The following is a 114,280-nucleotide window of genomic DNA, read 5'->3' on the forward strand; positions in this document are numbered from 1 at the left end:
GTGCCGGGCGGCAGCGGGCCCTCGGTGAGCGGGGCGCCCAGCGAGGTGTGCTCGGCCGCGCCGAAGTCCACCAGCACCGGCTCGCCGTCGCGCGCGCGCACCAGGATGTTGGAGCCCTTCAAGTCCCGGTGGTGGATGCCCTCGGCGTGCAGCGCATCCAGCGCGAGCGCCAGCGTGTCGAAGGCGCGGACCACCTGGCGCAGGGTGGGGCGCGCCTGCTTCACCCACTCCAGCAGGGTGGGGCCCTCCACATAGTCCATGACGACGTAGTGGTAGCCGGCGCGCGGGTCCGGCCAGCGGCCGTGCCCCCAGACGCGCACCACGTTGGGGTGGGTGATGAGCAGCAGGCAGGCCAGCTCGCGCCGGGCGCGCGCATCCGTGCGGTTGAGGTCCTCGCTGTCCGGACCGTGGACGGCGAACTTGAGGGCGAACACCTGGCCGCCGCTCTCCACGCGGAACACCGCGCCGAAGCCCCCGGCCCCCAGCCGTGCCTGGATACGGAAGGGACCCACCAGCATGTCCGGCATCAGGTGGAAGGGGTGCTGCATCACGCGTGCTCCGAAGCGTGGAGCCGACCCGTCGCGTCTCCACGGACCCACGCCTGGGGTGTGGGCCATGTGACCCATGAGGAGGGGTTGACCCAGTATGACCTACAGAGCAGGTTGGTTCAAGCGAGAAGGACCCCATGGGTTGAGCCCTGGGGGAGGGCGCGTCGCCACGGTGTGTGCGAGGGGGGAACCCGGGCCGAAAGGGCTCGCGCCAGGGGCTGCCCGCGCTAGGGTCCACCCCATGGTCGACGCGCTGGTGAAGGCCCTGGGGCTCCAGCCCCATCCCGAGGGTGGCTATTACAAGGAGACGTACCGGGCGGTGGCACGGGTGGACACGCCCCGAGGCCCGCGAGCGGCGGGCACGGCCATCTACTACCTGCTGCCGCGAGGCGAGTTCGCGGCCTGGCACCAGGTGGCCTCGGACGAGGTGTGGCACTTCTACGACGGCTCCCCGCTGGCGCTGCACCTGCTCACGGACGCGGGGCTGGAGACGGTGGTGCTCGGCCGGGACGTCACTCGCGGCGAGCGGCCCCAGGCCCTCATCCCCGCCGGAGTGCTGCAGGCGGCGGTGCCGCGCGGGGACTACACGCTGGTGGGCTGCACGGTGGCGCCCGGCTTCGACTTCGCGGACTGGGAGATGCCCTCTCGAGACGCGCTCCTGGCGCGCTACCCGGCCCACGGGGAGCTCATCCGCCAGCTCACCCGCCCTGGCTGAGCCGCCGCCCGCGAGCGCCTCGCCTGGATGGATGTAGGTCAAGCAAGTGATGGCCCTGGCGGGTTCACAGTCACTGAAATATTGAAATTATGACATGCTGCGTCCGAGTGGTATTCCAAGGCATATGATCCAGTCGGTCCGCTTCGAAAACTTCCGGTGTCTCAGGGACGTGGAGCTGTCGCTGGAGCCGTTGACGGTCCTCGTGGGGCCGCCGGCTTCGGGGAAGTCGACGCTGCTGGAAGGGTTCGACCTGCTGCTGGGCTGCGACGCATCGGACTACTGGCGCCAGGACGAGGCGCACCCGGCGGTGGTGGAGTGGCGCTATGACAGCAACCTGAAGACGCGGGTGGAGTACCCGGTGGGCCGGCTGGACTCGACGCCGATGCTGACGCACACGGTGCAGGCGCTGGCGTTGGACCTGGTGGCGCTGCGGGAGGAGAGCACCACGGGGCGCTCGCCGGCGCTGAACCGGACGGGAGACAACCTGGCGGGCGTGTTCGCCTCGCTGCAGACGGGACAGCGGCAGAAGGTGATCCAGGAGCTGTGCCGGCTGGTGCCCTCGCTGGGGGATGTGGCGCTGCACCAGACGGGCCTTCGGACCCAGCGGCTGAAGTTCCGGGACTGGTGGAAGACGGACCTGTGGTTCACGGCGGACCGGGTATCGGACACCGTGCTGCTGCTGCTGGCCTACCTGGTGCTGCCGTACCAGGTGCCGCCGCCGGACCTCATCACCCTGGACATGCCCGAGCGGGGAATGCCGCCGCCGCTGATGGGCGAGTTCATGAAGCTGATGCGGGACATGTCCACCGGGAGCGTGGGCGGCACGCCCATTCAGGTCCTCATCGCCACCTCCTCGGCGGGGCTGCTCAAGCACGTGGACCCCAAGGAGATCCGCGTGCTCACGCGCTCGACGGATGATGGCGCGACGCGGGTGAGCTCGGCGCCGGAAGTGGTGGCCGACTGGCGGCAGCGGCTGGAGATGGCCTGACGCTCGGGCTACGGGCCGCCGAGGCGCGCGTGGTGGGTGTAGACGTTGAAGCGTCCGCCGCGCACGAACGTGGCGAGCGTCACGCCTGAGCGCTCGGCGAGATCGATCGCGAGCGAGCTGGCCGCCGACACACTGGCCACCACGGGGATGCGCGCCACGGCGGCCTTCTGGACGATTTCAAAGCTCGCGCGGCCGCTGACCACGAGCAGGGCGGGTGGGCGCTCCGGGCGCGGGGCGGTGCTGCTCGGCGAGGCGCGTGTGGAGCGCACCGCGCCACCGAGGACCAGCGCGCCAATGGCCTTGTCCACGGCGTTGTGACGGCCCACGTCCTCGGCGGAGGAGAGGAGCGCACCGCTCGAGTCGAGCACCGCCGCCGCATGCACTCCGCCCGTGCGGGCGAAGTTGCGCTGCACGTCGCGCAGCCGCTCCGTGGCGCGCGCCACCACCTCCGGCGCGAGCTCCAGGCCCGGAGGCACGGGCGAGCACACCGCCATCAAGTCATCCACGCTGCGCCGGCCGCACACGCCGCAGGCGGCCGTGGTGAGCGTGCCTCGCCGGGCCGAGGCCACCCGCTCCACCTCCAGCACCAGCCCGGGAGCGGGCGTCACCTCGATGACGTTGCCCCAGCCTTCCTCTCCCGGACGGCCGCAGTACGTCACGCCGCCCAGGTCGTCCACCGAGCGGAGGATGCCCTCGGAGAACAGGAAGCCCACGGCGAGCTCGCGGTCCTGGCCCGGGGTGCGCATGGTGATGGCCACCGTGTCGCCGCTGACGCGAATCTCCAGCGGCTCCTCCACGGCGACCGAGTCCTCCGCGGACGCGCGGGTGCCGGCCTCCGAGAACCGGACCACCGGACGCTGGGTGACGCCCTTCTCCTCACGACTCATGGGCCTGCTCCCGCGCCAGGCGCGTGATGAACAGCGCGAGCCCCTGCACCTCCGCCGTCCCGAACCGCTGCAGCCCTTCGGGTGCACCCTCGGGGAGCCGGGGCGCATCGCTCACCACCGCGAGCACATCCGAGCGCTGCGAGGCCAGCAGCGGTCCATGGCCCTCGCGCCAGACCTCGAGCTTGGGCAGGGGCCCGTCCTTCCAGCCTTCCACCAGGACCACATCCACCACGTCTCCAAAGCGCTCGAGCAGCGGCAGCAGCGCCTTCTCCGGCGGCTCCTGCACGGAGAGCTGCACGCCGGCCGGCGTGGCGAAGGCAACCAGGGCGGCACCGCCTCGCTCGAAGCGGGCCGTGTCGCTGCCGGAGCGGTGCAGCGGGTGTTGATCCGAGGAGTGCTTCACCACGCCGACGCGCAGGCCTCGGGCGCGCAGCTCGGGCACGAGCCGCTCCACGAGCGTCGTCTTCCCCACGCCGGACCAGCCGATGATGCTCACGGCGGGAGGGCCCTTCATCCGCCCACCGCCACGTAGCGAGGCCGATCGAACAGCTCCACCTCCACCTCATCGCCCTCGGAGAAGTCGGCTCGGCCGGGAGGCAGGACGGCGAAGCCCTCGGAGCCCACGTTCTGGAGGATCTGCCCCGAGCCCTGGGGCCGCATCATGGCCCACGGGAGTCCTCCGCCCTCGCGGTGCTCCACGGTGGCGGTGATGAGGTAGGTGAAGCCGGCCTGCTTGTGCCGCGCCTCGGAGAGCCGAGCCCGCACGCGCCGACGCTCCTCACGAACGCCCTGGAGCTCGAGCAGCAGCGGCCGGCCGAGCTGGTCGAACGCGACGGTCGCCGCGCCCGGGTTGCCGGGGAGCACGACCATCGCCAGCGCTCCGAGCCGCGCCACCGCCACGGGCTTGCCGGGCTTGAGGGCCACGCCGTCCACGAAGAACCGGGCGCCCAGCTCGGAGAGCACGCGCTTGACGCGATCCTTGTCACCCACGGAGGCGCCCCCGGTGGTGATGAGCACATCCACCCGAGGCGCCAGCCGCGTGATGGCGGTCCGCAGCTCCGCGTCGTCATCGCGAGCGCGCTCGGTGGCCACCACCTCCGCGCCGGCCTCGCGAGCCAGGGCGGCAATGAGGATGAGGTTGCTCTCGTACACCTGGTGAGGCAGGGCGGGTGTCCCGGGAGAGATCAGCTCATCGCCCGTGGCCAGCACGGCCACGCGCGGCGAGGGGCGCACGAGCGCGGTGGCGGCCCCCATGGACGCGAGCACGCCCAGGACGTTGGCGTCCGCGCGCTGCCCGGCCGGGAAGAGCGCGGTGCCCGCCACCACCTCCTCTCCGGCGCGGCGGATGTCATGGCCTGGAGGAACGGTGATGAAGACGGACACGAGGCCGTCACCCTCGGCGCGAGCAGCCTCCTGACGGACCACGGCATCGGCACCCGGAGGAATGGGAGCGCCGGTGAAGACACGGGCCGCCTCACCAGGCTGAAGGGCACGCGAGGCCGGGGCACCGGCGTAGACGGTGTCGACGATGCGCAGGCGCGCGGGCCGATCCCGATTGGCGCCGAGCGTCTCCTCGGAGCGCACGGCCCACCCATCCATGGCGGAGTTGTCGCAGCCGGGCAGCGAGCGCGAGGCACTCACGGCCATGGCCAGGAAGCGGCCGTGGGCCTGGAGCAGGGGTACGGGCTCGGGCGGGGCCGGGGTGACGGCCTCGAGTGCGGCTTGCCGTGCGGAGGTGAGCGAAGTGAGCGACATGGGCTTGCGCCAGGACCCCAGCCTCCAACAAAAGCCGGGGAGGGAGAAACTACCCCGAGAGCGAGCGGCGCATGCTGGACAGAACACCCACCCGAGCGCCGAAGGGGTGGGTGTTCGCTGGCGAAGGAAGCCGCGGGGGTCGGCGAGATGCTGGGCCAACTGGTACTACAAGCAGACCAGTTCGCATTGAACCAGCCACCAGGAGGGGGTGTCGGCGAGATGCCGGACCAACTGGTACTACAAGCAGACCAGTTCGCCGGAATGAGCCGGCAGGGTGGGCTGGAGAGGGCTGAGCGCAGGTAGGACTCGGAGCCGACTCATGGACTTCTTCGCGGATGTCACGCTGGCGGTGGTGGCCGGGGGCCAGGGCCGGCGGCTGTCCGGAGTGCCCAAGGGGCTCCTGAGGCTGGGAGAGCGCACCGTGCTGGAGGGGCTGCTCGGCCTCTCACCCCTGTTCGCGGAGGTGCTGCTGGTGGCGAACGCCCCCGAGCCCTATGCGCGCTTCGGCCTGCGCACCGTCTCGGACGTGGTGGTGGGCAAGGGGGCTCCGGGAGGAGTGCACGCGGCGCTGGTGGGAGCCCGGACGCCGTGGGTGCTGGCGGTGGCCTGTGACATGCCTTTCGTCCTGCCGGAGGCCGTCCGCGTGCTGCTCCAGGCCCGAGCCTCCGAGGTCGACGCCGTGGCCTTCACCGTCGACGGGCGCGTGGAGCCGCTGCTGGCGGCCTACCGAGCCTCCCTCGCGGACGACTGGGGCGACGCCCTGAAGCAAGGAGACCCGTCGCTGCGCGAGCTCCTCTCGCGGTGCCGTGCGCGGCTGCTGCCGGAGGAGGCGCTCCGAGCGGTGGACGCGGAGCTGCGCTCACTGGTGAACGTGAACACGCCGGAGGACCTGCGCCGTCACGGCCTCGCGCCGCCTTGAGGCGCGCGCGGGAGGCGCACGGTGAAGGTGGTGCCCTCCTCCCGCGTCGAGCGCACCTCCAGCATCCCTTCATGCGCCAGGGCAATCTGGTGGGCGATGAAGAGGCCCAGCCCCAGCCCGGCGCTCTGGGAGCTCTCCTCCCTGCGCATGCCCCGGCGGAACGGCTCGAAGAGCTTGGGCAGCAGGAGCGGCGAGATGGGCTCGCCCAGGTTGTGCACCTCCAGCCGGACCCACGCGCCCTCCTCGAGCATCGCCACCGTCACGGGCATGTCCGGAGGGCTGTAGTCCAGGGCGTTCTTCACCAGGTTGCCCACCAGCTGCGCCAGCCGATCCGCATCCCACTCGCCCAGCAGCTCGCCCTCCGCGCGCAGCCGCAGCTCGCGCTCCGGCCGGGCCACCCGCAGCTCCTCCAGCACCGGGCGACAGATGACGCGCAGGTCCGCCGACTGGCGCGTGATGGGGATGCCTCCGCCCAGCCGGCCGCGCGTGAAGTCCAGCAGGTCGCTGATCATCCGCCCCATCCGCTCGGCGCTCTGCGAGATGCGCCCGGCCACCTTCCGCGTCCGCGGCGCCAGGTCCTCCTCGCGCAGCAGCACGCTCGCCGACAGCGCGATGGCGTTCAGCGGGTTGCGCAGATCATGACTGACGATGCCCAGGAAGCGCTCGCGGAACTCCGCCGACCGCCGCAGCTCCTCCTCGCGCTTGCGGGGCTCCGTCATGTCCGTGCTGATGACCACCGCGCCCACGATGTGCTCACCCATGCGCACCGGCGCCGCCGCGCAGCGCGCCACCAGGGCGCGGCCCGTGCCGGCATGGCGCAGCACCATGTCGCGCGTCACCGCCTCGCCGCGAAGGGCGCGCGCGAAGGGCACCTCCTCGCTCGGGATGCGCTCGCCACTCTCCAGGTCCCGATACTGGAGCCGCTCCGCCAGCTCCACCGGAGAGGTGCGCTTGAGGTTCTCGCCCAGCAGCTCCCGCGCGGGCGCGTTGGCGTGGGTGATGGACTCGGCGTCTCCCACGTACACCGCGTCCGGGATGCTCTCGAGGATGGCCTCCAGCTGCGCCGCGTTGCGCGCCACCGTGCCCGCGGCCCGCTTGCCCTCCAGGGCCGTCGCCTCCAGGGCCTGATCCAGGAAGCGGTGGAGCACCCGCAGCTCCGAGAACTGGAGCGTGCCCCCGGACTCCTCCAGCAGCCCGAGGAGCACCTCGCGCAAGAGCCCGTGCGCGCGCAGCAGCACCATCGCGCCGAGCCCGGAGGGGGGCAGCGCGCTCGTGGGGGGCATCGCCGAGGAGGCCTCGGGCCCTCGGGACTCCGCCGAGAGCGCCTCCTGGAGCGCATCGAGCATGCCAGGCAGCGAGCCCACCAGGAGGGCTCGGGCAGGTGCTTCGACGGCGAGCCGCTCGCGGGCCTCCCGCTCGAGACGAGAGAGGATCTCCCCACGCCGGGAGGCGAGCAGCTCGCGCAGGCCGTTCATCGCCTCAGACACAGTGGGCCGAGACAGTAGCGAACAGATCGCTGATCTCGAACGGCTTTTTGAGGATTCCCTGCGTGCCGGGCAGGGCGGTGCGTCCGCTGGCGGTGACGATGATGACGGGAACGGGGCTCATGGCGGGGTTCTGCCGCACATGGCGCAGGAAGTCCTCCCCGCTCATCACCGGCATCATCAAATCCAACAGCACCAGACACGGCGGGCCAATCTGTCCGAGCACCTCCAGGCCCTCCTGGCCATTGGAGGCCACGGAGACGTCGAAGCCCTCGGTCTCGAGCAGCTCGGCCATGGCCGCTCGGATGTCCTCGTCGTCCTCGACGATGAGGACAGTGCCTCGGTGCGCATGGGTGCTCACACTGGGATTGTAGGCAGCCTTCCAGGGATGGGGAGTGCGCTGTCGGCGACTCTGTCGGATTCCGACGCGCCCACAGCCCCCCGGGGTACCTGGCGGCATCCGGGCACGCCTGACGAGCATGGACGAGCGGACAAACACGCTGCGTGCGAGCCCACGGAAGCTGGAGCGCCCCTGGCGAACGTTCGGTACAGTGCCACACCAGGAAGTGCGTCAGCAGGAGCGGATCTCTACCATGCGTGCGGGAAGCTTTGCCGACGAGTCGACGATCGGCTTGAAGAAGCGGAACACCAGCGAGCCGGTGGCTCGCCTCGTCCCGGCGCTGACCATCGTCTCGCACCCCCTGGCCCACCGGGTGGGCGAGCGTCTGCTGCTGGACGGGGTGATGGCAGGCCGCCAGGAGGCCGTCTCCCGCAATGCCCCGGACTTCATGCGCCCGGATGCCGTGCTGGGCGCTCCCCTGGCGGACCCCTTCCTGAGCCGCAAGCCCGTGGTGTTCTCGCAGGGGGTGGCCGGCGGCGTGCGGCTGACGCCCGGCGATGGCATCAAGGTGACGCTGGCCGGCGAGGTGCTGAGGACGGAGTGGGAGTTCTCGCCCGAGGAGCTCGCGGTGGGCGTGGCGCTGGAGCTGGCCGAGCGCGTGGTGGTGCTGCTGCACTGGGCGGACCCCTCGGCCAACTCCGCCGTGGACGCGCTGGGCATGGTGGGCACCAGCGTGGGCATCCAGAACGTGCGCCACCACATCGAGCAGGTGGCGGACCTCAACGTGCCGGTGCTCGTGCGCGGAGAGACGGGCTCGGGCAAGGAGCTCATCGCCCAGGCCATCCACCGGCAGAGCGCGCGGCGCGACAAGGTCTTCATCAGCGTGAACCTGGGCGCCATCCCCAAGGAGCTGGCGGCCGCGGAGCTGTTCGGCGCCACGCGAGGCGCCTTCACCGGCGCGGTGAAGGACCGCGAGGGCTTCTTCCGCGCCGCCCACGACGGCACGCTCTTCCTCGACGAGGTGGGCGAGGCGCCGCCCGAGGTGCAGGTGATGCTGCTGCGGGTGCTGGAGACGGGGGAAATCTACCCCGTGGGCGAGCGCACCCCCGTGAAGGTGGATGTCCGGCTGATCGCCGCCACGGACGCGCAGCTCGAGCAGCAGATTCAAGAGGGCCGCTTCAAGGCGCCCCTGCTCCACCGGCTGGCGGGGTACGAGATACGCGTGCCGCCGCTGCGGGAGCGGCGCGAGGACATCGGCCTGCTGTTCCACCACTTCGCGCGCGAGGAGCTGGAGGCCATCGGCGAGGCGTGGCGGCTCAAGCCGGAGGACTCGTCCACCGAGCCGTGGCTGCCGGCGCCGCTGGCCTCGCGGCTGGTGCGCTTCGGGTGGCCGGGCAACATCCGCCAGCTGCGCAACATGACGCGCCAGCTCATCATCGGCAGCCGGGGGCACTCGCGGCTGCGCCTGGATCCCCGGCTGGAGAAGGAGCTGGAGGGCGCCATGCTGCCCCGGCCCGGCCGCTCCCTCTCCCAGCCCGCGCCCGCGGCCAGCTCCGAGCCCAAGCCTCCACACGAGCCCAAGGGGCCGCCCCGCCGCCGGGCCTCCGAGGTGTCCGAGCCGGAGCTGCTCGCGGCCCTGCGCGAGAGCGCGTGGGACTTGAAGGCCGCCGCGGACCGGCTGGGCATCCCCCGCTCCTCCATCTACGACTTGATCGACAAGAGCCCCAACATCCGCACCGCGGGGGACCTCACCATCGAGGAAATCACCCGCTGCTTCCAGGAGTGCTCGGGAGACCTGGACGCCATGGCGCAGCGCCTGGAGGTCTCCAAGCGGGCCCTGGGCCGCCGCATCAAGGAGCTGGGGCTGGAGTCGGGCGTGAGCTGATCCGCCAGGCCGGCTGCTGTGTCGACAGCCGGCCGACGTGTCGAGTCACCCTGTCCGACGTGTCGGAACCCGACGCGCCAGGTGTTGGCCACCCGATAGAGGCGACAGAGCCGGAAAAACCGCCGACTTTTCGGGCTTTTGGCGTGGCATCGCGCTTGCTCAAGCGTCCCGTCGTTCAGGAGGAGGGCGAGGGGGTGCAGGGGTTGGAAGGTTCTCACGGGGGGTGAGAACCTCCTCCACCTTACACACGCGGTTTCAGCATACAGGGGGTAGCACCATGGCGACCGATAACGACACCAAGACGACCCAGACGACCGGTAGCGGCACGTCCAACACCGGCAACGACGAGGGGGCGACGGGAAGCGCCGGTGGTGGCGGTGGTACCGGCGAGGTCATCATCATCTCGGGGTAGTCCACCCGGAGCTTCCCAGCCGGGCCTCGGGCGACAGCTTCCTGCTCGAGGCCAGGTGGGGGTTCCGCGACAGTGCTCGGGAGAAGTCTTCCTGAGCCCGGGCCCGCAGGGTCTGCTGCTCATCCGGGCGGTTCTCCAAGGACGCCCACAGCATGCGCAACTGAGCACGTAAAAGCAGCGCCTGCGGCCACTCGGGACACATGGAAAGGGCTTCTCCCACCAAGGCGAGGCCGCGCTCTAGCTGGGGGGCTGGGGCGCGGCCCGCATCCTTTTCCCACACCGCCCACGCATGCTGGAGCGAGCCGAAGGCCAGCCGGGCCTCGGTCGTGTCCGGGAGCAGCGTGAGGGACTGCTCGAAGTGGCGCTGCGCCTGCTGGAACTCCTCGGCGCGCCCCTGTCCCCGCTGCGCGTGCCAGCGCGCCGTGAGCCCCTGCACCTCCGCGAGCGACAGCCACGCCCGGCCATGTCTCGGGTTGAGCGCCAGGGCCTCGCGCAGCGCCTTCTCCGCGCGCTGCAGATTGGGCCGCGGATCCCTCCCCAGCTGCATGTCCGAGTCCGCCAGCAGGCGGAAGCTGGCGCCCAGGTTCACCTGAGGGTCCGCGAAGTCCTTGGCCAGGCGGCGCGCCTCCTCGAAGGAGGCCAGGGCCGAGCGCATGCTCACCTCGGGGCTCTCGGCCTGGCGCCACTGGTAGGTGGCGCGCAGCAGGTACGCCTCGCCCAGGTTGGTGTGGCCGAACACCTGCTGCGGCGCCAGGCGGATGGCCTGCTCGAAGGAGGCCTGCGCCTGGGCGAGCACCGGGAACGGGTCTCCGCCCTGCTCCCACGTCCGCCGGGCCTGACGGAGCAGGGCGATGCCCAGGCCGTTGTGGAGCTGCGGGTTCTGGTTGATGCCCAGCCCCTTGCGGTACAGCTCGAGCGCGGTGCTCAGGTGGCGTGGAGCCTCGGGGCTGCACGGGTGCAGCGCGGCCCACTGCGCCTGGCTGAGCCCGCCGTGGAAGTAGGGCACCCAGTTGCGGGGGTTGAGCTCCATGGCCCGCTGGAGCGCGGCCCAGGCCTGCTTCAGGTCCTCCTCCTGGCGCGAGCCGGTGGCTCCGGCCGCGCGAGGGGCGGGGTGCTCGGCGCGCCGGTAGTAGGCCATGCCGAGGTTGCTCCACGCATCCGGGATGCGGGGGCTCAGCCGCGTGGCTTCCAGGAAGGACTCGATGGCCTGGCCGCGGTGCTCGTCGGAGCTGACGCCGGTGTCGTCCTCGTAGCCCGCCCAGATGGAGAACAGCCCTCCGAGCGTGTTGTGGAAGTCGTAGTCGCGCTCGCGGGGGGCGAGCTGCTGGAGGGCCTGCTCGGCCTGGCGCAGCTGCTCGCGCGGATCCTGTCCCTGGTTCAGCCGGGAGATGGCGGACTGGACGAGGATGCGGCCCAGCTCCAGGTGGACCTGCGGGCCGGTGAAGCCCTTCTCGAGCGCCCGGCGCGCGGCGGCGAGCGCCGCATCGAGCGAGGCCTTGGGGTCCTCTCCATGAGAGGTGCGGTGCTCGGCGAGCCGGCGGTGGAAGCGCGCCTCGAGCAGCAGCGACGTGGCATCCTCCGGCAGCGTCTCCAGGGCCTTGGCCACCGCCTTCCTGCCGCGGGTGAGCGGAGGCAGCACGTCTCCCTGGCCATACATCTCCATGAGGGAGGCGGTGTACTCGAGCTTGGCCAGGGCCTGGTGCACGGCGGGCACGCTCTCGCCGATGGAGGCGGCGGCGGCATAGGCGCTGCGGCCGGCCTCGAAGTCGGCGAGCGCGCCCTCGCGGTCTCCCTGGTTCCACCGCCGGGCGGCGCGGGCCTGGAGGATGTCGCCGCGCAGCAGGGGCGCCTCGTAGAACCAGGGCAGGCGGTTGCCCATGGCATCCAGCCGCGCGAGGGCCTCGTCGAGCCGGTCCTCGTAGAAGGCGATCAGCGCCGAGACGTAGTCGGCGGAAGGCACGTCCGCGCCCTTGCTCAAGAGGAGGTAGGCGAGGGCAGGCTCGCGGTAGTCCCGCTGGAGCTCCTGCTTGCGGGCCTCGCGCAGCTCGGGGCTGCGGGTGCGCTCGGCCTCCAGGAGCTGATCCTGGTACAGGTGGCCGAGCACCAGGGCGAGCGCATAGGCGACGCGGGGCTCGTGGAAGCCGCTCTTCCAGGCGAGCTCCAGGTGCTTGCGCGCCATCGCCTCGTCGCCGAGCGCCAGGTGGCCACGCGCCAGCGCGTAGTTGCCGGGGCCCACGGCCGCGTCTCCGGCCTCGCGGATCTGCGCGTCCAGCTCCGCCATGTGGTGGCGGATCTCCTGGCGATCCTCGCGGGTGTCGTGCAGGGGCGACAGGCCCGAGTAGCGGGCCAGGGCCTCGATGTGCTCCACCTTCTCGGTGAAGCGGCGGGCCAGCTCCTCGCGCCGGGTGGCCTGCGAGTGGGTGTAGATGGCCGAGCCGAGCGCGAGGGTGACGGCGAGCAGGGCCGCGGCGGCCACGCTGACGACGAGCCGGTGCTTGCGAGCCTTCTTGCGCAGCAGGTACCACAGGCCGGTGGGGCGGGCCTGGACGGGCTCGCCGGCGAGGAAGCGATCCAGGTCCTCGATGAGGGCGCGCGCCGAGTCGTAGCGGGCCGAGCGATCCTTCTCCAGACACTTGAGGACGATGGCCTCCAGGTCCGCGGGGATGTTCGGATCCAACGAGCGCGGGGGCGTGGGCTCCACGGTGGCGATGTTGTTGAGCACCTCCAGCCCGTTGGCGCCGGGGATGGGGTGCACGCGGGTGAGCAGGAAGTAGAGGGTGGCGCCCAGGCTGTAGACGTCCGCGCGCCGATCCAGGCTCTGCACCTCGCCCCGGGCCTGCTCCGGAGACATGTAGTGCGGGGTGCCCAGCACCGAGCCGGTGGCGGTGGCGCCCTTCTCGCTCCAGTCATGAGCCAGGCCGAAGTCCATGACGTAGGGCTTGAGGCGGCCGTCCTCGGTGCGCTCCACCAGGATGTTGGAGGGCTTGAGGTCGCGGTGGATGAGGCCGGCGCGGTGGGCGGCGTGGACGCCCTCGGCGGCGTCCCGGAGCGCGAGCACCTTCTGCTCCACGGTGAGCTCTTCCGACAGCTGGCCCAGGGGCTGGCCGTCGATGAACTGCATGGCGATGTAGGGCTTGCCCTGGACTTCGCCGACCTCGTGGACCTTGCAGACGCGCTCGTGCTCGACGCGGGCCTGGGCGCGAGCCTCGGACAGCAGTCGGCGGACGAGCTCGGCGTCGTCCCCCTTCACGAACTTGAGGGCGACGTTGCGGCGCAGGCGCAAGTCATAGGCGAGGAACACCTGGCCCATGCCGCCCTGGCCGAGGAAGCGCACGCCCGCGTACCTGTCCCAGCCGGGGACGGGGAAGGCGGGGTCGACCTTGTCGCGATCCTTGAGGGTGAGGGCGGGCCCGAGCGTGTCGGCTCCGTCCGCCCTGGCGCGCGGCACGAGCGTGGGCTCGACGTCGGCCTTGGCCAGCTCGGCGAGAGACTCGTCCGAGATGAGGCCGCGCTCCTTGAGCAGCTGCATGGGGCTGCGGCCCAGGCGGCGCGCCTCCTCGCCCAGCTGGTCGGCCTCCTCGCGCGAGATGAGGCCCTCGGCCACGGCCATGCGCAGCTCAGCCTCGAGGTCTACATCCATCTGCGCCGGCTCCAAGGGGGCTGCATCGCGGGCCCAGTCATACCCGATGCAGGGCCTTCTGAGCAGGAGGGCGGACCGGACGGGAAGCGCCAGCGGGCAGCAGAGCGCCGGCAGGCCCTCCGAGCCAGGGAGCTACGCGCCCGTGGCCTGGATGCGCACGGGGATGCGCCGGCGGCCGAACGTGCCGGGCGCCGCGTCGAAGCGGCCGGGCACCTGCGCGCCGCAGTCCGGGCACCGGCCCTCCGCCGTCACCCGGTAGTTCAGCAGCTGGTACCAGTCCCGCACGATGAGTGAAGCGCCGCAGTCGCCGCACAGGGTGGTGTCACCTTCGACATCGTGCACGTTGCCCGTGTACACGTGGCGCAGGCCGACGCGCCGGGCAATCTGGCGGGCCCGCCGCAGCGTCTCGGGGGGCGTGGGCGGCACGTCCTGCATCTTGAAGTCGGGGTGGAAGCCCGAGAAGTGCACCGGCACGTCCGGGCCCAGCTTCTCGTGCACCCACTCGGACAGCCGCGTCAGCTCCGCCTCCGAGTCGTTGTGCCCGGGGATGAGCAGCGTGGTGAGCTCGAACCACACGCGTGTCTCGTGCTTCAGGTACTCCAGCGTCTCCAGCACCGACTGGAGCTTGGAGAAGGTGATGCGGTGGTAGAAGTCCTCGGTGAAGGCCTTCAGGTCCACGTTGGCCGCGTCCATCTTCGCGTAGAACTCGCGCCTGGGCTCGGCGTGCATGTACCCCGCCGTCACCGCCACCGTCTGGATGCCCCGCGCGTGGCAGGCGTCCGCCACGTCCATGGCGTACTCGGCGAAGATGACCGGATCATTGTAGGTGAACGCCACGCTCTTGCAGCCCAGCTCCTGCGCGCGCCGGGCGATGGCCTCGGGCGAGGCCTGATCCATCAGCCGGTCGAACTCGCGCGACTTGGAGATGTCCCAGTTCTGGCAGAAGCGGCAGCCCAGGTTGCACCCGGCCGTGCCGAAGGACAGCACGCTGCTGCCCGGGTAGAAGTGGTTGAGCGGCTTCTTCTCGATGGGGTCCACGCAGAAGCCCGACGAGCGCCCATACGTGGTGAGGACCATCTGATCCCCCGCCCGCTGGCGCACGAAGCAGAAGCCCCGCTGGCCCTCGCTCAGCTTGCAGTCTCTCGGGCACAGGTCGCACTGGATGCGCCCGTCCTCGAGCTTGTGCCACCATCGCCCTGGGTATTCGAGGCTCACGCCCGGACCTCCTCCCGTCCTTCGATGATTATCAGCCGCGCGGCGTGTGCGCCCGGTGGCGCTAAGTCACCGCCGACACCTGCCTGGTGCCTGCTCGACCCGGGGGCGGGGGGCCGGGGCCCCGTCTCGCAGGGTGTATGATGTCGAACATGTCCAAGACCTCCGCTCATGCCGCTGCCGTCGCTGACGGCGGGAAGCCGCTGTCCGCTGATCAGTGCCCGTACCATGGTCGCGAGTACAACCACTTCGCGGGACCGCACCTCGACAATCCCCGCCCGTTCTTCGAGAAGCTGCGGCAGGAGGCACCCGTCACCTTCAACCCCATGCTGGGCATGTGGCTGATCAGCCGCTACGACGACGTCACCGCGGTGCTGAACAACCCCACCGCCTACTCCTCGGCCAGCAACGCCAGCACCTCGGTGGAGCGGCTGACGCCCGAGGCGCAGGCCATCCTGGGGCCCGGGCCCATCATCCATGACAGCCCGCTCAACATGGATCCGCCCGTCCACACGCGCATGAAGCGGCTGCTGCAGCGGGGCTTCACCCCCGCGAAGGTCGCCCGGCAGGAGGAGCGCGTCCGCGCGTTCGCCAACGCGCTCATCGACGGTTTCATCCGCGACGGCCGGGTCGACCTGGTGGAGCGCTTCGCCTATCCGCTGCCGGTGCAGGTCATCCTCGCCATGGTGGGCGTGCCGCAGGAGGACATGGAGAAGGTGCGGCGCTGGTCCGCCTCGCTCTTCGGGCTCATCTTCGCGCAGCCCCCGCCCGAGGCGCAGGCCGCGATGGCGCGCGACGTGGTGGAGTACCGCAGCTACTGCGCGCAGCTCATCGAGCAGCGCCGGCGTCAGCCCCAGGAGGACCTGACGACCGACCTGGTGCAGGCCGAGCCCGATGGCGAGGCGCTGACGATGCAGGAGCTCACCTCGCTGATCGGCGGCTCGCTGCTCGCGGCGGGACATGAGACGACCAGCTCGCAGATCGCCATGTCCGTGAAGAACCTGCTGGAGCAGCCGGAGCGCTGGCAGCGGTTGCGCGAGGACCGCACGCTCGTCCCCAAGGCCCTGGAGGAGTGCATGCGGCTGGAGGGCATCGCGCCCTGCATGCCTCGCACCGCCGTGCAGGACGTGGAGGTGGGCGGGGTGCTGCTGCCGAAGGGCTCGCGCCTGTTGCTGCTCTACGGCTCCGCCAACCACGACGCGACGCACTTCCCGGACCCGGAGCAGTTCGATCCGCACCGAGAGAACCTGCAGCACCTCAACTTCGGCCGCGGCATCCACTTCTGCCTGGGAGCCTCGCTCGCGCGGCTGGAGGTGCGCGTGGCCATCGAGCAGCTCCTGGAGCGCATCCCGGAGATGCGCCTGGTGCCCGGTCAGGACTACGGGTACCGCCAGGAGATGCTGATCCTTCGCGCCATCCGCCACCTCCAGGTGGAGTGGCCCGTGCGCTGAGCCGTCCCCGTTCCCCGTTCCCCGTTCCCCGAGGATCCGCATGTCTTCTGGGCCCGATGCCAGGAAGCCCCTGTCCGCCGACGCGTGCCCGCACCTGGGCCGCGAGTACAACCACTTCGAGGGTCCGCACCTCCAGAACCCCTACCCGTTCTTCCAGCGGCTGAGGGAGGAGGCGCCCGTCACCTTCAACCCGACGATGGGCATGTGGCTGATCAGCCGCTACGACGACATCGTCTCGGTGCTGGAGAATCCCGCCAGCTTCTCCTCGGCCAGCTCCATCGAGCTGGGGGCGAACCTGACGGCGGAGACGCGGGAAATCCTGGGGCCAGGGCCGCTCATCCATGCCAGCCCGCTCAACACGGATCCGCCGGGCCACACCCGGCTGAGGCGCTACCTGCAGAAGGGGTTCCTGCCCGCGCGCATCGCGCTCCAGGAGCCGCGCATCCGGCACATCGCCAACACGCTCATCGACGGGTTCATCCACGAGGGAAGGGCCGATCTGGTGGAGCGGTTCGCCTTTCCCCTGCCGCTGCAGGTCATCCTCGGGCTGATGGGAGCGCCCGTGGAGGACATGGCGCGTGTGAAGCGCTGGACCGCGGACCTCTTCGGGCTCTGCTTCGCCCAGGTGCCGCCCGAGGCCCAGCCCGCCATGGCGCGCGGCGTCGTCGAGTTCCGGGCCTGGTGCTCCCGGCTCATCGAGGAGCGCAGGCAGCGTCCCCAGGAGGACGTGACGAGCGACCTGGTCCACGGCGACGAGGGCGAGGACGTGTCCACGCCAGAGCTCATCTCCTTGCTCGCGGGCTCATTGATTGCGGCGGGCCATGAGTCCACGGCCGCGCAGCTCACCCTGGTGGTGAAGAACCTGCTGGAGCAGCCCGAGCGCTGGCAGCGGCTGCGCGAGGACCGGGCGCTCATCCCCCACGCCGTGGAGGAGTGCATGCGGCTGGAGGGCGTCGTCGGCGGGCTGGTGCGCACGGCCACGCGGGACGTGGAGGTGGGCGGGGTGCTGCTGCCGAAGGGCTCGAAGCTGCTGCTGCTCCATGGCTCCGGCAACCACGACGCGGCGCACTACCGCGAGCCCGAGTGCTTCGAGCTGAAGCGCGAGGGCCCGCAGCACCTCACCTTCAACCGCGGCATCCACTTCTGCATGGGAGCGCCGCTGGCCCGGCTGGAGCTGCGCGTGGCGCTCGAGCAGCTGCTGGAGCGCATCCCGGAGCTGCGCCTCGTTCCCGGTCAGGACTACGGCTACCACCAGGAGCTGGTGACGCTGCGCAACGTCCGCCACCTGCGGGTGGAGTGGCCCGTCCCCTGAGTCACCTCGCCGATGCGTGGCTGAGCAGCTCGCGCCGCCACTCGCCGAGCCGCTCGAACTCGTCCTCGGGCCACGTGCCCAGGTGCACCATGACGATGCCTCCGTCGGAGGCCACCAGGCTGGCGTCCACGTGGACGCTCGGCTCCACCACGGCGTTGGGCGGATCCACGTAGCCCTCCTGGTGCTCCAGCTCGAGCGACGTGAGCCGCGCGCCGGGGAACTCCGCCAGGCAGGCCTCGAGGAACTCGTGCGGCGGGCGGTACGGCGGCGGCGAGCCGATGTGCATGCCCCATGGGTCCATCCGCCGCTTGAGCGTGGTGGTCCTCACCCACGCCAGCACCGCGCGCTCATACAGCGCGCCGACGTGGTCCACCGCCTGCGGGTGCCGCATGCCGTCCTGGCCACGCACGTGCAGCGTGTAGTGGGGGCGCTCGCCCGGCCACCACCAGCTCAGCTCGAAGCGGTCTCCCGGGCCGGACTCGTCGGAGGGAAAGAGCGCCTCCAGGTGCTGGAGGTACTGCTCCTGGCTCAGGCTCAGCCGGTGCTCACGCAGCGCGTGCCAGTCCGTGCGCGAGAAGTGGAGCACGCGCGCGCGGTACGCACGCGGATCCGTGTTCAACAGCTCGACCCATTCATCGCTCATCGGAACGGCGCCAGCCTACTCCTTCGGAGGTTGGCTTGTCGTAGTTCCCGCTCGTCGAGCGCGACTTCCGCGCCCTGCTTTCCGGGTTCAACGGTGAGCGCGGAGTTTGTGAGGTGGCTCGATCAGCAGGCGGACAGCCGAGCGCACCACATGGGGCCCTGTTCCCTGCCCGCACCCCTCCCCATCCCGGGAGGCGGACGAGCGAGTGGGGACGGGAATGGCCCGAGAGAATCTTCAAGGCAAGGTGGCCCTGGTGACGGGGGCTTCTAGCGGCGTGGGCTGGCAGTGGCCCAGGGCGTGGGGCCTCGGGGGAGCGTGGCGCCCACGCCTCGCTGGAAGCGCTTCACGGCCACCGCGGGCCTGGTGGCGCTGGCGAGCGGGGCGCTCGGTGGCGTGGCGCTGGGGGCCCGAGAGCTGGTCCGCGCCACGCGGTGAGCGGCTTCACTGGCGTGGGCGCTGCTGAATGGGGCTGTCGGCGCGAGAGAGGGTCTGCGCGGTGGAGATGAGCGCCAGGTGGCTGAAGGCCTGCGGGAAGTTGCCCACCAGCCGCCGCTGCTCCACGTCGTACTCCTCCGCGAGCAGGCCCACGTCGTTGCACAGCCCGAGCAGCCGCTCGAAGAGCGCTCGCGCCTCGCCCTGACGGCCCATCAGCGCCAGGTCGTCCGCCAGCCAGAAGGAGCACGCCAGGAAGATGCCCTCTCCCGGCGGCAGCCCGTCCTCGGCGCTGCGGGTGTCATAGCGGTGCACCAAGCCGTCGTGACACAGCTCGCGCTGGATGGCCTCCACGGTGCCGCGCACGCGCGGATCCTCCGGCGGCAGGAAGCCCACCAGCGGAACCATCAGCAGGCTCGCGTCCAGCTCCCTCGAGCCGTACGCCTGCACGAAGGCGTTGCGCCGCGCATCGAAGCCCAGCTCGCACACCTCCGCGTGGATGCGCGCGCGCAGGGCCCGCCACGCGTCCAGCGGGCCCTCCAGCCCGTAGCTCTCGGCGCTCTTCACCGCCCGGTCCACCGCCACCCACGCCATGATCTTCGAGTGCGTGAAGTGCCTCCGCCCACCGCGCACCTCCCAGAGCCCCTCATCCGGCTGCTGCCAGGACCGCTCGATGTAGTGGAGCAGGTGGCGCTGCAGGTCCCAGGACTCGTCGTCCGGCGGCAGCCCGGCGCGCCTCGCCTGGTGGAGGCAGTCCATCACCTCGCCGAAGACGTCGAGCTGGACCTGGCTCACCGCCGCGTTGCCGATGCGCACCGGCCGTGAGTCCGCGTAGCCGGGCAGCCAGGGCAGCTCCAGCTCCGTGAGGCGGCGCTCGCCGGCCACGCCGTACATGATCTGCAGCTCCTCGGGCTCGCCGGCCACGGCGCGCAGCAGCCAGTCGCGCCAGGCGAGCGCCTCGTCCGTGTAGCCGGCCTGCAGCAGCGTCAGCAGCGTGAGCGTGGCGTCCCGGAGCCAGCAGTAGCGGTAGTCCCAGTTGCGCGTGCCGCCTGGCTTCTCCGGCAGCGACGTCGTCGGCGCGGCGACGATGCCGCCCGTGGGCGAGTACGTCAGCGCCTTGAGGGTGATGAGCGAGCGCAGGACGACGTCGCGCCACGGCCCCTCATAGGTGCAGCGCCCGGCCCACCGGCGCCAGAAGGCGCACGTCTCCTCCAGGGCGCAGAAGGCCTCCACGGAGCGCGGCGGGCGCTCGTGGGAGCGGAACCAGGTGAGGATGAAGGGGACCTGCTCGTGCTCGGCCACGGTGAAGTCGGAAGACACGCTGCCGTCGGCGACGTGCATGGGCATGCGGGTGCGCAGCAGGGTGGCATCCGGCCCGGCCTTGGCGGAGACGCAGCAGAAGGTGGAGCGCAGCCACGGCGTCCGGTCGCCATAGCCGAAGCGCAGCGCGGCCTCCATGCGCATGGAGACGCGGCCGCGCAGGCCTCGGACGATGCGGACGATGTCCGGAGTTTGGCCTCGGGGAGGCATGAAGTCGGTGACGCGGACGGTGCCCTCCGCGGTCTCGAAGTCCGTCTCGAGCACGAGCGTCTCGGGCACGTAGCGGCGCCGGACGGAGCGCACGGCCACGGTGGGGGCGATGCGCCAGCGGCCATGGCGCTCATCTCCCAGCAGCGCGGCGAAGCAGGCATCCGAGTCGAAGCGGGGCCAGCAGAGCCAGTCGATGGAGCCGTCCTTCCCCACGAGGGCCGCGCTGTAGGTGTCGCCGATCAGGGCGTAGTCTTCGAGGGGCAGCGCCATGCCTGAAAGCTAGAGCGCCTCGGCCCGAGGGGCGGGCATGGACGGGGTGTGCGCGGTGGGCGCTGCCCTCCCGGGCTCGTCAGCGGCCGGGCGGGCGGACAGGGGCGCTCGCGCCAGGGCCTGGAGGCAGCCCTCCGTGACGAGCCCGAAGAGGACGGTCTGCGCCAGGAGGAAGCCATGCTCGGCCCGGCTCCAGGTGCGGGCCAGCGGGGTGGCGTCCACGATGGGGAAGGAGGCCTGCTCGAGCCCCCAGACGCCCGCGCCCAGCAGCACGCCTCGCGCGAGGAGCGAGGGCGGCAGCACCGCGCGGAAGCGGGCCCAGGCCACCCCCAGCATCGGTCCGTAGAGCCAGCGCATGCCCAGGCTCCAGAAGAGGGCCTCGCGGGGGCTCAGGGGGCGCACCAGCAGCCGGCCCACGAGCCGGGCCGCGATGCGTCGCGCGGCATACGGAGGCGAGTGGCCGAGCACGGCGTTGCGCAGCAGCGCGAGTCCGCCGAGGGCCAGGGTGCCAGCCGCGCCCGCCGAGGCGCCTCGGGTGAAGGTCGTCGTGCTCATGTCTGGACGGGGCGCCGCGTGGAGCGGACGGCGGGGGCCTGCCCGGCCAGCACCGACGCGCAGATGATGAGCACGCCGAGGATGATGTCATGCGCGGTGGGCAGCGTGCTGTCGCCATAGCCGAGCAGGAGCGGCGCGAGCAGGAGCCACCCACCGAGCGCGATGTTGACGAAGCGCAGCGCGGGCCGGGACGCGGCGAGCAGGGCCACGACGGCGACGGCGAGGCCCACGAGGGACTCGTTGAGGCGCGCGGCGCGCTCGGCGTAGCCGAGGACGAGGGGAGCCACGAAGAGCCAGACACCCAGGACGAAACTCAGCCAGCGAGCCCACATGAGGCAGCCCTCCCCGTGAAGTGCCCGACACAAAGGTGGGCAGAGGGGCCGGGTGACTGCAAGGAGAGGAGGAGGCGGGCGAGCGCCCGGCATGCCGTCTCCCCTGCCTGGGCGGCTCGCGCTTCAGAAAGAGGGCAGTCCGTCCGTGCTCGAGCGGAAGCGGCCGAGGCAGCACTCGGGCAGCTCCGCGCGGATGTGCATGAGGGCGTGCCGGGCCTTCTCCATGAAGTCCTGGGTGTTGGGGATGACGAAGCGCCGGGGGTGGGCGCTCCACACCTGCTCGATGCGCGCGTCGATGGCGGCGGCCTCCTCGGGAGACTCGATGCGCAGGGGGTTGTGGTGGTTGTAGCCGGCGTCGGCCGGAGGGGTGCGCAGGTGGATGACGGCGGCGTAGCGGGCCAGCTCCTTCTCCCGGGTGGTGCCGAGCTCGGAGAAGAAGTCCTCGGCGGAGCCGGGCCAGTACGCCAGGCCGTCGAGCGTGCCGCGATCGCACAGGCCCATGGCGACGGGCTCTTCCTGGGTGACCCAGCGCTCCAGCTCCTGCTGGACGCGGACGATGGCGCGCTGGGCGGCTCGGCGGGCCGGGAGGGTGTCTCGCCGGGGGAAGCCGCCCCCGAAGATGATGCTCGCGGCCTCGGGGAGCACGGCCACGTGCTGGCAGATGGTGCGGCGCACCAGCTCCAGCACGGCCGTCTTTCCGGCGCCCGGTCCGCCCGTGAGCACCACCAGCCGCGTGCTGTGGGAGGGGCGGGTGCAGCCGCAGTCCTGGGTTCCAATCATCTTCACTCTCCGAAGGTCGTGCCCACGCTGAGGTTGAGCAGCCCGGGGTACTCGAGCTGGCCGTGGTGGCCGATGATGTGACTGTAGACAGGAATGCGGAGCGTGAGCCCGAGCTGAGTGGCGCCCGTGCTCCAGTGCAGCCCGCCGCCCACGAGCACATCCGTGCGGCCGAGGTTGCCGTCCTGCTGGACGATGCCGCCCCAGCGCTCGGGCTGCTCGTTGGCCATGTCCGCGCCGGCCGAGGCCCAGAGGGTGCCCGCCACGTTCAGGCTCCCGGAGAGCCCGAGGCTGAAGCGGTGGCCGGCACGGAAGCCGCGGGAGTTCTCCGCCACGGAGAGCCAGGCCTGTCCCCACAGGCGCGCGCTCCAGGAGTCCCAGGCGCGCTCGGCCTCCAGGGCCAGCAGGGGCTGCACGGTGCCGGTGCCGAACTGGACGTGCTGGTGGGGCTGGCCCGCGGCGCCGAGGGCGAAGGGGTCCTCCACGGTGTTGCCCAGCGGCACGGTGAAGCCCGCGCGCGTGGTGAGCCGCACCTGTCCGAGGAGGAAGGCATGGCGCGCCTGCACCCACGGGTCGCCCAGGCCGAAGAGCGTCTCGTCGCGGTGGTGGATGTTCTCGTAGTCGAGCGTGACGGGCGTGCCATCCAGGCGCCGGAACTGGATGGTGGTGCGGTTGAGGCGCAGCGGCACCTGGAGCTCCACGCCGAGCGCATCCGTGAAGGCGTGCTCCGCGCTGGCGCGCAGCTCTCCGATGGCGAAGCGCTGGTCATGTATCTGCGGAGGCTCGTCGCGCTCGGCGCAGATGGGGCCGATGTCCGGGCAGGCGGACTCGTGCGTGGTGCGCACGGTGGTGGTCAGCAGGGAGAGCTGGAGGAATGTCTGTCCTGACTTCAGCCTGGCGGCGGTGTTCCTCCCGACCGGGAGGTTGGGATTGCTTCAACCCGCGCAGGCGTCGGCGGAGGAGGGGAGGCCCAGCGCGAGCAGGCCGAGGGCGATGACGAGCCATCTCATCGCGAGGCCCCCTCGGCGATGGCGGCGTCGAGCGCGGAGAGGTCGAATCCCGTGACGCTGCGCACGGGCTTGCCATCCCTTCCATAGACGATGAGGTAGGGGAGGTTGGGGACGCTGGCCAGGTAGCGCCTGGCGAGAGGCGTCTCCCAGGAGACGACGTTGAGCTTGCGGTAGGCGATGTCCTGGCGCTGGTTGAGCAGACCGAACATGTGGACATCCACCTTGCGGCAGGGGCCGCACCAGTCGGCGTAGAAGTCGAAGACGGTGACCTTGCCCGCGACGGCGTGGGAGGCGAGGTCCGGCACATCCTCTCCCTGGAGCGAGAGCCGCTTCAGGTCGGCGTCGGCGGAGAGGACGGGGAGCGGATCGAAGGAGAGATCCGGGTGGCACTGGAAGCACTGGGACTCGGGGACGGAGTGCTCACCGCACCAGTCCTTGGCGGCCATGAAGCGAGGCGCCAGCTCGGGGTTGCAGCGGGTGCAGTTCTCCTGAGGGACGCGGTGCTCGCAGAAGGCGGCATCCGGGCGGGAGGCCGCGCTGAGGGAGCTGAGCTCGCCATGGGCCGGCGTGGAGGCGGGACGAGAAGAGGCACAACCGGCGGTGGCCAGCACGGCGCCACCGAGGAGCAGGGATGGGAAGAGACGCATGAGAAGGCGATGCTGCACGTGCGAGAGCGCGAGGGACGTTGCGGAGAAGGAGGACGAGAGCGTTACCGAACGAAGCCCAGAGTCGCAAGCAGCCGAGGGTCTTCCTCCATGGGAACTCCGTCACGGCCGATCCGGAGTGAAGAGCAGGTCGATCAGGCGCGCCTTCCCCAGTGCGAGATTTCCTCCCGGAGTCGTCAGATCGGGAACAGGAGTGAAGAGCACTTCTTCAGGCAGGCGGGCGAAGTGGAAGGTGGACTCGATGAGCGAAGCGAGTCCGGCTTCTTGGGGTTGGAACTCGGGGGGCAAGGGCGGGTAGCGGGTCCATGACTCCGTCACCCGTCCGTCATCCAGGAAGTGGGACGCGTAGATGACGTACGTGGGGGCGAGCAGGCTGAGCAGGCATACGACTGCATCACGCCGATCTTCTTCACGCTCCGGTTTTGGCAGGGAAACGCGAAGGCGGTAGCACGGGTCATGGACCAGCAACGTCGTGTCCCAGAAGCGGCAGCCTGGGAATGCCTCGCGAACATGCTGGACGAAGGCGTCCCAGGCCTGAGTGTCTCTGCGCGCGGAGGCTTTCAACCGTGCGAGCCGCTGGGCCTCCTCGGAAGCATCATAGGCAGGGTCATCAGGCCAGAGACCCGAGGGGTAGAATTGATGGAGGAGCTGGCCGAGCGCGTGGGCGGATGGAGCCGGAGTCATGAGGGAGTCACCTCGAGCCTAACAAGGGGCTCGTTTCTTCAAGGAAACGTTGTCTGTGGGATGCCCACCTCCTTGAAGCGACTGACTCGAGTGCCCGGAACGTTGCCGCGAGTCGGATCGATCATGAAGCTCTGCATCGTCGCTCGGAATTCGTTACAGGCGACGGCGGTGGGAAGCCGCTTCTTCAGAACGTGACGAGCTGCTTCGTCAGCCGCCTGAGCGGCGACTCGTTGCGCGCTGGTGGTGGCAATCACCCCAGCCCCTTCAGTCACCTCGGGTACACCCACCTCGATGTCGCAGACGGCTGTCTCTGGATACACGGGCGAAAGCCTGCCCAGCAGGATGACGACGTGCGAGACCTTCCACCCGCCTGGCGCTCGCCCTCGATGAGCCACGATGGGAGTGAACTGGAAGGTGGAGGGTGGGATGCTGCCGAACACGATGGGTTCGGTGCAGGCCGTCAGCAGCAGGCCTGCCACAGCGAGGAACAGGCGAATGACGTTGCCTCGAGGAACACGCAATGACATGGGGCCTCATCCTTCGTCAGGTGCTCGGCTGGACGGGACGCGTGGTGGTTGCACTGGGTGTCCTGGGAGGCGTCCTCGTCGTGGCGGCCCTCCTCTCGCCCTGGACCTGGTTGCCCGAGCCCGTGGAACCCACGGCCCCCACACCTCAACATGTGCTGCTCACCGAGGGCGCCGCGCAAGCCATTGTTGTGGGTGACCTTGCCCTGGCGCGAAAGCAGCTCGAGGTGGCGCTCGCGGAAGCTCCCAACCATTCCCCCGCGCTGCTGCTCCAGGCGTGCCTGGCCCTCGAGGCGGGAGAATTCGCGGTGGCACGGGGGACACTGGCACGACTCGAGGCGGTAGCTCCCGATCGATTGGAAGCCAGGCTGCTGGAGCGATTGCTGGTACACCGCACTCAGTCTCCCGAGATGGGCTGGAGACAGGCGTTCCTACGGGCGTGGACGGAGCTGGGTCGGCCTGGCTTTCTGGAGAGTCCGCTGCTGCTCCCGCGGGTGGAGCTCCCCGAGGTTCGGGACTACATGCCCGCGCACGTGGAGGAACGTGCCACGGCGGCTCCTGTCCGGCTGGCGCTCGTCCTCGCCCGGCCTTGGATCTCCCAGGGAAACGCGCGCTGGCTCATGGAGCACCTTCCCGCCTTGGAGGATCCTGCCCTCGTGCAGGCTGCCTCCGTGGCCCTGCTCCCAGCGGAGCTTCCACCAGGCCTTCATTCGGAGGCCAGGGCTGTCGTCCGCAAGCGCCTGAGACGGCTCGTAGAGGCTTCCCCACGCGTGATGCAGCCGCGCCTGTTGCTGCTCTGGGCCGAGGCTCCCGAGTGGATGGCCTTCAGTGAGCAGGAGCTCACGGTGCTCGAGGCCATCGCCGCGCTGTCTGATTGGAAGGACACCTCTTTCCCGCGGACCTTTCTGGAAGCGCGAGCGCGCCTGAAGGAGGCACGGATTCTCCATCCAGGCATGGGGGCCCTGGGAGTCGCAGCCTGGTCCAACACCACATGGGCGCTCCACCTGCTCTCGATGCGAGCGGAGCGCACTCGCGATCAGCTCCTCCCAGGGGCGCGGCGGCGGCTGGGCCATATCCTCTGGGGAATCGGCTCACGGGTGAGCCAGCAGTCCACCGCCATGGAGCGCATCCTGGGCCTCCAGCTCATGGAGGCGGGGGCCATGGACAAGGAAGACGAGGCGGAGCTCGAGCGTGTGGGGCGCGCACTGGAAGAGGCCCGCGCCACCTTCAACGCCGCGGACAAGGCCGACCTCGAGCGCTGGCCCCTGCCCTCGCTCTGGGAGGAGGTGGCCGAGGCCCGTGCCCGCGACGAGTGGGCCCACCTCCGGGAGTTCGCGGGCGCTCCGTGACGGCTACCCCTTCACCATGTTCTTCAACACGAACCACAGGTTGGCGGGACGCTCGGCCAGCCGGCGCATGAAGTAGGGATACCAATACCGCCCGTATGGCACGTAGATACGCACCGGAAACCCCGCCTGCGCCAGCCTCACCTGCAAGTCCCGCCGGATGCCATACAGCATCTGGAACTCGAACGCGCTGCTCGGCAGCCGCTGCTTCGCCGCGTAGTCCAGCGTCGCGTCGATCATCCGCTCATCGTGCGTGGCGATGCCGTGGTACACGCCGCTGTCGAGCAGCACCTTCATCACCCTCACGAAGTTGGCGTCCACGTCCTTCTTGTCCTGGTACGCCACCTCCGGGCCCTCCAGGTACGCCCCCTTGCACAGCCGGATGCGCACCCGCTCCGCGCACAGCGCGCGCGCGTCCGACTCCGTGCGCCGCAGGTAGCTCTGCAGCACCGCGCCCACGTGCGCCTCGCCGAACTCCGCGTGCAGCGCGCGCACCGTGTCCAGCGTGGCCTGCGTCACCGCGCTCTGCTCCATGTCCACCCGCACGAACGAGCCTCGCGCCGCCGCCTCGCGCACCACCACCCGCGCGTTCTCCAGCGCCAGCTTCTTGTCGAACAGCAGGCCGCACTGCGTCAGCTTCAGCGACACGTTGGCGCGCACCCCCACCGCGTCGATGCGCGCCAGCAGCCGGCGGTACTCGCGCACCTCGTCCTGCGTCTCGGCCGCCTTGCTCACCGCCTCGTTGAGGTGGTCGAAGCTCGCCATCAGCCCCTGCGCGTTGAGCCCCTTCACCGCCTCCACCGCCTGCTCCAGCGTCTCCCCGGCGATGAAGCGTCCGGCCAGCTCGCGCAGGGGGCCCAGGCGCGTGGCGACATCCTTCAATCCCTCTCGGCGCGAGAGGAACAACAGGGCGGAGCGGGACAGTTGCGTGGCTGCGGTCATGGTGCTCGAAGTCCTGGTGTCCGGGTTTCAGGTGAGGTGTTGCAACAGGAAGTCACCGACGAAGGCATTGAAGGCCTGCGCATGGCTCATGTACGGCAGGTGGCTGGCCTCGCGGAGCACCTCCAGCCGCGCTCCGGGAATGCGTCGCGCCACGTCTCGCGCGTAGCCCAGCGGCACCAGCTGGTCTCTCGCGCCGTGGATGATGAGCGTGGGCACGCGCAGCTGCTCCAGCGCTCCCAGGTAGTCCGCCTCCAGCACGTCCCTCAGCCGGCGCAGCAGCTCCAGCGGGGAGAGCCGCCGGGCCTCGCGGACGATCTCCGCGCGCCCTTCGGGTGGCAGGTTCCTGCCACCCAGCACCCGCGCCACCGTGGGCGCGAAGACATACGCGAAGGGCTTGGGCATCCGCACCAGCGTGGACAGGCTCAGCGCCCAGCGCCGCACGCGCTGCACGCTGGCCACCGGCGACACCAGCACCAGCGCTCGCACGCGCTCCGGGTGCGCCAGGGTGAAGGCCAGCGACACCAGGCTGCCAAAGGAGGAGCCCAGCAGCGCGAAGCGCTCGGGCAGCCTCGCGTCCGCGTGCTCCAGCGAGGCCACGTTCCACTGCAGCGGCGTGTGCGTCATCGGCGTGCGCAGCGTTGGCGTCCACAGCAGCATCCGCAGCTCGGAGGCCAGCGGCGCCATCGGCGCGAAGGAGCGCCCCGAGGCCCCCAGCCCTGGCAGGCACACCACCGTCCGCGACACCTCCTCGCTGCCGCCCGGGAAGGTGAAGAGCCGCACCGGAGAGCCCCGCACCTGGCGCTGCTCGAGCAGCAGCTCATAGCCGGGCTGGATCTCCTCGGGCGAGGGGACGAATGGCGCGCGGGGCGTACTCATCGTCTCAAGCATGACACGCTCGCAGCAGGAGCCTCCGCACGCTGGCGGCCACCCTGTCTCGGAAGGCATGCAGCCGGGACTCGGGCGCGTTCTCCGGCGGCGGCTCGTGCGGTTCGCCGACCGCGAAGGTGATGCGCACCGGCAGTGGCAGCGGGCCCAGCCCCATCACCAGCGGCATGCGGTACTTCTCCTCCTCCGAGAGCCTCAGGCACAGCCGCTCCTCGCCCGGCGGGTAGAGGAAGGTGTCATCCACCCCGAAGCCCGCGAACGGGACGATGGGCACCCCCGCCCGCGCCGCCAGCCGCACGAAGCCCAGCGCCCGCTCCCAGCGCAGCGTGTAGCGCCCCTGCGGACGCTTGAACGTCTCTCGCGCGCCCCCGGGGTAGCACACCACCAGGTGGCCCTGGCCCAGCGCCGCCAGTGCGTTGTCCCGCGTGCCCTCCACGCCGCCCAGCCACGGCAGCACCGTGCGGATCAGCGGGATGCGGAAGAAGCCCTTCTCCGCCAGCCCCAGCGGATAGCGGCCCGTGGCCTGGTGCACCAGGTGGAAGAAGACGGGCGTCTCGTAGCCCCACACGCCGTGGTTGCCCACCAGCAGCACCGGGCCCCGGGTGGGAAGGTGCTCGGCGTCCAGCAGCCGGGCGCGGTGATACAGCGCCGACAGGGCCGCTCCCGCCTCGGCCAGACGGAATACGGCGTGGCGCGCTTTGCCGAAAAGGGTCTCCACGGGGGACGAAGATGGGGATGGGAATGCCTGCTGGCAGCCTGCCGCGCCCGTCCGAGCAGGCAGCCGGGCAAGCCCTCCACCTTCAGCCCGAGAGGCTCACGGGCGCCGCTGCTCGCGACGCCTCCTGCCGTCACCGTTACCCATATCGCTCGACAGCCCCGCGACCCATTGTCCCGGGGGCCCATCGTGCCGATGGTTGTGGAGCCATGGGACCCTTCGACATCCTCGCGGAGCAGCACCGCAAGCTGCAGGAGCGGCTCGAGTCCTTCGAGCCCGCGGAGGGCCCCGGTGAGCCCGACACGCAGCGCGAGCGCGTCGAGGCGCTGGTGGAGCTGCTACAGCTCCATGCCTGGCTCGAGGAGCGTCACCTCCTCCCGCTGCTGGCCCGCGTGGAAGGGCGCGTCCGGGCCCGCCAGGAGGCCGAGGATCACCTCACGATGCGCGAGCTCGTCGAGGAGCTGGAGACACTCGAGCCGGAGACGGACGAGTGGTGGGCCCGCCTCGTGGCGCTCGAGGATGTGGTCGCCGCCCACGCCCGCGAGGAGGAGACGGAGACCTTCCCGCGCCTGGCCTCCACGCTCGACACCGAGGAGCAGCAGGAGCTGAGCCAGGCCTTCCTCGGCGCGCCACAGCAACTGCGCTCGTGGGCATCCCCCCTGTCTGGTACCGAGCCTTCGCTCGCCGATTCCAGAGGGGATGCCTGACTCGCGACACAATTCTTTTATAAAGAGATTCGACAATCTCTGTCTTGAGAGCTATTGAGGCTCTGGAAGCTTTGAAGTACTTGATTCACGAGTCTCACTCACACCTCCACATACCAAGAGGGACCCCCCAACCATGTCTGTCGACAAAGCTTTTCGCGAGATGATCCGCAATGAGATCGAGGTTCAGCTCAAGCCCCTGCGCGCTGTGATTTCGCGCCTGGAGGCTGGCACCACGGACCTGGATGCGCTCAGGGATGTAGCGGAGCGTCTGGCTCCGGTGGCCGCGGCGATGGCGCCCCTGTTCGGCGCGCAGGTTTCCAAGGGCGCCAAGCGGGGCCCGGGCCGTCCGGCGAAGGCCGCCCAGCCCGTGGCCGGTGGCAAGCGCCGCGGCCGCAAGCCGGCCAACGACGGGGCGCGCGAGTGCGCCATCATCGATTGTGGCTCTCCGAGCCGGACCAAGGGCTACTGCGCCGCGCACTACCAGAAGCTGCGCATGCTGACCAAGACGAACCGTCGCCCCGCCGCGTGGGTGGACTACGCGCCGCCCAACAGCGTGGAGGACGTGAAGCTGCCCCGCGGCCGCGCCGCCGCGAAGGCCCTGGCCCAGGCGGCTCAGGGTGGCAGCTCAACCTGATACGTATGTCGTGAGACATGAAACGTCGAGACAGTGGCCTTCCGGACAATACCTCTCTGTCGTCCCATGGATGGGATGAGAGGGGGAGGGCGCCGCAAGCCTGTCTCAGCCAGGGCTCGGGCCGGGGGTGGCACGCATGCCGTGTCCTCCCGGCCTGCTTTTTCTGGCCGGCCAGCCATTGCGCCCGGTGGCTCGCGGGGGCATGAATGCTCCCCTCATGAACAAGCGCGAGATGGAGCCCGGCATCCTCACGGAGCTGGCCGGCCACACGACGTATGGCGAGTACCTGCAGCTGGACCGGTTGCTGGCCACCCAGGTGCCGCGCTCGCAGCCGCCCCACCACGACGAGATGCTGTTCATCATCCAGCATCAGACGAGCGAGCTGTGGATGAAGCTGCTCATCCACGAGCTCACCGCCTGCATCCGCTACGTGCAGTCCGACAAGCTGGAGCCCTCGTTCAAGATCTTCGCCCGCGTGGGCCACATCCAGCGCATGCTCTTCGAGCAGTGGAGCGTGCTGGAGACGCTCACCCCCAACGAGTACCTGGAGTTCCGCGCCGCGCTGGGGCACGCCTCGGGCTTCCAGAGCTTCCAGTACCACGCGGTGGAGATGCTGCTGGGCATGAAGGACGCCAGGACGCTGGGGCCCTTCAAGCACGTGCCGGCGCAGTACGCGGAGCTGGAGCGGCTGCTCGAGTCTCCCGGCCTGTATGACGAGTTCCTGCGGCACCTGTCTCGGATGGGGCACCCCATCCCCGCGGACCGGGCCCAGCGCGACTGGAGCCAGCCCTACGAGCGCAGCGAGCAGGTGACGGAGGTGTTCCGCCGCATCTACGAGAACACCGAGAAGCACTGGGATGCCTATGAGATGTGCGAGAAGCTGGTGGACACTGAGGAGCGCTTTCAGCTCTGGCGTTACCGTCACATGATGACGGTGATGCGCATCATCGGCTTCAAGCAGGGCACTGGGGGCTCCTCGGGGGTGACGTTCCTGCGCCGGGCGCTCGACACGCGCTTCTTCCCCGAGCTGTGGGATGTGCGCACCGAGCTGTCTCCCCCGCAGAGCCGGCGCCCCGCGTCATAGACAGACGGGAACCTCATTCCCCGCCGCGAGAGGGTTTGGGGCGTTTTGCCCCGGCCGCTCGGTGGGGGGCCATGGGCTCGGGCCGGCTGTCGCGCCATGCCTACCTTGAGGGATTGAAAACCCTTTCAAGGAGGAGCGCCCCATGGCCGAGCATGACAATCCCAACCCTCAGCCACGGCTGCCGGAGGATGAGGACCGTTTGAAGCGCCAGGCCGGAGACAGGCCCATGCCCACGCCGGGGCACATTGGCAATCTGCCGGATGATGCGCCGGGGCCGGGCAAGCCTGTCGTCTTCCCGCCGCGCGAGCCGCGTTGAGCGGCGGGCACGGGGGCTCGGGAGGGTTGCCTTCCCGCGCCCCACCCCTGCTAAACCGCGCGCATGCTCTCGTTCACGCTCGCCCTGGTGCTGACCGCCGCGAACCCTCCGCCCGTGGAGGCCTGGGCCCACAAGGCCTGTCCGCTCCCGAGGAAGGAGCCGGACTCCAACATCGAGTACAAGGCGCAATTGGGCGCGCGCGCCGACTGTCTCAAGAAGGCGATGAACAAGGCCATCGACAAGGTCATCGTCCCGCTCAAGAAGAAGGAGCCCGCCGCCTTCAAGGCGTGGATGGGGCTTCAGGCCGACTACAACCGGTGGATGGCGGAGGCGTGCGCCGCCGTCGAGGAGGCCAACTGGGTGGATGTCTCCACGGGGATGCGCACCATGGGTACAGGCTATGGCGGCACCGAGCAGGAGTGTCTCCAGCGGCAGTACGCCTGGCGCGGCTTCTACGCGGACGCGTGGGCGCGCGGTGACTGGAAGGCCGTCTCCACCGCGCTGGAGGCGTACGCGAAGACTTCTCCCAAGCTCCAGGAGAAGCTCCGCCAGTACCAGCAGCAGACGCAGGCGGCCGCGGCGAAGGCTCCGGCCCAGGCGCCCGAGTCGGAGAGCGTCGAGCGCATGCTCTCGAAGGAGGACTGGAAGGCCTACAACGAGCGGCTCGAGCGCGCCGCCACCGGGCCGAAGGCGCTCGCCGAGCGCCAGTGTGCCCTGGTGCCCAAGGCGGAGCCCACCTGCTCCGAGGCCTTCCGCGCCAGCCTCCTCTCACAGGTGGACCTGGGCGATGCGCTCGGGGTGCCGTAGGCGAGGCTGCCTACGGAGGATGCCTCCGTTCGTGCCGAACCTTTTGACGCGCTCGAGCTATCCCTTCGCGTGCCGTGGGAGGAGTGAGGGTAGACTGCTCGGCCCCTATGTCCGCAGAGCCCCTCATCCTCGAGAAGGCGTACGCCCTCTGCTATCGCATCTATGACGTCGCAGATGAGATAGACCTGGAGAAGGCTCGCCGTGCGTTCTCCCAGGACGCTCGCCGCCTGAAGCTCTCGCGCGAGAACAGCCAGTACATCCAGCTGCCCAACCCGCCTGTCGCCTACGAGCTGGGCCGCCGCGTGCTCGCCCTCCGGGGCGGCCCCGTCACCGTGGATGCCACCGCGCGCCTGTTCGACCATGGCGCCGCCTCCATCATCCTCGCCGTCCCCATCCCGGATGGCACCTCGTTCGAGCAGCTCGCCGGGCTGGCCGACGAGCTCTATGACAGCCAGGCCCTGGAGGCGCTCACCGGCGAGCTGATCGAGGGGGTGCGTAAGACCATCGCCCCCGCCGTCCACGAGCGCCGCACCTGGGAGCAGAACGAGAGCTATACCGTCCTCTTCGTCGAGCGCATCCGCGGCAACCCCTCCGCCGAGGACATCCTCGCCCGCGGGGACCTGGCCCGCCTGCTGCTGGGCGAGGTGGACTCGCGGCCCCTGTCCCGCGGCGAGAGCGAGGCCGTCATCCAGAACCGCTTCAGCTACTCGGTGGATGACCTGGTCGTCGTCGACTGGAACAGCGCCTTCGTCTACGAGCCCTCCGGCTCGCGCGACATTCCGGACCTGCTGGAGATTGCCAACGCCCAGCTGCTGGAGTTCCGCTTCTATGACGAGGTGCTGGACGGCCACATCGCCCGCATCCATGACCAGGTGCAGGCCCGGCGCCAGGGGATGATGACCCTGTTCCGCAGCCCCTACCGGGACCTGGTGCGCGAGACGCTCTCCACCCTGGTGGACCTCAACGAGTTCATCGAGCGGGTGGAGAACAGCCTGAAGATCATTGGCGATTTCTACCTGGCCAAGGTGTACGAGGCGGCGGTGCGCAGGCTGCGCATCCCCGCCTGGCAGGCCTCCGTCACGCGCAAGCACCAGCTCTTGGCGCAGACGTACGGGCTGCTCAAGGGCGAGGTGGACACCGCGCGCTCGCTCACGCTCGAGGCCACCATCGTCGCGCTGATCGTCCTGGAGATTGTCATGGCCCTGCTGCCCGCCTTCGGGCACTGAAGTCCGACGTTTCCATCCACCAGCGGACGCTGCCGGAGAGGGGCTCGGCAACAGGGGGGCGCTCGTGGGAGACTCCCTGGTGCGTAGGGTTGCTGCGAGCTCCACGCGTGGGGGGAAGTTCGAATGGCCGTGCCCGAGAGCAACCTCGTGGCTGCCGTGGAGCGTATGTCTCGAGCGCTCGAGCAGCTCGCCGCGGCGCCCTCCGTGCGCGCGGTGTTGGATGAGGTGGTGCGCTCTGCCGTGGGGACGCTGCGAGCCTGGCACGGCTCGGTGAGCTGGTGGGACGAGGAGGGCACCCTGCGCACCGTCGTCACCCCCGGGCTGCCCGAGGACGTGGCGGCCGCCACGGCGGCGCTGCTGATGCGCCAGCCGCTGGGGACGGCCGAGGCGCCGCGCGTGTACTCGGCCACCGGGCTCGGGCTGCACACGCTGCTCGAGGGCGAGCCCTCGCTGCGCGAGCGGGTGGCGCCGAGCGCCCTGATGGCCTACCCCGTGTTTCTCGCCGAGGGGGCCCGGGTGGGCGTGCTGGTGGGGTGGTTCCGCGAGCCCCCTCTGCCCGGCGAGGAGGTGGTGCGCCGCTTCGGGCTCTACGCCCAGCTGGCCGGCATCGCCCTGGCGAAGGACCGGATGGTGGAGGACTTCCGGCGCATGGCGGCTCGGGCCCGCGCCGAGGCCGAGCACGCCGAGGTGCTCAGGCTCAGCCGCTTCCAGGAGGTGACGGAGGCGTTCAGCCGCGCCCTCACCCGCACCGAGGTGGCTCGGGCGGTGCTGGCGCTGGGCCTGCCCGCGGTGGGCGCACAGGCCGGCACGGTGCACCTGGTGGTGCCAGAGGGGCAGCACGTGGAGCTCACCGCGTCCGTGGGGCTGGCCCCGGAGGTGGAGGCGGAGTTGCGGCGGATGCCGCGCGAGGGGGCGATGCCCGGCCATGAGGTGGCCCGCACCCGGGAGCCGGTATGGCTGGAGTCCTCCGAGGAACTGCACGCCCGCTACCCGGAGCTGGCCGCGCGCCCCGGCATGGGCGCCTGGCCCGCCTTCGCCTTCCTGCCGCTGCTGGCCGAGGGCCGGGTGATGGGCGTCATCGGCTTCGGCTTCGGCGAGCCTCGGCGCTTCAGCGGACCGGAGCGCTCCTCCATGCTGGGGCTGGCGCGCCAGTGCGGCCTGGCGATGGAGCGCGCCCTGCTCTACGAGCGTGAGCACGCGGCCCGGCTCCAGGCGGAGGCGGCCGGCCAGCGCCTGCGCCTGCTCGCGGATGCCAGCGCCCTGCTGGCCCACTCGCTGGAGTGGGAGGAGACGGTGGAGGGCGTGGCGCGGCTGGCCGTGGGCGCCTTCGCGGACCTGTGCATCGTGGACGCGCTCGAGGAGAGGCAGGTGCGCCGGCTGGCCGTGCTGCACGTGGACCCCGGCTGCGAGGAGGTGGCCCGGCGGCTCAAGGCCTTCGCGCCGGACCCGGAGCGCTCCTCCATCGTCGCGGCCATGCGCCAGGGCCGGCCCCTCCTCGAGCCGCGGATGACGCCCGAGCGCGCCGCCGAGCGGATGGGCAACCCGGACGTGGCCAGGCTCGTCCAGGAGCTGGGCGTCCACTCCTTCATCACCGCCCCCCTCATCGCCCGCCAGCGCACCCTGGGCGCGCTCTCCTTCGTCCGCGTGGGGGAGGCGCGTCCTTATATGGAGGAGGACGTGGCGCTCGCCGAGGAGCTGGCCCGCCGCGCCGCGCTCGCCATGGACAACGCGCGGCTGTTTCGCGCCACGCGCGCCGCGGAGGAGGAGAGCCGCCGGAGCGCCGCGCGCCTGCACCTGCTGGTGCGCGTCAGCCAGCTCGTCGCCGAGGCCGGGCTGAACCTGGGCCAGGTGCTCGAGGTGCTCGTCCACGAGGTGGCCGAGGCCATTGGCGACGGGTGCATCCTCCAGCTCGTCTCCGAGGACGGGCAGTTCCTGGAGCCCGCCGCCGTGCACCACCCGGAGCCCGCCGCGCGCCGGCTGCTGGAGCAGGCCGTCATCGTCCGCAGGCTGCGCGTGGGCGAGGGGCTGCAGGGAGCGGCCACCTCCATGGGGCAGACCATCCTCCTGGGCGCCCTGGAGCCCCAGACGCTGGATGGGACGGGGCCCGAGGCGGCGCTGCGGCCCTACCTCGAGCGCCACGGGCCCCAGTCCGCCATGGTGGTGCCGCTGGTGGCGCACGGCCGCGCCCGAGGCAGCCTCCTGGTGCTGCGCGAGGCCAGGGGCCGCCCCTACGGGAAGGATGATCAGCTGCTCTTGGAGAGCATCGCCAGCCGGGCGGCGCTGGCCATCGAGGACGCGCGGCTGTACGCGGCGGCGCTCCAGGCGCTGCGCCAGCGCGACGACTTCCTCTCCGTGGCCGGCCACGAGCTGAAGAACCCGCTCAACGCGCTGCAGCTCCAGCTGCGCGTGCTGGCGCGCAAGGTGCGCGAGGACAACCTCTCCGACAGCCTGGCCGAGCGCGCGGACCGGGTGGCCCGCACCGGCGAGCGCCTGGGGCTGCTCATCGAGGATCTGCTGGACGTCTCGCGCATCAACGCCGGCCAGCTCCGGCTCCAGCTGGGCGAGGTGGACCTGTGCTCGGTGGCGCGCGACGCCGTCTCGCGCATGGCCGAGGAGCTGTCGCGGGCCGGCTGCGAGGTGCGGGTGGAGGCGCCGGCGCCCGTGGTGGGCCTGTGGGACAGGCTCCGGCTGGAGCAGGTGGTGCTCAACCTGCTGTCCAACGCGGCCAAGTACGGCCAGGGCCGGCCGGTGCTCGTGCGCGTGGAGGCGGCGCCGGGGCAGGCGCGGCTGTCCGTGCGGGACGAGGGCTACGGCATCGCCCCCGAGGAGCACGAGCGCATCTTCCAGCGCTTCCAGCGCGCCGAGGCCACGCGCCACATCCAGGGCCTGGGCCTGGGGCTGTGGATCTGCCGGCAGATCGCCGAGTCCCACGGAGGCTCGCTGCGAGTGAAGAGCCAGCCCGGGCAGGGCTCCACCTTCATGCTGGAGCTGCCCAGGCCGGAATCCGGGACGAAGCCCCCCCCCGCCTAGGCTTTCGGCTCTCGTGGGTGGGTGGGGCCGGGGACTCAACCCGTTGGGGTGGTGGGGTAGAGCCGTACCCGGGGGGCAACAAACACGGTTTTTCTCTGGACGTTTGACGAATCCTCGACTTGTGTGCGCGCCCTGGTATGGACCGGGAGCAGCCCTCGGTCCGTAAAGCCACCCCAACGCCATCGTCGCTGCCCAGATGGATGACCGCATGAACCGACCCACCTCTCCCTCTACGCGAACGGGCACCTGTGCGGCCCGCATGAGCCTCCTCGCCGCGCTGGTGCTGAGCACCAGCTCCGTGGCACAGCCCGCGGGCCTGCCCGAGTTCGAAGTCGAGCGCCTGGAGTTCAACCCCAGCGGCGCCGGCTCGCTGCTGATCAACTCCGGCCAGCTGTTGCCCGGGGGCCGCATGCGCGTGGCCCTCATCGGCCACTACGAGAACCGGCCGCTCACTCCGGAGCTGGTGGATCCGAGCGCGGAGGGCGGGTTCCGTGAGGTGACGGTGGTGGCTCACCGCACCACCGGCCACCTGGTGGCCGCCTACGGCATGGGCGACGCGCTCGAGGTGGGCCTGCAGGTGCCGCTCATCATCAGCCAGGAGCAGGGTCGCGTCACCGACTCGCCCTTCGGCGCGCCCGAGGGTGGCTTCAAGCTGGGCACGCCCATCGCCAGCTTCAACATCGGCGTGCTCAACCAGTCCGAGGCCATCCCGGTGGACCTGGCGGCTGGCGTGAGCGTGGGCTTCCCCATCGGCAGCCCGGACTCGCTGGGCCGTGAGAACTCGCTGCGCGCCATTCCCCGCATCATGGTTGGCCGCGAGACGGAGGGCCTGCGCGCCGGCTTCGAGCTGGGCGCCGACCTGCGTCCGCGCGTGTCCATCGGCGAGGGTGACAACAACGAGGCCTACAACCGGCTGCGCCTGGGCGCCGCCGTGTCCTCCGTGGGCGAGGGCCTGCGCTACGAGGCGAACATCCTCATGTGGATTCCGTTCGGCCGTGAGTTCCTCACCGCCGAGACGCTGGTGGGCGTGCGTGGCCCCCTCTCCGACGACGTCGAGGTGTTCGCCATGGGCGGCGCCGGCTTCGGCGACACGCTGGGCAGCCCCAACTTCCGCGTCCTCATGGGCGCCGCCTTCGGTGGCATGCCGCCGCGCTGCGTGGCTGGCAGCAAGCACAACCCCGCCCAGTGCCCGGACCTGGACCTGGACGGCGACAACGTGAAGAACCGCGACGACGCCTGCCCCACCGACGGTGGCAAGGTGGACGCCAAGGGCTGCCCCATCAAGGATCAGGACCAGGACGGCGTGGCGGACGAGGCCGACAAGTGCCCCACGACGGCGGGCGCGGCCACCGCGGCGGGCTGCCCGGACCAGGACGGCGACAGCATCCAGGACTCCGAGGACAAGTGCCCCGCCCTGAAGGGCCCGGCCGACCGCGCTGGCTGCCCCGACACGGACGGCGACGGCCTGGATGACTCGGCCGACAAGTGCCCGAACGAGTCCGGCCCGGTGGACCGTCAGGGCTGCCCGGCGAAGGACTCGGACAATGACACCGTGCTGGATGAGCTGGACGGCTGCCCGAACGAGGCGGGCCTGCCCGAGCTGAAGGGCTGCCCGGCCAAGGACGCGGACAGCGACACGGTGGCCGACCACCTGGACAACTGCCCCGAGCAGGCCGGCCCCGCCGCCAACCAGGGCTGCCCCGCGGCGCAGAAGCAGCTGATCGCCATCAAGCAGGACCGCATCGACATCAAGGAGCAGGTGTTCTTCGACTCCAACGCGGCCACCATCCAGGCGCGCTCCAACACGCTGCTGGACCAGCTGGCCAACGTGCTCAACACCCACCCGGAGATCGTCAAGGTCGTCATCGAGGGCCACACCGATGACCGCGGCGCCGCGGACTTCAACCGCACCCTGTCCCAGCAGCGCGCGGAGGCGGTGCGTGACTACCTGGTGAAGAAGGGCGTGGCCACCGAGCGCCTGGAGCCCAAGGGCTTCGGTCCGGACCGCCCGGTGCAGCCGAACACCACCAGCGCGGGCCGCGCCGCCAACCGCCGCGTGGACTTCATCACCCGCTACGCGGACGACGCCGCGACGCAGCAGTAGTCCCGGGCGTGCCGCTCGGCGTATGAGCCGGGCACACGCGCGGTGAAGGGCCGAGGCACCGTGCCAGAGGGCATGGAGCCTCGGCCTTTTCATTTCGCAGGCAGCCTCCTCGAAGTGACATGTCAGCTTCCGCGCTGACACGTCCGCGCTCTGTCAGCGGTGCGCGCTGACATGCGGAGGCGGAGGGGCCCCTGGAGCCTGCTCGATGGCCCCCCGGACGAGGGGTGTGGCGCGTACCGGGCGTGGGTTGTGGCGAAACGCGGCACCGGCTTCAATGCGCCCGTCAAGTGTCCGGGAGCACTCATCATTTCGGCAAGCGGGGCAGGTGTTGCAGAACGCCTCGGCGCGGAATCACGCCACGCGCGCAGTGGCCATACCTCCGGGGTGGACGGGATGGCCCAAAGGGTAGGTACTAGCGTGGGCCATGGCATCCGAGTTGCTAGCTGTCTCTTCGCGGATCCGACGATCCACCGTGGCCGAGAAATGGAAAGTAGTTTCCAGCCCGACTAACACAACGGTGCTGGCCTGAAGCCACTGGGGGTGGAGCGTCGGGGCCTCTCCGGACGCGCCGCCTCCATCGCTCCTGCCTCTCCTCGCCCTTCACTGGCTCTTCGTAGGAAAGACGACGACATGACTGAAGCCACAACGCTCGCCCGTTGGCGGGCCCGAGCCCCCCGACGCGCGCACGCGCCCCGTTCCCTGCGGCCGCTGGCGCGTCTGCTGACGCTCGCCACCGCGCTGACGGGTGCCACCGCGCTCGCGCAGCCCGCGGGGCTGCCGGAGGTCGAGCTGGAGCGCCTGATCCTCAACCCGAGCGGGCAGGGTTCGCTGCTGCTGGGCACCGGCGAGCTGCTGCCTGGTGGCAGCTACCGCTTCTCGCTGCTCGGCCACTACGAGAACAACCCGCTGGTCATCTATCAGGGGGACGAGAAGCTGGGCTCGGTGGTGAAGCACCGGCTCACGGGCCACCTGGCGGCGGCGTACGGCCTGTCGGAGCGGCTCGAGGTGGCCATGCAGGTGCCCGTGCTGCTGATGCAGAGCGGGGATGACCTGAGCCGCCTGGGCCTGGGCGAGCCCCGCAAGGGCGTGGCGCTCGGTACGCCGTACCTCTCGCTGCGGCTGGGCGTGCTGTCCGAGCGCGCCGAGGATGCGGTGGACCTCTCGGTGGGCGTGCACGCGGGCCTTCCGCTGGGCAGCTCCACGGCGCTGGCGCGGGAGAGCTCCCTGCGCGCCTTCCCCAGTGTGATGGTGGGCAAGCGGTTCGGCTTCCTGCGCGCCGCGCTGGACGCGGGCATCTCGCTGCGCCCGAGCGCCGACTTCGACGGCGACACGGATGAGGGCGATGCGCTGGGCAACGAGGTGCGCCTGGGCGGCGTGCTGGCCACCACGGGCGAGGGGCTGCGCGGTGAGCTGAACCTCATCGGCAACATCCCCCTCCAGGAGGGCATCACCACCCTGGAGGCGCTGGCGGGCGCGCGGATGCCGCTGAGCGAGACGCTGGAGGGCTTCGCGATGGTGGGTGTGGGCCTGGGCCGCTCGCCCGGCACGCCCACCTTCCGAGGGTTGCTCGGCGTGGCCTACGGGAACGTGCCGCCCAAGTGCGTCGCGGGCGGCCAGCACAAGCCGGAGCAGTGCCCGGACCTGGATGACGACAACGACGGGGTGAAGAACCGCGCGGACAGCTGCCCCACGCAGGGCGGCCGGGTGGATGCGCAGGGCTGCCCGCTGAAGGACTCGGACGGGGACACGGTGCTGGACGCGGACGACCGGTGCCCGACGGTGGCCGGAGAGGTTGCCATCCAGGGCTGCCCGGACGCGGACAAGGACGGCATCGAGGACGCGGCGGACCAGTGCCCGCAGGCGGCCGGCGTGGCGCAGTTCCAGGGCTGCGCGGACACGGACAAGGACGGGGTGCAGGACTCGGCCGACAAGTGCCCGAGCGAGGCCGGCCCGCAGGAGCGTCAGGGCTGCCCGCCGAAGGACGCGGACAAGGACGGCTTCCTGGATGAGCAGGACAGCTGCCCGAACGAGGCGGGTATCCGCGAGCTGAAGGGCTGCCCGGCCAAGGACACGGACGCGGACACGGTGTCCGACCACCTGGACAACTGCCCGAGCGAGGCGGGCCCCGCCGACAACCAGGGCTGCCCGGCCAGGCAGAAGCAGCAGGTGGCCATCCAGACGGGCCGCCTCGACACAAGGCCGGTCTACTTCGACACCGGTAAGGCGACCATTCAGAAGCGCAGCTATCCGCTGCTGGACCAGTTGGCGAAGATCCTCGTGGAGCACCCGGAAATGGAGAGGATCCGCATCGAGGGCCACACGGACAACGCTGGCAAGCCGGCCGCCAACCTCACGCTGTCCCAGCGGCGCGCCGAGGCCGTGCGCGACTACCTCATCAAGAAGGGCGTGGCGCCGGAGCGCCTCGAGGCCAGGGGCTTTGGGCAGGAGCGGCCGATTGCTCCGAACACCACCTCCAAGGGCCGGGCGACCAACCGCCGGGTCGATTTCATCATCCAGCAGAACGAGGGCACCCAGCAGTAACCGGGGGACCAGACACACATGAATCGAATCCAGAAAACACTCCTCCAGGCCACGCTGTTGGCGGTCACTGTGTGCGCGCTGCCCGCGCTGGCCGGTCCGGATACCTACGGGCTGGGCATGGGCACCACGCCGCTCACCGTCAACACGCCGGGCACCGTCATCAACAGCTACGCCCAGGTGACGGCGCCCGCGGCTCCGGGCGACACCGCCCTCGTCGTCCCCAGCACCGCGGGCTTCTTCGTCGGCGATCTGGTGATGGTGATGCAGATGACGGGCATCGTGCCCGAGCCGCCCTCGGGTGGCCCCAGCCCGGTGGACATCTCCAATGACGCGGTGGGGCGCTGGGAGCTGGCCCGCATCACGTCGGTGGCGGGCACGACGATGAACCTGGATGGGCCGCTGGTGTACTCGTACGCGGCCAACGTCACCCAGGTCATCCGGGTGCGCGAGTACACAAACGTGACCATCACCCCCCCGGGTACCCTCACCGCGTCCCCGTGGAACGGGAGCACCGGTGGCGTGCTGGCCTTCCTGGCCAGCGGGACGGTGACGAACAACAACCCGGGTGGCATCAACGTCTCGGGCCGTGGCTTCCGGGGCGGCGCGGCGGTGGATGACACCTCCGGAGCGACGGGCTGCACGGGCCTGGACGAGGCGGCCCAGCAGGGCGCCCAGAAGGGCGAGGGCATCGCGTTCACGCGCTTCGGGCCGACGCAGACGGGCCGCGGCCGGGTCGCCAACGGTGGCGCCGGCGGTGTCTGCCTGTTGTCGGGCGGCGGCGGCGGTGGCAATGGCGGTACGGGTGGCCAGGGCGGTAACTCGGACCTGGACACGGACAGCAACCGCGCGGTCGGCGGTCAGGGCGGTGCGGCGCTGAACTACTTGCTGCTCAACCGCCTGGTGATGGGCGGTGGCGGCGGCGCGGGCCATGTCATCGGCAGCACCGGCTCGTCGGGTGGCGCGGGCGGCGGCATCCTCTTCATCCGCGGCAACGCGCTCTCCAGTCCTTCGAGCATCGTGGCCAACGGCGCCACGGGCGGCAGCACCAGCGCTCAGGACGGAGCCAGCGGCGGTGGCGGCGGTGGCACCATCTACCTGCGCTTCGCCGGCACGGCCACCTGCGGGCTGATCCAGGCGATTGGCGGCACCGGTGGTAACGCGAATGGCGGCACCGGCGTGGGGCCTGGCGGTGGTGGCGGTGGTGGTCGGGTCCTGCTGCAGCGAGGCAGCGGTACCTGCACCCCGACGACGGCCTCCGTCAACGGCTCGAGCGCGGGTGTTCAGCAGGATGCCTCGGCTCCGGGCGGCTCCCAATATGGCGCCCAGCCGGGCACCGCGGGCAGCTCCTCGGTCCTGACGACGGGCTTCCCCGCCACCATGCCCGTGCCGGTGGTCACCACCCCGGCCAACGGCTCGGTGACGAATGACACCACGCCGACCTACTCCGGCACGCTCGCCACCACGGCTCCGGCCGGCACCGAGGTCATCATCTACGTGGATGGCACCGAGGTCGCGCGCGTCGTCGCCAATGGCGCGGGCAACTGGACGTTCACGCCCACGGCCCCGCTGGCCGAGGGCAGCCACACCGTCTCCGCCGTGGCCATCAACACCGCGCAGGCCGTGCAGAGCTTGCGCAGCAACACCAACACCTTCACGGTGGACATCACTCCGCCCCCGGCCCCGGTGGTCAGCACCCCGGCCAACGGCTCCACCACCAACGACAACACGCCGACCTATACGGGCACGGCGGAGCCTGGCAGCACCGTCACGGTGTACGTGGACGGCAACCCGGTGGGCACCGCCGTCGCGAACGGCAGCGGCAGCTGGACGTTCACGCCGACCACGCCGCTGGCGGACGGCTCGCACACGGTGTACGCCACGGCCACGGACGTCACGGGCAACACCAGCGTCAACTCCAACACCAACACCTTCAACGTGGATGCCACGGCTCCGGCCGCGCCGGTGGTCAGCACCCCCGTGGACGGGGCTCGGACCAACGACACCACGCCGACCTACACGGGCACGGCCGAGGCCAACAGCACCGTCACGGTGTACGTGGACGGCAACCTGGTGGGCACCACCGTCGCGGACGCCAGCGGCAACTGGACCTTCACCCAGCCCACCGCCCTGCCGGAGGGCTCGCACGCGGTGTACGTCACGGCCACGGACGCCGCGGGCAACATCAGCCCGGACTCCAACACCAACACCTTCCTGGTGGACACCACGCCGCCGCCCACGCCGGTGGTCTTCACGCCGGCGGATGGCTCGGTCATCACCGACAACACGCCGACCTACACGGGCTCCGCCTCGGGGGCCACCATCGTCCGCATCTTCGTGGACGGCATCGAGATCGCCTTCACCACGGTGACGGGCGGCTCGTGGAGCTACACCCAGCCCACGCCGCTGCCGGATGGCCAGCACACGATCATGGTGATCGCCGTGGATGGCGCGGGCAACACCAGCCCGAACTCCAACACCAACACCTTCATCGTGGACACCATGCCGCCCCCGGCGCCGGTGGTGCTCACCCCGGCCAACGGCTCCACGAGCAACGACAACACGCCGACCTACACGGGCACGGCGGAGGCCAACAGCACCGTCACGGTGTACGTGGACGGCAACCCGGTGGGCACCACCACCGCGGACGCTAGCGGCAACTGGACGTTCACGCCGACCACGCCGCTGGCCGATGGCCAGCACGCGGTGTACGCCACGGCCACGGACGTGGTGGGCAACGTCAGCCCCAACTCCAACACCAACACCTTCACGGTGGACACCGTGGCCCCGGCCGCTCCGGTGGTGGTGACGCCGGCCAACGGCTCCACGACCAGCGACAACACGCCGACCTACACGGGCACGGCGGAGCCGAACAGCACCGTCACGGTGTACGTGGATGGCAACCTGGTGGGCACCACCACCGCGAACGCCAGCGGCGACTGGAGCTTCACGCCCACCACGGCGCTGCCGGATGGCCAGCACACGGTGTACGCCACGGCCACGGACGCCGCGAACAACGTCAGCCCCAACTCCAACACCAACACCTTCATCGTGGACACCACGCCGCCCGCGGCGCCGGTGGTGCTCTCCCCGGCCAACGGCTCGACCATCAGTGACAGCACGCCGACCTACACGGGCACGGCGGAGCCGGGCAGCACCGTCACGGTGTACGTGGATGGCAACCCGGTGGGTACCACCACCGCGGATGCCAGCGGCAACTGGACGTTCACGCAGGCCACGGCGCTGCCGGACGGCTCGCACACGGTGTCTGCCACGGCCACGGACGCCACGGGCAACACCAGCGGCAGCTCCAACACCAACACCTTCACGGTGGACACCACGGCTCCGGCCGCTCCGGTGGTGGTGACGCCGGCCAACGGCTCCACGACCAACGACAGCACGCCCACCTATACGGGCACGGCGGAGCCGGGCAGCACCGTCACCGTCATCGTGGACGGCAACCCGGTGGGCACCACCACCGCGAACGCCAGCGGCGACTGGAGCTTCACGCCCACCACCGCGCTGACCGAGGGCCAGCACACGGTGAGCGCCACGGCCACGGACGCCGCGGGCAACACCAGCCCGCAGTCCAACACCAACACCTTCACGGTGGACCTCACCGCTCCGACCGCCCCGGTGGTGACCACTCCGGCCGACGGCGCCGTCCTCGGCGACAACACGCCGACCTACACGGGCACGGCGGAGCCGGGCAGCACCGTCACGGTGTACGTGGACGGCAACCCGGTGGGCACCACCACCGCGGATGCCAGCGGCAACTGGACGCTCACGCCCACCACGGGCCTGTCCAACGGCCAGCACACGGTGAACGCCACGGCCACGGACGCCGCGGGCAACGTCAGCCCGCAGTCCAACACCAACACCTTCACCGTGAACGCCACCATCCCCGCCGCCCCGGTGGTGACCGGCCCCGCCGACAACACGGTGACCAACGACAACACGCCCACCTTCACGGGCACCGCCGAGCCGGGCAGCGTCATCACCGTCATCCTCAACGGCACGCCGGCGGGCACCACCACCGCGGACGCGAGCGGCAACTGGACGTTCACGCCGACCACGCCGCTGGCCGATGGCCCGTACGTGCTCACCGTCACCGCCACGAACAACGCGGGCAACGTCAGCCCCGAGTCCAACGCCGTCGACTTCGTCGTCGACACGGCGCTGCCCGAGACGGAGATCGTCTCCGGGCCCTCGGGTGACACCGACAACCCGGACGCCACGTTCGACTTCAACTCGAACGAGGCGGGCGTGACGTACGAGTGCAGCCTCGACGGTGGCGCCTACGCGCCGTGCTCGGACCCGGACACCTTCGAGGGCCTCGCCGTGGGCGGGCACACCCTCAGCGTGCGCGCGAAGGATGCGGCGGGCAACGTGGACCCGACGCCGGCCACCGCCACCTGGAACGTCCAGGAGGACTCCCAGGAGCCCCCCAACCTCAACTTCCGTGGCGGGGGCTGCGCCTCCACGAGCGGTGGGCCGTCGGCGCTGGGGCTGATGGGGCTGGCGGTGCTGGCCGCGCTGCTGGCGCGCAAGCGCCGCGTGTAGTGCCTCGCGGCCTGCCCTCTCCTCTCGAGGGGGCAGGCCTCACGGCCCGGAGCCTGGCGGTCCGAAGAAGTCTCTTCACGACGCGCGTGAGAGGCTGCGCCACCTGAACCGGGCAGAGAACCCGAGCCCGCACCCGCGCCGGGTGTGCCCTCCTGCCGGGCGGACCTTGTCCGAACTGGTCTACTTGTCATACCAGTTGGGAACCGGTCCGCGCACAGGGCGCCTCCCTGGCCAGGCGGTTGTGTGGGCACAGCCCTCGGCGGGACTGGAGCACCCCGCGAAGAGCCTGGGGAAGGGGTGGGTTCTCACCACCTCGCGGATGGCGCCGCCGCGGCGATCGCGGCCCCATAGCGGGGACGACCGGCTGGACGGAGCGCTCGTCCTGCCCGGACGCCGGCCCTCTCACCTGGCCCTTCCTCCAGCAGCGCTGGCTCGTCACAGCAAGGCCGTTTGTCGTTTGATGTGGGATGGCCCCTACTCAGTGGGGCCTGCCTCCGCCGGCACGGTTGTGGCCCCTGCGAGCCGCCGGTGTCGGAGGGGCCACGAGCGCGGCGGCGACCCCTGGGGTCAGCCAAAGCCCAGAGCCCTCCGAGGGCCCGGCTGGTGGCTGAGGGAACAGATGAGGGTCCCCGGAGACCTCGGGCTTGTTTTGATCGCTCCCTGTGTGGGACCCGGTGGGGTAGTCTCGGAGCGTTCGGAAAGGAATGCCCCGTGGCCCGCCCTCGGGCGGCCGAGACCCCGTCTCTGATGAGTGCCTCCAGTCCCCTCTTTGGTGACCTCCTACTCAAGCTGGGCATCGTCACGCCCAGCCAGGTACAGGAAGCGCTCGCGCTGCAATCCCTCACCGGACAGCGCGTGGGCGAGGCCCTCATCTCCCTGGGCTACGTCACCCGCGAGCAGATCCAGGACGCGCTCGGCGAGGCGCTGGGGCTCAACAGCGAGCGCAGCGCCGCGCACCCGCCGCTGGGCGAGCTGCTGGTGGGGATGAAGTACATCTCCCTGGGGCAGCTCGAGGAGGCGCTCGCCTTCCAGCGCAAGGATGGGCGCAAGCTCGGTGAAATCCTCGTCGAGATGGGCCACTGCACCTACAAGCAGATATACGAGGCGCTCAGCCTGCAGGGCCGCATCTCCGGGCGCCAGGAGCCGCCGCGGCCGGCCACCGAGGGCAAGCACCGGGTGATGGTGGTGGATGACAGCCCGCTGGCGTGCGCCTTCGTGCAGGAGGGCCTCGAGGCGCTGGGCTACGAGGTGCTCTGCTTCGACGACCCGTACAAGGCGCTGGAGCAGGTGAGCAAGGTGCAGCCGGCCATCGTCCTGACGGACCTGGACATGCCGGGGCTGGACGGGGTGGAGCTGTGCCGGCGGCTGAAGGACGGGCCGGCGCGGCAGGTGCCCGTCATCATCCTCACCGCCAACGACGGCGAGACGGAGCGCGTGCAGGGCCTGCGCGCCGGCGCGGACGACTACGTCAACAAGTCCGCCTCCATGGACGAGCTGTCCGCGCGGATCGAAAGCGTCATGCGCCGCACGGGCGAGACGGAGCGCATGCGCAAGCTGTTCGCGCGCTACACCTCCGACGCGGTGGTGGACGAGATTCTCAAGAGCCCGGACACGGTGGTGCTCACCGGCGAGAAGCGCGAGGTGACGGTGCTCTTCGCGGACATCCGCAACTTCACCGGGCTGGCGGAGAGCCTGCCTCCCGAGCAGGTGGTGGGTGTGCTCAACCAGGTGCTCGGGCGGCTGTCGGACGCGGTGCTGACGGCGGGCGGCACGCTGGACAAGTTCCTCGGGGACGGGCTGATGGCGGTGTGGGGCGCGCCGGTGCACCGCTCGGACGATGCGCTGCGCGCGCTGCAGGCCTCGAAGATGATGATGACGGCCATGGAGGAGCTGCGCACGCAGGCGGAGGTGGAGTGGGCGGCCAGCAGGAGCGACGGCCGGCCGCTGGTGCTGGAGCTGGGCATCGGCATCAACTCGGGCGTGGTGGTGGCCGGCAACATCGGCGGCGCCATGCGCACCGAGTACACCTGCATCGGCGACGCGGTGAACGTGGCCGCGCGCCTGTGCGCCCTGGCCGGCCCGGGAGAGATTCTGGTGGGCGAGCGCACCCGCGAGCTCGTCCAGGGCCGCGAGATGGCGTTCGAGGATCTGCCGCCGGTGCGGCTCAAGGGCAAGCAGCAGCCCGTGCCCCTCTACCGCGCGCTGTGAGGCCATGAGCGAGCAACCCCCTGTCCAGAAGCGTCCCTCGCCGCTGCGGCTCTTCCTGGGCATCGCGGTGGTGGTGTGCGTGGCGGTGACCACCGCGACGCTCGCCTTCCGTCGCCCGGAGGATCCCTCCTGGCCGCGCGTCCACGCGGACCTGACGGCGCTCAACGAGGCGCTCCAGAAGTACCACGCGAAGCACGGCCGCTACCCCGACGAGCACGGCACGCTGCAGGTGCTCGTGCCCGAGTTCCTGCCCGCGGTGCCGGTGGACCCGTGGGGGCGGCCGTACGTGTACGAGAACAACGGCAGGAAGCCGCTGCTCATCACCTTCGGCCAGGACGGCGAGCGCGGAGGGATGGGCGTCGAGCAGGACCACAACCAGGACGACGGCCACGTGCGCTGAGCAGCCGAGGGAGCCGGGGCTCCCCGTGTCGGCTCCGCGCCGGCCATGCGAGGCGTGCGGGCGTGGGCGCGCGCTCGCCTGTCTCTCCCGGTGATGAGCACCGTGAGGCTGTCTCGTGGCGCTGAGGGAGGCAGCGGCTTCGCGTGTTCTCTCCTTGGAGCCTCGAGCGCTCGCAGGAGGTCCGCCATGCCTGTCGTCTGCGTCACGAACCTGTCCCCGCACTCGATGAGAGCAGGCACCGCCGCCGCGGCCGTGGCCATCCGACTCCAGGAACCCCTGGCGCTGTATGGCGTGGCGGACCAGGAGGCAGCGGCCGCCGAGGGCACGCAGCCCCTGCGCGAGCGGCTCGAGCTGGAGGCCTCTCGGCTGCGCGCGCTGGGCGCGCGGGTGCACTCGGTGAGGCTCTCCCGGCTCGAGGAGCTGGTCAGCGACGAGGAGTGCCGGCAGGCCCGGTGGCTGGTGGTGGCCTCGGACGGCTGGCACACCTCGGCCCTGCGCCGCGCCCTGCCCCCCGAGAAGCTGGTGCGCCGCGCCTGCGCCCCGGTGCTGGTGGTGCGCAACGACGGGGCGCTGGTGGACTGGGCGCGCGGCCGGCGGCGCCTGCTGGTGCTGGCGGGCGTGGATGCCCAGGACGCTTCGGACGGCTCGGCGGCCTTCCTGCACGCGCTGCGCGAGGTGGGGCCGTGTGACGTGATTGCCGCGTACGTCTGCTCGCCGCCGGAGCAGCGCGAGCGGCTGGGCATCCACACCCCGGTGCGCGTGGAGCTGCTGGACCCCGTGGTGCGCGGGATTCAGGCGTTGGATCCGATGGTGGAGCAGGTGCTGCGCCGCGAGCTGAAGGAGCGCGTGGGAGAGCTGCCGGGAGAGGGCCGGCTGGAGCTGCACCTGGAGCCCGGCTACGGCCGGCGCGCGGACCACCTGCTGCACGTGGCGCGCGAGCGCGGAGCGGACCTGGTGGTGGTGGGCACGCACCAGCGCGCGGGCCTGCAGCGGTGGTGGCACGGCTCGGTGTCCGAGGGCGTGCTGCGGCACGCCGAGCAGTCCGTGGTGTGCGTGCCTCCCCAGCAGGGAGCATCCCGGCAGCCCTCGCCGCCGCGCACGCTGCTGGTGCCGGTGGACTTCAGCGAGGCGAGCCTGCGGGCCATCGCCCAGGCGCGCCTGATGGTGGGCGAGGGCGGGCGCATCCACCTGCTGCACGTGCACCACAAGCGGCTGGGAGACCCGGACTGGACGGACCACTACGGCGTGCTGCCCGAGCCCCCCGCCGAGCGCCAGGAGGTGCTGCGCCGGCTGGAGGCGCTGGTGCCCCAGGGCGAGCAGGGCGTGCGCTGGAGCGTGGAGGGCGTGAGCGCCGCGGACATCCCGGTGGCCATCTGCCAGGCCGCCGAGCGCGAGGGGGTGGACCTGGTCTGCGTGGGGGCCACGGAGACGCGGCTGGGCCGCATCGGCGGCCTTGCCCGGGAGCTGATGGCGCGCTGCCACCGCCCTGTCCTGGTGGTGCCACCCACGGCGGCGGCCGGAGAACCCCGGGGGTGGGCCCCCGAGGGCATCCACCAGCAGTGAAAATCCGCCCTGCCTGGATTCTCGAGGCCCAAAAATCGGCCTGATACGGGCCTGAGGCATTCGACGGCCAACCCGCTGGGGCGTTAGACTGCGCCAAACCTCTTTTTCGGGGAAGGAAGGTTTGACGTGTTGATACCGCGCGGCTATCGCGAAGAGGAGCTCGTCTCGAACCGCGCCTCGTTGTTGCTCTATGGGGGGACGGAGGAGGAGCGGCGTGCGTGGGCGCAGGAGGCGGCACATCACTTCGAGCAGGAGGGCGCGCTCATCGAGGTGCGCCAGGCGTCGGAGCTCGCCGAGGCGCTGAGGCGCCCCAAGGGCGTGGTGCTCATCGCGGACGTGTCGAAGCTGGGGCTGGAGGCGCAGGGCACCATCCTGCGCTGCCTGCAGACGCAGGAGGAGCGGCCCAAGCTGGTGCTGGGGATGACGGGCTCGGCGGAGTCGGCGCTGGAGCGCGGCGCGCTGCGAGAAGACTTGCACTACCGGCTGCACCAGGCGCAGGTGGACCTGAGCGCGCCGGGGCTGCGCGAGCAGCTGAAGAAGCGCTGGGCGGTGCTGGCGGAGCAGCGCGCGGCGAAGGAGGCGGCCGAGCGCGAGCAGGCCGAGCGCGAGCGTCAGGAGGCCCTGGTGCGCAAGCCGGGCACGGTGACGCGGCTGACGCCGCAGCAGCGCAAGGTGCCGCAGGCGAAGGCGGCCCCGCGCAAGGCCAGCCGAAGGTAGCGCGTGCCGCCCCACGCGGTGGGGTGGGGCGTCAGGGCAGCTTGTCGAGCTGGAGGGCGATGAGGTGGAAGCCTCCGCCCATGTAGTCCCAGCCGAGCCGCTGGGCGCGCTTCACCACGGCCTCGAGCTGGGTGGAGCCCAGCACCGTCTTGAAGCCGAGCTTCCTGGCATCCCGGCACAGGGCGACGACGATGGCGTCGAGCGCCCGGTCGCGCACGTCCTTGGGAGCTTCCTTGAAGGCGATGAGGCTCTCGACCCAGGCGACGGAGCTGTCGGTGCGGTAGAGGAAGCCGGCGGCGATGCCCGGGACGATGTAGCCCGTCTGGGGCAGGGCCTCGGGGACCATCGTCTCATTGAAGAGCTCGAACCAGCGAGCGACTTCCGTGAAGTGCTGCTCCGGGACGTACGGGATGGGCGTCAGCTCTCCGGACATGGGTGCTCTCCAGGGCTCGGGCCTCGGCGGGGCGGAGGGCCGCGGCCGGGCGGAGCCAGGGGCCATTGCTAGCCCAGGAACCCCGGAACGCAAAGAGCGTGCTCGGAGCCGGGGTGTCCAGGGATGATGGACGTGGGGGGCCGTGTGGAACCCGGAACGAGGAGCACGAGGATGGATGACAAGAGCGTGGCGCAGCGGGCCGCGGAGGTGGTGGAGCGCTCGCAGCGGGCGCTGGCGCGCAAGGAGCTGGAGGAGTACCTGGCGTGCTTCGCGGAGGACGCGGAGCTGTTCGACCCGATGGCGCCGCCCATGAAGGGGCACGCGCAGATGCGCCAGGGGCTGCAGGGGCTGATGCAGCTGATGGCGCGGGTGGAGCTGCTGGAGCTGAAGCTGTTCCCGGTGAAGCGCTCGGTGGGCTTCAAGGTGACGATCCGCTTCGTGACCCACACGGGCCGCGAGGCCGTCATGGAGTCGGTGGAAGTCTTCGAGGTGAACGAGGACTTCAAGATCAGCAAGGCGACGAGCTACTGGGACCCCGAGCCGCTGATGAAGCTGCTCGCGCCGTAGGAGCTGGCGGGCCTCCCTGTCGGCGGCGCGCCGGACCCACCTGTATGACGAGCAGACAGGTTCGCCGCGAGCGCGCGCCGAGGGGGCCTGGGCTCAGACTGGTTCCGAACTGGTATGACAAGCAGACCAGTTCGGAACTTCTTCGGACCGACTCAGCGGCCGGTGTGGCGGTGCTTCTGGCCGCGCTTCACCTTGAAGCCCGGCTTCTGGGCGGGCGCCTTCGCGCGCTTCGGAGCGGTGCCCGGCATCGTCTTGCGGCCCGCCTCACGCAGCACCACGGGCTGGGCCTCGGTCTCGGTGGTGGTGCCGCGGGACTTCGTCGTCATGCGGTCCGTGCTCTTCGCCGTGGGCGTCTTCTTCGGAGCGACGTCCTTCACGGTGTCCTGCCGGGCCACGCGGTCGGTGGTGCCCGAGGCCTTCGTGGAGGCACGGCCCGTGGTGCCCGCCGCCTTCGTGGAGGCCTTCGGCGTGGCCGTCTCGGAGGCCACCTTGGAGGCATTGTCCGTCACGTCCGCCACGCGCTCCTTGGCGGAGCGGCCCTTGGTGGAGCGCCGGCCCAGCTTCTCCTGGAGCTTGTCCACCGTCTTCACCGCGGCCACGGTGGTCTCCACCAGGGCCCGGGCGCCGCGGGTGCCCGCCTTGGTCGCCACCTCGACGCCTCGCGTGCTCACCTTCGCCGCCGCCTTCTTCACCTTGTCTACCAGTCCACGCCTGAGAGTCGCCATGTCATCCTCTGGATATGGGAAGCCTCTTCGCTTCGGCGAAAGGTAGTCACGCGTCGGCCAGCGGGAAGCGGGGGGACAGCCCGCCTGGCCGCTGTCAGACTCGAGGGAGGCGCACTGTCCGGCGGGCGCCTCGGGAGGTGAAGTCATGAGCGACTCACGACTGGAGCTGTTCCAGGGCGACATCACGAAGGTGACGGCCGATGCCATCGTCAACGCGGCCAACTCCTCCCTGCTGGGGGGCGGGGGCGTGGATGGGGCCATCCATCGGGCCGCCGGCAAGGAGCTGCTGGAGGAGTGCCGCACGCTCAACGGCTGCCCCACCGGTGAGGCGCGCATCACCCGGGGCTACAAGCTCCCCGCCCGCCACGTCATCCACACCGTCGGCCCCCGCTGGCAGGGAGGAGGACGGGGCGAGGCCGGCCAGCTCGCGCGCTGCTACCAGAGCGTCTTCGCGCTGGTGGAGAAGCACGGCCTGCGCTCGGTGGCCTTCCCCTCCATCTCCACGGGTGTGTACGGCTACCCCATCGAGAAGGCCTCGCGCATCGCGCTGAGGGAAGTCCAGGCGGCGCTGCAGCGGCTGCCCCAGGTGGAGAAGGTGACGGTGGTCCTCTTCACCCCGTGGGATCTCCAGGTGTACCAGCGGGCGCTGGCCGGCGAGCCCGAGCCGGAGGGTGGGCTCGGACGATGACGCCCCCGGAGCGCCGCACGCGGGGACGCACCTCGCGCTCCCGGCTCCGCGCGCTCGACGCGTACCTGTGCCGGTGCGAGCGAGCGCTGCTGGAGCGCCAGGAGGGAGCCTGGCGCGAGGCCGCCTTCCTGGACGTGGGGTTTGGCGAGCACCCGTGGACGACACTGGAGAGCGCCGAGGCCTTTCGCGAGCTGAACCCCTCGCTGCCCGTCATCGGCGTGGAGGCCGATGAGGGCCGGGCCGCCGCCGCCGCGAGCCACGAGGATGCGCTCACCCGGTTCCGCCACGGAGGCTTCGACTGGGCCGGCTCGGCGGGCCAGCCCGTCCGGCTGGTGCGGGCGATGAACATCCTGCGCCAGTACCGCCCCGAGGACGTGGAGCAGGCGCACGCGGAGCTGGGCCGAGCCCTCTTGCCGGGCGGCCTGGTGGTGGAGGGCAGCACGGACGTCCGAGGCGGCATCACCGTGGCCTACCTGCTGCGGCGCACCCCCGAGGGCCTCACGCGCGAGGCCCTGCTCTTCCACACGGACTTCCACCAGGGCTTCGCCCCGCTCCTCTTCCGCGACTGGCTCCCCCGGGACCTCCGCCGCCGGGTGCAGCCGGACGAGCCCATCCACGCCTTCTTCGCCGCATGGACGGAGGCCTGGACCCAGGCGCGCCAGCACGGCGCCTGGGAGCCCAAGAGCGCCTTCCGCGACAGCGCCCTGCGGCTGGCCGAGTCCACCGGCGCCGTCAGCGCCGAGCCCTGGCTGCTGGAGCACGGCTATCTGCGCTGGCAGCCCCCGGGTGGAGTGCCCCGGCCCACCACCCTGTCACCCCCGATATAAGGAGGCGCGAGCCTCCCGCGAGGGCCACAGCTCGGGCGGAGCCACCGGCTCGGGCTCCGGCTCGCGGGCGCCAATGCGCACCCGGCGCACGAAGGCCCCCAGCGGCTCGTAGAGCCAGCCACACATCCACCAGAAGGGCGCGTAGTCCAGGCGGATCAGCCCGTGCACGCTCCACGGCGAGCCCGAGTAGTCCCACGGGCAGCGGCCAATGAGCGCCACCAGCAGCGCACCCGTCACGTACTCCACAGTGAAGCACAGGGCCATGCCCACCAGGGCGCGCGTGGCCCGGCTCACCCCGAGGCGCTGCAGCATCAACGAGAGCTGCTCGCCCAGCAGCAGCCCCGCGCCCCAGATGGGGTGCATCCACAGGTACGAGTACCCCTTGAGCCGCAAGTCGCCCGCGCCCGTGGCGAGGTCCATCACCGCGGTGAACAGGCACTCGATGCACCAACCCAACAGGCCGTAGACGGCGAACCGACCCAGCAGTCCCAGTGACTGCTCACCCGGCCCTACCTGAGACATCCCGCCCCGGCTGTCGCCCATCCCCGCCTCCCACGCCAACGCCGGCGTAAAGGACAATGGGTTTCCCCCCCCGCGAGCCGCAAGGCACACACGGGCGTGTTACTTGCGCAAATTCGGAATTCCCGGGCAGACTGTTCACCCTCTGTAATTCCATCCACCCCACCCCTGGAGTCCCCACATGTCTCAGGACACCCCTCGCCCCAAGCGCGGTCTCAAGCGTCCCATCGAAGTGGTCCGCGCCGAGCTGCTCAAGGACGCCGACACCAAGCGCATCGCCAAGGCGGTGGGCATGGAGCTCGAGGCCTACGTGGAGCTGGTGCTCCAGTACGCCCAGGACAAGGACAAGGAGCCGGTGCTCGAGGTGGTGGAGGACGAGGAGCTGCGCGCCAACGGCTTCAACCCTCCGTCCGCCGAGGACGTCGCCAAGTTCATCATCCAGGGCGCCAAGGGTGAGCTGGGCGTCAACCAGGAGTTCGAGAAGTCCGAGTTCGAGACCAGCAAGGGCCCCAAGGGCCCCGCCCTCACCGCCACCCCGACTGGGGAGATCCCCAAGGTGGACCCGTCCCTGGCGGATCAGGTGAAGAAGGGACGTAACTAGTCGGACGCGGCCGGAGGGCTCGGGGGCCGGAAAATGATCGGGAAAATGAACTCGCAGGAAACCTTTTCCCAGACCCCCCGATAACCTCTTTGTACCCTCACTCTTCGAAAGCGAGTCACTGTCATGGGCAAGGTCCTCAAGGGAATTGGCAAGGTTGCTTCCACCGTCGGCAAGATCGCGGGCAAGGTCGCCAACATCGGCGGCAAGGTGCTCAACATCATCAACAAGCCGATGGAGGCCCTCACCTCCCCCATCAAGAAGCTGGCCGGTGGCGTCCTGGACAAGCTCCCGTTCGGCCTGGGCAAGATGATCAAGCCCTTCGCTGACAAGTTCATCGACGGCGCGGCTTCCTTCCTGTCCGGCAACGTCCTGGGCGGCCTGGGCGTGCTCGGCAAGGCGGCCAAGACGGTGGGCGACGTCGTCAACATCGCCGAGAAGGTCAAGGGCGTGGCCGACAAGGTGGGCGCGTTCTCCAACGACGCCGCCACCGGCAACTGGCAGAACATCATCGCCCGCACCCAGGCTCAGTTCGTGGAGTGATGTTCCACGCCTGAAGCTGGCGTACTGACCGAGGGCCGGTCCCCGATGAGGGGGCTGGCCCTTCGTCTTTTCCAGCGGTTGCGCTCACCCTCGAGGGGTTGGAGTCACTGTAGGGAAAAGGAGCAGCAGGAGGCGCGGCTCAGCGCTGCTCGCGGGCGAGGCGATCGGCGTCGCGCAGCAGGCGGCCGAAGGCCTCGTCATCGGCGCTCTCGTAGTAGCCGCGAATCTCGCCCTGGGCGTCCACGAGGACGAAGTGGTTGCCGTGGAAGATGCCCATCACGTCCGCCTCGTCCATGGACTCGCGGCCCATGGCGATCTTGAAGCTGTTGACGACGGTGTCCTTGAGGCGGGCGTAGTCGCCGGTGAGGAAGCTCCAGCGGGCGGCGTTGGCGCCGTGCTTCTGGGCGTACTCGGAGAGGCGCGCCGGCGTGTCGTAGGTGGGGTCCACCGAGAAGGAGACGAGCTGGAGCCCGGGCCCGAACGCCTCTGTCTCCTTCTGCACCCGCGCCATCTTCCGGGTGAAGGCCGGGCAGACGGTGGGGCAGCGGGTGAAGATGAAGTTGGCCACATAGGGGTGGCCGCGCAGCTGCGCCGAGCCGAACGCGGCTCCGTCCTGGCGGGTGAAGCTGTAGTCCGGCAGGGCGCCGAGCCTGGGCAAAGGCTCGGAGCGCCCGCGCATCAGGCCGATCGACAGCGCGAGCAGGCCGACGGCCAGGGTGGCGACTCCCACCCAGAGCGCGGGGTGGCGGAGGAGGGAGGGCTGGGGAGGGGCGGCGGCGGTGTCTGCGGACATAAGGAGCACCGGACAGCTAACGGATGTGCCCCGGGAGCACAAGGGACGGTTTGACGCGGCGCGGTGGCTGGAGGGCCGGGGAGCGCCCGGAGCCTGGTGGCCAGCGGGCGGCCGGGCACGCACGGGGTGAAGGGGCCTTGTCCCGGCGGCGCTTGAGGGGCGAGAGGGGGCATGGTAGCCGGTGAGGCTTGCCGATGCCCTGTGTCCGTCCTGATCGCGGTGTCACCGCGGCCCCCTCCTCGGAGCGGGCTGGAGCGAGGGAGCCGCGCGCCGTGGCGGGTGGGCGACGCGAATGGGAGCGGTGGGCGGTGAGGCTGGCGCCAGTGCTGGGGCTGGGGCTGTGCCTGCTGCCGGCCTGGGTGCTGGCGTGCCCCACGTGCGTGGAGCGGGCGCCGGAGTCGTCGATGCGCTCGGCGCTGCTGGTGGGCGCCATGCTGCTGTTGCCGTTCCTGTTGGTGGCGCTGGGAGTGTGGGCGGCGATCCGGGCGGCGAGAGGTGACGCGAAGAGGAGCTCGTGATGGATGCAGCGCCCCCGCCTCCCGGAGCCGAGCCCCGCCGCCCCGTGAGCACGGTGGCGCTGCCCGAGGACGCGAGCACCCACGGCCACCGCATCGACTCGCTGCTGGCGCTCAGCCACCGCTTCGACCTCATCCTCACGGGGGTGATGGTGGGCTGGCTGCTGCTGACGCTGGTGCGCTTCCGGGGGGCTCGGAAGGTGCCCGCGGATGGCGGGACGCGGCGCAGCCGGATGCTGGTGATGGTGGCGGCGCTGACGATTTTCGGGGTGGTGGACGGCTCGCTCTTCGCGCGCTCGCTGGGCTACCTGGATGACGTGCTGTGGAACTTCGACGTGCCGGCCGGCAACCCGGACACGGTGCGCCTGGAGGTGAACGCTCGGCAGTGGGCGTGGGAGGCGCGGTACGCGGGGCAGGACGGGCGCTTCAACACGGCGGATGACGTGGTGACGTGGAGCGACCTTCGGGTGCCGGTGGGCGTGCCGGTGTGGGTGCAATTGGCGTCCACGGATGTGGTGCACGGCTTCTCGCTGCCGAACTTCCGGGTGAAGCTGGATGCGATTCCGGGCCGGGTGAACCAGACGTGGTTCCAGGCGGCGAAGCTGGGGACGTGGGAGGTGGCCTGCTACCAGCACTGCGGCACCAGCCACTACAAGATGCGAGGCACGCTGACGGTGATGACGCCCGAGGACTACGCGGCGTGGCTGCGCGAGCAGAGCCGGCAGGCGGCGCGCCTGTATGACGCTCAGGACACGGCGGCGCACTGGGGCTGGGAGTGGAGGCCGAAGCCATGAGGCTGTTCTCCACGGACCATAAGGTGGTGGCGCGGCAGTTCCTCTGGGCTGGGTTTGGCTTCCTGCTGCTGGGCGGGCTGCTGGCGATGCTCATCCGCTGGCAGTGGGCGTACCCGGGGCGGCCGGTGCCGGGGCTCGGGGCGGTGCTGCCGAGCGCGGACGGATCGATTACCCCGCCGGCGTACATGGGGCTGTTCACCATGCACGGGCTGGTGATGGTGTTCTTCGCCATCGCCCCGCTGCTCATCGGCGCGCTGGGCAACTTCGTGGTGCCGCTGGCGGTGGGGGCGCGCGGCATGGCGTTCCCGAAGCTGTCGGCGCTGAGCTTCTGGGTGTTCGCGGTGGGCGGAGCGCTGGTGCTGGCCTCGTTCGGGGTGCGGCTGGGGACGGCGAGCGCGGCGTGGACGTCCTATCCGCCGCTGTCCACGCACGTGTTCACCCCGGGGGCGGGACAGACGCTGGTGATGATGGGCGTGCTGTGCGCGGCGGTGTCGTCCTTCCTCAGCGCGGTGAACTACGTGGTGACGGTGGTGCGAGCGCGGGCGCCGGGGATGACGTGGGGGCGGCTGCCGCTGACGGTGTGGGGGCTGTTCCTCACCTCGGTGCTGAACCTGCTGTTCATCCCGGTGGTGGCGGCGGCCACGGGGCTGCTGCTGCTGGACAGGCTCACGGGCACGCGCTTCTTCCTCGAGGGCGCGGCGGTGGCGGGCCGCGGCGGCGACCCGATGCTGTACCAGCACCTGTTCTGGATGTTCGGGCACCCCGAGGTCTACATCCTCATCCTCCCGGGCTGGGGAATGATTGGCGACATGGTGTCCTACTTCAGCCGGCGGCCGGCGCACGGGTACCGGGGCACGGTGCTGGCGATGAGCACGGTGTCCGCGCTGTCCGGGCTGGTGTACGCGCACCACCTCTTCACCAGCGGACTGTCGCCGATGCTGGGGCGGGCCTTCAGCACGCTGACGCTGATCATCTCGCTGCCGTCGACGGTGATGTTCCTCAACTGGCTGGTGACGATGTGGCGCGGGAGCGTGCGGCTGACGGCGCCGCTCCTGGCGGCGGTGGGGGCGATGGTGGTGTTCGGGCTGGGAGGCATTACGGGCCTGGCGCTGGGAGCGGTGGCCACGGACATCCCGCTGCACGGGACGATGTGGGTGGTGGGGCACTTCCACCTGACGATGGGCGCGGCCAGCTTCCTGGCGGTGTTCGCGGGGCTCTACTTCTGGTTCCCGAAGATGTTCGGGCGGACGCTGCACGCGGGGCTGTCGAAGACGCACGTGGTGCTGACGGCGGTGCTGTTCCTCGCGGTGTTCGGCGGCCAGCTGCTGACGGGGTACGCGGGCCAGCTGCGCCGGCTGTATGACCCGTACCAGTACGAGTACCTGCGGCACCTGCTCACGCTGAACAAGGGCACGAGCCACGCGGCGTTCACGCTGGGCCTGGTGCAGCTGCTGTTCGTGGTGAACCTGGTGTGGTCGCTGCGCAAGGGGCCTGCGGCGGACGCGAACCCGTGGCAGGTGGGCACGCTGGAGTGGACGTGCGCGCCGAGCCCGCCGCCGGTGGACAACTACGCGCAGGTGCCGGTGGTGGTGCGCGGGCCGTATGCGCTCTCGCAGCCGGAGGGGCTGGAGCAGCTGGGGCGTGACTGGATCGGCCAGGCGGAGGTGCTGCCGGACGAGGCGCGCCGAGCGCCGGAGGCCCCGGCGGAAGCGGCTCCGGTGGTGCCGAGCGCGGGAGGTGTGGGGTGACGCCCGTGGACACTTCGGCTCCCGCCGCGCGCGAGGACGAGGGGACGGCCTGGTTCGGCCTGGTGGTGGGGCTGAGCGCGTGGGCGATGTTCTTCGCGGCGCTGGCCTTCTCGGTGGGCTACCTGCGGATGCGCGAGCCGTGGCCGCTCGGAGGGATGCCGGCACTGCCGAGGATTCTTCCGGCGGTGGCGGTGCTGCTGCTCGGAGCCTCCGCGGTGCTGCTGCACCTGGGCGGACGCGCGGCGCGGGCGACGCTCCCGACGGTGGGCGCGCTGGTGGCGCTGGTGGGCTCGCTGGCGGTGCAGGGTTTTGTCATGAGCGCGCTGTGGAGCGCGGGGCTGAAGCTGCCCGAGGGTGGCGCATATGCCTCGGCGGTGTACGGGCTGGGCGGGGTGCACGGCGCGCACGTGGTGGCGGGGGTGCTGGGGCTGGTGCGCGAGCTGGTGCGCGGCGCGCGAGGCACGGACGTGCGCGGGGCCGTGCGACTGTGGACGCTGTATGCCGTGTTCCTGGCGGTGACGGGCCTCATCCTCTTCGCGGCGGTGTACCTGCCATGAACGCGAGACGCGCGCTGCTGACGGTGTTCTCGGTGCTCGCGGCGGCCGGAGCGGGCTGCACGCAGGCGCCGAAGCTCGAGCCGCTGAAGCTGGCCGACGGGCGGACGATTCCGGCGGAGACGCTGGAGCGCGGGCGGGACGTGTACACGTACTACTGCGTGTCCTGCCACGGCGAGCGCGGGGACGGACAGGGCCCGTCGGCGGTGGGGATGCGGCCTCCGCCGCGCAGCTTCCGGCAGGGGCTGTACAAGTTTGGCGGAGTGGCTGCGGGCGAGCTGCCCACGGACGAGGCGCTGAAGCGCACGGTGCGCCGAGGACTGCACGGCACGCCGATGCAGCCGTGGGGCGTGCCGGAGCCCGACCTCGAGGCGGTGGTGCAGTACCTGAAGACGTTCAGCCCGCGCTGGCAGCAGGAGGCGCCGGGCCAGCCGCTGGAGGTGTCGGCGGACCCATGGAAGGGCCGAGAGGCGGAGGCGGTGGCGCGGGGCAAGGCGGTGTACCACGTGGCGGGCAAGGGGCACGCGGGGTGCTCGGGGTGCCACATCTCCTATGTGTCGCGCTCGGAGCTGGAGGCGCTCACGGAGCAGGTGACGGGCCGCAAGGTGGACCTGAGCAAGGCGGATCCGTACACGCAGCTGGCGAGGGACTCGGACTACGCGGTGGCGGTGGACGCCAAGGGCGAGGTGGCGCAGACGGCGAAGGTGCTGCCGCCGGACTTCCTCATCCACCGGCCGCGCACGGTGTGGCCGCTGGGTACGAAAGTCGACGGCGCGGAGTATACGCCGGAGCGGCAGCGGGAGGACTTGTACCGCGTCATCGCCGGAGGCGTGGGCGGAGCGGCGATGCCGACGTGGAAGGGCGCCATCCCCGAGGAGAACCTGTGGGCGCTCGTGCACTACGTGCAGACGCTGGTGGCACAGCGCGACACGCCCGAGGGCCGCGCGTTGAAGGAGCTGCTGCTCCGTCCGGCGAAGTGACACACGCAGGCGCGGCTGCTGTAGGGTGGGGCGATGCTGCGCTCGATCGATCTGACCAACTTCAAGAGCTTCGAATTCCTTGTGCGGGTCGAGTTCTCGCCATTGACGGTGCTCGTGGGAGCGAACGCATCGGGCAAGAGCAACCTGCTCGATGCCATCCGGCTGGTGCAGGGGCTGGGCCTGGGCTTCTCCCTGACGGATACCCTCCAGGGTCGCGTTGAGGCGGGACGCGAAATATGGAGGGGAATTCGCGGCGGAATCTCGGAGGTCATCCGGCGCGGCCAGGACAGAGCCGAGATCGATACGGATTGGTACCTTCAAGGACAGGTGGTGAGTCACTCCTTGGGATTTACGGTGAAGCCTGAGCCCCGGATAGACGGCGAAGCCTTCACTCATCTCATTGGCGCCGCGGATTCCGGGCAATGGAAGCAGGCACGAAGCTTTGGGTTCGACGAGGAGCAGGCGATGGGGCGTGGGAGCAACCAAAGCCTCTTCTCCGATTTGGAGAAGCTCCTCAAGCAACGACCTGAGTTTGAAGGAGCGCGCATGGCACTTGCGCTCAGGCAGGCACTCCAGCGGCTGGTCGTGCTCGAACTGAAGCCAGATCGCATGCGGGACTACTCGCCCAGACATGCTCGGGAGATGGGAGCGGAGGGTGAACACTTGTCCTCGGCGATCTGGGTGCGCAGCAGAACCGAGGATGAGCGCTTGGAGTGGGTGGACTGGCTCTCCGAACTCTGTGCTCCAGAAATCACGGATATCGACTTCATCGAGACCGAGCTCGGCGATGTGATGCTCGTTCTCGTGGAGAAGGACGGCACACGTACCTCCGTGCGCGCTCTCTCGGATGGAACGCTGCGCTTTCTAGGGACGCTGACCGCGCTGAAGACGGCCCCGCCTGGAAGCATCTTTCTCATCGAGGAGCTCGAGCAGGGACTGCACCCTCAGCGCATCCACCTGCTCATCGAGTTCCTGGAGATGGTGACCAAGGAGCGCGGCATCCAGGTGATTGCCACGACCCATTCCCCCCAGGTCCTTCAGGCCCTTTCGTCCGAAGGTCTGAACCACGCCGTGCTGTGCGCTCGTTCTCGGGAGGACGGTGGCACCGTGCTGCGACGCTTCCAGGACATCCCTCACTTCAAGGAGGTCATCGCGAAGTCGGGCATCGACCACCTGTTCACCACCGGCTGGCTGGAGCGCGCGTTGTGAAGGTGCTCATCATCCCCGAGGACCCCACGCTCGATGCGCACATCCTCCAGCCCATCGTCGAGAGGCTCTTCGAGGACATCGGACGCAAGGCCCGCATCGAAGTGCTCCAGGATCCACACCTCAACGGAATCGATCAGGCGCTCAACCCGGACATGGTGCGGCGTATCGTCGATGAGAACCCGATGGTGGATCTCTTCCTTCTGATGGTGGATCGCGACTGCAATCGCTTCCAGAACGAGGCAAAGGTGACGGCTCGAGAGCAGGAGCACTCGGGGCGACTCCTGGCCTGTGTGGCCATCGAGGAGGTCGAGGTCTGGATGCTCGCGCTCCATCGAGAGTCCTTGGGTGAGCGTTGGAACGCCATCCGCTCCGACTGCGACCCCAAGGAGCGCTACGCGGAGCCTTTTCTGCGAGAACAGGGTTGGCTGTCGCAGGTGGGCAAGGGCCGCAAGCGCGCCATGCGCGGGCTCTCCGCGCAGTGGAAGTCGCTGCTCACGGTGTGCCCGGAACTGACCACGCTCCGCGAGCGTCTCCAGGGCTGGTCCGCACATCCTCCTGAGAGCCGGTAGGTCTACCTCCGAACACTCCTGCCACCGGGTGGGCCTGCCCGGCAGGACGCCCCACATCGGAGCAGCCGAGCCCCGGTCCCCGGCAGGATTGCGTGTCCACCGTCGACAGTTCGCACGCCGCAGCCGCCAACCGCCGTGGTGACTCTGTTAAGCCTGGACTGCCGCTATGAGGATCCCGCTCCAGCCCCCAGCACCGCAGCAGGCCGGCGTCGGCTCCCCGGCGGGCGGCGAGCCTCGGTTTGATCCGCTGCTGGACAGCATCACCGATGGCCTGGTCTCGGTGGACCGCGACTGGCGCATCAGCTACCTCAACGCCGTCGCCGAGCGCCTGGCAGGCCGCCCGCGAGATGCGCTGCTGGGCAAGGACATCTGGGCGGAGCTGCCCGAGCTCGAGCGCACTCCCTTCGGTCCGGCCTTCCGCAAGGCGATGGACTCCGGCGAGCGCACCACGCTCAAGGACTACTACCCGCCCACGGACTCGTGGTTCGAGGTGCGCGTCTTCCCCTCGAGCGCGGGGCTGGTGCTCATCCTCCGGGACATCACCGACATGCGTCAGGCGGAGGTGGAGCGGCTGCGGCTGCTGGCCGCCGAGCGCGCCGCCCGCGAGGCCGCCGAGCACACGGCCGACCGGCTCGCGCACCTGCAGGAGCTCACCGCGCAGCTGTCCGCGGCCCGCAACCCGGAAGAGGTGATGTCCGTGGCCGTGGAGCACATCATGGCCGCGGTGGGCGCCAACATGGCCACGGTGGGGCTGCCCGTCGAGGGCCAGCACGTGCTGCGCACGGTGGCCTACAACGGCTGGTCCCGCCAGCTCTACCGGGACTTCCAGCTCATGCCGCTGGATGCGCCGCTGCCGCTGCCCTACTCGTACAACACGGGGCAGGCCGAGTGGCTCGAGTCCCCCGAGGCCCTGGCGGCGCGCTACCCCAACCTGCTGCACGTCATGCTGGAGCAGACGCCGGCGCGCTCGGTGGCGAGCATGCCCATGGTGGTGGAGGGGAAGATCATCGGCGTGCTGGCGCTGTGCTTCCCCGAGCCGCGCGCCTTCTCGGGCGAGGACCGGGAGTTCCTCCTGGCGCTGGCGCGGCACTGCGCGCTGGCGATGGAGCGCTCGCGGCTGATGGCGGAGGTGGAGGCGCAGCGCGCGCGGCTGGAGGAGCTGGTGATGCGCGCCCCGGCGATGATGTTCGTCACCCGGGGCCCCGAGCACCACTTCGTCCTGTGCAACCCGCGCCAGCGCCAGCTGTTGGCCGGCAGGGACCCCACGGGGCTCACCGTGCGCCAGGCCATGCCGGAGCTTCAGGGGCAGGGGCTCTTCGAGGTGATGGACAGGGTGTACGCCACCGGCGAGGCCTACGTCGGCAAGGAGTTCCCGGTGCGCGTGGGCGGGCAGCACGGGGACGTGCCGGTGGCGGAGACGTACTTCGACTTCGTGTACCAGCCGCTGCGCGACGCCGAGGGGCAGGTGGAGGGCATCGCCTCGTTCGCCTTCGAGGTGACGGACCAGGTGCTGGCGCGGCGCACCGTGGAGGAGCTGCTGCGGGACATGGCGCGCAGCGAGGAGCGCTTCCGCGCCTTCCTCACCTCCACCTCGGAGATCATCTGGGACATGCCGCCGGAGGGCGTGTTCGACTCGGATCAGCCGGGGTGGCGGGCCTTCACGGGGCAGTCGCGCGAGGAGCTGCTGGGCTGGGGCTGGCTGCAGGCGGTGCACCCGGAGGACCGGGAGTCCATGGAGCGCGCGTGGCGCCAGGCGGTGGTGGCGGCCACACCCTTCCAGGGCGAGATGCGGCTGCGGCGGCATGACGGGGTGTACCGGCACATGCAGGTGCGGGCGGTGCCGGTGCTGGAGCCGGACGGCTCGGTGCGCGAGTGGGTGGGCAACGATCGCGACATCACCCGCCAGCGCGAGGACGAGGCGGAGCGCGCGCGGCTGCTGCAGCGCGAGCAGCACCACCGGGCGCAGCTGCAGGGGCTGGCGGAGGCCTCGCTGACGATTGGCCAGGCGGCGTCGCTGGATGGGGTGCTCCAGCTCATCACCGAGCAGGCGCGGGCGCTCATCGGCGCGCACCAGGCCGTCACCAGCCTGACGGTGGGCGAGGACTGGGCGCAGGCCATCAACACCGTGTCGCTGTCGGAGAAGTACGCGGCGTGGCGCGGGTACGCGGCGCAGTCGGATGGCAGCGGCATCTACGCGGAGGTATGCCAGACCAACCGTCCGGCGCGGCTGACGCAGGCGGAGCTGGAGGCGCACCCGGGGTGGCGGGGCTTCGGGGCGCACGCGGCCGAGCACCCGCCCCTGCGAGGCTGGCTGGCGGTGCCGCTGGTGGGGCGCAACGGGCGCAACCTGGGGCTCATCCAGCTGTCGGATCGCCACGAGGGGGAGTTCACCTCCGAGGACGAGGCCATCCTGCTGCAGCTGGCGCGGCTGGCGGCGGTGGCCATCGAGAACGCGCGGCTGATCGCCGAGTCGCAGGCGGCCAACCGGGCGAAGGACGAGTTTTTGGCGGTGATGAGCCACGAGCTGCGCACGCCGCTGACGGCGGTGCTGGGCTGGACGCAGATGCTGCGCAACCGGAAGGACGACGCGGCGGTGCGGGAGAAGGGCCTGGAAGTCATCGAGCGCAACGCGCGCTCGCTGGCGCAGCTCATCGAGGACGTGCTGGACGTGTCGCGCATCCTCACGGGGAAGCTGACGCTGCACCGCAAGGCGGTGGAGCTGACGGCGGTGGTGCAGGCGGCGGTGGAGGTGGTGCGGCCGCGGGCCGAGCAGAAGAACGTGACGGTGTCGGTGGAGGTGGCGGCGGGAGCGGGGCAGGTGATGGGGGACCCCGGGCGGCTGCAGCAGGTGTTCTGGAACCTGCTGGTGAACGCGGTGAAGTTCACGCCGGCGGGGGGGCATGTGGAGGTGCGGGTGGAGCGCGGGGAGTCGGAGTGGCGGGTGCGGGTGAAGGACACGGGGCAGGGCATCCGGGCGGAGGCGCTGCCGCACCTGTTCGAGCGCTTCTGGCAGGCGGACGGCAGCAGCACGCGGGAGCACGGCGGGCTGGGGCTGGGGCTGGCCATCGTGCGTCACCTGGTGGAGCTGCACGGGGGTGAGGTGGAGGCGGAGAGCGGCGGGCTGGGGCAGGGCTCCACCTTCACGGTGCGGCTGCCGGTGCCGGCGCTGCTGCCGGAGCCGGAGCGGCCGGCGGGCTCGGCGGAGAGCCCGGAGCGCGCGGCGCGGCTGGACGGGGTGCGGGTGCTGCTGGTGGAGGACGCGCCGGACGCGCGGGAGCTGATCACGCTGCTGTTGCGCGAGCGGGGCGCGGAGGTGTGCGCGGCGGGCAACGGGCGCGAGGCGATGGAGAGCCTGGCGACGGTGCTGCCGGACGTGCTCGTCTCGGACATCGGGCTGCCGGGGGAGGACGGGCACGCGCTGCTCAAGCGGGTGCGAGAGTGGGCGGAGGCGCGGGACGAGTGGATCCCCGCCATTGCGCTCACGGCGTACGCGGGAGCGGAGGACGCGCGCCGGGCCTACCGGGCTGGCTTCCAGGTGCACATGGCCAAGCCGCTGGAGGCCGAGGCGCTGGTGGAGTCCGTGGCGCGGCTGGCGGCGCGGGACGACGACAAGGCGCCGGGCCTCGCCGACGCGACGGGAACTCCCGGGACGGGGTGAACGCGGGCGGTCCGCTCAGGGCTCCTCGGGGACGGTGTCTCGCCGAAAGAGGCGGTGACCCTCGAAGACGGTGAGCACCTCCAGGGTGTGTTCCCGCAACCGATAGACGATCCGATAGGACTTTCTGAAGACTTCACGCACGTCGTCACGCCGGAGCTCCGGCACCCTGCGCCCGGCCATCGGAGTAGCTGCGGCGGCTTCGGCGGCGGCGAGCAGCGTCGCGACCCAGCGCTCCGCGGCCTCGGGAGAGTCCCGGGCGATGTAGTCGCCAATGGCGCGCAGATCCTTCAGTGCGCGTTCCGTCCACCGTACTTCGAGCGGTCGAGTCGTGACGGAACCTGACTTGCGGCGACTCACTTCGATGAAGGCCCACGGAAGCGACGCTTCATTTCGGCGACGACCTCGGAGTGGGAGTGCAGTCGTCCTGCCTCGGCGTCCGCCAGTCCCTCTTCGACGGAGGCAACGAAGTGCGCCTGCGCCATGAGTTCATCGAACGCCTGGGGTGAGAGCAGCACGCCCGCCGGCTTGCCGTGCTGGGTGATGACGAGTGGCTGGCCGGACTCTCCGACGCGCCGCAGCCACTCGGAGGCCTGAGCCTTGAAGTCGCTGACCGGCACGATGCTCTCGGAAACACGCAAGGGATGCACCAGGAAGCCCTCCAAGGATGGGCCTGAAAATAGTCCGTCTTCAGACCCATTGCCAGTCCGAGGGCTCGACGTCTGCCATGCGAGCGACTGGTCGATGCACTTGATCCCGCTCGCTGGGGCGAGAAGTAGCGCTCGGTTCCTCTCCTGCCTGAGCCGGGTCGCGGATGACCTCCACTCCGGTCCACTCCGGGTGGGGGGCTGGCAACTCTCCCGCGTCGCGCCCGACAATTGGGAAAGCCCGTAGTCCCCCTCGGGAGTATTCCCTTTGAAGACCTATTCCGTTCGTAGCGGCGACACCTTGAGCGCCCTGGCGAAGAAGTTCGGCACCACCGTGTCCGCGCTCGCCAAGAGCAACAACATCTCCAACCCCAACCGCATCAACGTCGGCCAGAAGCTCACCATCCCCGACACCTTCGAGCAGCCCGGCAAGCCGACGACGAAGCCCTCCGGCAAGCCGAACAGCTCGGGCGGCTCCACCCCCAGCGCCCCCACCAGCTCGGGTGGCCCCGCGACGGACAGCGCCGGTCGCCAGTACCCCACCTCCGGAGACGGGACGCCCATCTTCAAGCAGGGTGACGCCGCCTGGGGCGGACGCACGCTGGGCAGCAGCTCCAGCCTCTCCGCGGCCGGCTGCGCCATGACGTCCACCGCCATGGCCATCAGCAAGATCTCCGGCAAGACGATCAACCCCGGCCAGCTCGACCAGTTCCTGGACAAGAACGGCGGCTACTCCGGCAACGCCCTCGTGTGGGACAAGGCGGCCCAGGCCGCGGGCCTCCACGCCAGCAAGCCCGGCTGGAGCATGGACACCATCAACAAGCAGATCGACGCGGGCCGCCCGGTGGTGGTGGGCGTGGACTACAAGTCCGGCAGCGGCGGCGGCTCCAACGGCACCGACCACTGGATCACCGTCACCGGCCGAGGCCAGGAGGGCGGCAAGCCCGTCTACTACGCCAATGATCCGGCCACCGGAAAGCAGATCACCCTGCGCCAGGAGGGCAACCGGCTCGTGGGCGGCCCCAGCGGCTACAAGACGACGGGCGAGCTGGTGACGTTCTCCGGCGGCAACCCGCCGCGCCCCGGCACGACGCCGTCCGCCCCCACGCCCAGCCAGGGCACCGGCGGCACGCCGAGCACCACCCCGCCCAAGGGCGGCACGTCCCTGAAGGGCACGAAGCTGCCGGCGGGTGACCTGGAGAAGGGCGCTCGCGGCCCCGAGGTGGAGCAGCTGCAGAAGGCGCTGGTGAAGCTGGGCCACATGACGCAGAAGGAGATGAGCACCGGCCCGGGCATCTTCGGCCCGAGGACGGAGTCGGCGCTCAAGGAGTTCCAGGCGGCGCACGGCGTGGACGCCATCGGCCGCTACGGCCCGAAGACGCGCGCGGCCTTCGAGAAGCTCGGCGCGAAGATCGACGGCGGCTCGAGCGGCCCCACCGGCCCCGGCCCCTCCACCCCCACCGGCCCGATCGGCGATCTGCCCAAGACGGGCAACGCCTTCATCGACAAGGTCGCCGCCGACGCCATCAAGAGCCAGCGGCAGACGGGCGTGCCCGCCTCCGTGACGCTGGCGCAGGCGATGCTGGAGAGCGGCTCGGGCAAGTCGGGCCTGGCCACCAAGGGCAACAACTTCTTCGGCATCAAGGGTGAGGGCCCCGCCGGCCACGTCACCATGCCCACCAAGGAGTTCCTCAACGGCAAGTGGGTGACGGTGAACGCCAACTTCCGCAAGTACAACACCCCGGCCGAGTCCTTCGCGGACCACGGCAAGTTCCTGCGCGACAACAAGCGCTACGCCAACGCGTTCAAGCACACCAATAACGCGGAGCAGTTCGCCCGGGAGATCCACAAGGCCGGCTACGCCACGGATCCGGCGTACTCCGACAAGCTCATCTCCATCATCAACCGGTACGGGCTGGAGCGCTTCGACCAGATCGGCCGCCAGTAGTCAGGCACCGAGGGCCACGCCCTCGTGAGCCGGGCACGGGGGCCGAGTCCGCCCCCGCGTCCTGTCCGCCCGCCTGTCGGGCGCGGTTCTTCCGAACTGGTCTGCTTGTCATACCAGTTGGGGACCGGTTCTGGCTCACAGGGCGCCTCCCAGGCGCGGTGAGGAGCGCGCTCAAGGCGTCGTCGGGGGAGGCTCTTCCGTCTCCGGCTCGGGCGTCTCGTCCTCGGCGGTCCACGCGCTCTCGCTCATGAGGATGGCGCCGACCACGAACCCGAGCCCCGCCACCAGCGAGACGTACGTGAGCGAGCGGCTGAGCGGGAACGGGTACTCCAGAAGCTGCACGCCGAAGCCGAGCAACCAGATGACGCCCGTCACCGCCATGGTCAGGCGCCCGGTCAGCAGCATGGCGCGGATGCGCCACCAGCCGCCCAGCACCGCGAGAATCGTGGGAAAGACGAGCGCGGCCAGGGCAAGCAGGGACAGCCCGGGAGCCGACCCGTACCCGCGATCCGCGGACTTGAGCAGCGGGGGCATGAGGTGCGCGGACTGCGTGAGGAAGCCGGCGAAGGTGGCGATGAGGCCGGGGAGCGGCAGCCTCACCGCCGGCGAGTCACCGTCCCCATGGCGGGCCTCGGCGAGCGCCTCGGGGGGCAGCTCGAGCGCGTACGGGTAGCCCAGATCGAGCAGGGCCTTCACGGCGGCGGCGCGCACGGTGAGCCCCTTGGTGCCCTGCATGTCCCCCGTGTCCCGATCCTCGATGAGGGCGAGCAGGAAGTCGGCCCGCGCGCGGGGAGACACATCCTCGGTCAGCGGGCGGGCGAGCCCTTGGAGGAGCGCGTCCACATCCGTCTTCATGACGCCCGGCGAGCGCACCACCTCCAGCAGCACCTCCAGCGAGGCGGTGCTCGGCAGGGGCCCCATCCTCTCGGGGCTGGCCTCATCGAGGGAGCGGGGCGGGCGGACGCGTTCCATCGGGCCACAGCTTACCTGCTGGCCGCGGTCCTGGGTGCGCGCTGGGGGAAGAAGTGTTCTCCGGGCCTCCCTGGCCAGCGAGGGAGCAGGCGGCGGCGGGAGCAGGGCGTGGGAGGCGTGAACACCCTTTGCGCGACACGCCTTTCGCAGGCCGAGTGAGGGACGCATGGCGATGGAGCGAGCGCAGCGGTTCGTGGATGCACTGGCGAAGCTGGAGGAGAGCGGGGAGCTGGAGGCCCTGGTGTCGCTCTTTGGAGACGACGCGCAGGTGAGCAACGCGGCCTCCTCTCGCGTGTTCTCGGGGCAGGACGGGGCTCGCCAGTTCTGGACGGAGTACAAGGGAATGCTGGCCCAGGTGCGCTCCACCTTCCGCAACATGATCGAGTCGGCGGACCGGGTGGCGCTGGAGTGGGAGACGCAGGGCACGGCGCACAACGGCGCGGCGGTGAACTACGAGGGCGTCTCGATCATCGAGTGGGACGGCGATCGCATCCGCCGCTTCTACGCGTACTTCGATCCAGGGCTGCTGGGGCGGGAGATTGCCCACGGGACGGCGCAGCGCTCGGAGCCCCCGGCCACCACTCCGGCCTGAGCCAGGGCGCGGCTCGGGAGGGGGAAGGGGCGAGGCTCCAGAGACGCGGAGCCTCGCGGGGCCGGGTCACGCGGCGCGGACGGCCTCGAGCGTGCGGCACAGCTCGTCGATGGTGTCGGTGAGCTCACGGGCGCGGCCGGCGGCGTGGGCGGAGGCACCCTCGTAGCGCAGCAGCGTGAGGCGCGTGGCCAGCTCGCCGGCGCGGGCCAGGGCGCGCTCGAGGTCCACGCGGGCCTGGGCACGCAGGGCATCCAGGCGGGACAGGTGGGCCAGGCGCTCGCGGAGGATGTCGGCCACGGGCTTGGAGTCCTGGCGCGAGTCGAGCGCGGCCAGCTCGCGGGCGAGCTTCTCGCGGTCCTGGTCGGGAGAGGAGAGCACGGCGTCCAGCTCGGCCAGGCGGCGGGAGGCGGCGCGCAGGGCGGTGCCGAGCGAGCGCACCCGTGCGGACTCCAGGGAGAGCGGATCCCCCAGCTCCTTGCCCAGGCGCTGGAGGGCGTCATGGAGGGTGGCCTCGGCGGCCTCGATGCGGGAGCTCTCGGTGCCGGTGGGAGCCGAGGAGCCCGGCAGCAGGACGGGGAGGAAGAGGGGCCAGAGACAGGCATGGAGGCCGGCCCGGGCCAGGCGCGTGGCGCCGCGGGACTCGCCGCGCCCGAGCACCACGGCCACGGCGACGCCAGCGAGGCAGTAGGCCATGACGGTGACGAGCGCGATCATTACCGGCTCTCCTCGGTGTTCTCGTAGGAGCGGGGCTGCCACTCGCCTTTGAGGGAGTCGACGTTGGAGCGCCAGAGGGTGGCGGCGGCGTCGAAGGCGCTGCTCTCGAGGGGGCGGATGACGACGGTGGGGCGGCCGGGGTTGCCGACGAAGGGGCGGACGACCCAGGCCATCTGCACGCCGACCATGCCGTAGAGGGCGGTCCACGCGAGCAGGTGGAGCACGGTGCGGCCCTGGGAGCGCAGGGCCTTCACGAGCACCCAGACGCCGCGCAGCGCAGCCAGGCCGAGGAAGGCGATGCTGCCGAGCATGATGTGGAAGTAGCCGGTGGGCGGGTGGTTGACGGTGTTGGCGAAGGCGAGCCACACGGGCGCCAGGCCGAGCAGGGTGAGCCCGGTGGTGGCGAGGGCGACGAGCGCCTCGCACACGGCCTGGAGGGGCGAGATGCGAGCGCCCAGCAGCCGGCCATAGACGTGGAGGGCGGGCAGGCACACGGCGAGGCTGCCGAGGCCCACGAGCATCAGCTTGGGCGCGGCGACGAGCCCGGCGATGGGCGAGCGGGTGAAGCCGAGGAGGAAGCCGAAGATGCCGAAGCCAGCGAGGGCGCACACGGTGAGGCGCAGGGGCAGCTCACGCAGCTCGGGGCCACCAGCCTGCACCTGGGCGAGCACGGCGGAGGGGTTGCGCAGGAGGAGTTCGGCGGTGCGGAGGATGGTGGTGGCCGGCGGCTGCACGGTGATGGAGGGGACGGCGGGCGCGGAAGCCACGGCGGGCGCGGGAGCCACGGCGGGCGCCGCGGGCGGGAGGACCTCCGGGAGGACCGACGCGGGGGCGGGCACGGGGAGGGCGGGCTGGGTCATGGACGTGGACATGAGAGGCCTCGGAAGGTGGTGCGCAAGTCAGCGCCAGAAGAGCCCGACGCCGCGGGCGCACTGGGCGAAGGTGATGGCGTGGAGGACGAGGAAGGCCACGCGGGTGGCGCCGGTGAAGGAGGCGCCGTGGTGCGCGAGGGCCTGCGAGAAGGCATGGCCGCTGGCGACGAGCGCGAGGCCAGTGAAGAGGAAGGCCAGGGGCGAGGCGATGGAGGACTCGGGCGCGGTGGCGGCGAAGAACCAGAGCAGCGGGGTGGTGGAGGCCAGGCACAGGCCGAGAGTGTGGACGGCGTCGAGGGCGGCGCGGGCGCAGTGGGCGGCGTTGAGGTTGGCCTGGCGGGTGGCCCAGAGGATGTAGAGGGCGGGGAGGCACAGGGCCCACGCCATCAGGGTGACGGCGGGCAGGGCCACGGCCCAGCCGAGGTGGGTGACGCTCAGGCCCTCATGGGTGACGGCGGTGCGAAGGGCAAAGCCGAAGAGCGCGGCGCCGCCCAGGCCGATGGCCAGGGGACGGATGGAAGGCAGCGCGAGGGCGTGCGTGCCGCCGAGCGCGGGAAGCGAGGAAGGCTGCATGCGGGCTCCAGTGCGAGAGGACGGAGCCGCGCTGTGCACCTTCGGGGCCAGTCACCCTCTCAGAGTGGAGCCCGGGAGGAGCGTGGCCAGCGGGCCATACCGCTGCGTCTCATCGCCCGCACCCGGGCGGGTAGTGCAAAACCCCCGACGTTTCCGAACAGTGTCCGATGAGCCCGTCAGCATATGCTGCCGCCCCCAGGAGGCTTCCCGAGACGATGCAATCTCCCAGGTACGTGGCGACCGCGCTCACCATCGCGGGCTCGGACAGCGGCGGCGGTGCCGGCATCCAGGCCGATCTGCGCACCTTCGCCTTCCACCGCGTCCACGGCACCAGCGCGCTCACGGCCATCACCGCCCAGAACACCCTGGGCGTCACCCGCGTGGACGTGTTGCCCCCCGCCGCCGTCTCCGCCCAGATCGAGGCAGTGGCCTCGGACATCGGCGTCAGCGCCGTGAAGACGGGCATGCTCTCCAACCGGGACATCATCATCGCCGTCGCCGAGCAGGTGCGCCGCCTCAAGCTCTCCCCGCTCGTGGTCGATCCCGTCATGGTGTCCCGCGCCGGCTCGCGGCTCATCGACGACAAGGCCATCGGCGCCCTGCGCGAGCTGCTCCTGCCGCTGGCCACCATCGCCACGCCCAACCGCCACGAGGCCCAGCTCCTGGCGGGCCTGGAGCTCAACACGCTCGAGGACATGTGCGAGGCCGCGCGCCGCATCCAGCGGCTCGGGCCCAAGGCCGTGCTCGTCAAGGGAGGCGCCATGTCCGGCGCCCTGCGCGGCACCGACGTCTGGTTCGATGGCCAGCGCCTCGAGACGCTCAGCGTCGAGCCCATCGACACCCGCAACACCCACGGCACCGGCTGCACCCTGTCGGCCGCCATCGCCGCGCACCTGGCGCTCGGCCGCGAGCCCATCGAGGCCACCCGCCGCGCCAAGGACTACGTCACCGCCGCCCTGCACCACCCGCTGGCGCTCGGTAAGGGCAACGGTCCCTTCAGTCACTTCTTCGCCCTGCGCGAGCCGTAGCTTCCCTTTCGGACGGGGCCCTCGCGACACCCCGGGTCGGGCAGGCGGGTCCTCGAGGACCATCCACGCCGCGCTCCAACCCCGCGCGAGTGCAGGACTTACGGGAACTTGCAGGCCCGTCGGGGCCCGGCCCTCGGATTGCTACGGAGCAGTCTCGTGCTCCGAGCGGCCCTCTCCCGAGGGCCCCCAGGGATGGCGGAGCGCAGGCGATCCGCGCGTCCGCCCGGCCAAGGGAGGAGGGGGCTCCCACGCCAGGTGCCCGCGCGGGAGCTGGGGAGGCGCATGTCACGTGCGCCTCCCCACTCGCCACTTCCCCTCGCTACCTCGAGCCCATCAGGTCAGCCGGCTCCAGAAGGAGCGCTTGGACGAGATGCGGTCCAGCGCCTGCTGCAGCTCCTCGTCGTAGTCGGCGCGGTTGGCGATGTCGCCCATCGAGATGATGCCGATGACGCGGTCGTCCTTCTCCACGACGGGGATGCGGCGGATCTGCTTGCGGCCCATCAGCTCGATGATGCTGTGGATGTCCTCCTCCGGGTGGACGCACTCCACGTCATCCGTCATCACGTCCATGGCGCGCAGCTGATCCGGCGTCTTGCCGCCGGTGAAGGCGCGGACGACCAGGTCGCGGTCGGTGACGATGCCCACCAGGGTGCCGCGCTCGTCCACGATGGGGACGACGCCGCAGTCCTCGTCCTTCATCAGCTGCGCCACCTCGCGCAGCGTGGCGTCGCGGCGCACCGTCTTCACGCCCCGGGTCATGATCTCCCGCGCGGTGAGCGGCTCGCGCTGCCACCGGCGGAACAGGCCGCCCAGGCCCGTGCGGCCCGAGCGCTGGTGCTCGGTGTCCGAGCCGCGAGCCGTGTACGTCTCGCTCCGGCCGATGTTCACCCCCGTGCCCGGCTGGCCCGCGCTGGCGTGCCCCAGGCCGAGCAGCGGATCATACCGGCCCTGGCTGCCGTACTGGCCGGAGCCCTGGCCAGGGTTGCCGTACTGGCCGGAGGACTGGCCGATGCCGCTGTACTGGCCGCCGGAGTAAGGGCCCTGGTTGCCATACGCGCCCTGGCCCGAGGACTGTCCGTGGACACCCAGCTGGCCCTGGTTGCCGTACTGGCCGCCGGAGTACTGGCCGCGGTCCTCGCGCAGCTGGCGCTCGTCCACGCCGTAGCCGGTGCGGTCCCACTGGCGGTAGTTGTCGCCGCCCACGTCGCGGCGCATCTCGAGCGAGTGGCGCGTGTCCTGCTCGCCCATGCGCATCTGGCCGCCTCCGATGCCGGTGGCATAGCGGTCGTCCCGGTCGTCCCGGCCGTACGGGCCCTGCGAGGAGCTGCCCTGGCTGCGGCTGCCCCAGTCGGTGGGGCGCAGCCGGGTGTCATCGCGGTCATCCATGCTCACCGGGCCGGTGCGGGACATGCCGTAGTTGGCGCTCATGCCCATGCCCATGTCGGCGCGCGGCTGCGCCAGACGCATCGACGCGGCGCGGTGGAAGCGGCCCTGGCGCACGGCGGGGTCCTCATCGCGCTCGGGGCTGTAGCCGGTGACACCGGACTCGGAGCGCTCGCGCGAGCCGGGAGGCGACACGTCCGCGCCCCGCTTCGTCACGTCGATGCCGCGCCCGGAGACATCCGTCCCGGCCAGAATGCCGCCCGTCCCGTTCTCGGGCACTCCGGTGCGCTGGGTGCTACGGGCGTCGTCCCTGCCGTTGTCCATTCTTCTGTCGGCCATCTGGATGAACCTCCAACTGCGGAGTGGTGAGAGACCGCGCTCGGGGTGGAGAGCGCGGGCGGCGAAGGCTGGTGCCGCCCCCCTCGCGCACCAAGGGGGGGCGGGGGCCTTCCTCACCATCTGTCCGCGGCAGGTCAGGTTCTCGTCGCCGGACGCTCGGAGTCGGACACCGTGGCCGCCCGCTTCTCAACGGAACGGATCCCCGGAGCAGCATGCCGCGAAGCGTCAGTGCACGGACCAGAGCGCGCCGATCTCCTCGCACGCCAGCTCCACGTCATGGAGCCTGCGGGTGTTCGCCTTGGGCGCCTCGAAGAGGGTCCCCGCGAACACATCCACCACCCGGATCAACCGCTGCTCCACCGGGCCCAGGTGGCGCAGATGTTGCTCGGCGAAGCTCTGCAGCAGTGTGGCGATGTACTGCCCCGAACGCTCGTCCAGCGGGTGCCACTTGGCGAAGTACAGCTTGAGCAGCCCCACCTTGTTCTCCCCGCGCCGGTCCACCATCTGCAGCACCACCTCCGGCCGCACGCTGATGGTGACGCCGGCCACCTCCAGCACCGGGGGCTCCTGGCCCACCGCGCTGATGATGGTGTCGTCCAGCTCCAGCCTGGGCACCAGCGCGGCGAACCGGTCCAGCGCCTCGATGCACAGCCCCAGGCGCTGGGCCTCGAACTCCGTCTGCGGCACGGTGTTGAAGAAGCGCTCCTGGTGCTCCCTCAGGATGCCGCCGTTGAGGTGGCCGACGAGGAACTCGGTGATGGCGACCGAGGCCTCCGGGTAGCGCAGGTACTGCGGATCACACGGGTGCTTCTGATCATGGATGATGCGCTTGCGACGGGCCGGTGAAGCGGTGAGGTACTCCCCCAGCTTGTTCACCGAGACGCGTGGCGACTCACGGGTTTCCGCCATGGGTACGACCCCTTCGTGTGTCGTTGATGGTCACGACACTACAGAAGGGGTCTGACAAGGCATTCCCTGGGAGTTTCGCGGACTTGGAGTGTCGGATCCGTGGCCCCGATGTACGGCGACCCGCTGGATTGGGCGCGCGCGCCGAACCTACCGCGCCGCCACGCGCGCCAGCAGCGGCTGGGCCTTCTCCAACAGCTGGAGGAACTCCTCGCGCTCGGCGTTGCCCTCGGGCGTGGCCTGGCGAGCGATGGTCCGCACCTGCTCGAAGCTCCAGCGGCTCGCGTGGGGGCTGCGGCGGAAGAGCTCGGCGGCGCCCATCACCGCGGTGGCGAAGCGCAGGTCCTGGCTGGCCGCGGCGAAGGTGGGCGCCAGGGACTTCTGGGAGAAGCGGAACACGCTCTCGGAGGCCTTCTCGCCGCGCGGCTTCTTGGCGCGCACGCGCACGGTGGCAAGGGCCTCTCCGGCGCCCGGCTCGAGCTCCAGCTCGTACAGCGCGGTGACGGTGTGCCCGGCGCCCAGCTCGCCCGCGTCCACCTTGTCGTCTCGGAAGTGGATGTCCGCGATGGCGCGGTTCTCGTAGCCCACCAGCCGGTAGCGCGCCACCTGCTTGGGGTCGAACTCCACCTGCAGCTTCACGTCCTGGGCAATCACCTCCAGCGTGCCGCCGAGCTGCTGCTGGAAGATGCGGCGCGCCTCCATGAGCGAGTCCACGTAGTAGTGGTTGCCGTTGCCCTTGTTGGCGAACTGCTCCATCAGCTCGTCCTTGTAGTTGCCCATGCCGAAGCCCAGCGTGGTGACGGTGATGCCCTCCTTCACGTAGCCGCGGATCATCTTCAGGATGTCCTCGTGGCTGGTGGCGCCCACGTTGGCGTCTCCGTCCGAGAGGATGAGCACGCGCGAGACGGACTGCTCGTCCACCGTCTTCATGGCCTGCTGGTAGGCCAGCTCGATGCCAGAGGCCATGGCGGTGGAGCCGCCCGCCTGGAGCTCCTCGATGGCCTGGTGGATGACGGCCTTGTGCTCCAGGCCGGTGGGGGGCAGGGCCACCTTCACGCTGCCGGCGTAGGTGACGAGCGCCACCGTGTCCCCATCCCGCAGGTTGTCCACGAGCATGCGCAGGGCGCGCTGCGCCAGCGGCAGCTTGTCCGGGGACTGCATGGAGCCGGAGACGTCCACCAGGAAGGTGAGGTGCGCGGGCTTGCGCTCGGAGATGCGCAGCTGCCGGCCCTGCACGCCCACGCGCAGCAGGTGGCGGCCCGGCGTGTACGGCGAGGGCGCCGCGTCCATGTGCACCGCGAACGGCGAGTCGTCCCTCGGGCCCGCGTAGCCGTAGCGGAAGTAGTTGAGGAACTCCTCCACGCGCACGCCGTCCTGCGCGGGCAGCGAGCCCTCGAGGATCTTCCGGCGGGCCAGCGTGTACGCGCCCGTGTCCACGTCGATGGCGAAGGTGGAGAGCCGGTCCTCGCTCGCGGTGACGAACGGGTTGACGCCCCAGTCGCGGTACTGCTCGGCGCTGCCCACCGGCTCCGACGAGGCCTGCGTGCCCGGCACGGAGCGAGCGACGAACTTCTTGCCCACCACCCCGCCCTTGCCGCTGAGCAAGCCGCGGCCCTGGCCATAGGCGACGCCTCCACCGATGCCCAGGCCGCCGAGGCTTCCGCCTCCGCCCGCGCCCGCGCCGCGAGTCCCCAGGCCGCCGAGCGCCGAGCTGGGGGCAGCGGCCTGCTTCAGCTTCGCCATCGCCTTCCCTGGGGGCGCGAACCGGGAGCTCGCCGCGGGCGCGCTCTCGCGCTGCGCATGTTCGCCAGGCGCTGGGGCGCCGCGCGTGCCTTCCTCCTGCTTCTTCGCGGCGGGCTTCTCCACCGGCGCTGACGCTGGCTGGGAGCGCTCCGCGAGAGGCTGAGCCTCCTCCGCGCGCGAGCCACACCCCATGGACAACCCGCTTCCGACGAACAGCGCGCAGACGACTCCCGCGACGGCCACACGGCTCCGCCTCATGAACGACCTCCTTCGTGCTTTCGGGTTTTCGAGAGGCTTGGACAACGCCGTGCGCGGCAGGTTCCCGCCAGGGTGGATTGCCCCGCTCACCAACCTTTGCGGGGTGCAAAGTTTGCGAGGTGCAACCGCTCGCGCGCCGCGCGCCGCCGAGGAAGCAAACGCCGTCGTTCCGCCGAGTTACGCGCGACCCAGGCCCGGGTCGGAGTTTGCAGAAGGCCGGCTCGCCGCGTGAGCCCCCCGGCTCGCGCTGTTTCCCAGGGAGAAACCACCATGCAGCACTCCTGGATTTTTATCCTCCGCCGGCTGTGCCTCGGCCTCGCGATGCTGGGCGTGGCGGGCGGGGCCCACGCGGAGCTCGGCAACGCCTCCGAGAACACCGCCGCCTGCTGCCAGCTCACCACGTCGCTGGTGAATGACGTGCTGCGCGGCGATGACGTGTCGGGCGACGAGCGGTTCTTCAGCGCGGATGGCGCGCCGCCCAACATCCACTTCCTCGTCGATGCCTCGGGCTCCATGCGCGAGCTGCCGCAGATCATCAACAGCGAGCACAAGAAGTTCTTCGAGATCACCACCAACGGCTGCGACAACCCGCGCCTGGACGCGTACTCCGCCAGCCGCGGCTGGGACCCCAGCTTCCAGTACCCGGTGCCGGATCCGGGCACCGGGCTGGGCGCGGACAGCGGCTTCGACAAGCTGTTCCTGGACGACAAGTTCTACGCGTACATGTACTGGAACGACAGCAGCGAGCCGGACATCCAGTGGCACTCGAAGGAGGATGCCTGCCAGTCGCAGGTGCCCAACTGGAACACCACGCGCACGGCCGACTACGACCGGTGCATCCAGTGCCTGAGCACCAAGGGCTGGTGGAAGCTGCCGGAGGCCACCGCGCGTGACACCGCGCCGCTGACCAACCTGGACTTCATCTTCTGGGGCCGCTTCCTCAACTTCAACCCGCCCAAGTACGTCACCGCCCGCGCGGTGCTCAAGTCCGTCATCAAGGACCTGAAGCGGGTGCGCGTGGGCATCAGCCACTTCGCGGAGACCTCGGATCCCAACTACTCCGTGATGCTCGAGGCCCAGAGCCCCTCGTGCACGCAGATCGCCAACGACTCGAGCGCGTTCGATGGGCTGCGCGGCGACTACATCAACGCGGTCAACAGCCTGACCTTCAGCACCAGCACGCCGCTGGCGCGGTCGCTGCTCAACGTGGGCTACTACTTCACCTCGGACGAGGACGTGTACCGGACCCTCTTCAACTTCGGCACGGCCTACAACTACCCGCCCGGGTTCAAGAACAAGGCGCTGAGCGACCCGGCGCGCAGCGTGTGCTGGGGCTGCCAGTCGAGCTCCGTCATCCTCATCACCGACGGTGAGCCCAGCAACGACGGCGTGGGCCTCACGCTGGCCGGCAAGCTGCGCGCCGTCAACGGCGGCCCCGTGTACTGCCCGGCCAGCGAGCCCTGCAACGACAAGGGGCCCAACGCCGCCATCTACACCGACGACAACTCCAACTACTACCTGGATGACGTGGCCAGGATGCTCTACGAGAAGGACCTGCAGCGCAACGCGCCCGCGCAGGTCGGCGACTTCGACACCACGAACAAGCAGAACGTCGTCACCTATACGGTGGGCTTCGGCATCAACAGCAACCTGCTGAAGCACACCGCCGAGGTGGGCGGCGGCCTGTACTACACGGCCAATGACGGGGCGAGCCTCAAGCAGGCGCTGCTGGACATCATCAACAACGTGCAGACGCGCGCCACCTCCTTCTCGAGCCCCGCGGCCAGCGCGCTGCAGGTGAACAACGCCAGCGCCACGCTCATCCCGCGCTTCAAGCCGGCGCGCTCCAGGACGGAGCCGTGGCAGGGCCAGCTCTACCGCTTCAACATGGGCCCCGAGCGCCTGCTGGGCTGCGACCCCAAGAACCCCTCGCTGGGGGGAGACCTCAACCAGGATGGGGACTGCAACGACACGCTGATGCTCGACGCGGCCGGCGAGGCCGTCACCGAGGACGCGGAGGGCAACTTCGTGAAGCTGCTGTCTCCGCTCACGCCCGCCCAGCCCATCTGGGAGGCGGGCGCGAAGCTGAGCGCCGCGGGCCCCACGCGCTGGAAGACGCGGAAGATCTACACCCTGGTGGACAACAACGTCCCCGGCGGCGACGGCAAGCTGGACTACCGCGACACGCCGGTGGAGTTCGTGGAGGCCAACGCCGCCGCGCTGCGCGAGTACCTGGGCATCAGCGACAACCCCGATGCGTGCTCGGACCTGGCTGACCGGCTGGGCGTGCCGAGCCTGTCCGCCATCGACTGCGCGAAGCTGGTCATCCGCTGGTACCGCGGAGCCGATGCGCTCAACCCGGATCCGCTCCAGCAGGACAAGGATCGCTCGTTCCTGCTGGGCGACATCTTCCACTCCTCGCCCATCAGCGCGGAGCCGCCCATGCCGAAGAACTTCTGCGGCTTCTCCACCCAGTGCCTCACGTCGCTCTTCTCCGGCGCCACGCCGCAGCAGGACGGCTACACCACTCCGGAGGAGCCGAACGCGAAGGCCTACGACAAGTACGTGTACGAGGCGGGTGACCGCGACAAGGTCGTCCTGGTGGGCGCCAACGACGGCATGCTGCACGCCTTCCACAACGGCAGGAAGGTCACCAGCGCCGACGACGTGGATCCGCTCACCGGGCAGCGCAGGTTCGACGCGGGCACGGGCGAGGAGCTGTGGGCCTTCATCCCGCCGGACCTGCTGCCCAAGCTGCGCCCCAACATCGGCAAGCACGCCTACTTCGTGGACGGCACGCCCATGGTGCGCGACGTGTGGATCGACGGCGCGGGCAACCAGCCGGCCGACGGCAAGAAGCAGTGGGAGGAGTTCCGCACGGTGGCCGTGGTGGGCACCGGCCGTGGCGGCGTGCACCGCTTCGCGCTGGACCTGACGCGCCTGCTGGGCACCGCGCCCGGTGAGACGGCCAGCCTGGCGCCGAGCCTGGCGGGGGACTTCCTGTGGACGTGGCCGCAGCCGTGCGATCCACTGGCGCTGCAGGTGGGCGAGAGCTTCACCCACTTCGCTCCCCGCCCGCCGCCCATCGGCCCGGTGGCGCTCACCGAGCAGGCCGACCAGGCGCTGAGGGACCTGTACGGCCCCAGCGGCAGCCCTGGCGCGGGCCCGTGGACGGTGGACAACACCCCCGCGCGCGAGCGGTGGGTGGTGGCGCTCAACGGCGGCTTCGACGAGCACATGCTGCGCGGCCGGGGCATGGCGCTGGTGGACATCCGCAGCGGGCACACGGTGTGGAGCTTCTTCCACGGCGATGGCCAGAGCCGCTCGGAGAACCTGCGCTACCCCATCGGGGCGGGCCTCTCGATGATGGACATCGGCCGCGCGGACAACCCCAGCGCGGACGCCGACCTGCTGTGGGACTCGGCCACCGTGGGTGACTACGGCGGGCAGTTGTGGATGGTGCGCATGTGGAAGCCGGGCACGTGGGACGCCACCAGGCAGCGGGTGGACAACTGGTTCGCCGCGCGCGCCTTCCGCGCGGAGAATCTGGCCGGCAAGAGCGCCGACGCGGAGGCCCTGCGCGCTCCGTTCAGCTACATGACCCTCAACACCCTGCAGCCGGACACCGGCTTCCTGCGCACCTTCGTGGGCACGGGTGACCGGGAGAACCTGATGGAGAAGGGCACCTCGTGCCGCCTGTCCAACCCGCGCGCGTGCGCGGTGCAGGGCTGCGGCGTCAACAACACGCTCACCGTCCAGCGCGACGGCCACACGCTCTTCACGACCAGCGCCGCGTACAAGGACTACCGCTACTTCGGTGGCGCCTCGACGGCGGCGCCGGCGGCGGGCAACTCCTGCGCGGGAGCCCAGGTGACGCTGAGCTGGAACAACGACAAGGCCCACGGCTGCGACAACGACAACGACGGCTCCATCCAGTTCTCGTGCGGCGGCAACAGCTCCACCTGGAGCTGCCAGGAGTCGAGCACCTGGGCGCAGCTCAACTTCGCCGAGGACGCCAGGCCCTACCCGCAGCGCTACTCCGGCGTGTACACGTACGGCGGGTCGGACCCGACGCGCAAGTTCGACACCGACGCCGAGGCCAACACGTACGAGGCCAACCTCGTCACGGACAGCCAGCTGGTGGACGTGGGCCAGTTCGACAGCGCCGGAAAGGTCACCACCAGCCAGCAGTCGGCCGCGCCCGCGGGCAAGGGCTGGTTCATCCAGTACGCGAAGGACCACGAGCGCACCGGCACCACCGGCTCGCTCCAGGCCGGCTGCGTGGTGTGGAGCTCGTTCGAGCCCAGCGGCGCCGCCGGGAACATGTGCTCCACCACGGGCACCAACGTGGCGCGGCTGTACCAGGCCAACTTCGCCACGGGCATGGCCAACTGCGCGGTGGGCTTCTACAACAAGGGCCAGGACGAGTGGGCGCGCTTCTCCGAGAGCACCACCGTCGCGGCTCCCGCCGAGCCCGCCATGCAGGTGTCCATCGGCGGCGGCACCATCGAGCTCGGCGTCACCATGGTGGGCCCGGGCACCGCGGACAGGAAGGCCATCCAGGTGAGCGATGACGGCGTGAAGTCGCTCTACCAGCTCGAGCTGGATCCGCGCGGCCACAACTGCCGCCACAACGGCGTCGCCGCCGCCTGCGACTGAGGCTGAAAGCACGAAGGGCTCGGAAACCCACGCGAGGTTCCGAGCCCTTCTCATGTACGGGCCTCGAGGCCCCTGCCCGTGAGGGCTACTTCGCCGGCGCCGAAGCCGTCTCCGCGGCCTTGGCCGCCGCCGCCGCAGCAGCAGCAGCAGCCTGCTTCTCCTTGTACTTCGGCTGGAGCTCCTTGAACTTCGCGGTGAGCTCCTCGAACTGCTTCTGGAACTCCTGCGCCCGCTTCAGGTGCTCCGCGGCGCGGGCCATGGCCTCGGCCGACTTCGCCTTGTTCTTCGAGGTGCGCGCCTCCGCCTCGGCGGAGATCTGCTGCTGCTGCTCGTGCTGGACGTACTTGGCCATCACGATGCGCTTGTTGATGTACGTGAAGGGGTACTCGGGGTTGAGCGCGATCACCTGGTCCAGGTAGGAGATGGCCTTGTCCAGGTGCTCGGGCACCGCGGTGGCCTGCGCGTTCTCCGTGCCGCCGCGCTTGGAGTAGATGGCCGCCAGCCAGCCCAGGCTCGCCTCGTCCTTCGGGTTGAGCTTGAGGGCCTCGTTGAAGCGCTGCTCGGCGGCGTCCAGGTTGCCCGACTGGCGGTACTGGTCGGCGATGACGCGGTAGAGCTCCGCCTTCTCCTCATCCTTCTGCTTGGTGGCCATCACCTGGAGCAGCGCCTTCTCGGCGTCCTCCACCTTGCCGGCCTGGCGGAACTCGTCGGCGGCCACGCGGTACAGCTCCGTCTTCTGCGCGGGGTCCTTCTCGAACTCCACGTACTTCAGCATCGCCTCGCCGGCCTTGTCGTGCTCGCCGATCTGCTGGTGCACGAAGGCCTTCTCCTTCCAGGACTTCGCGTCCTGGGGGTTGGCCTGGAGCGCCAGCTCGTACTCGGCGGCCGCGAGCTTGAACTCCTTCTTGGCCAGGTGGTTGGTGGCCTTGATGCGGTGCTCCTTGGCCGGGTCGGGCTTGCCCTCGCAAGCCACCGTCCCCGTCAGGGTGAGCACTCCCAGCACCAGACCCATTCTTCCCAGCTTCTTCATGCACATGCCTTTCGAGCGGTGCCGGGAGTCTTGGATCTCGGCACGGTTTGGATTGGATTGGCCCCGAGCGGTCACGCGCGCGCCGCCCCGTGAGGGCCGGCAGCATACCCGAAGTCGCTCCACGCGCCCCCCTCCCGGGTTGGCTCCTCCGGCCTCTACCAGGGGGAGGGGTACGGGGGGCGCAGGCCTCCTACCACGGACAGCAGCCGGCTGTCCGGGCCAGGTGCTCGCTGTGCATGAGGCCGGGCACGCGCATGCCCGGCGGTGAGACTGGCAGTCCTAGCGCTTGTCGCCGGGGTGGTTGCCCCAGTAGCTCTCCGGCAGCGGGTTGGTGCCCCGGTCGCTGCGCGGGCCGTCCCCGTCCGACAGCTCGTCGATGCCCTCCCGGCGAGGCTCCTCCGTCTCCTCCTCCGTGCTCTTGCGGGAGCCGCGGTCCTCCTCGCCCGGCGCGTCCCTGGCGGGCCGGCGGGCGGACTCTTCGTGCTGCGGGCTCGTTGGACGTCCGAACATGTCCTCGGCCGGCTGGGTCCCCGGCTTCTTGGTGTCCTCTGTCGCCATGGTGGAATCCTCCCCGCTTCTACGGTCATGGCGGGTGGCTCCCACCGCAAGCTGTCGGGAATGCAGGGCCCGAGGCCAGGCGGGCAGGCGCGGGCGGCCAGGGTGCTCCTTCCGCGGGTGGCCTCCCTCTCGGAGACACACGGGGTGTACAGGTGTCCAAAGGGCCAGGGACGCACGGGAGGTGACACGGAGGGCAGGCCCCCGGAGTACGCTAGCCAGTGGCTCGGGCCGAGGTGGAGACGGCTCCCGCCACCGCGCCGTCTCCCCCACGCGCCCTCTCATGACCGAGGACCGACATGCCGATTCGCAAGGTGCTGCTCGTGGATGACGAGGAGGACATCCGCACCGTGGGCCACCTGAGCCTCAGCCGGGTGGGAGGCTGGGAGACGGTGCTCGCCGCCTCGGGCGCCGAGGCGTTGACGCGGGCTGTCACCGAGCGGCCGGACCTCATCCTCCTGGACGTGATGATGCCGGGCATGGACGGACCCAGCACCTTCAGCCACCTGCGCGCCCAGGAGGCCACCGCGCGCACGCCCATCATCTTCATGACGGCGAAGATCCAGAAGCAGGAGGTGGCGCGCTACCTGGAGCTGGGCGCCCTGGGCGTCATCTCCAAGCCGTTCGACCCCATGACGCTGCCGTCCGAGATCAAGCGACTGCTGCCATGAGCCGGACGGTCCTCTTCCTCGAGAAGGAGCGCGAGCTGCAGGCCGTGATGCCCGCGTACCTGCGCGAGCGCGGCTTCCGGGTGGAGTCCGCCCGCAGCGTGGCGGAGGCCCAGGCGGTGCTGGCGCGCGTGGAGGTGGACGCGGTGGTGGTGGACAGCCTGCTGCCGGGCATGGTGGGCCTGGACTTCCTCCAGGAGCTGCGCAGGGAGTGGCCCGCGCTGCCGCTGCTGCTGTCCTCGCGCTTCTCGAAGGACGTGAAGGGCCGCGAGCAGTTCCTCAGGGAGCTGGGCGTGGCGCGCATCCTCCAGAAGCCGTACACGCCGGAGGAGCTCTTCATCTGGGTGGAGCAGGCGCTCAGCCGCCCTCTCGCCGCCACCCCGCCGCCCAGGCCCGCCCTCTCGCCCGAGCTGGCCGCCGAGCTGGCGGCGGCCACCGCCGAGTATGCCCGGCACCTGCGGCGCAGGCTCTCCTCGCTCACGGAGTCGGTGGGCAAGGCGCGCGCCGGCTCGCGCGAGGCGGTGGAGGCCGTGTTCTACGACTCGCACAAGCTCCACGGCTCGGCGGGCTCCTTCGGCTTCATGGAGGTGGGCCAGGCCGCCGGGCAGCTCGAGGAGTTGGTGTGGCCGGCGCGCGAGGGCGCCGCGGTGGACTGGGACGCCATCGAGGCGGCGCTGCGCACGCTGGCCGAGGCCATCTCCACCGCGACGGCCCCGGCGAGCGCGCCCGGGAGCCAGGGCTCCCAGGACGAGGGCTCGCCGTCCGCGGCCTCCAGGCCCGCCAGCCAGGTGGGCACGGTGCTGGTGGTGGACGACGACGCGGCGTGGCTGGCCGAGGTGGAGAAGATGGGCGAGGAGCAGGAGGTGCACGTCGTCGTCGCCCAGGGCCTGGACGAGGCGCTGGAGCGCGCGGGCCAGCAGTGGCTGGACGGGGCGCTGCTGCACGTGCACCTGGGCGGCGCGGAGGGCGGCTTCGAGGCGGCGGCGCGGCTGCGCGGCGAGCCGGCCCTGCAGGCGCTGCCGCTGGCCTTCTTCAGCGCGGAGGGAGACTTCGCCTACCGGGTGGCGGCGGCCCACGCCGGCGCGTCGCTCTACCTGCCCAGGCCCTTCACGGCGGCGGACCTCACCGAGGCGGTGGAGCGGCTGGTGGCGGCCCGGCGCCCGGAGCGCTCGCGGGTGCTGGTGCTGGTGGAGGACGAGGGGACGTGGCGCGCGCTGCGGCAGGCGGTGAGCGGGCTCCACGTGGAGCTGGTGTGGATGGAGGACCCCTTCCGGCTGCTGGAGGCGCTGTCCGAGCACCGGCCGGACCTGCTCCTGGTGGACGTGGAGGTGCCGGGCCCCAGCAGCTTCGACTTGTGCCGCATCGTCCGCTCCACGCCCGCGTGGCAGCAGCTGCCCATCCTCCTGCTCGCCTCGCGGCTGGGGCAGGAGTTCCGGGTCACGGCCTTCGAGGCCGGCGCGGACGACTACCTGACGAAGCCGGTGCTGCGCGAGGAGCTGATGGCGCGCGTGCTCTCGCGGCTGGAGCGGGCCCGGCTGGCGCGCGAGCGCTTCGAGCGGGACGCGCTCACCGGGCTGCTGCTGCGCCGCCCCATGCTGGAGGCCCTGCGCGGGCGCCTGTCCGAGGTGCAGCGCCAGCAGCGCCCCCTGGCGCTGTGCTTCCTGGACGTGGACCACTTCAAGAAGGTGAACGACACCCACGGCCACCTGGCCGGAGATCAGGTGCTCTCACGGCTGGGGCGGCTGCTGGCCACGCGCTTCCGCAAGGAGGACTTGCGCGCCCGCTGGGGCGGCGAGGAGTTCCTCGTGGTGCTGATGGGAGAGACGGCCGCCAGCGCGCGGGACATCCTCTCGCGCACGGCGGCGGAGCTGGCGCGGATCCACTTCGAGGGCGAGCGCGGAGAGCGCTTCCACGTCACCTTCAGCGGCGGCATCGCCGAGGCTCCCAGGGACGGGGTGGACGTGGAGGCGCTGCTGCGCACCGCGGACGCGCGGCTCTACCGGGCCAAGAACCTGGGCCGCGATCGCATCGAGATTGACGACGGCTGAAGATTCTTCAGGCGTATTTCTTACAGAACAGGGGCTGGAGAACATTCCGGTCCGGTGCGGCTGGCCCCACCAACCCCAGGATTTCTCGGGAAGAGAGGTGGGCGCGTGGCTTGCAAAGAGTTGGGGCTCACACGGATTCACCCCATGACTCGCACACCTCCTGCGCTGACAGCCTACTACCGCGTAGACCTCTCTCCCGAGGCCTGGAGAGAGGTGGGCTGTGTGCCGGCGAACGACTTCGAGGTGCTCCGGGACGTGATGGAGCTGCTGGCGGCCCAGGGCACGCCGTACGAGCAGGGCGAGGGGCCGCACTCGGTCACGGTGGCGGGCTTCGAGATGCAGTACACGCGCGACGACGTGGAGCGCGTCCTCACGCTGCACCGCGTGGTGCGAGCGCTCGCGAAGCCGGAGGAGGCCGCGTAGTCCGCCGTGTCGGTGGCGCGCAGCCGCCGAGGCTCGAGGCTCACGGCTCGCGGAAGACGAGCAGGCCGCGCGAGGTGTCCACCACGTACACGTACCCGTCTCCCGGCACGCGCATGCCGATGGCGCCTTCGTAGAAGCTGTAGCCGCGGTGGGGGTCGGTCTCGCGGAAGGTGTTGAAGTACGCCAGCTGCCGGGGCTCGGACGGGGTGGACACGTCCAGCACGCGCACGCCCTCCTGGTAGTGGGAGATGTAGAGGCGCGTGTCCACCAGCACCATGTTGTGGATGGAGGACTGCGCGCGCAGCCGCCACTCGCCCAGCTTCACCACCGCCTGGGGGTCCGTCACGTCCAGCACGCGCAGGTGCGCGTCGTAGCCCTCGCCGCCCTCGAAGGCGATGGTGCGCCCGTCGAAGGTGCCCACCGCGTTGGCGTGGCTGGTCTGGTTGGCGTACACGTACCGGCCCACCTGGCGCATGTCGAACAGGGTGTTCACGTCCACGATGAGGAAGCCCAGGTCCCAGTGGTTGATGTACAGCCGCCCCTGGTAGGCGAACGCGTCATGCGGGTAGCCCGCGGTGCCCCCGCCCGGCGCGGTGAAGCGGCCGAGCAGCACCGGCCTGAGCGGCTCGGAGACGTCGAACAGCAGCGTCTCGCTGTGGGGGTCCGGCGACATGGCGTACAGCCTGTCTGCCTCCACGAAGACGGTGTGCACGTTGATGGCGTCCTCGGGCAGGCTGCGCAGGAAGGCCGGCTCGGCGGGGTTGGAGATGTCGAAGAGGAGCACGCCGCGCGTCGCGCTGGCCACGTAGAGCCCGTCGCCCCTGGCCCACACGCCGTTCCAGTAGCTGTCCCCGGGCATCGTCACGGTGCGCCGGAACACCGGGTGGGCCGGGTCCGCCACGTCGAACACGCTGAGGCCACCGGTGCGCCCGCCGGAGTTCACCGACACCACGTAGGCGTGCCCCTTGGCCACGTAGATGTCCACCGGCAGGCCCAGCGACACGAAGGACTCGGAGACGAGCGAGATGCCCTCGGACTCCTGCTCGCCCTCGCGCCGCGTGGCCCGCAGCGCCTGGAAGGTGCCTTGCGAGCGCACCCGCCCGTTGCGGCAGCTCACGTAGCAGCCGGTGAGGTGCTGGCCGTCATCCACCTGGCAGCCGGCGTAGGCGCTGCGGCTGATGTCCCCGTTGTCGAGGGTGACTTCGCGGGCGATGTAGAAGCGCTCGGCGTCGCGCTGGTACGTGGTGGCCGGGCCGCTCAGCAGGATGTTGGAGGCGCCCCCGTCGCTGCCCAGGTGCATGGTGCTGGCGAACACGATGCCGCCGGTGGGCGAGCTGCTCGTCGCCACGCGGCTCTTGAGGATGTACACGCCCTGCGACGGTGAGCGCGCCAGGGTGCTCGTGTCACAGGCCGACAGCTCGAAGGCCTCCAGCTCTCCACACGCGAGCGCGGAGGTGGTGGCGTAGCTGCACGGCGCCAGCGGGCCGGTGTCCACCGCGTCGCCGGGATCCGAGGGGTTGTCGGGAACCTCGGGGCCCTTCGGCTCCGAGGAGCAGCCGGCGAGGAGCAGTGTGCTGGTGAGGAGGAGGAGGCAGGTGGGGGCGCGGGCGCTCAGGCTCGCCCAGGCACGCGGGGGACAGGTCATGGGGAGGGTGCTCCATTCGAGCGGTGCCAGCTCGGAGGCCGGCGCCTGGTGGGTAGCCAGGGAGGTGCCCTGTGCTCGAGCCGGTTGCCAACTGGTATGACAAGCAGACCAGTTCGGACACGGCTCGACCGGCGGGGGGGCGCACCGGACGCGGGGGCGGACTCGGGGCCCTGCCCGGTTCAGGTGGCGCAGGCGGGCAGGCTCGCCCCGCCGCGAACCAGGGGCCGCATCACGGGGTGCGCGGCGGCAGCAGTCGGGTGACGCGCGCCAGCAGGGTGTGGATGGAGAAGGGCTTGGCCACGAAGTCCACGGCCCCCTCGGTGTAGAGCTTCATCACGTCCTCGTCGCGGATGCGCGCGGAGAGCACCAGCGAGCGCACGGGCGAGGAGGCCTCGCGCAGGGCGCGCAGCACCTCGATGCCGGAGCGCCGGGGCATGTGCACGTCCAGCAGCACCAGGTCCACCGGGGTGAGCGAGGGGTTCAGCAGCCGGGCCAGGGCCTCCTCGCCGTCCTCGACGGTCTCCACCACGTAGCCCTCGGCCTCCAGCAGGCGCTGGAGCACGCGGCGCAGGGCGGGCTCATCGTCCGCCACGAGGATGCGGTGCGAGCGCGACTGGGTGCCGTCGGTGGGGCGGGCGGGAGCGCCGGGACGGGGCGGGGCGGCGCCGCCACTCTCGTTCGGCGGGCTGAGGCGGACAGGGGGCTGGGTGGGGAGGCTCACGGGCGGCAGGGTCGAGCGGGAGGTGGGCGGAGCGAGGCTCTCCTTCTCCCCGCGCGCGGTGCTCGCGGGCCGGGCCGGCTGCTGCGGCTGGACGGCGGGGAGGTTGCTGCGAGAGGGAGGCCTCGGCGAGGGAGCCCCGGTCCGGGGCACGGGCGTCTGTTCCAGGCGCGAGGGAGTGAAGGGGCGTTCCGTGCTGGCGCCATGGGAGGCCGCCATCGCGCTGCCCGCGTCCTTGTCGCCGGAGGCGCGCAGCAGGGTGCGCCGCTGCAGGTGGGCCATGAGGCGCAGGCGCAGCTCGGCGGGAGCCACGGGCTTGATGAGGTAGTCGTCCACGCCCATCTGGAAGGCGCGCACGCGGTCCGCCGGAGCGTCCCGGGCGGTGTGGAAGACGACGGTGAGGGTGCGCCAGGCGGCGTCGGCGCGGATCTGCGACAGCAGCTCGAAGCCGTCCACGGAGGGCAGGGCCACATCCAGCAGCAGCAGGTCCGGGTGGTGGCGCTGGAGGCTGGAGAAGAGGTTGCGCCCGTCGCTGAGCGTCACCACCTCCATGCCCGCGGCCTCCAGCACGGCGCGCGCGGCGGCGAGCACCGCGGAGTCGTCATCCACGGCCAGGACGCGGAAGCGCGAGGGGCTGGCGCGCTGGATGGAGACAATCTCCCGGGCGAGGGCCTGGGCGGGAGTGCCCAGCGAGAGCACGGCGTCGGCGCCGTCGCGAGGCGTGGTGCGCACCTCGGTGGCGGGGGCGAGCAGTACGAGCGGCGGCGGGGTGTTGAGCGAGCGCAGCGCGCCGCGCAGCGAGGTGGGGACGGTGGGGCCCACCACCACGCGCTCCACGGGGCGCTCGGAGGTGATGAGGCGCACGGCCTCCTCCTCGGTGGAGGCGGCGATGGCATCCATGCCGAGCCCCTCGAGGTGGTGGGCCAGCTCCACGGCGAGGTGGGTGTCGGCCAGCCGCACGAGCACGCGGGGACGGTGGGGCACCAGGGGCAGGGTGCTCGGAGGGTGGTGGAAGGCCTCCTGGAGCGACTGCAGGAGGACGAGCACGCGCGTGGAGAAGGCGGCTGCCTCGCCCGTTGCGAGCTTCTCGAGCTCGTGGGCGAAGCGGGCCACCTCGGTGAAGCCGAGCGTGCTGGCGGTGCCGCGCATGGTGTGGACGATCTGCGCGAACTGCGCGGCGGAGCCGGGAGTGCCCGCCTTCCAGGCATCGGCATGGCGGCGCAGCTGGCCGATGCGCTCGGACGCACTGGAGCGGAAGCCATCGCGAACCGTTGCGAGGGCCTGCGCCATCTCTTCTGCGACACCACGCTCGGCCATGAGGGTCGTCGGGCTCGTGAGGTGAGGACGCGGGCGCGGGGCACCCGTGAGGACAGGTTTAGCACGACAGCCAAGGCGCTGTCCGTGCCAGGGGATGCGAAGGAGGTAGGAGACGCCCGGTTGCTCGCTATCACCCCGGAAGACTGGCTCTCCTGGCTCCCACATAGGAAGATCCGGGAACCCGGCTTGCGCGGAGAATGGCAGGATCTTCCATGGAGTCGATCAGCAGGCTGAGGGAAATCCTGGGTCGCGACGCGAGGCACGTCCATAAGGATGCGGCCAGCGTCGAGCTGCTGGTGGCGGCGGCGCTCGAGGCTCCCGAGCCGGAGCGCGGCGCGGCCGTGGAGCTGCTCCACCAGGTGATAGGTCGGCGTCGGCTGAACCCCCTGAGGCGCGCGTTGTCGGCGCGGACGCTGGAGCTGCTCGACAGCGCGGATCCGCGGGCGAGGTGGGCGGGCGCGGCGCTGATCGACGCGGGACAGAGGCCCGAGGCCATTGCCCGGCTGAGGCGTGGCCTGGCGGATGCGGACTCGAAGGTGCGCGACGCCTGCGTGAGCGCGCTGTTCTCCGCGAGGCTCGGGCCGGAGGTGCTGCGCGAGCACCTGTGCTCGGAGCGGCCGGAGGAGCGCGAGGCGGCGCTGGAGCTGGCGAACGCGATGGGAGGGGATGCGCTGCGGCCGGAGCTGCGGCGGCTGCTGGGGGATGGCTCGGCGCGCGTGCGCTACCTGGCGGCGGAGCTGCTGGGCGTGGATGAGACGCCCGGCGCCTGGGAGGTGACGCTCGATGCGGCGCGGAGGGCGGAGGCGCCGCGCCAGCGAGGCAACGCCATCCGGTGCCTCCGGGAGTACGGGCTGCGTCGGGAGGCGATCCCCGCGCTGCTCGAGGCCTTGAAGTCCGATGCGGATGACTCGGTGCGCGAGAGCGCGGCGGAGGTGCTGGGCGAGCTGTCCCCCACGCACCCGGAGGTGGCGGACGCGTTGTTCGAGGCGCTGGCGGACGCGAGCCCGCGAGTGGGGGCGCAGGCGGCGCAAGGGCTGGGCAAGCGTGGGGCGAGGACGGAGGCGCTCGTCCCGAGGCTGCTCGAGGCGCTGGAGGACGAGCGGCTCGCGGAGGAGGTGCGCGGGCAGGTGGCGCTCGCGTTGGCCTCCTTGCGCGAGCGCGCGGTGGTGCCCCGGCTGATCCGGCTGCTGGAGCGGCCGGATGACACGTTCCAGCAGCGGGGGGACATGGTGACGGGCCTGGGGGACGAGCCGCTGCTGAAGCACGAGGCGGTGACGGCGCTGGGGATGCTCGGGCCGCTCGCGGAGGAGGCGGTGCCCGTGCTGCTGGAGATGCTGCCGGCCTGCGGCGAGGGACTCCAGACGGTGGTGGCGGAGACGCTCGAGAAGCTGGGCACGGCGCGGGCGGAGCTGGAGGAGCAGCTGTGCGCCATCCTCTCGAGCTCCAGCCCTCCGAGAGCCAGCAAGTGGCGCCGGCAGCAGCTGCGGGGAGTGCTCGCGAGGCTGAAGCCGGAGAAGGATGCCGCGCTGCGCGAGCTGGTGCGGGGACTGGCGGAGCTGGAGCCGAGGGAGTGCGCTCCGGAGCACAGGTACCTGTGGCGCGCGGTGGGCGAGCGCCCGGAGCTCATCGAGCGCATCGAGGCCTTCACGCGGGAGGAGGATCCGGTGCTGCGGCGCGCGGCCGTGGAGGCCCTGAAGGTGCTGGGGCGGCCGACGGCGGAGGCCCTGGAGCAGCTGGCGAACCGGATGGAGTCCGCGGAGGAGGAGGAGCGGGAGACAGCGGCCAGCGAGCTGCGGACCCTGGGGAGCCGGGCGGCAGCGGTGGGGAAGAGGCTCACGGTCCGGTGGCCCAGGCTCGGGCGCGAGTCGCGAGTGGCGGTGCTCTCGGTGCTCGGAGTGGTGAGCGGCGGGAAGCTCGACGAGGGCGCACGGAAGGCACTGAAGGCGGGGCTCCAGGCGGAGGAGGCGCCGGTGCGAGAGGCGGCGGCCTGGGCGCTGTGCGACTTCGGCGAGGTGGACGCCGAGCTGGTGCGGCTCGCGGAGGCGCATCGCGAGGACCCGGAGCCGAAGGTGCGCGAGGCGGTGGAGTCCGCGCTGCGGATCCACGGAGCGGCGCGCGAGGAGGAAGCGCCGCGAGAGGCCACGGGTGCGACGGAGCAGGCGGTCCGCGCCATCCACGAGCTGGGCCTCGAGCTCTACGCGGTGCTGAGGGAGGGCACGGGCAACCGAGTCTTCTCACCGCTGTCGCTCTTCACGCTGCTGGCCATGGTGCTGCGCGGCGCGAGGGCGCGCACGGAGGCCGAGCTGGGGCGAGCACTGCACTGGCCCATGGAGCCCGAGCGACTGCCCGCGGCGCTGAGCGCACTGGCCCATCAACTACACGGCCCTACACGCCAGGAAACCTCCCCGCATATAAAGGAGGGGGACGAGGGGTTCACGCTGGTGTCGGCGAACGGGTTCTGGCCGCAGGAGGGCTACCCGCTGCGAGCGGAGTACCTGGCGGAGCTGGCGGAGGGGTTCGGCGTGAAGCCCACGGCGGTGGACTTCGGGCGGGGGCTGGAGGCGGCGGTGGCCACCATCAACGGCTGGGCCCGGGAGCACACGCGGGGACGCATTCCGACAATCGTCTCGGCGGGCCAGCTGACGGAGGCGACGCGGTACGTGATGGCGAACGCGGTGTACTTCCGTTCGCGCTGGGAGCAGCCCTTCTACGACAGCACGAAGGAGGAGCCGTTTCACCTGCTCGACGGGCAGCAGGTGGAGGCGCCGATGATGAGCCGCCAGGGCCGCTTCGGCTACGCGAGTGGAGCGGGGTGGCAGCTCATCGAGCTGCCGTACCGAGACGGAGAGGCCTCGATGGTGGTGCTGCTGCCGGAGGTGGGAGTCTTCGAGCGCATCGAGCGGCTGCTGAGCCGGGCGTGGCTGGAGCGACTGCTACGGCAGGTGACACCGGGGGAGTTCGTGCTGAAGCTGCCGCGCTTCGGCTTCGATCAGCGGGTGGAAGTGTCGGCGCTGGCGGAGCGGCTGGGGCTCGGGGCGCTGTTCGAGCCGGACGTGGACCTGACGGGGATGACGCCGCGGCGGGAGCCGCTGGCGGGAGGGCTGCTGCACGACGCGACCCTCACGGTGGACGAGAAGGGAACGGAGGCGGCGGCGGTGACGCAGGTGTTCCACGTCGGAGGAGTGCCGCCGAGTGTGGTGGTGAACCGCCCCTTCCTGTTCCTGATCCGGCACCTGGGGACGGGGGCGTTGTTGTTCCTGGGGAGGGTGATGGATCCGAGATCCCCGAAGGAAGCGTCCTCGGCTACGGTCTGAAGGCGATGACGGTGACGCGGCTGGAGATAGCGGGGTACCGCTCGGTGAGGAGCCTCGAGTTGCCGGTGCATCCGGTGACGGTGGTGGTGGGGCCGAACGGGAGCGGGAAGACGAACCTGTACCGAGCGCTGTACCTGCTGCAGGCGGCGGCGGAGGGGAGGCTGGCGAGGACGCTGGCGGAGGAGGGCGGCACGCCGAGCGTGGTGTGGGCGGGGCCGCGAGAGCACAAGAAGCCGGTGCGGATGACCATCGGGGTGACGCTGGATGACGAGCTGGCGTACGAGCTGAGCTGCGGCATCGTGCCGAAGGATCCGTCAGAGCCGGCGACACTGTTCCTGTTGGATCCGGAGGTGAAGGAGGAGCACCTGTGGGCGCTGGCGGGAGGGCGGCGCGCGGTGCTGATGGAGCGCAAGGACCGGACGGCGTTCCTGAGGGATTCGGAGGGGAAGCGGGTGACGTTCCCCACGCAGCTGTGGAGCGCGGAGTCGGTGCTGGATCAGCTGGCGGAGCCGCAGCGCTTCCCGAGGTTGTCGGAGGTGCAGAGGACGCTCAGGGCCTGGCGCTTCTACCACCAGTTCCGGACGGACCTGGAGGCCCCGGCGAGGCAGCCGCAGATAGGCGTGAGGACGACGGCGCTGACGCACGACGGGAGGGACCTGGCGGCGGCGTTGGGGACGATCCGGGAGATTGGGGACAAGCGAGGGCTGGCGAAGGCGATCGACGACGCATTCCCGGGAGCGGAGCTGGCGGTGGAGGCGCCGCAGGGGCGCTTCAGCCTGTCGATGCGGATGCCGGGGTTGAACCGACCGATGGCGGCGAGCGAGCTGTCGGACGGGACGTTGAGATACCTGTGCCTGCTGGCGGCGCTGCTGAGCCCGCGCCCGCCGCCATTCGTGGCCTTGAACGAGCCGGAGACGAGCCTGCACCCGGACCTGCTGGGCCCGCTGTCGAGGCTGATCGTGGAAGCGGCGAAGCACAGCCAGATCTGGGTGACGACGCACGCGGAGCCGCTGGCGGAAGCCATCTCGCGGCACACGGGCTACGAGCCGGTGCGACTGGTGAAGCACCTGGGAGCCACGGAGGTGGAGGGCACGCAGGTGCGCGAGGAGGAGTGACGAGGGCCAACCGCATGCGTTACCCCCGCGAGAGTCACTTGGTGAGTTCTCTAACGCCTGCCTGAATTGAGGTACTCCGCTGCGCGCCCTGTATCCGAGGTGAGGCACGCGGAATGCTCTTCAGCGTCGTTCCAGCCAGCACCGAGGTGGCCCCGGCTCAGCGGGAGAGGGCCTTGCTGATCCGGGAGAAGTGGGACGACCGGTTCGAGTTCGAGACGACGTTCCTGCTGGTCGTCTTCGACATGAACGGGGCACGCCATGACGTCGGGGCGGTGAAGATCGGCCAGTTCGGGATGGAGAGCCAGCGCTCACCGGCGCTCCCGGACGACTTCGACAGCCTGGACGAGCGGTTCTTCTCCCTGGGGCAGGACGAGAACTACTACGAGACGCTCAGCCAGCTCGAGGGCGGCCTGGGGCGCCGCATCCTCGAGGGCCTGAGGGACGTGGCCGACGAGCCCTCCTTGTACGAGCGCGCGCGCCACGAGCCGGTGATGGGCAAGTCGCTGCTGCGCTTCATCCGCGAGGAGACGGTGCTCGGGCGCTTCCATCGGCTCGCCCGGGGCGACGTGCGGCTCATGGGCTTCAAGTTCGCCTACACGTTCCCGAGGCCCGAGGGAGCGGACACGCCGCCGCTCTCGCTGTCCTTCGAGGTGAGCCCGCGCTCCCGGCCACCCACGAACATCCACGCGCTGATCGGCAGGAATGGAGTCGGCAAGACGCGCTGCCTGAACAGCATGACGCGCTCGCTGGTGGAGCAGCGCCCGGAGGCGGCCCAGGTAGGTGCCTTCGAGTCCCTGGAGGAGGAGCGGCGCGCGGGGCTCTTCGCCAACCTGGTCTCCGTCACGTTCAGCGCGTTCGATCCCTTCGGCCCGCTGCCCGAGCCTCACGCGATGGGCTACACGTACGTGGGGCTGAAGCGGGCTCCCGCCGGAGCCGGGGATGGGCAGAAGCTGCCGCCCAAGACGGTGGATGAGCTGACGGACGACTTCGTGGCGAGCGTCGGCAGGTGCCGCTCCGGTGCCCGCGCGCTGCGCTGGCGCCGGGCGCTGGAGACGCTGGAGGCTGATCCCCTCTTCAAGGACGAGGACGTGACAGCGCTCGCGCGGAGTGACGCCGACGTGGGCGAGGCAGGGCGCTCGGAGGGCGAGGGCGCCGGGTGGCGGAGCCGAGCGAAGCGGCTCTACGAGCGGCTGAGCGCGGGGCACAAGATAGTGCTGCTGACGCTCACCCGGCTGGTGGAGACGGTGGATGAGCGCACGCTGGTGTTGATCGACGAGCCCGAGGCGCACCTGCACCCGCCGCTGCTCGCGGCGTTCGTGCGCAGCCTGTCGGACCTGCTCATGCAGCGCAACGGTGTCGCCATCATCGCGACGCACTCGCCAGTGGTGCTCCAGGAGGCGCCGCGCACGTGCGTGTGGATCCTCCAGCGCTCTGGCGCCGAGGTGCGCGCGGACAGGCCGGGCATCGAGACGTTCGGGGAGAACGTGGGCATCCTCACGCGCGAAGTCTTCGGGCTGGAGGTGACGCACGCCGGCTTCCACAGGCTGCTGGAGGAGGCGGTGGCCGAGACAGGAGGAGCCTACGAGGCCGTCCTGGAGCGCTTCGGGAGGCAGCTCGGCACCGAGGCGCGAGTCATCGCGCGCGGGCTGAGCGCGGAGAGCGACTCCGCTCCCCCCGAAGACGCCGCCTGAGCCAGCCATGCGTAAGCTCTCCAGGCCCAAGGAGGCACCGGCGACCGTCTTCCTCGAGTGCGTGGAGGGCGTGGCGGAGCTGGGGTTGAGGGAGCGCTTCCTGCGTGTGAGGCCGGACATCGAGGCGGCCGCCAAGGCGTTCGAGGCCGCCGCGAGGGCGGGAGCGCTCTACACCCTGGAAGAGGAGGAGGATGTCGCGGGGGTGGTGACGAAGGCGGAGATGTCCGACCTCTACGATGGGAGGATGGCGCGGCGCGGCTCGCCTGGGCGAGCCACCTACGACAGGTTGATGCTGCTGGCGCGCGGTATCTGCCCCTTGTGCGGACAGCGGACGGTGTCGACGTTGGATCACCACCTGCCGCGCTCGAAGTTCCCGTCGCTCGCCGTGACGCCCGACAACCTGGTCCCGGCGTGCCTCAACTGCAACCAGGCGAAGCGAGACCAGCGTCCGAGGACGGCGAGGGAGCAGACGTTCCACCCGTACTTCGATGACTTCGGGCAGGAGCCGTGGCTGCACGCCGAGCTCATCGAGGGGACGCCGCCCAGCGTGCGCTTCTCGGTGCAGCCTCCGGAGAGCTGGCCGGAGGAGCGGGGAGCGCGGGTGAGGCACCACTTCAAGACGTACCAGCTGGGCAAGCTCTACGCGGTGCACGCGGGGGTGGAGCTGGTGAACCTGCGGCATGGGCTGCTGTGGCTGCAGAAGAAGGGCGGGGCGAAGAAGGTGCGCGCCTACCTGAAGGACGAGGCGGCGAGCCGCGCGGCGGCGGAGCCGAACTCCTGGCAGACGGCGCTGTACCAGGCGCTGAGTACGAGCGAATGGTTCTGCGGCGAGGGGCTCAGGAGGATCCGAGCCCCAGGCCCGTGAGCGCCCGTCTCGGCGAGACGCGCCAGCGAGAAGGCAGCAGATGGACGAGCTCGGCCTGGGGCATGGCCGGGGACAGGCGAGGCAGGACGTCGAGCAGATACTCGACGGGCTCGACGCCGGCCAGCTGGCAGCAGCTCACCAGGGTGAAGAGGCAGGCGGCCCGTTGGGCACCCGCGTCACTGCTGGCGAGCAGGGGCGCCTCGCGCACGAGCGCCTCGTGCCCCCGGAGCCGCTCGAAGCTGGCGGTGTCGATGGGGACGAGGCCATCGTAGAGGAAGCGGCGCAGCGACGACTCGTTGTCGAGCACATGATGGATGGCCTGCCCCAGCGCCGAGGAGGGCGGTTCATCCGGCAGCCAGCGCATGCACCAGCCCACCAGATCATCATAGGCGGGCTTGCTCAGCTCCTGGCGCCTGGCGCGGCGGACCTCGGGAGACTTCTCGCGGAGGTCCGCCTCCACGGCATACAGGTGCTGGAAGGTGGCCACGGGCATGCGCGAGCGCAAATCGCCGCGCTCCTGGGCCTCGAGGAAGAGGCGGCGAGGCAGCAGGTTGCAGCCGCAGGGGATGATGCCCTGCCGTAGCAAGGCTGTCTCGAAGCGGCTGGGGCCGCTGGCGACGACATAGCCCTTGCGCCTGGAGAGCAGGGGCTCCGGTCCCTGTTGCTCGAGGTTCTCGGCGAGGGGGGAGTAGCGGTAGAGCGCGGTCTGCTCGTCGCCGATGTAGCGCCAGAGGGAGCCGCGCCTTGGGCGCTGGGCGTGGGAGGCGTCCAGGACGGGCAGGGGCGTGGTGTCCAGGAGCATGATCCTGGCTGCCAGCAGGTCCTCCTCGGCGGCGCGCCACAGGAGCTGGAGCCGCTCCAGGGTTCCAGCGAGGGGCTCCGCCGCGGTCTGCTCGAGGGGAGACGCGACCCAGCTGAGCACCCGAGCCAGTGCCTCGCCCTCGCGTCCTGGGAGCAGCAGATCTCTTAGCATCTCGGACACCTGGCCGACGCGTGGGGGCAGACGTCCGATTCACTACCTGGAACGTGGGGCGATGGCAAGCCATTCCAACCTGTAGGCCCTGATGGGCCACATCCCACCTTGGGGGTCGGCCTGGGCGAGGAGACAGCCCCTGGACTCGACGGGTCGGCTGTCACGGCTTGGGAGGGAGGAAGCCGGAGAGGCTCCTCGGAGGGTGCTGGCTCGGCAGACCCACCTGTCGGGTAGAGTGCCGGGCTTGCCGGACATTTGCAACGGCAGCGAGGAACCCATGGCGAAGGAGGAAGCGCCCGAACCGGTTCGACCCCCATCGGCGATGACGGAGGTGGGGGCCTGGAGGCTGCTCGAGCTGCGCAGCTGGGGAGGGTACGGCACGGTGTACCGGGCCGAGCCGGTGGGGAGACCTGGGGCGGGCCCGTTCGCGCTCAAGCTCGCGCTGCAAGCGATGGATGCCCGCTTCCTGAGAGAGGCGGAGCTGCTGCGTCGAGTGCGGCACGCGCATGTGCCGAGGCTCTACGACACGGGGTGGTGGGAGCACCCGGCGGGCCGTTTTCCGTACTTGGTGATGGAGTGGTTCGAAGGGGTGTCCCTGTATGATTGGGGGCGAGGGCGGGAGCTCAGCTCGAGGCAGGTGCTGAGGGTGCTGGCGTCCGCGGCCAGGGCGTTGGAGGCGACGCATGCCGTGGAGGCGGTCCACCGCGACGTCAAGGGAGACAACATGCTGGTGCGGCCAGAAGACTCGCATCTCATGCTGCTGGACTTCGGAGCCGGGGACTTCCGCGGTGCACCCACGCTCACGCGAGAAGTGTTGCCACCGGGGACGCCGGGCTATCGCAGTCCCGAGGCGCTGCGCTTCCAGGAGCGCTACTGGAGGACGGCGGGAGTTCGCTACGAGCCAGGACCAGCGGATGATCTCTACGCCTTGGGAGTCACAGCCTACCGGCTGGTGACGGGCGCGTACCCACCGCCGCCGGTGCCAGGCGAGCAGGTGAAGGAGGACCCGACGATTCCGACGATAGGCTCCGAGCCACCGGAGAAGTGGGCGACGATGAGTCCGGAGTTGGCGGGGATGATCCGCCAGTTGCTCTCGGAGGAGCCGGCGACGCGAGGGAGCGCGGGCCGGGTGGCCGAGGTGATGGAGGAGGCGGTGGAGAGGAGCGGGCCCGAGGCGGATCAGCCCATCCGCCGGAGGGCCCAGCGGGTTCCAGGAGGGCGCCAGAGCAAGTGTGGCTCATCGGGTCCTGGGCGGGAGAGGTGGTCCTGGCTGAGCGTGGCGGCGGGGCTGGCGCTGACAGTGGGGCTCACGACGGCCCTGGTGCTCAGAGGGCAGAGAGACACTGGGGAGCAAGCGCCACCGCGGTTGCTGGAGGAGGAGGGGCCTCCGGGATGGGAAGAGGGGAGCGCGGATGCGGGCACCTCACTGGCGACGGAGTTGCTCGCGGTGAGCGTGAGCGAGGAGCTGCCCGAGCCCGGGTGGCAGGGACTTGGAGAGGAGGTACCCAAGGATCCACTGCCGGGGCAGGCAAGGCCACCGTGCAAGCAGCGGGGAGCGGTGGTGATCAACAAGGGCTGCTGGGGACGTCCGGAGGTTTCAACGCCTCCCTGTGGGGAGGGAGAGTACGAGTGGGAAGGACGCTGCTATCGCCCGCTTCTCGGCCTACCGCGTCCCGCGACCTCGCAGCCGAGGTAGAATAGAAAGACTCAGGTGGATGAAGTCTGGCTTATCTCCTCGAGAATGGACCGGACCTGCTCGGCCTCCGGAATGCGGAGTTCCTCGGCCTTCTTCAGGGCTAGGTGGAGCAAGTCGGTAGCCTGCTGGCGGTCACCCTCATGGTTGCGTGCGAGAAAAAGAAGGGCCAGGTTGGCACGCGCTACGAGCAATGAGCGGACGTCGCCCAGCTTCTCGAAGACGGGAAGCTGCTCTTCGCGACGGATGCGCAGGGCCTCGTCGAGCTGGCCGCGGGCCTGGAGAATGTCGGCAATCCGTAGACGGGAAGCTCCTCTTCGCGACGGATGCGCAGGGCCTCGTCGAGCTGGCCGCGGGCCTGGAGAATGTCGGCACGCATCCCGGAGGCGAGCGCGACTTCTCGCTCGTCTTTCCGTCCCTCATCGAGTCGGATCTTCTCCTCTGCGGCGCTCAGTCCACGGTCGAGTGCACCACCCTGGTAGGACACCAGGCCGAGCGTCCACAGAAGATTGGACCGAGCATCATCCGAGGGGGAAGACTTCAGAGCACGCTCGCAGAAGGCGATCCACGCCGCGTAGGGGCCATTCTGGCGAGCGTAGTCAGTGCCTGCTCGCTCGACTTCGACGAGGTCCTCTTGGGGAACCCGCGCCAACCACTCCACGAGTGCCGCGGTCTCCTGGTGTAGCTCTTTCCAGGACTGACCCTGCTCCTGCTCCCGACCGGGCTCAAGCTCAGGCAATCTCGTCAGGAACCATTCGCTCAGACGAGCAAAGCCTGCGGTTGCTGCGGGCTGGTGTCGGAGAAACTCCGCCACGAGTGGGTGGATGCGCCACGCCCCATCCGGCCGCTCCGTGTGCGGTATCTGGGAGAGAAGAGAGAGCAGAAGTGCATTGTGCAGGAGCTTGCGGAGCTCTTCCTCCGACAGGCCGGCCACGGCAGCCCCCAAGCGGGTCCCGAAGCCGCTGACCGGCGCATGCCCCAGGGCTTCCAGACCGGAGAGCATCCGCTCCGCATCAGCCCCCAGCTGCTTGCGCAGCAGCCGAAGTGAAAGCTCGAAGGTGCTGGCCAGCACCGCGCGCTCCCGGCCATGAGTCCCATCCAGCAGGCGGTCGGCCTTGTCGCGGGGGGCGAGGCTGAGCTTCTGGGCTCGCAGCTCGTTGAGGAAGCTGGAGGCGTCGAGCCCGCCGATGCGCAAGTAGCCTGCCGCCAGGTGCAGCGCCAGGGGCAGGTAGCCGAGCTCCCGTGCCAGTTCCTTGCGCTGTGGTAGCTCGGAGGGCTGGGCTGTCCGCCACTCAGCGTCGAGCTGCTCGAGTGCCTGAGTTTCCGCAAAGAGCGGTACCTCGATCACCTCCCATCCAGCCGCACCCCCGAGTCCCATCAGGCGCCCGGTGAGCAGCAATGGGCAGCCGCGCAGCTGCCGCACCAGTGCCACGCTCTGCTCGGCGGCGGGCTCGGAGTCCACGTTCTCCACCAGCAACAGCACCCTGGAGTCGTGCAGGTGCTCGCGGATCCTCTCGGCCAACCTCTCCAGGCCGACAAGGAGCCCGAGCCGCTCGGCGAGCTGCTGAAGGAGCTGAACCGCTCGCAGCGGCGCTTGGGGGTCGAGCACCAGGCGCAGCAGTCCTCCCGGGAAGTGCTGTTCGTGGAGCGCGAAGAAGTGCTCGGCGAGGGTGGTCTTCCCGAGACCCGGCATGCCCTGGATGGACACAGGGACCGGAGGCCGCTTGTCCTCGGGCAGCACACAGCGAGCCATCCGGCTCAGCTCCGCGTCGCGGCCAATGAAGACGAGCGGTGGGGGCCGAGTATCCTTTGAAGGGAGGGGAGCAGGGGAATCGGGAGGCCAGGACAGCCGCCCGCCACGGGCCTCGGGGTAGACGCCACCGTCATCGAACCAGTGCCCATTGGGAGACCAGGTCCTGAAGCGCAGCGCGTACCGAGAGGGGCGACCCCGCTCGTCAAAGTGGACCGTGATGGCATGGCAGGCGTTGGGCCAGCGGTCACTGGCGTAGAGGCTGCCCGCGGCGAGCTGTCGAGAGAGGCGACCCGGCTCCATCAGCGTCTCGACAGAGGTCTCATGGAGGTGCCCGCGCAGGAGCAGATCCACGTTGTCAGCGAGGAGCTGGGAGACGTGCTTCTCGTCGAAGAGATCTGTGAGGGGATGGTGGACGAGCGCAAGCCGGAAGCCGGAGAGCGGCTTGCCATCCGAGCCGGTCGTCAGGGCACCGACCTGATCGACGGTGAGCAGGAGCTTGCCCGAGTCGTGGTCGTCACCAGCGGCCCAGGCCGAGTCGAGGCCGATGACGTGGATGTCGGGAAGGCCGGGCAACCGGAGCGTGCTTCGGAAGCCGAGGGTACCGTGGGGAGAGTTCTCAGGAAGCAGCTCGGGTCGCTTGAGGGTCTTGCCCACCCATTCGCGGTACGCGGCCTGCCTGGAGAGGAGCAGCTCCCGCTGTCCTTTCTCATAACCCAGGGGAGGCCTGTCCTCGGCCATCCATTGGGCCAGGGCGCCGGGGTCGGTGCGGCCAAGGTTCTTGCGGAGCATCTCCCACGCGGCCTTCCCCAGGTCGCGGTCGATGTCATGGTTGCCCGGGACGACGAAGAGCCGGTCCATGGAGAGCCCGAGAGGTTCGAGCAACTGGGTGAGGAGGGACTGGGCCAGGGCGTACTCCTCCGCCTTTCCGCCGTGGGCCACATCTCCGGTGAAGCACACGAGGTCGAACTGGCCATCCTCGAGCAGCTCGTCGAGGTTGCGCTTCCATGCGTCGCCGAGCACGCGCTGCACCCGCCAGGCATGGCGCCCGAGGATCGCATGCAGGTCTGAGATGTGGAGGATGCGCAGCGTCGCGGGCATCAGGAGCCCCTATGAAAAGGAGGACCGCGTGATGGGGATTCAGCCTTCTATACCGGCGAGAACCACGTAGGGCGACATGGGGGCGCAGGGCGGAAGCCAGGGACTCCGGTCGCAGTCCTGCCGAACCGGTCTGCTTGTCATACCAGTTGGCTCGGAGTCAGCGCCGGGAGGGGGCATCGGACTGCGCGCTCCGGAAAAGTTCACGCCTGCCGCAGCAGGCCGTTCCGCGGACCCCGGTCGCGAGCGCCCCGAGGCCCCACCTCGAAACGGAGCCGCACTTCGGAGGCCAGCCCTTGGAGGCATGAGGGTGGCTGGGCCACGACTTGCGGCCATGTCTTGGCGGAGGCGCCCTTCATGTCGTGGAGTTGGACACGCATGCTGAGGTCCGTCAGGCCGACGAAACCCAGACCGATTCCACCGGGCCGCACGCTGACGGTCCAACCAGAAAGCCTTCCGCTGCCGCCACGAAGGCCCAACTGCGGCACCAGATCGTGCTTGAGCCAGTCCAGGTAATGCGCGTCATCCATGGGTATGCATCCCCGTATCAAGCCCGGTGAGCATATCGGCAGGCGAGCAGGTGCGCAGCGTGCTGAAGGCCATGGCGCTCTCTGTCATGGGCGAGGTGTTCAGCAGCTCGGGCGGGGTGCGGTGGTGCAGCCGGAAAGGTGGGCGTGCTGATGGCCGCCAGGCTCACGCGCGGCAGATGTTCGCCGGCTCGCCGGATACAGTCGCTGTGTAGGGACCAAAGGGAGAGAGCATGTCGATAACCAGCAAGAGCGCGCTAGGACTCATAAAGGCAGGTGCAAATCTTGAGATCACGGAAGCGGCCGGGTTCACGTCGGCTAGCGTGTTGGAACTCGTGAAAGAAGCAGCCGAACGCGGGGTGCACATCACGATCCACGCTTCGAAGTTCACATCAACCACGCTGCTGGGCTTCGTTGAGGCAGCGCCGTCGAACGTGACAATCGTAATCTGAGTCCGGAGCTTCAAGTCCTCAGGGAGGAGGGGCGGCGGGGCGCGCACCGCTCCTTCTCCTCAATCTTCAGCAGGTTGGATCAGGGCACGAAGATGCCGTCACCGTGGCGCCATCCCTCCGCCCTGTCCGCTGGTGCCAGCGGTTTGCGCATCTCCACGAACTCGTTCCTTCTTCTTCTTCTTCGGAGGAGGGTTGGACTGAGTGGTGTCGCTCCCAGGCGGCTTTGTCCCCGGAGTGGTCTCAGAGGTCGCGGGCGCGGATGCTTGGCCCCCTTCAGTGTTCGTCGGCTGTGCTGGCGGCGGAGGAACGTCAGCCACGGCAATCCAAGGAACAGACAGCACCAAGAGAACGAGGAGCAGTCGGGCCATGAGAGGACTCTATCACCGTCCCACAGACGACGGATTGAGGGACGGCTTTTGGAGCAGCGCCGCCGGAGGGGACGGCGAAGCTGGCGGCAAGCAGCGCGTGCGCAAGCTGCCGCGGAGCTCGCGTACATGAGGAGGGCTCGCTCTCCTGCTCGGCTCCATCCCGGGGGCGGATAGGCCCATCGAGCCCAGGTGCCCACCTTCTGGCGGAGCTTCGCGGAGGTGGGAATGGAGACGACGGTTCAGCATGAGGCAGAGCGCGCGCGGCGGCTCTGGCCAGCACCCGAGCGGGTGAGCCGCAGGGAGCAAGGCAAGCGCTGGCCGGTGGTGGGCGTCACGCTGGGCCTGAACGTGGCGGCGCTGGGACTGAGCTGGCTCGCGCGTGGAATCCGCAAGCCGTCGGCCCGGATGCTTCGCGTGGGAGGGCCGCTGCTCGCGTTGTCCTCCTGGGCCTACGCGCTGTTCATCCGGAGCTGGCACCTGCGGTGGGGCGCGACGAGCGCGGAGGTCCAGCAGTCCATGCCAGGGGATGAGCTGGTGCCCCATCCGCACCTGGACACGACGCGCGCCATCACCGTCGAAGCTCGGCCCGAGGCCATCTGGCCCTGGCTGGTGCAGATGGGCTACCACCGAGGAGGGTGGTACTCGTACGACTGGCTCGACAACCTCGGGGCGCCCAGCGCGAGGAACATCCTCCCGGAGCTGCAGAACCTCCAGGTAGGAGACAGGCTGACGCCCATCGCGAGTGGGTTCGTCGTCGCGGCGGTGGAGCCTCAGCGCTCGCTGGTGCTGCTGACACGAGACCCGAGAGGCCGAATCCGGACGAGCTGGACTTTCCTGATCGAGCCCATCGGGCCGGGACGCTGCCGGCTCATCGAGCGCCTCCGGTGCGTGTACGACTTCAACCTGCTGGGGCTGCTCCTGTTCCTGGCCATCGAGCCCGCGGACTTCGTGATGATGCGCAAGCAGATGTTGAACCTGAAGCGCAGGGCCGAAGTCACCTTGACCGGCGCAAGGGCCTGACGCGGCCCGTGTCGTCCGAGACGTCCACGGACCGCGAGGCCAGACGAGCGCGGCGCTACCGCCGCGCCTTGGCGATCGTCTCCTTCGCCACCTTCACCACGTTGTCCACGGTGAAGCCGAACTTCTGGAGCAGGGACTTGAGCGGCGCGGACGCTCCGAAGGTGCGCATGCCAATCACCGAGCCGCTCAGCCCCACCCAGCGCTCCCATCCGAACGCCGCGGCCTGCTCCACCGCCACACGCGCGCGCACCGAGGGCAGCAGCACGGAGTCCTTATAGCTCTCGTCCTGCTGCTCGAAGAGCTCCCACGAGGGCATGCTCACCACGCGCGCCTTCACGCCTTCGGCCTTGAGCTTCTCAGCGGCCTCCAGGCACAGCGACACCTCGCTGCCAGTGCCGATGAGGATGACATCCGGCTCCTTCTCGCTGTCGGCGAGCACATACGCGCCCTTGGCCAGCCCCGAGGCCGGCGCGTACTTCGTGCGGTCCAGCGTGGGCACCGCCTGGCGCGTGAGCACCAGCGCCACCGGGTGGTGCGTCTGCTGGGCGATGACGCGCCAGGCCTCCGTCACCTCGTTGGCGTCCGCCGGCCGCAGGACGATGAGGCCCGGGATGGAGCGCAGCCCGGACAGCTGCTCCACCGGCTGGTGCGTGGGCCCGTCCTCGCCCAGGCCGATGGAGTCATGGGTGAAGATGTGGATGGCGGGCACCTCCATGATGGCGGAGAGCCGGATGGCCGGGCGCTGGTAGTCGCTGAAGATGAGGAACGTGGCGCCGTAGGGGCGCACCTTGCTCAGCGCCAGCCCGTTCACGATGGAGCCCATGGCGTGCTCGCGCACACCGAAGTGGATGTTGCGCCCGGCCAGGTCCCCCGGCTTCATCGGCCCCGAGGTCGTGATGTACGTCTTCGTGGACGGGTTGAGGTCCGCCGAGCCGCCCACCAGCCACGGGTAGTTCTTCGCCAGGGCGTTGAGCACCTTGCCGCTCGACTCGCGGGTGGCCAGGCCTTTGGCATCCGCGGGGAAGGAGGGCAGCTCCTTGTCCCAGCCCTCGGGCAGGGCGAAGCGCTGCATGCGGTCGAGCTGGTCCGCCAGCTCCGGGTGCTGCTTGCGGTACTCGCCGAGCGTCTTCTCCCACGCCTCCCGGAGCTGCTTGCCGCGCGCGCCCATCCGCTCCTGGAAGCGCTCGCGCACGCCGTCGGGCACCAGGAACTGCGCATCCTCGGGCCAGCCATAGGCCTTCTTGGCGCCCTTGATCTCCTCGGCGCCCAGCGGCTCGCCGTGCGCGGACGCCGTGCCCTGCTTCTTCGGCGCCCCGAAGCCGATGTGGCTGCGGACGACGATGAGCGTGGGCTTGCCGCGCTGCTCCTTGAAGGAGCGGTAAGCGCCCTCGAGCGCCTTCAAATCATTCGCGTCCGCCACGTGGAGCACGCGCCAGCCATAGGCCTCGAAGCGCCGGCCCACGTCCTCGGTGAAGGCCAGGTCCGTGCTGCCGTCGATGGAGATGCGGTTCGCGTCGTAGATCCAGCACAGGTTGGGCAGCTGCAGGTGCCCGGCGGTGGAGGCGGCCTCGCTGGCCACGCCCTCCATCATGTCCCCGTCACCGCAGATGGCCCACACGTCGTAGTCGAACAGGGTGAAGCCGGGGCGGTTGAAGTGGGAGGCCAGCCACCGCGACGCGATGGCCATGCCTACGCTGTTGGCCACGCCCTGGCCCAGCGGGCCCGTGGTGGTCTCCACACCCGAGGTCCACCGGTACTCGGGGTGGCCCGGCGTGACGCTATCGAGCTGGCGGAACTTCTGGAGGTCCTCCATGGACACGGCCGGCACGTCCTCCACGCCGGAGTCCCGGTTCACGCGCCGCACACCGGCCAGGTGCAGCAGCCCGTACAGCAGCATGGAGGCGTGGCCGTTGGAGAGGATGAACCTGTCGCGGTTGGGCCAGCTGGGGCTGGCCGGGTCATACCGCAGCTCCTGCTGCCAGAGCTGATAGGCGACGGGAGCCAGCGCCATGGGCGCGCCCGGGTGCCCGGAGTGGGCCTTCTCCACCGCGTCCATGGCCAGGGTGCGCAGCGTGTTGATGCACTGAGTGTCCAGCGTGTCGGTCGTCATAAGTGGGAGTTCCTCGCCCTGCGTGGGGCGCACCATGCCGCAAGCGCCGCCCGTTCGCCGCACCAAACGCGCGCAACGTGCGGGGTGGGACGGAGTGTCAGACCGCCGTCCTACACTCCAAGAAGAAATAGAGCCGGTCCTGGTTCGTTTCAGGAAACGGGCGGGGTGCTCGTCAAGGGCCGTCGCTCTGGGTTCAGGGGAAGGTCATGGGTCATCTGTTCGTTCCGGCGGCACTGGTGTTGTGGGTGGGGGTGGCGGTGGTACGCGCCTTGGCGACACCGGCCCCAGCCCCGGCTCCTACCCGGGCGGTGGAAGTGGAACTCGAGAAGCCGCGCGCAGCGGGTACCTCCGACAAGTCCGTGTCGGAGGCCCAGCGGCCGCAGGCACCAGTGAAGGGCGAGGGCTGACGGCTCTCCCCGCAGGCAGTGTCAGGGTGAACGCGTAGAGCGTGCAGCTCGGGGGCTCGGCTCCCGAGGGCTGCGCGAGGCGTGCGCCCATTTCAGCAACGTGGAGGGGCACCCGTCCTGTCTGACGGGTGGATTCAACGTGGGGGGATGGTCATGATTCAGCTTTTCATCCCAGCGGTGTTGGTGCTCTGGGTGGCGTGGGTGGTCCCGCGCTCCCGTCGTCGCAACCGGCGGTTCAAACTGAGCGCCCGGGCTCGCTAGCTCGCCGAGAGCTCCGAGTAATCGGAGCCCGAGCAACCCGAGCCGGAGCGCTTCACCGGCCCCGAGGTGAACAACCTCGGGGCTCTTTTTTTGTCTACAGCGGTCGGGAGACTCACGACGGCGGCCCCATGGGTGTATATGGGGTGACACATGTCCTTCGAAAAAGCCCTTCGAGAGATGATTCGCCGCGAGCTGGAGTCGCAGCTCGGCCCGCTCCAGAAGTCCATCGTGCAGCTGGAGCGAGGCCTGTCCTCGCTTCAGTCCCTGCGTGACGTCACAGGGAGGCTCGCGCCCCTGCTCGGCCAGAGAGCCCGGGAGGCTGTCCTTCGGCGGGCCCAGGAGCAGGCGACGCCTCCGCGGGCCGAGCCCACACGCGCCCCCGCCGCCGCACCGGCGCGCAAGGGCAAGGGCAAGGGCAAGGCCCCCGCCGCCGCCCCCGCCCCCGCCGAGCGGGCCTGCGCGGTGATGGGCTGCAAGCGGCCGGCGCGCTCCAAGGGGTACTGCTCGGCGCACTACCAGAAGCTGCGCCTGCTGATCCGCACCAACCGCCGCCCGGCGGACTGGGTGGATGACGCCGCCCCCAACTCGGCCAAGGACGTGAAGCTGCCCCGAGGCCGGGCCGCCGCGCGCGAGCGTCAGCCCGAGCCGGCCGCCGCCCCCAAGGAGCCGCCCAAGCCCAAGGCCTGGGTGCGCAAGAAGGGCGGCGCGAAGATGGTCTCCCTGCACTGAGCGGTCCGGGAGCCGGTGGAGCGCTCGCGGGAGGAGCCAGCAGCGTGTCGTGGCTTCCCGACACGACAGGTCACACGGCCGTTGACAGACCTGTCGGGGGATGGGATTCGGGCGGCATGAGCGAGCAAGGCTATCCGGTCTCCGTGGCTGTGAAGCGCCCCGACGGGCGCGTCGAGCACGTGCGTGTGGGAACCGCGTTCAGGTCCGAGGACGGCTTCACGCTGCGCATGGGCGAGCTCTTCATCGGCGGTACGGCGGACGCGGCTTCGGCCTCGGCTCCGGCGCCGCGGCGGGCTGCCAGCAGCGCAGGTGGCGGCGGCGGCGGCGGCGAGGTGTTCCCCAACTACGGCCGCAGCAAGGGCGGGCCCATCCGCGGCGCGACGATGCAGGACCTGGAGTACTACGCCAACGGCGCCCGGCGCTCGTTGAACGACCCGAGCAAGTCGCGCTGGCACGACAAGGAGCGCGCGCTGCTGGCGGCCATCGAGGCGGAGATCGCCCGCCAGCGCGGCGGTGGTGGGGGCGGGGACGAGGAGCCGCGCGGCGGCTCGGGCGGGGCGATGGACGACAGCGAGCCGCCTCCGCACACGGACGAGGACATCCCCTTCTAGGCCGGGAGCCGTCCGCGTCAGGCGGCTCAGGACGCCAGGGGCTGCTCGGTGGCGGACTCGGTGCATGGCAGCCGCACGGTGAAGGTGGTGCCGCGGCCCTCGGTGCTGCGCACCTCCACCTGGCCCAGGTGTCCCTCCACGATGCGCAGGACGATCGGCAGCCCCAGCCCGATGCCGTTGGCCCGCGTGGTGAAGAACGGCTCGAAGATGCGCCGCTGCACCTCCGGGCTCATTCCCCGGCCGGTGTCGGAGATGGAGAGCTGGAGCTGCTGGGGCGCGCGCTCGTCGCGAGCGATGCGCACCTGCAGGGCGCCTCCGTCGGGCATGGCCTGGAGGGCATTGGTGAAGAGGTTGGTGAAGGCCAGGTGGAGCAGGGGCGCATCCACCAGCGCGGGCGGCAGCGCCGGCTCCACCTCGCGCAGCACGGTGATGCGCGGGTTCGGGCCCTGGGAGCGCAGCGCCGCGCAGAGGGCACCCTCCACCACGGCCTCGAGCGGCTGGGGGCGGGGCCGAGGCCGCACCGGCCGGGCGAAGTCCAGCAGCTCGCGCACGAGCTGATCCAGCCGCTGCACCTCCTCGTCGATGATGTCGAGCAGGGCCTCCTCCTGGGGCTCGGGCCGCCGGCCGGGCAGGTGGCGCAGCGCCGAGACGCAGTTGGCGATGGCGCCCAGCGGGTTGCGCACCTCGTGGGCCAGGGTGGCGGACAGCTCGCCGAGCGCGGCCATGCGCTCGCGGGCCAGCAGCTCCGACTGCGTCCGCGCGAGCACCTCCAGGGAATGGCGCAGCTCCTGGTTGAGCGCGGACACCTCGAGCTGGGCGCGGCGCCGCTCGCCCAGCGCGGCGGCCAGCAGCAGGCCGGAGATGTTGACGGCCCCGAGGAACAGCTGGAGCAGCGCGAGGCGCTGGCTGGGGCCCGGCGCGGGGGACGGAGCGCTGAGCTCCTGCTCGTGGTGCTGCGGGCCGGGAGCACGGGCCACGCGTGGGAGATGCTGGAGCGCCGGCCGTGAGAAGGGGCCGTGGCCCTGGGCGGTGTGCCAGAGGGCCACGGTGGAGATGAGGGCGGTGACGGCGGTGGTGCCCGCGGCCTCCAGGCGCAGGGCGGCCCAGAGGATGAACGGGAGGGACAGGTACACCAGGGGGTGGAGCGCCCACCACGGCTCCAGGGCCTGGCTGCGGAAGACGACGTGCGTGGCCGTGCCCACGACGAGCAGGGTGGCGCCCAGCTCCCAGCGGCGGCGGTGCTCCCAGCCCTTGAGGCCGTGTGTCCAGGCGAGCAGCAGCGGCGCCAGCACCAGCACGCCCATGGCATCGCCGAGCCAGAACACCCACCAGGTGGGCCAGTAGAGCTGCCAGGAGCTGGCCCCCGAGAGGACGATGAGGGAAACGGCCACGAAGGCGGTGGCCAGGGTGCTGAGCCCGGCTGACAGCGTCACCAGCCCGAGCACATCCCGCACCCGGTGCAGCTCCACCCGAGGCCCCACCAGGCGCCGCAGCAGCGCGGCCCCGACGAGCGCCTCGAGGGCGCCGCAGGTGGAGACGAGCAGGGTGAGCACCCCGGAGCGGTCGGAGTGCTGGGTGAGGAACCCCAGCGCGACGGTGGTGAGCGCCACCGCGGGCCAGTGCCGCGCCGGGGACATGAGCAGGGCAAAGAGGACGAGCCCGCTGGGGAGCCACACGGCGGAGGACTGCTCGGAGCTGGTGGTGAGCTCGCGGCCCAGCGAGGCCAGGCCGAGGTAGAGCGAGGCGAAGAGCGCCAGGCGCGCCCCGGGGTGCCAGCGCGGCAGAATGAGTGCGTCCTGGACCACGTTCCCCCCAGCGCCACCGGGCCACGGCGACATGATCAAGGAGCGTCGGGCCGAACTCCCCTGTGAGCCGTGCCCTGGAAGCGTGGCACAGGCGCGCCCGCCTCGGGTAGCGAGCGCGCGGCCGCCTCGCGTGGATGGTAAGACTCCAAACCATGCCTTCGCCGCAACCCGCTGGAGTGTTGAGTTCTTCAACTGAAGCTGCCCCGCGGGGCGGCCTGGAGGCGCGGCCTGGCTGGAGCTGGAGCCGCTGGGCCGTGAATGTGGCAGTGACTGCGCTGGCCGTGCTGCTGTCGCTGCGAGTGGGCATGGGTGTGGGAGCGCTCGGGACGAGCACGGTGCTGGCGGCGCTGCCCGCGCTGCTGCTCGTGGTGGTGCTGCCGCCGGTGGCGGTGGTGGGAGCCAACAGCTGGCAGGTCCGCCGTCTGGGAGCGGGCAGCACGCGGTGGGGCGCGGCGTTGGGCGTGGCGCTCGGGCTCCAGGTGCTGGTGCTGGTGGGGGCCATCCTGGTGGGCGCCTCGGCGCGGAGGCTCGGGGATGTCGCGCTGCTGATCGCGGTGGAGGCGGCGGTGCTTCCGGCCGTGGTGATGCGGCTGGCGCGGGGCTCGAGGGCCGCGCTTCCTTCCCCGAGCGGAGCGCTGGCGCTGCTGCTGGTGCTGCTCGCGGGGCCGAGGCTGGCGCTCGCGGCCTGTCCCGAGCGGGACGCGTGGCCGACGCGGGACTGGCCCCGGGGCGCGCTGCCGGCCGGGCGCGAGCAGGCCCTGAAGGCCTTCGAGGACTACGCCTTCACGCTGGAGGGCAAGGACGAGGACCGCGACGGCGTGCGCACGGACGGGGTGGTCATCATCCACCGGGGGCGGCTGGTGTACGAGCGCTACGCGCGAGGCTTCAAGGCGGAGCAGCGCCACCTGGGCTGGTCCATGTCGAAGAGCGTGACGAACGCGCTCACGGCGCTGGCGGTGGCGCACGGCGCGCTGTCGCTGGACGACTCCATCTGCAAGCACGTGAAGGCGACGAACCAGGCGGCGTGCGCCATCACGGTGCGCCACCTGCTCGAGTTCGGCTCGGGGCTGGACTGGAAGGAGGGCTACGAGAACGACTCGCTGCAGACGTCCTCGGTGCTGGCGATGCTCTACGGAGAGGGGCGCCGGGACATGGTGGCCTTCATCACCTCGCACGCGCTGCGGGACACGCCGGGCACGAGCTGGGAGTACTCCTCGGGGGACAGCACGCTGCTGGCCGGAGTGGTGGGCGCGGCCATGAAGCCCCGCTTCGGCGACGGCTGGGAGTGGAAGCTGCTGCTGGAGCCGGTGGGAGCGCGCAGCGCCGTCCTCGAGCGGGACGGCCAGGGCGTGCTGGTGGGCTCCTCGCTGATGCACGCCACGCCGCGCGACTGGGCGAAGCTGGGTTTCTTCTTCCTCAATGACGGCTGCTGGGAGGGCCAGCGCCTGCTGCCCGAGGGGTGGATGGCCGCCTCCGTCGCCGTCTCCGAGCCGCTCAAGCAGAAGCGCGTGGACTGGGATGCCGGAGACGTGACGGGCCGCAAGTTCTGGCTCAACCGCCCGGTGCCCGGCTTCCAGGATGAGCGGCCCTGGCCGGACGTGCCCGAGGACGCCTACGCCATGCGCGGACACTGGGGACAGTCCGTCACCATCATCCCCTCGATGGACCTGGTGGTGGTGCGCATGGCCGACGATCGGAAGAAGGCCTTCAGCCTCAACACCTTCCTCAAGCACGCCATCCCGCTGGTGGAGGGCGCGCCATGAAGCGCACGGTGCTCGCGGTGCTGCTCGGGGCCCTGCTGCCGGCGCTGACCTCCTGCGGGAGGCCTGGCGACCGGCGCCTGTACACCAACAACGACCTGGTGCTCGTGACGAGCTACACGGCCAAGGACGCGTGCTCCTGCCTCTTCGTCATGGAGCGGGAGGAGGAGTTCTGCCGCGCCTTCGTGAAGGCCAACCCGGCCGTGGCGCACCTCACCATC

The 114,280-nt window shown here is 70.7% G+C and carries 95 protein-coding genes (2 of these 95 cut by a window edge); 53 read left to right on the top strand and 42 right to left on the bottom strand.

Annotated features, from left to right (window positions below; genetic code table 11):
- Positions 1-548, bottom strand: the beginning of a protein-coding gene (locus KY572_RS02870) for a serine/threonine protein kinase (protein ID WP_224240581.1). The gene continues 1,468 nt to the left of window position 1, outside the view; only the first 548 of its 2,016 coding nucleotides appear in the window; its start codon is at positions 546-548; its stop codon lies beyond the left edge, outside the window.
- Positions 549-789: 241 nt separating this feature from the next.
- Between KY572_RS02870 and KY572_RS02875 the strand changes: the two genes are divergently transcribed.
- Both KY572_RS02875 and KY572_RS46985 read left to right on the top strand, forming a co-directional pair.
- Positions 790-1,263, top strand: coding sequence for a cupin domain-containing protein (locus KY572_RS02875; RefSeq protein WP_224240582.1), 474 nt, complete (start codon positions 790-792; stop codon positions 1,261-1,263).
- A 124-nt stretch (positions 1,264-1,387) separates the two neighbouring features.
- The gene (locus tag KY572_RS46985; RefSeq protein WP_263451285.1) at positions 1,388-2,251 is read left to right on the top strand and encodes an AAA family ATPase; all 864 of its coding nucleotides are present in this window, start codon (positions 1,388-1,390) and stop codon (positions 2,249-2,251) included.
- A gap of 8 nt (positions 2,252-2,259) precedes the next feature.
- Here KY572_RS46985 and fdhD read toward each other — a convergent pair whose 3' ends face one another.
- The 3 genes from fdhD to KY572_RS02900 are packed head-to-tail and all read right to left on the bottom strand — an operon-like array spanning position 2,260 to position 4,893.
- Positions 2,260-3,138 (bottom strand): formate dehydrogenase accessory sulfurtransferase FdhD, encoded by an 879-nt coding sequence (fdhD, locus tag KY572_RS02890; protein ID WP_224240583.1) that lies wholly within the window; start codon positions 3,136-3,138, stop codon positions 2,260-2,262.
- Positions 3,128-3,652: a molybdopterin-guanine dinucleotide biosynthesis protein B gene (gene mobB / locus KY572_RS02895; protein WP_224240584.1), complete on the bottom strand. Its 525-nt coding sequence runs from the start codon at positions 3,650-3,652 to the stop codon at positions 3,128-3,130. Before mobB ends, fdhD begins: the two co-directional genes overlap by 11 nt.
- Positions 3,649-4,893 (bottom strand): molybdopterin molybdotransferase MoeA, encoded by a 1,245-nt coding sequence (locus KY572_RS02900; protein WP_224240585.1) that lies wholly within the window; start codon positions 4,891-4,893, stop codon positions 3,649-3,651. Before KY572_RS02900 ends, mobB begins: the two co-directional genes overlap by 4 nt.
- Positions 4,894-5,212: 319 nt before the next feature.
- Between KY572_RS02900 and mobA the strand changes: the two genes are divergently transcribed.
- The gene (gene mobA / locus KY572_RS02905) at positions 5,213-5,812 is read left to right on the top strand and encodes a molybdenum cofactor guanylyltransferase (RefSeq protein ID WP_224240586.1); all 600 of its coding nucleotides are present in this window, start codon (positions 5,213-5,215) and stop codon (positions 5,810-5,812) included.
- Here mobA and KY572_RS02910 read toward each other — a convergent pair.
- Together KY572_RS02910 and KY572_RS02915 are read right to left on the bottom strand one after the other, a co-directional pair.
- Positions 5,791-7,287 (bottom strand): sensor histidine kinase, encoded by a 1,497-nt coding sequence (locus KY572_RS02910; RefSeq protein WP_224240587.1) that lies wholly within the window; start codon positions 7,285-7,287, stop codon positions 5,791-5,793. The genes mobA and KY572_RS02910 overlap by 22 nt on opposite strands.
- Positions 7,288-7,291: 4 nt before the next feature.
- Positions 7,292-7,657 carry a response regulator gene (locus tag KY572_RS02915; protein ID WP_224240588.1) on the bottom strand — a complete coding sequence of 122 codons (366 nt, stop codon included), beginning with the start codon at positions 7,655-7,657 and terminating at the stop codon, positions 7,292-7,294.
- A gap of 232 nt (positions 7,658-7,889) precedes the next feature.
- Here KY572_RS02915 and KY572_RS02920 point away from each other — a divergent pair, with 232 nt between their 5' ends.
- A complete protein-coding gene (locus KY572_RS02920; RefSeq protein WP_224240589.1) occupies positions 7,890-9,521 on the top strand; it encodes a sigma 54-interacting transcriptional regulator in 1,632 nt (543 codons plus the stop codon).
- A 277-nt stretch (positions 9,522-9,798) separates the two neighbouring features.
- Complete coding sequence (locus KY572_RS46990; protein ID WP_263451286.1) at positions 9,799-9,933, top strand: hypothetical protein; 135 nt, start codon at positions 9,799-9,801, stop codon at positions 9,931-9,933.
- Here KY572_RS46990 and KY572_RS02925 read toward each other — a convergent pair.
- Positions 9,920-13,573 (bottom strand): serine/threonine-protein kinase, encoded by a 3,654-nt coding sequence (locus KY572_RS02925; protein WP_224240590.1) that lies wholly within the window; start codon positions 13,571-13,573, stop codon positions 9,920-9,922. The two genes, KY572_RS46990 and KY572_RS02925, sit on opposite strands and share 14 nt — an antisense overlap.
- 132 nt (positions 13,574-13,705) lie before the next feature.
- Positions 13,706-14,788 carry an AmmeMemoRadiSam system radical SAM enzyme gene (gene amrS / locus KY572_RS02930; protein WP_224240591.1) on the bottom strand — a complete coding sequence of 361 codons (1,083 nt, stop codon included), beginning with the start codon at positions 14,786-14,788 and terminating at the stop codon, positions 13,706-13,708.
- Between the two features lie 149 nt (positions 14,789-14,937).
- On the opposite strand from amrS, the gene KY572_RS02935 reads away from it, so the two are divergent.
- Both KY572_RS02935 and KY572_RS02940 read left to right on the top strand, forming a co-directional pair.
- Positions 14,938-16,236 (top strand): cytochrome P450, encoded by a 1,299-nt coding sequence (locus KY572_RS02935; protein ID WP_224240592.1) that lies wholly within the window; start codon positions 14,938-14,940, stop codon positions 16,234-16,236.
- Positions 16,237-16,276: 40 nt separating this feature from the next.
- Positions 16,277-17,548, top strand: coding sequence for a cytochrome P450 (locus KY572_RS02940; RefSeq protein ID WP_224240593.1), 1,272 nt, complete (start codon positions 16,277-16,279; stop codon positions 17,546-17,548).
- A 1-nt stretch (position 17,549) separates the two neighbouring features.
- On the opposite strand, the gene KY572_RS02945 is transcribed toward KY572_RS02940, so the two are convergent.
- The 9 genes from KY572_RS02945 to KY572_RS02985 form a co-directional block, all read right to left on the bottom strand.
- Positions 17,550-18,191 carry a hypothetical protein gene (locus KY572_RS02945; protein ID WP_224240594.1) on the bottom strand — a complete coding sequence of 214 codons (642 nt, stop codon included), beginning with the start codon at positions 18,189-18,191 and terminating at the stop codon, positions 17,550-17,552.
- Between the two features lie 441 nt (positions 18,192-18,632).
- Positions 18,633-20,423, bottom strand: coding sequence for a glycoside hydrolase family 15 protein (locus KY572_RS02950; RefSeq protein ID WP_224240595.1), 1,791 nt, complete (start codon positions 20,421-20,423; stop codon positions 18,633-18,635).
- Between the two features lie 9 nt (positions 20,424-20,432).
- Positions 20,433-20,978 carry a hypothetical protein gene (locus KY572_RS02955; protein WP_224240596.1) on the bottom strand — a complete coding sequence of 182 codons (546 nt, stop codon included), beginning with the start codon at positions 20,976-20,978 and terminating at the stop codon, positions 20,433-20,435.
- On the bottom strand, positions 20,975-21,310 hold the full coding sequence (locus KY572_RS02960) for an SPW repeat domain-containing protein (protein ID WP_224240597.1): 336 nt from the start codon (positions 21,308-21,310) through the stop codon (positions 20,975-20,977). The genes KY572_RS02955 and KY572_RS02960 overlap by 4 nt, the downstream gene beginning before the upstream one ends.
- A gap of 123 nt (positions 21,311-21,433) precedes the next feature.
- The gene (locus tag KY572_RS02965) at positions 21,434-22,090 is read right to left on the bottom strand and encodes an ATP/GTP-binding protein (RefSeq protein WP_224240598.1); all 657 of its coding nucleotides are present in this window, start codon (positions 22,088-22,090) and stop codon (positions 21,434-21,436) included.
- Between the two features lie 2 nt (positions 22,091-22,092).
- Entirely contained in the window at positions 22,093-22,932 is an 840-nt protein-coding gene (locus KY572_RS02970; RefSeq protein WP_224240599.1) for a hypothetical protein, read from the bottom strand.
- Positions 22,933-23,093: 161 nt separating this feature from the next.
- Complete coding sequence (locus tag KY572_RS02975) at positions 23,094-23,744, bottom strand: thioredoxin family protein (RefSeq protein WP_224240600.1); 651 nt, start codon at positions 23,742-23,744, stop codon at positions 23,094-23,096.
- A gap of 120 nt (positions 23,745-23,864) precedes the next feature.
- On the bottom strand, positions 23,865-24,446 hold the full coding sequence (locus KY572_RS02980; protein WP_224240601.1) for a hypothetical protein: 582 nt from the start codon (positions 24,444-24,446) through the stop codon (positions 23,865-23,867).
- A gap of 38 nt (positions 24,447-24,484) precedes the next feature.
- Positions 24,485-24,973: a hypothetical protein gene (locus tag KY572_RS02985; RefSeq protein WP_224240602.1), complete on the bottom strand. Its 489-nt coding sequence runs from the start codon at positions 24,971-24,973 to the stop codon at positions 24,485-24,487.
- Here KY572_RS02985 and KY572_RS02990 point away from each other — a divergent pair.
- Positions 24,967-26,319 (top strand): hypothetical protein, encoded by a 1,353-nt coding sequence (locus KY572_RS02990; protein WP_224240603.1) that lies wholly within the window; start codon positions 24,967-24,969, stop codon positions 26,317-26,319. The genes KY572_RS02985 and KY572_RS02990 overlap by 7 nt on opposite strands.
- A 3-nt stretch (positions 26,320-26,322) precedes the next feature.
- Here the strand turns inward: KY572_RS02990 and KY572_RS02995 are convergent, their stop codons facing one another.
- Genes KY572_RS02995 through KY572_RS03005 form a run of 3 tightly spaced genes read right to left on the bottom strand, consistent with a single transcriptional unit; the run spans position 26,323 to position 28,861 of the window.
- Positions 26,323-27,258: a proline dehydrogenase family protein gene (locus KY572_RS02995; RefSeq protein WP_224240604.1), complete on the bottom strand. Its 936-nt coding sequence runs from the start codon at positions 27,256-27,258 to the stop codon at positions 26,323-26,325.
- A 27-nt stretch (positions 27,259-27,285) separates the two neighbouring features.
- Entirely contained in the window at positions 27,286-28,134 is an 849-nt protein-coding gene (locus KY572_RS03000) for an alpha/beta fold hydrolase (protein ID WP_224240605.1), read from the bottom strand.
- 4 nt (positions 28,135-28,138) lie between these two features.
- On the bottom strand, positions 28,139-28,861 hold the full coding sequence (locus KY572_RS03005; RefSeq protein WP_224240606.1) for a lysophospholipid acyltransferase family protein: 723 nt from the start codon (positions 28,859-28,861) through the stop codon (positions 28,139-28,141).
- A gap of 206 nt (positions 28,862-29,067) precedes the next feature.
- Between KY572_RS03005 and KY572_RS03010 the strand changes: the two genes are divergently transcribed.
- From KY572_RS03010 to KY572_RS03075, 14 genes are all read left to right on the top strand, one after another.
- On the top strand, positions 29,068-29,565 hold the full coding sequence (locus KY572_RS03010) for a hemerythrin domain-containing protein (RefSeq protein WP_224240607.1): 498 nt from the start codon (positions 29,068-29,070) through the stop codon (positions 29,563-29,565).
- A 133-nt stretch (positions 29,566-29,698) separates the two neighbouring features.
- A complete protein-coding gene (locus KY572_RS03015; RefSeq protein WP_224240608.1) occupies positions 29,699-30,199 on the top strand; it encodes a cell wall protein in 501 nt (166 codons plus the stop codon).
- A gap of 217 nt (positions 30,200-30,416) precedes the next feature.
- Positions 30,417-31,283, top strand: a complete 867-nt coding sequence (locus tag KY572_RS03020; protein ID WP_224240753.1) for a tryptophan 2,3-dioxygenase — start codon at positions 30,417-30,419, stop codon at positions 31,281-31,283.
- A 142-nt stretch (positions 31,284-31,425) separates the two neighbouring features.
- Positions 31,426-31,599: a hypothetical protein gene (locus KY572_RS03025; protein ID WP_224240609.1), complete on the top strand. Its 174-nt coding sequence runs from the start codon at positions 31,426-31,428 to the stop codon at positions 31,597-31,599.
- A 63-nt stretch (positions 31,600-31,662) separates the two neighbouring features.
- Positions 31,663-32,406 carry a hypothetical protein gene (locus tag KY572_RS03030; RefSeq protein WP_224240610.1) on the top strand — a complete coding sequence of 248 codons (744 nt, stop codon included), beginning with the start codon at positions 31,663-31,665 and terminating at the stop codon, positions 32,404-32,406.
- A gap of 107 nt (positions 32,407-32,513) precedes the next feature.
- Complete coding sequence (locus KY572_RS03035) at positions 32,514-33,632, top strand: RMD1 family protein (protein ID WP_224240611.1); 1,119 nt, start codon at positions 32,514-32,516, stop codon at positions 33,630-33,632.
- A 123-nt stretch (positions 33,633-33,755) separates the two neighbouring features.
- On the top strand, positions 33,756-36,662 hold the full coding sequence (locus KY572_RS03040; RefSeq protein ID WP_224240612.1) for a sensor histidine kinase: 2,907 nt from the start codon (positions 33,756-33,758) through the stop codon (positions 36,660-36,662).
- A 259-nt stretch (positions 36,663-36,921) separates the two neighbouring features.
- On the top strand, positions 36,922-38,766 hold the full coding sequence (locus KY572_RS03045; protein ID WP_224240613.1) for an OmpA family protein: 1,845 nt from the start codon (positions 36,922-36,924) through the stop codon (positions 38,764-38,766).
- Between the two features lie 630 nt (positions 38,767-39,396).
- Positions 39,397-41,307: an OmpA family protein gene (locus KY572_RS03050; protein WP_224240614.1), complete on the top strand. Its 1,911-nt coding sequence runs from the start codon at positions 39,397-39,399 to the stop codon at positions 41,305-41,307.
- An 18-nt stretch (positions 41,308-41,325) separates the two neighbouring features.
- Complete coding sequence (gene agmC / locus KY572_RS03055; RefSeq protein ID WP_224240615.1) at positions 41,326-45,867, top strand: adventurous gliding motility protein AgmC; 4,542 nt, start codon at positions 41,326-41,328, stop codon at positions 45,865-45,867.
- A 747-nt stretch (positions 45,868-46,614) separates the two neighbouring features.
- Complete coding sequence (locus KY572_RS03060) at positions 46,615-48,075, top strand: response regulator (RefSeq protein WP_224240616.1); 1,461 nt, start codon at positions 46,615-46,617, stop codon at positions 48,073-48,075.
- A 4-nt stretch (positions 48,076-48,079) separates the two neighbouring features.
- A complete protein-coding gene (locus KY572_RS03065; protein WP_224240617.1) occupies positions 48,080-48,475 on the top strand; it encodes a type II secretion system protein GspG in 396 nt (131 codons plus the stop codon).
- Positions 48,476-48,661: 186 nt separating this feature from the next.
- Entirely contained in the window at positions 48,662-50,038 is a 1,377-nt protein-coding gene (locus tag KY572_RS03070) for a universal stress protein (RefSeq protein WP_224240618.1), read from the top strand.
- A 126-nt stretch (positions 50,039-50,164) separates the two neighbouring features.
- Positions 50,165-50,755, top strand: a complete 591-nt coding sequence (locus tag KY572_RS03075) for a Fis family transcriptional regulator (RefSeq protein WP_317987800.1) — start codon at positions 50,165-50,167, stop codon at positions 50,753-50,755.
- A gap of 31 nt (positions 50,756-50,786) precedes the next feature.
- On the opposite strand, the gene KY572_RS03080 is transcribed toward KY572_RS03075, so the two are convergent.
- On the bottom strand, positions 50,787-51,188 hold the full coding sequence (locus KY572_RS03080; protein WP_224240619.1) for a hypothetical protein: 402 nt from the start codon (positions 51,186-51,188) through the stop codon (positions 50,787-50,789).
- 171 nt (positions 51,189-51,359) lie between these two features.
- On the opposite strand from KY572_RS03080, the gene KY572_RS03085 reads away from it, so the two are divergent.
- Positions 51,360-51,755 carry a nuclear transport factor 2 family protein gene (locus tag KY572_RS03085; RefSeq protein WP_224240620.1) on the top strand — a complete coding sequence of 132 codons (396 nt, stop codon included), beginning with the start codon at positions 51,360-51,362 and terminating at the stop codon, positions 51,753-51,755.
- 152 nt (positions 51,756-51,907) lie between these two features.
- Here KY572_RS03085 and KY572_RS03090 read toward each other — a convergent pair whose 3' ends face one another.
- Entirely contained in the window at positions 51,908-52,480 is a 573-nt protein-coding gene (locus tag KY572_RS03090; protein WP_224240621.1) for a hypothetical protein, read from the bottom strand.
- Between the two features lie 145 nt (positions 52,481-52,625).
- Between KY572_RS03090 and KY572_RS03095 the strand changes: the two genes are divergently transcribed.
- Both KY572_RS03095 and KY572_RS03100 read left to right on the top strand, forming a co-directional pair.
- Complete coding sequence (locus tag KY572_RS03095; protein WP_224240622.1) at positions 52,626-53,168, top strand: O-acetyl-ADP-ribose deacetylase; 543 nt, start codon at positions 52,626-52,628, stop codon at positions 53,166-53,168.
- The gene (locus KY572_RS03100; protein ID WP_224240623.1) at positions 53,165-53,995 is read left to right on the top strand and encodes a methylase; all 831 of its coding nucleotides are present in this window, start codon (positions 53,165-53,167) and stop codon (positions 53,993-53,995) included. The genes KY572_RS03095 and KY572_RS03100 overlap by 4 nt, the downstream gene beginning before the upstream one ends.
- Here KY572_RS03100 and KY572_RS03105 read toward each other — a convergent pair.
- Positions 53,981-54,538, bottom strand: a complete 558-nt coding sequence (locus KY572_RS03105; RefSeq protein ID WP_224240624.1) for a putative ABC transporter permease — start codon at positions 54,536-54,538, stop codon at positions 53,981-53,983. The two genes, KY572_RS03100 and KY572_RS03105, sit on opposite strands and share 15 nt — an antisense overlap.
- Positions 54,539-54,695: 157 nt before the next feature.
- Between KY572_RS03105 and KY572_RS03110 the strand changes: the two genes are divergently transcribed.
- Positions 54,696-55,115 (top strand): hypothetical protein, encoded by a 420-nt coding sequence (locus tag KY572_RS03110; protein WP_224240625.1) that lies wholly within the window; start codon positions 54,696-54,698, stop codon positions 55,113-55,115.
- Positions 55,116-55,238: 123 nt separating this feature from the next.
- Positions 55,239-55,655 (top strand): hypothetical protein, encoded by a 417-nt coding sequence (locus KY572_RS03115; RefSeq protein WP_224240626.1) that lies wholly within the window; start codon positions 55,239-55,241, stop codon positions 55,653-55,655.
- A gap of 139 nt (positions 55,656-55,794) precedes the next feature.
- Here KY572_RS03115 and KY572_RS03120 read toward each other — a convergent pair whose 3' ends face one another.
- Positions 55,795-56,448 (bottom strand): SCO family protein, encoded by a 654-nt coding sequence (locus tag KY572_RS03120; RefSeq protein WP_224240627.1) that lies wholly within the window; start codon positions 56,446-56,448, stop codon positions 55,795-55,797.
- A 308-nt stretch (positions 56,449-56,756) separates the two neighbouring features.
- Here KY572_RS03120 and KY572_RS46995 point away from each other — a divergent pair, with 308 nt between their 5' ends.
- The 8 genes from KY572_RS46995 to KY572_RS03160 all read left to right on the top strand — a co-directional run bounded on the left by KY572_RS46995 (position 56,757) and on the right by KY572_RS03160 (position 66,475).
- Positions 56,757-56,966 carry a hypothetical protein gene (locus KY572_RS46995; RefSeq protein WP_263451287.1) on the top strand — a complete coding sequence of 70 codons (210 nt, stop codon included), beginning with the start codon at positions 56,757-56,759 and terminating at the stop codon, positions 56,964-56,966.
- Entirely contained in the window at positions 56,966-57,757 is a 792-nt protein-coding gene (locus KY572_RS03130) for a cytochrome c oxidase subunit II (protein ID WP_224240628.1), read from the top strand. The genes KY572_RS46995 and KY572_RS03130 overlap by 1 nt, the downstream gene beginning before the upstream one ends.
- Positions 57,754-59,505 (top strand): cytochrome c oxidase subunit I, encoded by a 1,752-nt coding sequence (locus KY572_RS03135; protein ID WP_224240629.1) that lies wholly within the window; start codon positions 57,754-57,756, stop codon positions 59,503-59,505. The genes KY572_RS03130 and KY572_RS03135 overlap by 4 nt, the downstream gene beginning before the upstream one ends.
- Positions 59,502-60,062: a cytochrome c oxidase subunit 3 gene (locus KY572_RS03140; protein WP_224240630.1), complete on the top strand. Its 561-nt coding sequence runs from the start codon at positions 59,502-59,504 to the stop codon at positions 60,060-60,062. Before KY572_RS03135 ends, KY572_RS03140 begins: the two co-directional genes overlap by 4 nt.
- Positions 60,059-61,039 carry a c-type cytochrome gene (locus KY572_RS03145; RefSeq protein WP_224240631.1) on the top strand — a complete coding sequence of 327 codons (981 nt, stop codon included), beginning with the start codon at positions 60,059-60,061 and terminating at the stop codon, positions 61,037-61,039. The genes KY572_RS03140 and KY572_RS03145 overlap by 4 nt, the downstream gene beginning before the upstream one ends.
- 33 nt (positions 61,040-61,072) lie before the next feature.
- Positions 61,073-62,248 carry an AAA family ATPase gene (locus KY572_RS03150; protein WP_224240632.1) on the top strand — a complete coding sequence of 392 codons (1,176 nt, stop codon included), beginning with the start codon at positions 61,073-61,075 and terminating at the stop codon, positions 62,246-62,248.
- Positions 62,245-62,817, top strand: coding sequence for a hypothetical protein (locus KY572_RS03155; RefSeq protein ID WP_224240633.1), 573 nt, complete (start codon positions 62,245-62,247; stop codon positions 62,815-62,817). Before KY572_RS03150 ends, KY572_RS03155 begins: the two co-directional genes overlap by 4 nt.
- A gap of 166 nt (positions 62,818-62,983) precedes the next feature.
- Positions 62,984-66,475, top strand: coding sequence for a GAF domain-containing protein (locus tag KY572_RS03160; RefSeq protein ID WP_224240634.1), 3,492 nt, complete (start codon positions 62,984-62,986; stop codon positions 66,473-66,475).
- Positions 66,476-66,490: 15 nt separating this feature from the next.
- Here KY572_RS03160 and KY572_RS03165 read toward each other — a convergent pair whose 3' ends face one another.
- Both KY572_RS03165 and KY572_RS03170 read right to left on the bottom strand, forming a co-directional pair.
- Entirely contained in the window at positions 66,491-66,832 is a 342-nt protein-coding gene (locus tag KY572_RS03165) for a type II toxin-antitoxin system RelE/ParE family toxin (RefSeq protein WP_224240635.1), read from the bottom strand.
- Positions 66,829-67,113, bottom strand: a complete 285-nt coding sequence (locus tag KY572_RS03170; RefSeq protein WP_224240636.1) for a type II toxin-antitoxin system Phd/YefM family antitoxin — start codon at positions 67,111-67,113, stop codon at positions 66,829-66,831. The genes KY572_RS03165 and KY572_RS03170 overlap by 4 nt, the downstream gene beginning before the upstream one ends.
- 274 nt (positions 67,114-67,387) lie before the next feature.
- On the opposite strand from KY572_RS03170, the gene KY572_RS03175 reads away from it, so the two are divergent.
- A complete protein-coding gene (locus KY572_RS03175; RefSeq protein ID WP_224240637.1) occupies positions 67,388-69,067 on the top strand; it encodes a glucosaminidase domain-containing protein in 1,680 nt (559 codons plus the stop codon).
- A 171-nt stretch (positions 69,068-69,238) separates the two neighbouring features.
- Here the strand turns inward: KY572_RS03175 and KY572_RS03180 are convergent, their stop codons facing one another.
- A complete protein-coding gene (locus tag KY572_RS03180) occupies positions 69,239-70,039 on the bottom strand; it encodes a hypothetical protein (RefSeq protein ID WP_224240638.1) in 801 nt (266 codons plus the stop codon).
- Between the two features lie 166 nt (positions 70,040-70,205).
- On the opposite strand from KY572_RS03180, the gene KY572_RS03185 reads away from it, so the two are divergent.
- Positions 70,206-70,631: a nuclear transport factor 2 family protein gene (locus tag KY572_RS03185; RefSeq protein ID WP_224240639.1), complete on the top strand. Its 426-nt coding sequence runs from the start codon at positions 70,206-70,208 to the stop codon at positions 70,629-70,631.
- A 66-nt stretch (positions 70,632-70,697) separates the two neighbouring features.
- Here the strand turns inward: KY572_RS03185 and KY572_RS03190 are convergent, their stop codons facing one another.
- Genes KY572_RS03190 through KY572_RS03200 form a run of 3 tightly spaced genes read right to left on the bottom strand, consistent with a single transcriptional unit; the run spans position 70,698 to position 72,790 of the window.
- Complete coding sequence (locus KY572_RS03190; RefSeq protein ID WP_224240640.1) at positions 70,698-71,345, bottom strand: hypothetical protein; 648 nt, start codon at positions 71,343-71,345, stop codon at positions 70,698-70,700.
- A complete protein-coding gene (locus KY572_RS03195; protein WP_224240641.1) occupies positions 71,345-72,217 on the bottom strand; it encodes a hypothetical protein in 873 nt (290 codons plus the stop codon). The genes KY572_RS03190 and KY572_RS03195 overlap by 1 nt, the downstream gene beginning before the upstream one ends.
- 27 nt (positions 72,218-72,244) lie before the next feature.
- Positions 72,245-72,790, bottom strand: coding sequence for a hypothetical protein (locus KY572_RS03200; protein WP_224240642.1), 546 nt, complete (start codon positions 72,788-72,790; stop codon positions 72,245-72,247).
- Between the two features lie 215 nt (positions 72,791-73,005).
- Between KY572_RS03200 and thiD the strand changes: the two genes are divergently transcribed.
- The gene (thiD, locus tag KY572_RS03205; RefSeq protein WP_224240643.1) at positions 73,006-73,818 is read left to right on the top strand and encodes a bifunctional hydroxymethylpyrimidine kinase/phosphomethylpyrimidine kinase; all 813 of its coding nucleotides are present in this window, start codon (positions 73,006-73,008) and stop codon (positions 73,816-73,818) included.
- Between the two features lie 333 nt (positions 73,819-74,151).
- On the opposite strand, the gene KY572_RS03210 is transcribed toward thiD, so the two are convergent.
- The 3 genes from KY572_RS03210 to KY572_RS03220 form a co-directional block, all read right to left on the bottom strand.
- Positions 74,152-75,540, bottom strand: coding sequence for a CBS domain-containing protein (locus KY572_RS03210; protein WP_224240644.1), 1,389 nt, complete (start codon positions 75,538-75,540; stop codon positions 74,152-74,154).
- Positions 75,541-75,765: 225 nt separating this feature from the next.
- Entirely contained in the window at positions 75,766-76,449 is a 684-nt protein-coding gene (locus tag KY572_RS03215; RefSeq protein WP_224240645.1) for a hypothetical protein, read from the bottom strand.
- A gap of 147 nt (positions 76,450-76,596) precedes the next feature.
- The gene (locus tag KY572_RS03220) at positions 76,597-78,447 is read right to left on the bottom strand and encodes a vWA domain-containing protein (RefSeq protein ID WP_224240646.1); all 1,851 of its coding nucleotides are present in this window, start codon (positions 78,445-78,447) and stop codon (positions 76,597-76,599) included.
- Between the two features lie 270 nt (positions 78,448-78,717).
- Here KY572_RS03220 and KY572_RS03225 point away from each other — a divergent pair, with 270 nt between their 5' ends.
- Entirely contained in the window at positions 78,718-83,106 is a 4,389-nt protein-coding gene (locus KY572_RS03225) for a pilus assembly protein (RefSeq protein ID WP_224240647.1), read from the top strand.
- Between the two features lie 85 nt (positions 83,107-83,191).
- Here KY572_RS03225 and KY572_RS03230 read toward each other — a convergent pair whose 3' ends face one another.
- Entirely contained in the window at positions 83,192-84,136 is a 945-nt protein-coding gene (locus tag KY572_RS03230) for a tetratricopeptide repeat protein (RefSeq protein WP_224240648.1), read from the bottom strand.
- A 279-nt stretch (positions 84,137-84,415) separates the two neighbouring features.
- A complete protein-coding gene (locus KY572_RS03235; RefSeq protein ID WP_224240649.1) occupies positions 84,416-84,694 on the bottom strand; it encodes a hypothetical protein in 279 nt (92 codons plus the stop codon).
- Between the two features lie 296 nt (positions 84,695-84,990).
- Here KY572_RS03235 and KY572_RS03240 point away from each other — a divergent pair, with 296 nt between their 5' ends.
- The 3 genes from KY572_RS03240 to KY572_RS03250 all read left to right on the top strand — a co-directional run bounded on the left by KY572_RS03240 (position 84,991) and on the right by KY572_RS03250 (position 87,830).
- Positions 84,991-85,362, top strand: a complete 372-nt coding sequence (locus tag KY572_RS03240; RefSeq protein ID WP_224240650.1) for a response regulator — start codon at positions 84,991-84,993, stop codon at positions 85,360-85,362.
- On the top strand, positions 85,359-87,407 hold the full coding sequence (locus KY572_RS03245; RefSeq protein WP_224240651.1) for a response regulator: 2,049 nt from the start codon (positions 85,359-85,361) through the stop codon (positions 87,405-87,407). Before KY572_RS03240 ends, KY572_RS03245 begins: the two co-directional genes overlap by 4 nt.
- A 144-nt stretch (positions 87,408-87,551) precedes the next feature.
- Entirely contained in the window at positions 87,552-87,830 is a 279-nt protein-coding gene (locus tag KY572_RS03250) for a hypothetical protein (protein WP_224240652.1), read from the top strand.
- Between the two features lie 40 nt (positions 87,831-87,870).
- On the opposite strand, the gene KY572_RS03255 is transcribed toward KY572_RS03250, so the two are convergent.
- Both KY572_RS03255 and KY572_RS03260 read right to left on the bottom strand, forming a co-directional pair.
- Entirely contained in the window at positions 87,871-89,475 is a 1,605-nt protein-coding gene (locus tag KY572_RS03255; RefSeq protein WP_224240653.1) for an LVIVD repeat-containing protein, read from the bottom strand.
- 229 nt (positions 89,476-89,704) lie between these two features.
- Positions 89,705-91,510 carry a response regulator gene (locus tag KY572_RS03260; RefSeq protein WP_224240654.1) on the bottom strand — a complete coding sequence of 602 codons (1,806 nt, stop codon included), beginning with the start codon at positions 91,508-91,510 and terminating at the stop codon, positions 89,705-89,707.
- A 212-nt stretch (positions 91,511-91,722) separates the two neighbouring features.
- Here KY572_RS03260 and KY572_RS03265 point away from each other — a divergent pair, with 212 nt between their 5' ends.
- The 4 genes from KY572_RS03265 (at position 91,723) to KY572_RS03280 (ending at position 98,495) form a co-directional block, all read left to right on the top strand.
- Positions 91,723-94,824: a serpin family protein gene (locus KY572_RS03265; RefSeq protein WP_224240655.1), complete on the top strand. Its 3,102-nt coding sequence runs from the start codon at positions 91,723-91,725 to the stop codon at positions 94,822-94,824.
- Between the two features lie 5 nt (positions 94,825-94,829).
- Positions 94,830-95,939, top strand: a complete 1,110-nt coding sequence (locus KY572_RS03270; RefSeq protein WP_224240656.1) for an AAA family ATPase — start codon at positions 94,830-94,832, stop codon at positions 95,937-95,939.
- Positions 95,940-96,052: 113 nt separating this feature from the next.
- Positions 96,053-97,630 carry an AAA family ATPase gene (locus KY572_RS03275; protein WP_224240657.1) on the top strand — a complete coding sequence of 526 codons (1,578 nt, stop codon included), beginning with the start codon at positions 96,053-96,055 and terminating at the stop codon, positions 97,628-97,630.
- A gap of 7 nt (positions 97,631-97,637) precedes the next feature.
- Positions 97,638-98,495, top strand: a complete 858-nt coding sequence (locus tag KY572_RS03280) for an HNH endonuclease (RefSeq protein ID WP_224240658.1) — start codon at positions 97,638-97,640, stop codon at positions 98,493-98,495.
- On the opposite strand, the gene KY572_RS03285 is transcribed toward KY572_RS03280, so the two are convergent.
- Complete coding sequence (locus KY572_RS03285; protein WP_224240659.1) at positions 98,467-99,468, bottom strand: IS66 family transposase; 1,002 nt, start codon at positions 99,466-99,468, stop codon at positions 98,467-98,469. The two genes, KY572_RS03280 and KY572_RS03285, sit on opposite strands and share 29 nt — an antisense overlap.
- Positions 99,469-99,745: 277 nt before the next feature.
- On the opposite strand from KY572_RS03285, the gene KY572_RS03290 reads away from it, so the two are divergent.
- A complete protein-coding gene (locus tag KY572_RS03290; protein ID WP_224240660.1) occupies positions 99,746-101,164 on the top strand; it encodes a serine/threonine-protein kinase in 1,419 nt (472 codons plus the stop codon).
- 181 nt (positions 101,165-101,345) lie between these two features.
- Here the strand turns inward: KY572_RS03290 and KY572_RS03295 are convergent, their stop codons facing one another.
- Both KY572_RS03295 and KY572_RS03300 read right to left on the bottom strand, forming a co-directional pair.
- On the bottom strand, positions 101,346-104,012 hold the full coding sequence (locus KY572_RS03295; RefSeq protein ID WP_224240661.1) for a metallophosphoesterase: 2,667 nt from the start codon (positions 104,010-104,012) through the stop codon (positions 101,346-101,348).
- A 200-nt stretch (positions 104,013-104,212) separates the two neighbouring features.
- Positions 104,213-104,539: a hypothetical protein gene (locus KY572_RS03300; RefSeq protein WP_224240662.1), complete on the bottom strand. Its 327-nt coding sequence runs from the start codon at positions 104,537-104,539 to the stop codon at positions 104,213-104,215.
- A gap of 230 nt (positions 104,540-104,769) precedes the next feature.
- On the opposite strand from KY572_RS03300, the gene KY572_RS03305 reads away from it, so the two are divergent.
- Both KY572_RS03305 and KY572_RS03310 read left to right on the top strand, forming a co-directional pair.
- Positions 104,770-104,988, top strand: coding sequence for a hypothetical protein (locus KY572_RS03305; protein WP_224240663.1), 219 nt, complete (start codon positions 104,770-104,772; stop codon positions 104,986-104,988).
- A 593-nt stretch (positions 104,989-105,581) separates the two neighbouring features.
- Complete coding sequence (locus tag KY572_RS03310; protein ID WP_224240664.1) at positions 105,582-106,376, top strand: hypothetical protein; 795 nt, start codon at positions 105,582-105,584, stop codon at positions 106,374-106,376.
- Positions 106,377-106,431: 55 nt separating this feature from the next.
- Here KY572_RS03310 and tkt read toward each other — a convergent pair whose 3' ends face one another.
- Positions 106,432-108,486, bottom strand: a complete 2,055-nt coding sequence (tkt, locus tag KY572_RS03315) for a transketolase (RefSeq protein WP_224240665.1) — start codon at positions 108,484-108,486, stop codon at positions 106,432-106,434.
- A gap of 818 nt (positions 108,487-109,304) precedes the next feature.
- On the opposite strand from tkt, the gene KY572_RS03320 reads away from it, so the two are divergent.
- Both KY572_RS03320 and KY572_RS03325 read left to right on the top strand, forming a co-directional pair.
- Positions 109,305-109,883: a cell wall protein gene (locus KY572_RS03320; RefSeq protein ID WP_224240666.1), complete on the top strand. Its 579-nt coding sequence runs from the start codon at positions 109,305-109,307 to the stop codon at positions 109,881-109,883.
- 116 nt (positions 109,884-109,999) lie between these two features.
- Positions 110,000-110,494, top strand: coding sequence for a hypothetical protein (locus KY572_RS03325; protein ID WP_224240667.1), 495 nt, complete (start codon positions 110,000-110,002; stop codon positions 110,492-110,494).
- A 26-nt stretch (positions 110,495-110,520) separates the two neighbouring features.
- On the opposite strand, the gene KY572_RS03330 is transcribed toward KY572_RS03325, so the two are convergent.
- Positions 110,521-112,299 (bottom strand): MASE1 domain-containing protein, encoded by a 1,779-nt coding sequence (locus KY572_RS03330; protein WP_224240668.1) that lies wholly within the window; start codon positions 112,297-112,299, stop codon positions 110,521-110,523.
- Between the two features lie 254 nt (positions 112,300-112,553).
- On the opposite strand from KY572_RS03330, the gene KY572_RS03335 reads away from it, so the two are divergent.
- Positions 112,554-114,062: a serine hydrolase domain-containing protein gene (locus KY572_RS03335; RefSeq protein ID WP_224240669.1), complete on the top strand. Its 1,509-nt coding sequence runs from the start codon at positions 112,554-112,556 to the stop codon at positions 114,060-114,062.
- Positions 114,059-114,280, top strand: partial view of a hypothetical protein gene (locus KY572_RS03340; RefSeq protein ID WP_224240670.1) — the 5' portion only. The gene runs 99 nt beyond the window's last position; 222 of the gene's 321 nt are visible here — the first part of the coding sequence; it begins with the start codon at positions 114,059-114,061; its stop codon lies beyond the right edge, outside the window. The genes KY572_RS03335 and KY572_RS03340 overlap by 4 nt, the downstream gene beginning before the upstream one ends.

This window comes from Hyalangium gracile (assembly GCF_020103725.1).
Lineage (GTDB): Bacteria > Myxococcota > Myxococcia > Myxococcales > Myxococcaceae > Hyalangium > Hyalangium gracile.

Coding starts and splice junctions, on each gene's coding strand:
- KY572_RS03010 (WP_224240607.1), top strand. CDS start 29,068: ATGGGACCCTTCGACATCCTCGCGGAGCAGCACCGCAAGCTGCAGGAG.
- KY572_RS03045 (WP_224240613.1), top strand. CDS start 36,922: ATGAGCCTCCTCGCCGCGCTGGTGCTGAGCACCAGCTCCGTGGCACAG.
- KY572_RS03320 (WP_224240666.1), top strand. CDS start 109,305: ATGTCCTTCGAAAAAGCCCTTCGAGAGATGATTCGCCGCGAGCTGGAG.
- KY572_RS02935 (WP_224240592.1), top strand. CDS start 14,938: ATGTCCAAGACCTCCGCTCATGCCGCTGCCGTCGCTGACGGCGGGAAG.
- KY572_RS03300 (WP_224240662.1), bottom strand. CDS start 104,539: ATGGATGACGCGCATTACCTGGACTGGCTCAAGCACGATCTGGTGCCG.
- KY572_RS03215 (WP_224240645.1), bottom strand. CDS start 76,449: ATGGCGGAAACCCGTGAGTCGCCACGCGTCTCGGTGAACAAGCTGGGG.
- KY572_RS03100 (WP_224240623.1), top strand. CDS start 53,165: ATGACGCCCCCGGAGCGCCGCACGCGGGGACGCACCTCGCGCTCCCGG.
- KY572_RS03120 (WP_224240627.1), bottom strand. CDS start 56,448: ATGTCCGCAGACACCGCCGCCGCCCCTCCCCAGCCCTCCCTCCTCCGC.
- KY572_RS46985 (WP_263451285.1), top strand. CDS start 1,388: ATGATCCAGTCGGTCCGCTTCGAAAACTTCCGGTGTCTCAGGGACGTG.
- KY572_RS03280 (WP_224240658.1), top strand. CDS start 97,638: ATGCGTAAGCTCTCCAGGCCCAAGGAGGCACCGGCGACCGTCTTCCTC.
- KY572_RS03040 (WP_224240612.1), top strand. CDS start 33,756: ATGGCCGTGCCCGAGAGCAACCTCGTGGCTGCCGTGGAGCGTATGTCT.
- KY572_RS03020 (WP_224240753.1), top strand. CDS start 30,417: ATGAACAAGCGCGAGATGGAGCCCGGCATCCTCACGGAGCTGGCCGGC.
- KY572_RS03095 (WP_224240622.1), top strand. CDS start 52,626: ATGAGCGACTCACGACTGGAGCTGTTCCAGGGCGACATCACGAAGGTG.
- mobA (WP_224240586.1), top strand. CDS start 5,213: ATGGACTTCTTCGCGGATGTCACGCTGGCGGTGGTGGCCGGGGGCCAG.
- KY572_RS03180 (WP_224240638.1), bottom strand. CDS start 70,039: ATGGAACGCGTCCGCCCGCCCCGCTCCCTCGATGAGGCCAGCCCCGAG.
- KY572_RS02950 (WP_224240595.1), bottom strand. CDS start 20,423: ATGGCGCTGCCCCTCGAAGACTACGCCCTGATCGGCGACACCTACAGC.
- KY572_RS03200 (WP_224240642.1), bottom strand. CDS start 72,790: ATGCAGCCTTCCTCGCTTCCCGCGCTCGGCGGCACGCACGCCCTCGCG.
- fdhD (WP_224240583.1), bottom strand. CDS start 3,138: ATGAGTCGTGAGGAGAAGGGCGTCACCCAGCGTCCGGTGGTCCGGTTC.
- KY572_RS03190 (WP_224240640.1), bottom strand. CDS start 71,345: ATGATCGCGCTCGTCACCGTCATGGCCTACTGCCTCGCTGGCGTCGCC.
- KY572_RS03105 (WP_224240624.1), bottom strand. CDS start 54,538: ATGGGCGACAGCCGGGGCGGGATGTCTCAGGTAGGGCCGGGTGAGCAG.
- KY572_RS03255 (WP_224240653.1), bottom strand. CDS start 89,475: ATGACCTGTCCCCCGCGTGCCTGGGCGAGCCTGAGCGCCCGCGCCCCC.
- KY572_RS03030 (WP_224240610.1), top strand. CDS start 31,663: ATGCTCTCGTTCACGCTCGCCCTGGTGCTGACCGCCGCGAACCCTCCG.
- KY572_RS03090 (WP_224240621.1), bottom strand. CDS start 52,480: ATGGCGACTCTCAGGCGTGGACTGGTAGACAAGGTGAAGAAGGCGGCG.
- KY572_RS03050 (WP_224240614.1), top strand. CDS start 39,397: ATGACTGAAGCCACAACGCTCGCCCGTTGGCGGGCCCGAGCCCCCCGA.
- KY572_RS02875 (WP_224240582.1), top strand. CDS start 790: ATGGTCGACGCGCTGGTGAAGGCCCTGGGGCTCCAGCCCCATCCCGAG.
- KY572_RS02965 (WP_224240598.1), bottom strand. CDS start 22,090: ATGATTGGAACCCAGGACTGCGGCTGCACCCGCCCCTCCCACAGCACG.
- KY572_RS02920 (WP_224240589.1), top strand. CDS start 7,890: ATGCGTGCGGGAAGCTTTGCCGACGAGTCGACGATCGGCTTGAAGAAG.
- KY572_RS02940 (WP_224240593.1), top strand. CDS start 16,277: ATGTCTTCTGGGCCCGATGCCAGGAAGCCCCTGTCCGCCGACGCGTGC.
- KY572_RS02975 (WP_224240600.1), bottom strand. CDS start 23,744: ATGCGTCTCTTCCCATCCCTGCTCCTCGGTGGCGCCGTGCTGGCCACC.
- thiD (WP_224240643.1), top strand. CDS start 73,006: ATGCAATCTCCCAGGTACGTGGCGACCGCGCTCACCATCGCGGGCTCG.
- agmC (WP_224240615.1), top strand. CDS start 41,326: ATGAATCGAATCCAGAAAACACTCCTCCAGGCCACGCTGTTGGCGGTC.
- KY572_RS03260 (WP_224240654.1), bottom strand. CDS start 91,510: ATGGCCGAGCGTGGTGTCGCAGAAGAGATGGCGCAGGCCCTCGCAACG.
- KY572_RS03240 (WP_224240650.1), top strand. CDS start 84,991: ATGCCGATTCGCAAGGTGCTGCTCGTGGATGACGAGGAGGACATCCGC.
- KY572_RS03235 (WP_224240649.1), bottom strand. CDS start 84,694: ATGGCGACAGAGGACACCAAGAAGCCGGGGACCCAGCCGGCCGAGGAC.
- KY572_RS03195 (WP_224240641.1), bottom strand. CDS start 72,217: ATGTCCACGTCCATGACCCAGCCCGCCCTCCCCGTGCCCGCCCCCGCG.
- KY572_RS03000 (WP_224240605.1), bottom strand. CDS start 28,134: ATGAGTACGCCCCGCGCGCCATTCGTCCCCTCGCCCGAGGAGATCCAG.
- KY572_RS03115 (WP_224240626.1), top strand. CDS start 55,239: ATGGGCAAGGTCCTCAAGGGAATTGGCAAGGTTGCTTCCACCGTCGGC.
- KY572_RS03160 (WP_224240634.1), top strand. CDS start 62,984: ATGAGGATCCCGCTCCAGCCCCCAGCACCGCAGCAGGCCGGCGTCGGC.
- KY572_RS03035 (WP_224240611.1), top strand. CDS start 32,514: ATGTCCGCAGAGCCCCTCATCCTCGAGAAGGCGTACGCCCTCTGCTAT.
- KY572_RS02910 (WP_224240587.1), bottom strand. CDS start 7,287: ATGAACGGCCTGCGCGAGCTGCTCGCCTCCCGGCGTGGGGAGATCCTC.
- KY572_RS03110 (WP_224240625.1), top strand. CDS start 54,696: ATGTCTCAGGACACCCCTCGCCCCAAGCGCGGTCTCAAGCGTCCCATC.
- KY572_RS46990 (WP_263451286.1), top strand. CDS start 9,799: ATGGCGACCGATAACGACACCAAGACGACCCAGACGACCGGTAGCGGC.
- KY572_RS03185 (WP_224240639.1), top strand. CDS start 70,206: ATGGCGATGGAGCGAGCGCAGCGGTTCGTGGATGCACTGGCGAAGCTG.
- KY572_RS03070 (WP_224240618.1), top strand. CDS start 48,662: ATGCCTGTCGTCTGCGTCACGAACCTGTCCCCGCACTCGATGAGAGCA.
- KY572_RS03275 (WP_224240657.1), top strand. CDS start 96,053: ATGCTCTTCAGCGTCGTTCCAGCCAGCACCGAGGTGGCCCCGGCTCAG.
- KY572_RS03250 (WP_224240652.1), top strand. CDS start 87,552: ATGACTCGCACACCTCCTGCGCTGACAGCCTACTACCGCGTAGACCTC.
- KY572_RS02960 (WP_224240597.1), bottom strand. CDS start 21,310: ATGTGGGCTCGCTGGCTGAGTTTCGTCCTGGGTGTCTGGCTCTTCGTG.
- KY572_RS03230 (WP_224240648.1), bottom strand. CDS start 84,136: ATGAAGAAGCTGGGAAGAATGGGTCTGGTGCTGGGAGTGCTCACCCTG.
- KY572_RS02955 (WP_224240596.1), bottom strand. CDS start 20,978: ATGAGCACGACGACCTTCACCCGAGGCGCCTCGGCGGGCGCGGCTGGC.
- KY572_RS03265 (WP_224240655.1), top strand. CDS start 91,723: ATGGAGTCGATCAGCAGGCTGAGGGAAATCCTGGGTCGCGACGCGAGG.
- tkt (WP_224240665.1), bottom strand. CDS start 108,486: ATGACGACCGACACGCTGGACACTCAGTGCATCAACACGCTGCGCACC.
- KY572_RS02925 (WP_224240590.1), bottom strand. CDS start 13,573: ATGGATGTAGACCTCGAGGCTGAGCTGCGCATGGCCGTGGCCGAGGGC.
- KY572_RS02980 (WP_224240601.1), bottom strand. CDS start 24,446: ATGACTCCGGCTCCATCCGCCCACGCGCTCGGCCAGCTCCTCCATCAA.
- KY572_RS03150 (WP_224240632.1), top strand. CDS start 61,073: ATGCTGCGCTCGATCGATCTGACCAACTTCAAGAGCTTCGAATTCCTT.
- KY572_RS02985 (WP_224240602.1), bottom strand. CDS start 24,973: ATGTCATTGCGTGTTCCTCGAGGCAACGTCATTCGCCTGTTCCTCGCT.
- KY572_RS02995 (WP_224240604.1), bottom strand. CDS start 27,258: ATGACCGCAGCCACGCAACTGTCCCGCTCCGCCCTGTTGTTCCTCTCG.
- KY572_RS03305 (WP_224240663.1), top strand. CDS start 104,770: ATGTCGATAACCAGCAAGAGCGCGCTAGGACTCATAAAGGCAGGTGCA.
- KY572_RS03080 (WP_224240619.1), bottom strand. CDS start 51,188: ATGTCCGGAGAGCTGACGCCCATCCCGTACGTCCCGGAGCAGCACTTC.
- KY572_RS03015 (WP_224240608.1), top strand. CDS start 29,699: ATGTCTGTCGACAAAGCTTTTCGCGAGATGATCCGCAATGAGATCGAG.
- KY572_RS03290 (WP_224240660.1), top strand. CDS start 99,746: ATGGCGAAGGAGGAAGCGCCCGAACCGGTTCGACCCCCATCGGCGATG.
- KY572_RS03245 (WP_224240651.1), top strand. CDS start 85,359: ATGAGCCGGACGGTCCTCTTCCTCGAGAAGGAGCGCGAGCTGCAGGCC.
- KY572_RS03270 (WP_224240656.1), top strand. CDS start 94,830: ATGACGGTGACGCGGCTGGAGATAGCGGGGTACCGCTCGGTGAGGAGC.
- KY572_RS03220 (WP_224240646.1), bottom strand. CDS start 78,447: ATGAGGCGGAGCCGTGTGGCCGTCGCGGGAGTCGTCTGCGCGCTGTTC.
- KY572_RS03210 (WP_224240644.1), bottom strand. CDS start 75,540: ATGGCCGACAGAAGAATGGACAACGGCAGGGACGACGCCCGTAGCACC.
- KY572_RS03325 (WP_224240667.1), top strand. CDS start 110,000: ATGAGCGAGCAAGGCTATCCGGTCTCCGTGGCTGTGAAGCGCCCCGAC.
- KY572_RS03295 (WP_224240661.1), bottom strand. CDS start 104,012: ATGCCCGCGACGCTGCGCATCCTCCACATCTCAGACCTGCATGCGATC.
- KY572_RS02945 (WP_224240594.1), bottom strand. CDS start 18,191: ATGAGCGATGAATGGGTCGAGCTGTTGAACACGGATCCGCGTGCGTAC.
- mobB (WP_224240584.1), bottom strand. CDS start 3,652: ATGAAGGGCCCTCCCGCCGTGAGCATCATCGGCTGGTCCGGCGTGGGG.
- KY572_RS03285 (WP_224240659.1), bottom strand. CDS start 99,468: ATGCTAAGAGATCTGCTGCTCCCAGGACGCGAGGGCGAGGCACTGGCT.
- KY572_RS03130 (WP_224240628.1), top strand. CDS start 56,966: ATGGATGCAGCGCCCCCGCCTCCCGGAGCCGAGCCCCGCCGCCCCGTG.
- KY572_RS03085 (WP_224240620.1), top strand. CDS start 51,360: ATGGATGACAAGAGCGTGGCGCAGCGGGCCGCGGAGGTGGTGGAGCGC.
- KY572_RS03065 (WP_224240617.1), top strand. CDS start 48,080: ATGAGCGAGCAACCCCCTGTCCAGAAGCGTCCCTCGCCGCTGCGGCTC.
- KY572_RS03025 (WP_224240609.1), top strand. CDS start 31,426: ATGGCCGAGCATGACAATCCCAACCCTCAGCCACGGCTGCCGGAGGAT.
- KY572_RS02990 (WP_224240603.1), top strand. CDS start 24,967: ATGACATGGGGCCTCATCCTTCGTCAGGTGCTCGGCTGGACGGGACGC.
- KY572_RS03060 (WP_224240616.1), top strand. CDS start 46,615: ATGAGTGCCTCCAGTCCCCTCTTTGGTGACCTCCTACTCAAGCTGGGC.
- KY572_RS03145 (WP_224240631.1), top strand. CDS start 60,059: ATGAACGCGAGACGCGCGCTGCTGACGGTGTTCTCGGTGCTCGCGGCG.
- KY572_RS03225 (WP_224240647.1), top strand. CDS start 78,718: ATGCAGCACTCCTGGATTTTTATCCTCCGCCGGCTGTGCCTCGGCCTC.
- KY572_RS02900 (WP_224240585.1), bottom strand. CDS start 4,893: ATGTCGCTCACTTCGCTCACCTCCGCACGGCAAGCCGCACTCGAGGCC.
- KY572_RS03310 (WP_224240664.1), top strand. CDS start 105,582: ATGGAGACGACGGTTCAGCATGAGGCAGAGCGCGCGCGGCGGCTCTGG.
- KY572_RS03135 (WP_224240629.1), top strand. CDS start 57,754: ATGAGGCTGTTCTCCACGGACCATAAGGTGGTGGCGCGGCAGTTCCTC.